Here is a 115,343-nt window from a genome sequence, read left to right on the forward strand (position 1 = left end):
CGAAACTATTATCTTAAAAAGAGAGTGTAGAAGCAAGGAAATTTTTAAACAATTGAGATATCTCAATTGTTTAAAAAAGGAAATCCTTAATTCAAACTTCTATACATATTATACGAGAGATGTATATGATGATGGACAATGTTTTTCCTTCCATCACACAGACTTTTCCTTTAACATCATTTCTTTCATTAGCACCCCTTCTTTTATTGATTATGTCATTTCTGGAAATGTATGTGATTATTTTGTTATGTCAAATGGTTTTATCACGTTTTCATATTCCTTTTCCCAATTCTTTCCACATTGCTTATATGCATTTAAGTCGTCCAATAGGAGGTATTCTGACTATAATGCTGGTTGTCAGCTATGTACTAGAACATATTTATGTGATGAATAATATTTATATCACTTATATATATTTGATCTCTTTATTAACTTTGGCTGTTGAAGGCCTTGCCTTTTTGTCATGGCTGGCTATTTTGGAAAATAAACCACGCCTTATCATCCTGGCTTTTTTGGGTATGCTTATTCCATTTATCAATCAAATGTATGTTGTCATAGGAATCGTAGATATATTTAGTGATTTAAGAACAAAACTATTGTATAATAAACATAATGAACAATAAGGAGGGATACAATGATCAAAAAGATATTACAAATCAGGAATCTATTAATGGCTTTATTGGTTGGAGAATGTGGTATATTATTTGGCTTATATCTTTTATTGAATACTCCGATATTGTTAGCTTTTAGTGTATATGCGCTTATTAAAAATGTTATTATTTTCTTGATTGTTGTTTATATTTCTTATGTTTTAGAAAATAATCAATTAAGTGTTGAAGAAGTTTTAAATAAAGATGCTAAAAATGCATTCATATTTGGTGGTATTGCTTTAATTCAGTATGATGAAAATAGAGATATTGTATGGACAAGTGATTTATTGAAGGCCATGAATATTAATATTGTAGGGGTTAAGCTTTTGGAATGGCAACCCCATTTGGCAAGTCTTTTTGATGATGAAGATGTCAAAGTGATTGATATTAAAGGTAAAAAGTTTGAAGCTTATATTAATCAGGGAACTAAGCTGATTTATTTAAAAGATGTGACACAGCTCATGTCTTTACAACAAGATTACTTAGATCAGCAGGTTTGTATGGCTTATATTACAATTGATAATTATGAAGAAACATTGGAAAATGCTGATGAACCTAAGATGGCTTTGATACAATCACGTTCTAGACAAGTTATCGTAGATTGGGCATATTCCAATGGGATTATTATTAGACGTTTTAAATCAGGTGGTTACTTAGCATTTTTTAATGAACGTATTTATCGTAAACAAGTTGAAAATAAATTTGCAATATTAGATACATTTAAAGAAATGTCAAAAGAGTTAGATGAAGTGATGACTTTAAGTATTGGTATTGGTAAAGATTCTCGTGTTTTAAGAGAACTTGATGAGATGGCTTCTGCTGCATTGAATTTAACGTATTCACGTGGTGGTGACCAGGTGGCTGTTAAATCTGGAGAAGATAAGAAAGTCAGATTCTTTGGTGGTAATAGTGATACTTTTGAAAAGAGCAGTAAAGTCCGTGCACGTGTCATTGCACAATCTCTAGCAGGGCTTATCAAAAATGCCAGTCAAGTAATCGTGATGGGTCATAAGAATTCAGATTTGGATTCATTTGGAGCATCACTCGGTGTGGCTAAGATAGCTATGGCTTATGGAAAGAAAACAACAGTTATTGTTGATTTTGAATCCATTGAAAAGAAAACTAAAGAAGTCGCTGTTTTGGTTAAAGCTGATCCACGCTATAAAGGAATGATTCAATCAGCCAATGAAGCAATTGAGCGTGTTGATAAAAACACCTTGTTAATTGTTGTGGATAATCATAAATCCAGTCTAGCACTTTCTAAAGCTTTGTTAGAACGTGTCAAAAATAAGGTTATTATTGATCATCATCGTCGTGGTGAAGAATTTATTGAAGCACCAGTTTTAACATATCTAGAGCCAGCATCTTCAAGTACTGTGGAATTAGTTATAGAGCTTTGTGATTATCAAAATGTAGATTTGAAAATCAATGAACTGGATGCTACAATAATGTATGCTGGAATGCTGGTTGATACAAATAACTTTAAACAGCGAGTGGGTGTGCGTACTTTCCAGTCAGCAGCGCATTTGAAAGAATTACAGGCCAATGTGCCAATGGCTTATGAATTTATTAAAGATTCTTATGAAGAAACGTTGCAGCGTCTTTCTATTGCCCAGACAGCCTATCAATATCGTCCTGATATTTTGATTGCCTGTGGACAAGAAAGCGAAGAATATAATTCTAGTTTATTAGCTAAATCAAGTAATGCATTGCTTGAAATTAGTGGTATTAAGGCAAGTTTTTCCATTGGTAGAATTTCTAAAACAAAGGTTGCTATCAGTGCGAGAAGTACCAAGGATATGAATGTACAGGTTATTATGGAAGCCTTGGATGGTGGTGGTCATTTTAGTATGGCTGCAGCACAGTTTGAAAATAAAACGATTGAAGAAGTACGTCTTTTATTAGAAGAAAAAATACAAGAATATTTAGATGATAGAGGTGAAGTATAATGAAAGTGATTTTATTACAAGATGTTAAGAAAGTAGGAAAGAAAAACGATATTGTCAATGTTGCTGATGGATATGGACAAAACTTTTTGATTAAAAACAATTTAGCCGTTTTAGCAACTGAACATGGGAAAAAAATGGTTGCTCAAACAAAAGAAAAAGAAAGATTGGAAGAGTTAGAAAATAAAAAGAAAGCTGAAGAATTAAAAGAAAAAATTGAAAGTCTAACATTAGAATTTAAGTTATCATCTGGTAAAGATGGTAAAACTTTTGGAAGTATTTCAACGAAAAATGTTGTTGAAGAATTAATGAAAACACATGGAATTAAAGTGGATAAAAGAAAGTTCATTAATGCTAGACCCATACAAGCTTTAGGATATACAAATTTAAAGATTGAATTGCATAAAGGAGTTATTGCGACAATAAAAGTTCATTTATCTGAAAAATAAGGAGGGAAAAAGATGGCTAGAGAATATCCCCATGATTTGGTAGCCGAAAGATCATTGCTAGGATCTATGTTGATATCAAGTGATGTCTGTCAGACTGTTTTATCATTAGCTTCAAAAGATGATTTTTATTTGGATAGCCATCGTATTCTTTTCGAGGCTATGCAAAATATTTATGCTGATAATAGCCCTGTTGATGTCACAACATTAACATCTTATTTAATAGATAAAAAATTGTTAGATAAAACAGGTGGTGTTGAATATCTTTTAGAATTAAGTGAATCAGTGCCAACAACATCTCATAGTGAACATTATTTAAAAAGATTAAATGAAAAAGCTTTGTTGAGAAGATTGATTAAAGAATCAACAGAAATTATTGAAAAAGCTTATGGAGATGTCGAAAATATCAATGATTTTATTGGTGAAGTTGAAAAAGATTTCTTGAATGTCACAAGAGATCGTAATGCCGGTGAATTCCAAAATGTTAAATCAGTGATTCAAAAAGTGACAGATCGTTTGGTGATGTTACAAAAAGCAGATGGGAAAATATCTGGGGTTAAAACTGGATATTATGATTTAGATAAATTAACATCTGGTTTTCAAAAAGGTGATTTGATTATTTTGGCTGCACGTCCATCTGTTGGGAAAACAGCTTTTGCATTGAATGTGGCTTATAATGTTTCTTATAAGTCAGATGAAGCAGTCGCTATCTTTTCGCTGGAAATGCCAGCTGAGCAGTTGATTCAACGTATTATCTGTTCAGCAGGAAGTTTAAAAGCTGAATCTTTGCGTTCAGGTTCTATTTTAAAAGAAAGCAGTGAAAGGTATTATGCAGCTGCTGATAAAGTCTCTAAATGTAATTTATATATTGATGATACTCCGGGTATTCGTGTTGGAGAAATTGCTGCGAAATGTCGTCGTTTAAAACGTGAACAAGGTTTAAAGATGATTGTTATTGACTACTTGCAGTTGATTTCAGGACCGGCGAATAGTCGTGAATCTAGACAACAGGAAGTATCAGATATTTCACGACAATTAAAAATGATTGCCAGAGAATTAGAAGTTCCAGTTTTAGCTTTAAGTCAGTTATCTCGTTCCGTTGAAAAACGTGATAATAAGCGACCTGTTTTATCAGATTTAAGAGAATCAGGAGCTATTGAACAGGATGCCGATATCGTTTCATTTATTCATCGTGAAGATTATCAGGATCCTAAAAAAGAAGCTGAAACACAAGGAGCTACCGATATTATTATTGCAAAACACCGTAATGGGGCTTTGGCTGATATACGTCTTGTTTTCTTAAAACAATTTAGTAAGTTTGCCAATCCAGCAAGATCAGATCAGCAAATTAATCCATTAGAAGGTGTTAAAGATTTAAGAACATAAATATTTGACAAAATGAAGGAGTTTTGACTCCTTTTATTTAAAAATGATTTTATAAAGGAGGAACGCTTATGATTTTCACAACCAAAAGGTTAATTCTTAGACCGTGGGAAGAAAGTGATGCGCAAAGTCTTTTTCGATATGCCAGTGATCCAGATGTTGGACCGATTGCAGGATGGCCACCCCATCAAAGTGAGGAACAAAGTTTAGATGTGATACGTCATGTCTTTAATGGTGAGGAATGTTATGCGATTTGCAAAAGGGATAGTCATGAAGCTATTGGGGCTATAGAACTAAAACTCAATGGGCATACAGATATGACTGAACGTGATGATGAATGTGAGCTTGGATACTGGCTGGCCAAACCCTATTGGGGAAGAGGCTATATGCCTGAAGCTGGTAGAGAATTGATTCGACATGCCTTTGAAGATTTAGATATGAAGACTATCTGGTGTGGGTATTATGATGGAAATACGAAATCTTTAAGAGTACAAGAAAAGCTAGGATTTATTTATCATCATAGTTGTGATGAAGTGCCTGTGCCTTTGTTGAATGAAGTAAGGATTGGTCATACAAATTATATGACAAAAGAATCTTGGGAAAAGATGAAAGAAGGAAATTGATAATGTTATTTCCTTTTGAAGATGCACCTAATACAGCAACGCTGATCTGTTGTCATATTCTTGATCAAAATGCTTCCATTTTATATGTTTTTCATGATGAAGATGATGGAATGTGGCAATTTTTATGTGATCAACAACATAGCAGTGAAGAGGCAAGGTTAGTTTCTCTTGAATATGTATTCCATTTAGATCCTTCCATTGCGGCTTTAAAAGATATGCCCTGTGGCTATTATGCACAAAGAAAGTCAAAATACGAGAATTGGATCATAAGTAAAAAATCATGATATGAAAGACAAAATAAAAACACACCTGCGGGTGTGTTTTCATATATCATCTATCCTTCAAATGTAGGACGGATAACTAAATCAGAAACATCAACACCATCTGGCTGAGAAATGGCATATAGGACAGCATTCGCAATTGTTTCTGGTTGAAGTCCAAATTGTTCATAAAATCCTTCGACCATCTTCTTATGATCATTTTCAACGACATGATTTAATAATTCTGTCTTGATAGCTCCAGGATAAATTGTTGTTGTACGAATATTTTTACCTTCCTGATTTGTTTCACTGTTAAAAGATTGTAACATTACTTTGACAAAATGCTTTGTTCCACAATAGACTGCATTTCCTGGAACCAATGTCGTTCCTGCTCTTGATGAGGTAATAATGATATGTCCAGAATTTTGCTGATAGAATTCTGGAATAATAGCGTACATGGAATTGAGGACACCTTTGATGTTGATATCAACCATATCCATCCATCCTTTGAGATCTAATTCAGACATATTTCCAGCTGGCATAATACCTGCATTTGCAAATAAGACATCGACCTTTCCAAATTTTTCTTTAGCTAATTTTACAATAGCTTTCATATCTTCTATATTTGTTACATCTGATTTTAAATAAACAGCACTATCACCTAACTCACCAGTGAGTTTTTCTAAACGTTCTTCTCTTCTGCCACTTAATACAACTTTAGCACCATGCTTTGCTAAAACTCTAGCTGTGGCTTCACCAATACCAGAAGTGGCTCCTGTAATGATAATGACTTTGTTTTCTACATTTTCCATTTGATTTTCCCCCTTTTGACAACATCATTTTATCAAAGAGATTAATAAAAAAATAATTGTTAGAAATCATAGATATATGACTATAAATCATAGTATAATATGATTACAAGGCATAAGGAGAAGATGTTATATGGAATTAAGACAATTACAGTACGTTATCAAAATCGCAGAATGTGGCACAATGCTCAAGGCGGCTCAAGAGTTGTATATATCACAATCGGGTTTAACACGTTCTTTAAAAACATTAGAAAAAGAACTTGGGATGGAATTATTTGATCGTATCAATAATCGACTCATATTAAACGAATATGGAAAAACAGTTGTGGAAGAAGGAAAAGATATACTCAATCATGTTGATAAGCTACAGGAGAAAGTCAAGAATCAATATAATCGCAATATGAATATGTTCATTGGTTCTTGTGCACCTGCACCATTATGGGCTTTGAGATATACGATGAAACGTCAATACCCTGATATGTCTTTTGGATATGAAACAAAGGCTGACGCTGAAGAATTGATTCAAGGCTTCAATGAGCATGATTATTCAGCTATTATTTTAGACTATCCAATAAATAAAGAAGATGTTATTTGTTTTCAAATATGCCAGGAAGTTTTAAACATTTCAACAACATCCCATCACCCCTTAGCAAACAAAAAGACCATAACTTTTGAAGAATTAAACGGTGAAAATTTTTTGGAATATAATAATACAGGTTATTGGCATGAAGTGTGTGTAGACAATATGCCTGATTCACATTTTATTGTACAGGATGATTTGGAATTGTATGGGATTCTTCAAAGACAATCTTCTTTGTTGACTTTTAGAACAAGTTTGACAATACCAAGATTTCATCTCTATGAAGATAGAGTTTATATTCCTATTACGGATCCAGAAGCGACACTGACTTTCTATTTGATATGTCATCAAAATCATTTTGATAAAATTAAAAAGGTACAAGCGCATATCAATGAAGTAGACTGGGTACATTATCGTAATGAAGATTTTGAAATTATATAAAAACACAAGGAAAGTTATATTATGATTGTCTTTTGGATTATAGGAATTTTATTTTTTATTGTAGGACTTTTATGTTGTGTACCTGAATATGTAAGATTATTAAGGTATCATGGTCGTGTCATAGGAACAATAACAAAAATAGAGAATAATGGACAAAATGCCAGAGCTATATTTGAGTATGATGTGGATGGACATCACTATACACAAAAAACGCAATGGACATCAAATGATGTGTTTATTGTTGGAAAAACATGTGATGTTATCTATAATCAGAAAAAACCTCATCTTTCATATATCAAGAAGAGTGGACAATGGATACGTTGTCTTGTAGGGACATTATTTGTAATTGTGCTTTGTTTAGGTTTCTTTTTTCAAAGTATATTATAGATAAAAGATAAGGGGGAATATCATGATTTTAGAAACAGAACGTTTGTTTTTAAGAGAATGAGAACAAAGTGATTTTGATGATTTAGCTCAAATATTACAGAATCCACATGTGATGTATGCTTATGAACATGATTTTTCAAAAGAAGATGTTCAGACATGGCTAGATCGTCAAAGAAAAAGATATAAGGAATATGGTTTTGGATTATGGGCCATGATTTTAAAAGAGACAAATGAAATGATTGGTCAGGCAGGGCTGACAATGCAGCTTTATCAGAATACCCAGATATTGGAAGTGGGTTATCTATTAAAGGAGGAGTTCTGGCATCATGGATATGCCAAAGAAATTGCATTAGGCTGTCAAAAATATGCTTTTGAAAATTTACAGGCAGATCAGTTATATGCCATCATTAAAGCTGATAATATTTCATCTATCAAGGTAGCAGAGAGTCTTGGTATGAAAAAGGTAGATGAGTTTATGACAGGATATTATAACGGAGAGACACTTCATTATTTATATGCAATTGAACATACAAAATAAAATCAATAAAAAATGATAGACATCAAAAGATGAATATCATTTTTTATGTGCGTTTATCAAATTGTTGATGGCATGTTGGGCAGGTAATTGTAATATCACCTTTTCCCTTTGGAACTCTTAAATATTGGTGGCAGTGAGGACATTTTAAATATTTATGTGTTTTACGATATTTCCATTTATTTTTTTGACGATTAAAGAATTTTCTTATTCCAGATGTTTTAGCTAAAAACCATTCATTTTCCATATTACGTTTATAAATTTGTTTAGAAAACATTCTATATAAAGAATAAATAATAACCGCATAACACAAGAATGAAACAAATGGAACAAATAAAGAAATCACAAATAAAATAATATAACTTATAAATAAGAAATTTCCAAACTGATCAACACCATATCTGCCATACATAAAGTTTCTTAACCAATTCATTTTTATCACCGACCTCTATTATAAAGACGAATTATGAATGAAATATGACTTTTTGAATTCTTTATCTTTTAAATTCATTTTATTTGAAGAAATAATTGGAATACCTCCTATTGATAATGAGATTTTTGTTGAAGAAAGATAGAAATAACTCATAATCGAATCTTGATTGATTATGTCAAAATATATTCAAAACTCATAGTGTTTGTAGTATAATGGATATTCGTGGAGGTTGAATTTATGTATAATCAATATCGAGAAGGATGGCTTGAAGTGATATGTGGATGTATGTTTGCTGGAAAGACAGAAGAACTCATTCGTCGTATTAATGTTTTATCTTATGCTAAAAAGAAAATAATTGTATTTAAACCTGAAATTGATAATCGTTATTCTGATAAAGAAATCGTTTCACATGCAGGAACGAAAGTCCCTTGTATTGTTGTAAAGGATTCTAAAGAAATTTTAAGATATATTAAACCTGATACAGAAGTGATTGCTGTAGATGAAGTTCAATTTTTTGATAGAGATATTGTTGATGTTTGTGAATACTTGGCTGATAAAGGATTACGTGTGATGGTTGCTGGTCTTGATAAAGACTTTAGAGGTGAACCATTTGGTGTCTTACCAGAATTATTAACACGTGCTGAATTTGTCACAAAGTTGACTGCTGTATGTGCAAAATGTGGTGCACCAGCAACACGTACACAAAGACTTGTGGATGGGTCTCCAGCTTCATTTGAAGATCCTATTGTTTTAGTAGGTGCTGTTGATCATTATGAACCACGTTGTCGACATTGTCATGAGATTTTAAATAAACCACATAAATTTTAAAAGTTCATACTCAAGACATATTTCTCATATATATTAATAGTGTCGAAAGACAAATACGATAGTATTGATTCCCCTCAAATCTATCATATATCCCTAAGAAAGAGATGCAACCCCAAAGCATCTCTTTCATTTTTTGGTATATTTTAATTATTTTGACATAATCATATATATGGAGGATTTTATATGAACTTATGTCATCAGGAAGATATACAAAAATTAACGACTCAAGAACTTTTTCAACAACATAATTATATTTGTTATTTAAGGGGAGATGGATGGCAAAAAGAACAACATTATGTTTTTGACTATCCTTATTTATACCTCTATGCTTTTCATATGCATGTCATAAAGGAGATAGAACAAAGAGGTTATAGTGTAGATCCTTTATGGAAAGATTCGTGCTTTAGAGGAATTCATCGTGGATATGAAATTTCAATGCTCACATATGATGATTTGGATATACCAACACATTTATATAAAGAAAATTAAAGAAAAATGAAATGTTCATATCTAATTCATATTGACAAAGTATATTATAGGTGTAAAGATAATAGAATTCATAAAAACTCCCTTTAGAATATGTATTCTAGAAAGAATCAGGTTTCTGATTCTTTTTTCTTTTTCTAAATCATGTATAATAAAGATAGGTGATGAAAAATGAAAAGAATACTATTTGATTTAGATGGGACATTGACAGATCCATTTTTAGGTATTACACGTTCTGTAGCGTATAGTTTAAAATCTTTTGGCATTGAAGTTGATGATTTAGAAACATTAAAACCATTTATTGGTCCACCACTAGATGTGTCTTTTAGAGAGTGTTATCATATGGATGAAGCACAAAGCTGGAAAGCTGTTAAAAAATATCGTGAGTATTTTTCAAAAAAAGGATTATTTGAAAATAAAGTTTATGAGGGTATGGAAGACTTTTTACAATCATTACTGAATATGGATATGAAATTATATGTATGTACCAGTAAGCCTGAAGTGTTTGCAAAAGAGATTCTTGATCATTTCTCTTTAACACCATATTTTACAGGTATCTATGGCGCAACCTTAGATGGAAGTCTTAAAAATAAAGGTGATGTGATTGCTCATTGTATAAAGCAGGAACAGCTCAATATTCAAGACTGTATGATGGTTGGTGATCGTCAACATGATATTGTCGGAGCGCATCAAAATCAAATACCTTGTATTGGTGTCTTATATGGTTATGGAAGTTTAGAAGAATTTCATGAGTATCATTGCGATTATATAGCTAAAGACTTGATAGAATTAAAAAAGATAATAGAGGAATGGAAAGATGTTAAGTAAATATCAACAGATTTATGAAGATTTGAAACAGAAGATTGAAAAAAATGAAATTCAGGCTAATACACTCTTGCCAAGTGAAAATGAACTCATGAATATTTATCAATCATCTCGTGATACCATTCGTAAATCCTTATCCTTCCTCCAATTGACTTTCAGGAATTAAAACAATTATTAAACGATTGGCAATTAGGTATGCAAAATGGGAATGGATGGAATGCTGTATTTTGGTGCTGCCATGATCAGCCACGTGTTTTATCACGTTTTGGAGATGACAAGAATTATCCAAAAGAATCAGCTAAAATGCTAGCCACAACAATCCATATGCTAAGAGGAACACCTTATATTTATCAGGGTGAAGAAATAGGAATGACTAATGCCTATTTTACAGATATTCATCAATATCGTGATGTTGAAAGCTTAAATGCCTATCAGATTCTTAAAGATAAAGGTGTACCAGAAAAAGAGATTTACCAGATTCTATTGAGTAAATCAAGAGATAATGCACGTACACCTATGCAATGGAATGATCAGGCATATGCAGGATTTAGTGATGTCAAATCATGGATAGAACCGATTTATAATTATAAAGATATTAATGTAGAAAAAAATCTAGAAGATCAAGATTCAGTTTTCTATTATTATCAAAAGTTGATTCAATTAAGAAAACAATATCAAGTCATTAGTTTAGGAACATATGAACCACTACTATCAGATCATCCAACACTATATGCCTATAAACGCCAATATCAAGATCAGGCAATCATTGTCTATAATCATTTCTATGGTGATCAGACAACATCTATAAGCATAGATGCAACTCAATATGATATTCTGTTATCGAATGTTAATCGCCAGACATTAGAAAATGAAATGATGTTAAAACCATATGAGTCACTTGTTCTGATCAAAAAATAGATCATTATTTAAATAAAAACATAACATCATTGATTGTTTATATGGGATACATAATTGATATTATGTATCTTTTTTTATGGAAATAACAAAAATAATAATATATTTTCTATTTTTCTGTATTAAAACATATATTCATGTTTCACAAAACAAATAAATAATGTTAAAATATTACCCATATAGATTTGAGGTGAAATCATGAAAAAAACAATGCGAGAAGCTTTTATTGCTTCCATACCAGTCATGATGGGATATATTGTATTGGGGATGGCATTTGGTATGTTACTAGAAAGTGAAGGATATTCTTTTTTATATGCGTTAGCTATGAGTGTGTTTATTTATGCTGGAAGTATGCAGTTTGTCGCAATCAATCTTTTAACATCAGGGGCAACAGTTATTAATACAATAATTATGACGCTATTGATTAATGCCAGACATCTGGTTTATGGTCTATCCATGATTAAAAAGTTTGAAGATATGGGGAAACTCAAACCCTATATGATTTTTTCTTTGACTGATGAAACCTACTCTTTATTGGTCAGTGCCAAAACTCCAGAGGGATGCAATCAAAAATATTATCTTTTTTTTATTTCTTTATTTGATCAATGTTATTGGATATTAGGAAGTTTAGCAGGAAGTATTATAGGCTCATTATTAACAATCAACACAACAGGTTTAGACTTTGCAATGACAGCTTTATTTATTGTGATTGTCTTAGATCAATATTTAACGACAGATAAACATCTTTATACATATATTGGTTTTGGAATCAGTATTGCCTGCTTAGTGATTTTTGGAAGTGAAGCTTTTATTATTCCTTCAATGATTGGGATTATTTTAAGTTTGATTTATGTTTATCAAAAAGGAGGAAAGGAAAATGCATGAAATCATATTGATTAGTGTTATGGCTTGTGTAACCTTTTTAACCAGAGTTTTGCCTTTTTTCATCTTTAAAAGTAAATCTTATCCCATTATTGAATATCTTGGAGACGTATTGCCTTATGCCATTATGGCAATGCTTGTCGTTTATTGTTTAAGAAGTGTTGAATTATTCAGTGGAAATCATGGAATATGTGAGATGATTGGGGTTGGGAGTGTTAATCTTTTACATCTTATAAAACGTAATACATTGTTATCTATTATTGGTGGAACTGTGATTTACATGTTATGTGTTCAAATTATTTTCATATAATATATGTTATAATGAAAATGAGGTGAAGATTGTATGCGTCAAAATATGAAATTTGATACAAATATTTATCAGTTAAGAGAGTCTGTTTTAAAAAGAATGATACAGATTATCCAACAACAAAGATATATAGAAGAAAACAGTATTGTTTTTTATGGAGATTCCATCATTGAATATTATGATGTTGAACATATTTTTAGACATTTAGGACCAGTCTATAATTGTGGAATTGGTGGTATAACATCTGATATGTTGCTTCATTTTGTCGATGAAGGGGTTATCAAATATCATCCAAGCCAAGTCTTTATTTTAGTAGGAACAAATGATTTAGGAAATACAGTGATGGCAAGTCCAAGGGATATTGCTTTAAATATTAAAGAAATGGTAGAGATTATTCATTATAATTTACCAGAATGTCAAATTCATTTGTTGAGTCCAATACCTTGTATTGAAAAGGTTCATGGTTATCAGGCTATGCATCAAGGTTTAAGAAGTCATGATATTTTACAGATGATCATGCAGGAATATAAACGTATGATACCTTATGACTATGTTCACTTTATAGATATTTATCAGTCTTTATATCAAGAGAATATTTTAAGAGAAGATGTTTTTATTGATGGTTTACATATTAACGAAGATGGTTATGCTTTATTGACAGAGGCGATTTTCAATCAATTATAAGGGGGGGATAAAGACATGCAAGAATATTATGAAATTAAGACAAAACAAGGAGTTATGCGTGGATTCTTTCATAAACCTGATGGAAATCAATATCCAGTATGTATTATTTTTCATGGTTTTACAGGTCAAAATACAGGAACAAAATTTTCTTATGTACAATTATCAAGAATGCTGGAAAAGCAAAATATTGGAACCATTCGTATGGATTTTTTAGGCAGTGGACAATCTGATTTAGATTTTAAAGATATGACTTTTCAAAATGAATTAGATTCAGCTATCAAAATCTTAGAGGAAGTCAAACAGATGGATTGTGTGACAGATATTTATTTGCTTGGTCATTCTATGGGTGGAGCTATCGCAAGTGAGGTTGCTAAAATGTATCCTCAAGATATTTCTAAAATGTGTTTATGGGCACCTGCATTCAATCTTCCTGAAGCGATTGAATATTTAAAAGGTCATGTTGAAGAAGCTCCTTATTATGATCATAGTGGTTTTGAAATCTCTCATGAATTTGTTGAAGATATAACATCGAGAGATTTATATCAGGATTTAGATACTTATCAAAATGATCTTATGATTATTCATGGAACTGAAGATACAACAGTTCCTTATGCGATATCTCAGAAATATTTAAAAGGTTTTGTCAATCCAGTTTTTCATCCAATAGAAGGTGCGACACACAATTATGATAATTTAGAACATATTCGTCAGGTGATTCAACTGACATATGATTTTTTCATACAGGGCTAAACTCCCTGTATTTTTCATGATAAATTCAATAAAGAGTCAAGCTTTTTGTATTGTCTTTTCAATGAATTGTGTTATAATCAAAAAGGCAAAAAGGAGGAGTGAAAAACATGAATAACATTAGAAATATAGCAATTATTGCTCACGTTGACCATGGAAAAACAACTCTTGTTGATCAGTTATTAAAATTATCTGGAACATTAAAGGATAATGAACAGATTGCTGAAAGAGCAATGGATTCAAATGCCATTGAAAGAGAACGTGGAATTACTATTTTAGCAAAAAATACTGCTATTAATTATAAAGATTATCGTATTAATATTATGGATACACCTGGTCATGCCGACTTTGGTGGTGAAGTAGAACGTATCATGAATATGGTTGATGGTGTTTTATTGGTTGTTGATGCTTATGAAGGAACAATGCCACAAACACGTTTTGTATTAAAGAAGGCTCTAGAAGCTAAAGTGAAACCAATTGTCGTGATTAATAAAGTCGATCGTCCAGTTGTTCGTATTCATGAAGTTATGGATGAAGTTTTAGAATTATTTATGGAATTAGGTGCTGATGATAATCAGTTGGATTTCCCAACTGTCTTTGTTTCAGCTTTAATGGGAACATCAAGTTTAGATCCTGATATTGCAACTCAGGTTCCTAATATGGATTGTTTATTTGATATGATTATCAATGAAATTCCAGCTCCATTAGTAGATGAAGAAGGTGGATTACAGTTCCAGCCTGCTTTACTTGACTATAATGAATATGTAGGACGTATTGGTATTGGACGTATTCAAAGAGGAAAAGTTAAAGTTAATGAAACTGTTGTTTGTTTACGAGCAGATGGAACAAAAACACAGTTTAGAGTTCAAAAATTATTTGGCTTTTTAGGATTACATAGAATTGAAATTGAAGAAGCTAGTGCTGGGGACATTGTTGCTATTGCAGGACTTGCGGATATTGGTGTTGGAGAAACTGTTTGTACAATGGGACATGAAGAACCATTACCATTATTACGTATTGATGAACCAACAATTCAAATGGTTTTTGGTACAAATACTTCACCATTTGCAGGTAAAGAAGGTAAGTTTGTTACAGCAAGTAAAGTAGAAGAAAGATTATTTAAAGAAACAAATAGAGATGTCTCTTTAAAGATTGAAAGAGTGCCAAATGCTGAAGAATGGATTGTTTCAGGACGTGGAGAATTACATTTATCTATCTTAATTGAAAATATGCGTCGTGAAGGATTTGAATTACAGGTTTCTAAACCAAAAGTTATTATTAAAGAAATTGATGGTGTTAAATGTGAACCTTATGAAGAAGTCTTTATTGAAGCACCAGATGAATGTATTGGAAGCATTATTGAATCTTTAGGATTTAGACGTGGAACATTAGAAAATATGGAATCTGATAACGGTATGACAAAAGTGCATTATATCATTCCATCACGTGGTTTAATTGGATTCATGACAAACTTTTTAACAATGACAAAAGGATATGGAATTATCAATCATTCATTCTTAGATTATCGTCCAATGGAAGGAGATACTGTTGGAGAAAGACAGTTAGGAGTTCTTGTTTCTATTGATACAGGACAAACAACAGCTTATGCCCTTGGCGGTGTTGAAGATCGTGGAGTTATGTTTGTTGGTCCAGGTGTAGAAGTTTATGAAGGTATGATTGTGGGAGAACATAGCCGTGATAATGATTTGGTTGTCAATGTCACAAAAGGAAAACAATTAACAAATACACGTTCTTCTACAAAAGATTCAACTGTTGTTTTAAAGAAACCAAGAGTTTTCAACCTAGAAGCTTGTTTAGATTATATTAATGATGATGAACTTGTAGAAGTGACACCAAAGAATATTCGTTTAAGAAAACGTTTATTAACTGAAAATGAAAGAAGAAAAGCTTATACGAAAAAAATGAATGGATAATGAAAGGATTCTTACTTGAATGGACAAGTAAGAATCTTTTTTCATGTAAAATAAAAGAGAAAAATTGTGATATAGTAGTTGAAAACATGGCTGATAAGGTAAATTGTTAAAGGGATTGATCAAGATTTATCAATCAAAGAAATGATAAATCCGATTATTTTAAAGATTAGATAAATTGATAAAATATGTTTTTTGTATTAAAAATTTGATAATATTTTTGAGAATATGATATAAAAAATATGAGAAAATCATAAAAAATTCAATAAAAATTTGAGTATTTCTTAAAAAAGTGGTATATTGTTGGAGGTAAATGAAGTAATTTATTGAAATGTAAAACGCTTTCATTTATAATATGAATTAAGGAGGGGACGCAGTGAAAATTAAATTACAAGTACAATTTCATAATAAAAATGTTGAAACAACATCTATTGAGAAGTTAGTAAAAGAGGATGTTAAATCAAAAGGTGTTAAAATGACAACTATTGATACATTAGAGGTTTATTATAAACCAGAAGATTCTTCTGTATATTATGTTGCGACAACAAAAACTGGTGAAGTCGTTGGTAATGACCAACCATTATACATCGGTTAATCTTAATATTACAAACATATACCCAAATAAAGAGGCTAAACGTTATACGTTATAGCCTCTTTATTTAAGATCAATGATTATCTAACGATATGAATTCGACTTTCTTTCTTTTCTTTTGTAGCACCTTCTTGATTGACGTATCCAATAGCTGCACAACCAACAACTTGATGATTAGGAGGAATACCAAGTTTATTTAAGACATTTCTCACTTCATCAACATCTTGTGTATCACTGAGTTGATTGATCCAGCATGAACCGATATTTAAGCTTGCTGCGGCTAAAAAGATATTTTCTAATATACAGCTTCCATCTTCTACTCGTCTTGAATCATATTCAGGACCACTGACAATACATAAGACAGGAGCATGATAAGAAAAATGATAAGAATCAGGTTTCTTTTCACCACGTTCTTCACTTACTTTTTTAATAGCATTTGTTAATTCATCAATATAAGCCAAATTGGTAATGGCATAGATTTCACATAATTGTCTATTCATAGCACTAGGTGCTTGAATTCCAGCTTTTAAAATAGCTTGAAGTTCTTCTTCTTTAATCATTTGATTTTGATAACTGCGACAACTTTTTCTTTTTGCGATTGTTTGTAATGTTTCATTCATTTCATATCACCCCTTGTTTTCTATTATAGTCTGATTGTTTGAAAAAACAATGCTAAAAAGTATATTTTATGGTATACTAGGGGCAACTAAAGGAGGATTGAACGATGAAAAAAATATTCGTTGGGCTCATAACACTTTTATTATTGGTGGGATGTAGTCAAAATCAAAAACTAAACTACTTTATGTTAACAAATGATAAAGAATTAAGCGCTTTATATAATTCTGAAGGTGAACAAATAACAGAATATCAATACCAATCATTTGAACGTGTTGGGAACTTAGGATATATTGTCACTAATAGTCAAAAACAAGTGGGATTGATTTCATTGGATGGTGATGAAATGATCCCAATGGGTGAATATGAAACGCTAGAAAGTGTAGATCAGATGTTTTTTGCGACTAAAAAAGAAGAAAAGAAAAAAGATGATCAAAAACAGGATAATCAAAAACAAGAAGAAACTTCTCAAAATCAATTGGTTAAAGATAATCTTTATGTTTTAAATAGTGAAGGCGAAATTTTATATCAAGCCAATGACAAAACAAGTATTATGAAAACTGATTTACCAGTGATTTATCAGGATAAAGAATATATTGTTTTATATCGAAATGGTGAAGAACTTTATAGAGGAAAAGATGCTGTGACATATGTTTCACAATATCAAAATGGAAAATCTATGGTTGTTGGATTTAAAGATAAGAATCACTTTTATTATGTGACTGGTCATAAAGATAAAGATTTTGATCTTGAAGTAGAAAAAGGAACTTATACATTTTTACTTCAAAATGATGCTGGATGTATCATTAATGATGAGAAGTTAAAAAGTATGATATATATTGATTTTCAAAATCAAAAGGTTTATCAAAACAACATTGCGATTAAAGATGCTTATTTTGATAATAAAGATAATATTATTTTAACTTCTGATGATAAAACTTATCTTTATTCTATTGGTGGTGTTCCAACTTTAATTAATACTTATTACTATGATACACAAACATATTTAATACGTGAAGAAAAGGTTTATGGACCACATTATATATATAAAGATGGAAAGTCAAAAGGAACACTTGAAAATTGTCAATTATATCCTAATGTGCAGGAATTAAATTTTGAAATGTATCCAGTTTATGTACAAGAAAAAGGATATGTCTATTATAATTTTGACAATAAACAGGTGTTTGACCAAACATATCTTGAAGCGAATCCATTTGATGCTTGTGGTAGAGCTATTGTGAAAATTGATGATCAAGGTTATTCATTAATCGACGATAAAGGTGAAAAATTGACAGAAAAAGCATATTATCGTATGGAGTACATAGGCAGTTCATATTATGCGGTTTATAATGAAAATGGTATGTATGGTATTATTGATATAACAGGAGAAGAAGTCTTCCCTGTTGAATATACATCTTTACCAGAAACACCTTTAATTGAATATAATGATGAAAATTATTTGTTATTGAATAAAAATGGAAGAAGTTATGTCTATAGTATAGATGATGATATGGAAGAATTGTTTTCTATTGAAGGAGATTTAACATTCCATAATGAGGGATATTTTTCAGACGGATATCATTATTATACAATTGAGGGAGAAAGTATAGAATAAGGAGTTTATATGGAATATTTAATGATATTATTATTAATTTTTATAGCAGTGTTATTTTTAATGCAGGTCGTCTTTTTTGAAATAACAAAAAGTAAAATGGAAAAGATGAACAATATGAACTGGTTTTTATCTTTAGATAAACCATTTAATTATAATCGTGTTGGATATATGGTCTTTCTTTGCTTTATCTGTTATTTGATTTCATCACCAGCACCACTGTTTAGTCTAGAGTGGTTTATTTACTTTGTCTTGTTTTTAGCAATGGGTATTGTTGCTGATGCAGTTGTTCAATATGCTATTTTGATATATAGTAAAAAAAGATGTCGTAGACAAATTGAAGATGCGCATTTATTACAAAATGAATTACAACATTTTACACCAAATGCTGATTTTGAAAAAGATTATACATTAACACCTCAAAATTATGATGAAACTTCAATTTTAAGACAATACATGACACCTGAAGATCATTTGGCTGTCATGAGTGTGGATTCAGGAAAGTTTGCGAGTCAATTTAAAGATGATACGGAAGCGATGTTTGTTGTTGAACCTTATACGGATACACAAAGAGTACAGAGTCAGTTTGAAGATGATTCATCAGTCAAAGTCACAACATTGACACCAACTGGGAAAATGCCTTTTAAAGATGAAAAAATAGATATTATTATGTGCCAGGAATGTAATTATGATAAAAATGAAATCCAAAGAGTTTTGAAAAAAGGTGGATATTTCATTGTCAATCAGCATGGAACAGAGAATTTAAAAGAATTTGTTCGTTTATATATGCCTTTCCAAATGAAAGGAAAGTGGGATGCTGAAAGCTGTGCACAGACTTTAGAAAGTATTGGTATGCGTGTTGTTGATAAATTTGAAGATTATGGAACAATTCGTTTTCATAGTATTCAGTCATTATATCAATATTTTACAAAAGTGTCACCAGACTTTGCGAATGTCAATAGATATCAGGTTTTCTATTTACAGGCCTTAAAAGAAATGAAAGATCATTCATATTTTGAAATGACAACACATCAATTTTTGGTTGTAGCACAAAAAACTTTTTAGGAGAATTTTGAGTCAATTCTCCTTTTTATATGAAGTTTTATTCATTATATCAATGCTTTTTGGAATAGAAAAAAAGAGTTAAAATACTTGACAAAAAAATATTATGAAAGCGTATTAAAAACTTTTGAAAATGTATGGAAAAGTAATTGAAATGTGTTATAATAAGACTATAAATTATTAAGGAGGAGTCAATAAGATGGCAGAAAAATTATCTTTTGTAGTTTCAGATCCAGTTGGATTACATGCTAGACCTGCAACTATCTTAGTCAACCAAGCTAGCAAATTTACTAGCAATATCAAATTATGTTACAATGGTAAAGAAGTTAATTTGAAGTCAATTATGGGTGTTATGTCTTTAGGTGTTCCTACTAAAGCTACTGTAGAAATCGTAGCTGAAGGTGAAGATGAAAAAGACGTAATCGCATCAATTGCTAAAGTTATTAAAGAACAAAAAGTTGCTGAATAATATTAGGCTTCAAATACATGGAACTATACATTTTGTATAGTTCTTTTTTCTTTTGTTTGACAATAGAAAGCAAAGTGATAAAATATATTTAGATATTTAGATAAATATCTAAATATTAAAGGAGGGAGAGATATGGGTGATGCATTTAAAGCGTTAAGTGATCCAACGAGAAGAAGAATCTTAGAGTTGTTACAGGATAGACCTTTAAATGCTGGAGAAATTGCAGATTGTTTTCAAATGACGAAACCATCTATATCACATCATTTATCTATTTTGAAATCAAGTGGTTTGATCATTGATGAAAGACAGGGGCAGAATATTGTTTATAGTATTGATATGTCTGTTTTTCAAGAAGTAATGAAGTGGTTTATGAATTTTATTGATATGGGGGATGAAAAATGAGAATAAAAGTTTTTGATGGAATCTTGTGGGGAGTGACTTTTCTTTTGGTAGTGACTGTCTTTTTGATGCCAGATACAGTCCCTTTACATTGGGATGAAAACTGGCAAATTGATGGTTATGGCAGTCGTTATATGTTTTTGATTCTGGCTTTTATACCAATGACCATCTATTATGGGATGTCACTTACAAAGCATATTGATCCTAAAAGAATGAATTTGGAAAAAAGAAAGAAAACATATCGCCTTTTTCAATATGGTTTAACAGTGTTCTTTTTGATTCTTGCTGCTTTTTTTGAATATTCAGCTTTTAATCCCCAACAAGATGGTGAACAGTTTGTGTTATTGTTAGTGTCTGTCTTATTAATAGGAATGGGTAATTATTTACCTAAAATACCGCAAAATTACTTCTTTGGTGTCAAAACACCATGGACACTAGCAAGTGAATATGTTTGGAAAAAGACACATAAAATTAGTGGATATTGTTTTGTGATGATTGGATTAATAAATGGTATAAGTGCATTAGTACATTTTTCTTACACTTATCTGGTATTGATGATTGGTATTATAGGTATGACTATATTTATTTATGTGTATTCTTATTTTTTATTTAGAAAATGTAGTCAAAAGATTGACGAGTAAATATTAAAGATATAAAATATATAATATAAATAATATTAATAATTATTTATAGAAAGAGAGGATATATAAGATGTTAAAGATTGAACATTTAACAAAGAAATATGATCAATATAAAGCTGTTAATGATTTATCATTGCATATTGAAAGAGGACATATTTATGGCTTTATTGGTCATAATGGGGCAGGAAAAACAACAACATTGAAAGCTGTTGCTGGTATTATGCCTTTTGATGAAGGGGAAATCATTATTAATGGAAAATCAATGAAAAGTCATGCTTTAGAATGTAAGCAAATCATGGCTTATATACCAGATAATCCAGATTTATATGAATATCTCACAGGAATTCAATATTTAAATTTTGTGGCAGATGTTTATCAGGTATCAAAAGCACAAAGAGAAGAACGTATATCAAAATATGCAGATTTATTTGAATTAACAAGTGATCTGGCTCAACCTATTAGTGCTTATTCACATGGGATGAAACAAAAGTTAGCGATTATTTCAGCTTTTATACATCAACCACAATTAATTTTAATGGATGAACCATTTGTTGGATTGGATCCAAAAGCTTCACATTTATTAAAACAAATCATGCGTGATCATTGTGATCGTGGTGGTGCCATTTTCTTTTCAACACATGTTTTGGAAGTGGCTGAAAAGTTATGTGATCGTATTGCGATTATTAAACAAGGAAAATTGATTGTCAGTGGAAAGACTCAAGATGTAATTGGTGATGAATCACTTGAAGATGTTTTCTTAGAGTTGGAGGATGATGACAATGTTAATGACGCTCATTAAGATTAGATTGCAGTGTATTTTATTAAGACAAACAAAAAGTTCTAAGAAAAAAGGGAACAGTATTGGAAAGCTGATATTATTTGGTTTATTGTTTGCTTATGTAGGTGTTGTCTTTATTGGCATGTTTGGGATGTTGTTTTATTCTTTGATTGAACCATTTTCAATGATGGGGATTGAATGGTTATACTTTGCTTTAATGGCATTATTCATTATTTTGCTTTGCTTTATAGGAAGTATTTTCTTAACACATCATGAAATTTATGAAGCTAAAGATAATGAATTGTTGTTGGCTATGCCTATTAAAAATAGTGATATTTTATTGAGTCGTGTGTTTACAATTTTGATTTTAAATTATGTCTATGAGTCTTTGATTGCGATACCAGCTTTCTATGTTTATATCACTAATGTCGGTATGACGATGATTGAAATCTTTATGTTTATTATTGTTGTTTTGACACTACCATTGTTTGTTTTAGCGTTATCTTGTTTATTTAGCTGGATTTTAGCTCATGTGCTTGTCAAAATTCATCGCTTCAAAACGGTTATTTCTATTGTATTATTTGTAGGTTTCTTTGGTTTATATATGTATGCTGTGAACTCTTTACAGACATATCTTGTATGGCTTGTTGAAAATGGTAAGAGTATTGCTGAAGCAATTGAAAAAACAGTCTTTCCATTATATCATTTAAGCATTGCTTTAACTAAGGGAAATATAGGTAGCTTTGTGATTTATCTTATTTGTGCCTTATTGCCATTTATTATTGTGATTTATTTATTATCTATGAACTTTACGAAAATGGCAACTTCAAAACCTAAGATGAAAAAAGCCATCTATAAAGCAAAACCAATGAAGCAAAATACAATGTTTAAAGCTCTTGTCATCAGAGAAATCAAACATTTTACTTCTAATGCGATGGTGATGTTGAATGGAGCAATGGGTATTATTCTTTGTATCATCGCTGCGGGAGCTGTCTTGATTTATCAAGATGAAATTCAAATGATTGCTTCTATTCCTCAGATTCAAGAATATATGACTCCAGTGTTATGTTTAATGGTTATTGCTTTATCATCATTAAATATGATCAGTGCATCCTCTATTTCTTTAGAAGGAGATCGTTTCTGGATTATTAAATCACTCCCTATAACAACACAGGATATTTTAAATTCAAAATTAGCTATGCATGCTTTCTTATGTATTCCCGGTGGTTTAATTCTTTCTGTCGCTTTGATTTATGTGACAGGTATTGGAATGATTGATAGCTTACTTGTCTTGGTTGTTCCTATCTTATTTACACTATTGATTGATTTCTTAGGATTATTACTCAATTTATGGAAGCCTAAGTTTGACTGGGTTAATGAAACAGTCTGTGTGAAACAGAGTTTACCTGTTGTTTTAACGATGTTTATTTCAATGGGGGTTGCGATTGTTATCGCAATGGTTTATGGATTATGGTTGATCAATCTTATGTCTGTGTCTATGTATATGTATAGTGTGATTATTGTGATGGTTCTATTAGACATTATTCTTTATTATATGATTCATACATGGGGTGTTCAACAGTTTGATAGTATTTAGAGTTTTTAAAAATAAGATTCGAGATTGAATCTTATTTTTATTTAGCTTGAATCCATGTATAATATGATTAGGATTTATAAGAAGTTCATTGATATGTTGAAAGGAGGTTGATGTTATATGGTGAAATTAAGCGATGAATATATTCAAAAAGTGATTGTCAATGGTAATGTTGAGCATAATCAGACCATTCAATTAAACCCATATGATGAAAAATGGCCTGCTTTATTTGAAAGAGAGAAGGAAAGAATTTTAAAAATATTAAAAGATAAAGCTTTGATGATTGAACATATAGGTTCAACATCTGTGCCAGGATTAATGGCTAAGCCTATTATTGATATTTTACTTGTTGTTGAAGATGCAGGCAAAGAAGAAGATTATATGGATGATTTATGTCGGCATGGTTATATTTTAAGAGTGAGGGAACCAGATTTTGAAAATCATCATATGTTTAAAGGACCAGATACTGATATTCATTTACATGTTTTTTCAAAAGGGTCAAAAGAAATTGAAAAGTATCTTCTGTTTAGGAATTATTTACGTTGTCATGCTGATGCGAGGCAACTTTATGAGAATACAAAAAAAGAGTTAGCAAAGAAAACATGGAAATATGTACAGAACTATGCTGATGCCAAAAGTGAAGTTGTTCAAAAAATTCTCAGTGATGCCATTCAAGAGAACAAGACAAATCAAGAATAAAAAGAAAATACAGAAAGGAAAGATTATATGATAGATACAATAAAAATAACAAAGGTTTATCATGGCGGAAGTTTAAAAGCCTCTGCTACTTTAACAATAGGAGGCGTTCTTGCTTTACATGATATTAAAATTATAGAAAAAGAAAATGGATATTTTATTGCCATGCCAAGTCAGTTAATCAAAGGTGAATATAGAGATATTTATCATCCTATTTCAGCACCTGCTCGCCAAGTCTTTGAAAATCTTCTTTTAAGATGCGTTGAAGATCTGATGCAATCTCAAGAAAGTTCACTCTTTTATCAATGTCAAAATACAAATATTCCATTTCTCGATTTAACTTATGATGATTTTCAAATTGTGAATCAATCATAGATGAAAATGCAGTTTATATATGATCATCATCTGTATGATGACAATTATAGGAATACCCCATACAAAATACCAATGTTTAGTTTTATGATGAAATAGATACATCCCTAGCCATACGCCTAAGCTGCCACCGATAATGGCAACTGTAAAAAGTGCTTTTTCACTTATACGATATAAGTGATGCTTGGCTTTGGATTTATCTATTTTCATTATTATAAAGCCAATACAATTGATAATAAGGAAATAAATCATAGAAAACTCCTTTCTCATTCTGTCATCATATGAAATAATTGCTGATACTCATCTTTATGAATATGTGATTTGAGATAAATGAAGTGCATAGGACGAGAAATATGAAAGTTTTCAATCTGTAATTCAATTAATTGTTGATTTTGTATTTCCTCTTTCACAACGCCAGCATATAAAAAAGTAACTGCCTGACTGTCCATAAGCAATGTTTTTATCATAGATAAACTACCCACTTCAATAAAATGTGAAAAACGTGAAAGAGGATAGATTGTCTGTTGTAAATAATTTTCTAGGATATCTCTTGTTCCTGAACCTTTTTCTCTAATGAGTAATGGATATGCAAAAAGCTGTTCAAATGTTATTTTTTGATGAGCTAAAGGATGATGAATACTTGCAACAGCAATAAATCTTTCCTGTTTTAATAAATGATAATCAAATAATTGTGTATCAAACTGTCCTTCTACAAAAGCACATTCAACTTCACCATTAATGAGTTTTTGAATTAAAGTATACGTATTAGCAACAACAATTTCACATGGACGAGAAGTTTGAATGAATTTTTTCGCAATCATATGAGGAATATAATAATCGGCAATGGATAATGTTGAGCCAATAGTTAAAGGTGGATAAGCTGTTTGGAGCTGTTTTTGGAAAAGATCTTCATTATGAATCTGTGTTTTGGCATAGTGATATAAAAGTTCACCCATTTTGGTGAGATGGAAAGATTTACGAGTGCTATCAATAAACTTTTGTTGATAATGTTCTTCCAGAGCTTTGATATGTTGTGTAACGGCAGGCTGAGTAATATGTAAATTTTTAGCTGCCTGAGTATAGTTTTGACATTCAACAACTTCTACGAATGTTCTCATTTTATCATCTATCATGAAATCACCTCATCTTCATTATAATATATTGTTATAATAAATAAAATATCATAATTTTTATTTATATGAAAATTGTGGTAATATAACCCTGGTTGATAAGGGGAGATGACAAAGTGAATAAAATCAAAGATATATTACCAGGATTTATAGTTTGCTTGGCTATTGGACTTATAGCTCAGCAGATTGCCAAGTTTTTTCCAAGTATTGGAGCAGCACTTTTTGCGATTGGAATAGGAATGCTTGCAGGGAATACATTTTTAAATAAGGACATTTTTAATATTGGAACAAAGTTTTCTGAAAGTCGTTTATTGGAATATTCGATTGTTTTAACTGGGCTCACATTACAATTGGCAGATATTGCAGGTATAGGATTTCAAGGTGTAGGCTTTATTGCTTTACAAATGATATTGACTATCGCTATGTGTTATTTTATTGGAAGAAGATTAAAATTCACAAAGAAATTTTCATTGTTAATGTGTGCAGGAAATGCCGTTTGTGGATCTTCAGCCATTGGAACAGTTTCTCCAATTGTGGAAGCTGACAGTAAAGATAAAGGTATTTCAATTACAATTGTGAATGTAACGGGAACAATCTTGATGGTTGTCTTACCTATTTTAACAAGCTTATTATATCATCATGAAACACTTCAAACTTCAGCGATGATTGGTGGAACACTGCAATCTATTGGACAGGTCATTGCATCAGCATCACTTGTCAATCAGGAAGTTGTGGAATTTGCGACAATCTTTAAGATCGTCAGAATCATTTTTGTGGTTGTCGTTGCTTTAACATATGCCAAGATGAATCTTGATGAAAATCAGCCATTGTTTGCCAAAAAAGAAGGAGTAGCAGCTAAGGTTAAAGCCAAAGTCCCATGGTTTGTTATTGGATTCTTTATTTTTAGTATTATCAATAGTACAGGTATTTTACCAGCCATCATTTCTACATCTGCAAAAATGGTAAGTTCTCAATTTGAGATTATTGCTTTAGCAGCCATAGGGATGCGTGTTAAATTTGCTGATCTTATTAAAGAAGGACCTAAAGCTATGTTATATGGATGTTTAACAGGAACATCACAAATCATCTTTGCATTCATTTTGATTGCTTTATTGTTTTCATAAAAAAATCTATTCGGCTTGAATAGATTTTTTTCGTAGAATGATAAAGAATAAAACAAAAGATAGAGCTAAAAGTATATGTGAGATTCCAGCGATACCAGAAATTATCGCATTCATTGCAGTTGATAATTGAATATTCAAGACTTGAACAACTCCTCTTGTCATCAACATGATAATAAAAAATGGTAAAGCTATGTTATATAAAATGAAGAATTTCTTAAATAATGAGCTTTCTAATATATCTTTATCATTTTTAATAAAGAGTGCCAACAACAAGAAAACAAAGACACCCAAAATAAATAAATGCGTATGTGTAACACTTAATGTTGTTTTTCCTGTGAATTGATTAAATTTAGTCAATTCTCTATAAAAAACACCCGCCACAAGAGCTGCTATCATATAAATCATTGAAACATTTATTAATTTTTTCATTGAATGAACCTCCCCATTCTATTCTTTGGATATCTTAATGCGTAGAGAGAATCTTGTCAATGAATATGCAAATAAAAAGAAGTTTTCAAATCGAAAACTTCTTTGTTTTATGAACATTTAGGGAAGATGACAATAGTCTTAAATAAATCACCGTCTAGCTCTACATGGAATTGCCCACCTTGTATTTCAGTAAAACTCTTGACAATGGCTAGTCCTAAACCAGAACCATGCGTATTTCTTGATTTATCTCCTTGAACAAATCTTTCTACGATTTCATTTTCATTAAATGTCATTTCTTCTTCAGATATATTTTTAAAGATAATTTCTACATGGTCATCATGATCATGAATATCAATATAAACACGTGTATGTGGTAAAGCATATTTACTAATATTCATAAATAGATTTTCAAAAATACGATAAGTTTTAGAACTATCTAAATGACACATCATCTTGTCTTGGGATGAATTCCATTTCATGGATAAAGATTTCTCATCTAAATTATCCTGACACTCTAATTGAGATTGTTTAATAAGCGAAATGATATCTATATCCACAAGATTTAATTTGACATCTCCACTATTGGCTTTGCTGACTTCAAATAAATCTTCAATTAAATTTTTCAGTCTTAAAGAATTTCTTTCTAAGATATCTAAATAATGTTGACGATCATCACTGCTAAGATTGTTATTCTTTAATAAATCTACATAAGTGATAATAGAAGTTAATGGTGTTTTTAAATCATGAGAAACATTAGAAATCAATTCCGTTTTCATTCTCTGAGATTTGACTTCTTCCTTCACCGCTTTTTCAAATCCATCCTTGATATGAACAAATTCATCTTTTAAAGGATTGAAGATACCAATATCTTGATTAATCTGTACATCAAAATGACCATTAGATAATTGTTGAGTCGCTTTTAATAAGGTATGATAATCATTTTGAATATCTTGAAATTTCTTTCTTATTAAAATAAAGATAATAATAGAATAAATCACTGCAAAGAATATACCAAAAACAAAGAATATTGAACATCCTGCTATAATCAAGAGATTGAATAAAACGATTTTTAAAACTGTTTTGTTTAAAGAATCATCTAGATCAAAATCAATGACTTTATTCATAATCTGATAGCCATGAGTTATTAGCCATCCAAGACATGTATTTTCCCAAAAGTATTTTTTGAGTCCCTTATGGAAAAGATATTTCACAAAGTAAGCTAAGATGATAAAGAGGAGATAGAAAATAAAGTAATAAGCGATATTGATGGCTGGAGTTAAATAGGGACCAATAGCTTCAATCGCAAATTGCTGGTAAATATATTGGAACTGATCTTGGATAGTACCTGCAATCATAATTGCCGTACCAGCATACATCATAATAGCCAGTGTTCCCCATATAATAGCCAGAAAGGCAAATTTAATACGCATCACAAAAGATAAGAAACGACTTTGTTCAAGATATTTCATAGGAATACATAATGTGACAATACAACAAACCACAATTGCAGTGAAAATATATGGAAGTGAGTAGAGATATAATTGGCTACGTGATATATTCATCAGATAAGAACCAATTTGACTGGTCATATGCAATTGATCACTAACTGCAAGTGTTATAGTGATATTTTGTAAAGGTTGATAGCGAATTGTGATATCTTCTTGACTATAATCATCATAAAATGTGGTGCTATAAGAGAAGAGAGATTCTAGAGAATAAATATTGATATGCTCATCATTTGTATGGGTAACTTTTGGAACACCTTTGTTATCAAATTCAATTTGCATATACCATTGATATTTGTCTTGTAAATCCTTGTTTTGTGAGATTTGAGAAATGGGATCATTGGTATTAGAGAATTGTTTTTGTGATTGATGATCAGTGATATGGAAAAAAATATCTTCTTTTTGATGGAGTTCATTCACTTTATCTTCTACAGCTGACTGGAAGTCATAATAATAATCTGCATTGGTTTCATCTTGTGAAGATTGATAATAATCATAAATGGAAGCAGATGGATCTTGACTTTCCTTGAGTAGAAAATCAGATGCATAACTGTATTCAATCAGATAAGAAGACATATAATCCGAAATATCACGGCTTTCAAAATTAGATTTTTGAATAGCTTGATTTATAAAAGGATAACATAAATAAGTTCCTATACTTGTTATTATCAGTGTTATCAAGATAATAATACTCGCAATATGTTTTCTGATTTTCATAGTTAATCCCTGCCTTGTTTTTCAATTTTATATCCAACGCCCCACACAACTTTTAAGTATTGAGGGTGTTTTGGATCTAATTCTATTTTTTCTCTTAAATTACGGACATGAACCATTACTGTATCCGTGTTAATAGCATCTTCTTTCCAGACACTTTCATAAATGTTTTCAGCTGAAAAAACTTTTCCAGGATACTCCATGAGTAATTGTAAGATTTTAAATTCAATAGGTGTGACCTTGATTTGACGATTATCTACACTCACTGTTTTTGTATCTAAATTAAGCTCTAAACCACCAACAGTATAGACATTCTGTGATGTTTTCTTTGCAGTTGCATCTAGATATTTGCGATAACGTCTAAGCTGTGATGAGACTCTGGCAAGTAATTCAATTGGCACAAAAGGCTTTGTGACATAATCATCTGCTCCAATGTTTAGTCCAGTGACTTTATCAATATCTTCTGATTTGGCTGAAAGCATAATAATAGGAAAATCATATTTTTCTCTCATTTTCATTGTCATTTGAATGCCATCCATCACTGGCATCATGATATCCACAATAGCGAGATGAATAGTTTCTTTTTCAACAATGTCTAATCCTTCAATTCCATTATGCGCTTTAAAAACATGATAGTTTTGTGTTTTTAAATAAATCTCAATCGCATCACAGATTTCAATTTCATCTTCTACAATTAATATATTATAATCCATAAAAACCCTCCCGACTTTTCTACATTATACTTGAATTTAAAAAAGAAAAGTAGAGGATAAAACGAAAGATTTTCTAAAGATGATATGATAATTTTCGTTTGTTTATTTTTTTATAGATGTAAATACCAATGAAAGAAATAATACCCGTTACGACAAAGATAATGATAGAAAACAGATAATCTTCAATTCCTAATGCATGACCACCAATGGTAGATGTGATAATTGAAGGTGTTCTTGCGATAGTTGTAATGAAAAGAAATGTTGAAAGTTTCATATCTGTTAATGGAATGAGATAAGTGAGAATATCTTTAGGTGTACCAGGTATAAAGAAAACAATAAAACATAAAATATTTCTTTTTTCTGGGTTATGTAAAAAATGAACCTGATTTATCTGATCTAAACTGATAAAACGCTGAATAAAATTTTGTCCCCATTTTTTAACAAAAGTATAAATCAGTAACGAACCCATAGCACTCCCTATTAAACATAAGAGGAGTCCTACAAATGGACCATAAATAAATCCAGCCATAATTTCTACAATTTCACCTGGAAGAAAAACAAATATAACTTGTAAAATAACAATACCAACAAAAATGATTTGTCCAAATAAACCAAAACTTTGTAGCTGATTTCTTAGTAACTGAGGATTTTCAAAGATCTTCATCATAGGTTGATATAAGCATAAACATATCAAACCCATGATAAGTAGACACTTGATTATAAATTGAATTTCTTTTTTATGTTGTTTGATTTTATTGATCATAAAGGTCACTCCTATCGACATTGATAGTATGAACGAAAAAGCGAAAAAGGAAACCAGTAAAAAGATAAAGATTTTCTAAAGAAAATAAAAAAACAAGCTAAGCTTGTTTTGATTAAGAATGATTTTTTCCTTCCATAAAATAAGTGGCTTCCATATCGGCAGTAGATAAGGCAAAAGCGAGTGGAAACATTTCAAAAGCAGCACCTACATTTCTGGCATCTTCATTACCAGCAAATCCCATATGATAACGAATCGCAAAGGCTTCTTCTCTTTTTAAACGCATATAGCCACTAATCATATAAACACTTTTTTCTCCATGACCATAAGGCAATGTATCTTGAAATTCATAAAAAGGCACTTGAATCCATTGTCCATTTTCTTTGACATTTCTCATACTTTGTTTATAACAGTTAATTTTACATAAATCATGAAGTAAAGCAACAATAGCGATAGTTTCTTCATTATAATTCAAATGGTATGTTTTTTGAACACGTTCACGTGATAAATAGTCTTTTAGACAATCATAAACATTGAGGCTGTGCTCCAGTAGACCACCTTCATAATTACCGTGATATCTTGAACTGGCAGGAGCTTCAAAAAAATCAGAATTACGTGACAATAAAAATTCTAATAATTTTTCACTTCCATCACGATGAATTTTTGTTTTATAAATTTCAATAAATCTTTCTTTGTTTGTCATTTTCTCACATCCTTGTTTACATTATAACAAATAATCATCATAAATTTGATGATTTAAATAGATTTTTTATGATTTCTTTAAGAATAGTTATCATAGAAATGATTGTAATGATAAATATCAGTGTTTTCAAAAAAAGTGGTATAATCTTTTGAGAAAATCAATTTGAAGTTTTAAACAAAAAAAGATGATAAAGATTCCAGTGACAACTGTTTATTGCTTGTCACATGAAAACGGCTTATAATAACATATAGGCCGATGTATTTTTTGTGGAAAGATATTGATTATGAAGGGAGATAAAAGAATGAAAAACGATTTTGGATCAATATTAGAAAGAAGACATAATGGTTCTATGAAATGGGAAGCTCCATATATCAATAAGAGATTCCATACTCATTTTCAAACTGAAGATCAGTTTTATCCATTATTTATTGCGGATATGGATTTTAAGATGGATGAAAATGTTCAAAAGAGATTAATGAAATTTGTCAGTGAGGGAGATTTAGGCTATTTTCATGTCCAAGATAGTTTTTATGAAAGCATTATTCAATGGTATGATGAAATTCATCATATTCATATCAACAAAGATTGGATTGTTCCATCTATTGGAACAATTACATCACTACATTTATTAACTGATTTATTCGCAAGAGATCAAAACATTTTAATTATGACACCTGTCTATGGACCATTTTATAATTGTGCTCAAATTGGGCATGCTTATAAGATGCCATTAAAAAATAAAAATCAGGAATATTTGATAGACTATGATGAATTGGAAAAGATGTTGAAATTACATCAAATTGATGTCTTGTTGTTCTGTAATCCACATAATCCTGGAGGTAAAGCCTGGTCATATGAAGAACTTAACCAATTAGTTCAATTATGTAAAAAATATCAAGTCATGATTATCTCTGATGAAATTCATGGCGATATCCTTATATCAGATAAAAAATTTGTTTCTCTTATTCAATTTTTTGATATTTATGATCATATTATTGTATCATCATCGCCAAATAAAACATTTAATATTTCAGGATTATCAACATCTTTTACAATCTGTAAAAATGAAGATTTCAATAAACAATTTAATGATTATCTCTCAAAACTTCATATAGGTCCACAACGTATTGGTATTTATATGATTGAAACTGTTTATAATGAGGGGAAACAATGGTATTATGATTTATTAGAATATCTTCGTCAAAATATTAATATGACAATGGAATTATTAGAGACAACAGATATGAAAATCATGAAACCTGATACGGGATATTTAATATGGGTTTATTTACCAAAAATAGCCAATATTGATCAGTTTGTTATTGACTTGGCTAATGAAACACATGTGTTATTGGAAACAGGAAGCCGTTTTATTGATAATTATGAGGGATGGGTACGTATTAATACAGCAACAAATTCAGATTTATTAAAAGAAGCAATGATGCGATTTATTGAATTCTATAAATCATATAAGTAATGGTGTAAAAATGAAAAAGATTAAAACAAATGTATTAAGGTTATTGGATCAGCAACATATCAATTATGAAACACGTGAATATGAGTATGATGACAATCATTTATCTGGTGAACATATTGTTCATCAGGTAGATTTAGAAGCAGATGAAATCTATAAAACACTTGTATTACATGATCATCATGAATATTTGGTTTGTTGTATACCAGTCATGGAAGAAATTGATTTAAAAAAACTAGCGAAAGCCAGTGGACATAAAAGTGTTGAAATGCTTCATCAGAAAGATTTATTACCATTAACAGGATATATGCGTGGTGGGTGTTCTCCTATTGGCATGAAGAAAAAGTTTCCTACTTATTTTCAGGAAGATATTTTGCTGTTAGATAGAGTTGCAATCAGTGCAGGAAAAAGAGGTTTACAGGTGATTTTAAAACCTCAAGATTTAATCCAATATGTCAATGGTCAATGTGTAGATGTGATAAGATAAAAAAGCAAGGGATCCTTGCTTTTTATTGATGAGTGATTTCAATGATTTGATGATAAAGAATATGCATACTTCCTATATCTTTATCTATATGGTAATGACCTAGATACCAGTCTTGAAATTGTATGGTCTTTTTAAGCAAATATAAAACACTATGAATATCTTCATATTCATCACCATAAACAGTCATATCACAGCTATCATAAAATCCTAAATATTCTTTAATGTCACGAGGGGCATCGTGACTTAAAATATAATCAACCTGATTATGATATTTCTTGAGATTAGTGAGGGCATGGTTGACTTCTTCATGTGTTGGCAATTCTCCTTTCCACCATGAAATACCTTCTTTTCTATAAACACGATCAGTTGAATAGCCACCACCAAAAGCTAAGAAAGTTTGATTATTAAATGTAAAGATTTCACCACGCATCAAATGAAATATACTATTATTGATTTTATGAATACGTCCACCATTCCAGTTTTCTATGGGATATGTTTTTAATAAATCATGATTTTCATGATTGCCATCAACCCATAATGTTGTCCAAGGCTGTTCATCGAGCCAGTTTTGCCACCAGTGATCAGATCCAGCTAACTCACCACCCCAGACACAGCCAAAATCGCCACAGATTATCACATAGTCATCTTTGGTTAATGTTTTTCCTTCAGGAAAGTTCTTTCTTGCAAGTTTTTGAATATCATAAGAGCCATGTGTATCACCAGTTATAAAAATTCTTGACATATTATAACCTCGCTTTCTTTTCATTATTATATCATCATTTTATATGATTGATTTTATTTTTTTATGTTTGAATATCTATTATGAAAAGTGAAAAAACACATAAATAAAACAAAAAATGATAGTGGTTACATAAATTTGTGAAAACTATTATTTTTTAATGAAAATGTTTACATTTCAAAGTGGGTTTTTATGGCGTTGGTTTTTAAGATTTGTTATAATAGAAACAGAGGTGAAACAATAATGGATTATAAAGCAAATTATGAAAGATGGTTGAATCATCCTGCAATGGATGCAGCCACAAAAATGGAATTAACAAACATGGGAGAAAAAGAAAAGGAAGATGCATTCTATACTAATGTTGAATTTGGTACTGCTGGTATGAGAGGTATTTTGGGACCTGGAACAAATAGAATGAACATCTATACTATTAGAAAAGCAAATGTTGGTTTTGCAAAATATGTATTGGGATTAGAAAATGGAAAGGAAAGAGGCGTAGCTATCGGTTATGATAACCGTCATATGTCTTACCGTTTTGCGATTGAAAGTGCTAAAGTTTTAGCAACTTATGGTATTAAATCATTTATTTTTGAAAGCTTAAGACCAACACCAGAATTATCATTTGCTGTGAGATATTTAAAATGTGCTGGTGGAATTATGATTACTGCATCACATAACCCTAAAGAATATAACGGATATAAAGTTTACGATGATACAGGATGTCAGCTAATTCCAGAATGGGCAGATGAAGTTGTTAAATATGTTAATGAAGTTGAAGATGAATTAGATATTCATGTATGCAGTGATGAAGAAGCTTATCCATATATGACATGGATTGGTGAAGAAGTTGATGAAGCTTATTATAAAGCTGTTATGGGTATTGAAATTAATCCTGGTATGGATAAGAGTGGATTTAAAATTGTCTTCTCTCCACAACACGGAACAAGCAATATCCCTGTGAGAACTTGTTTAGGACGTTTAGGATATGATGTTGTGCCAGTATTAGCACAATGTGCTCCTGATCCAGATTATACAAATACAAAATCTCCTAACCCTGAAGTGGATATGGCTTATGAGTTAGCTATCATTAAAGCTAAAGAAGTTGATGCTGATGTTGTTGTTATCTGTGATCCTGATGGAGATAGATTAGGTGTTGTTGCTAAACATGATGGAAAATATGTATTGATGAGTGGTAACCAATCAGCTGCCGTTTATCTTGAATATATTTTAAGTCAAATGAAAGAAAAAGGAACATTACCTGATAATGCTGTTATGTATAATACCATTGTTACTTCTGATTTAGGTGAATTAGTAGCAAGAAGCTATAGTGTTGATGTAGAAAAAACATTAACTGGATTTAAATTCATTGGAGATAAGATTCGTAAATATGAAAAAACTGGAGAAAAACAATTTGTCTTTGGTTATGAAGAATCTTATGGATGTGTTGTTAAAGATTTCGTTAGAGATAAAGATGCAGTACAAGCTGTCTTAACTGCTGCTGAAGCTGGTAACTATTATAAAAAACAAGGTAAAGATTTAATTGATGTATTAAATGAATTATATGCGAAACATGGTGCATTTAAAGAAAGTCAAATTGCTTTATCTAAAGCAGGAGCTGCTGGAGCTGCAAGAATTAAAGAAATCATGGATAATTTAAGAAAAGATGCACCTACTGAAATTGGTGGTGTTAAAGTTGTTGCTGTTGAAGATTATCAGACAAGTGTAAGAACTGAAAACGGAAATGAAACAACTATTGATTTACCAAAATCAAATGTATTGAAATATTATTTAGAAGATGGTTCTTGGATTGCTGCTAGACCTAGTGGAACTGAACCAAAATGTAAATTCTATTTCTCAATCAAAGGTGCAACTGTTGATGATGCTGCAAGCAAAACAGAAGTCTTCCAAAAAGATATGATGAATATCATAGGTGAATAATAAAAAAAGAGGCATGTAATCGCTAGAGTAAAATCACTCTATTTCGTTACAGCCTCTTTTTATTTTTTATACAATGATATGAAGTAGTATATAGACTAAAAAATAAAATTAAGACACAAAAATAATGAGATACACCATCATATTTTTTATGTGATGCCCTATATAGATTGTGATTATTGATCGAAAATGTCATAATATTATTAAAGACAGAACTGTAAATAGGAGGAATATTTATGTCAGTAGAAAGAGGTATAGCCATTGCTATTGGTTTTATGATGATTTGTGTATCAATCTATTATTATTTTTCTAAGAAACCAGTGACTATATATAACAATTCAAATCCGCCAAGAATAGATCAGATAACGAATATTCGATCATATAATCATGCAACATCACGTTTGATGTTGATTTATGGTATAGTTTTCATTTTTGAAGGATTCATGATTCATGACAAGTTAATCTGTTTCTTTCTTGTTATTTTGACAGTCATGCCAGGAATAGTCATAGTCATAGCTATCTATGAAAGTGTTATTTTAAAAAAATATTTAAAAAGACGATAATGAGAATGAAAAGTTTGCATGTAAAAAAAGAATATAAAAGATAACATAAGAAAAATTATGATGTCATGATTTTTTTCTGAAAATATCCTAACCCTTGAAATGTTTCCTGTTCATTATTTTTATATCACATTATAATAAATATGAAGGGAGAATGGTATTATGGATCAAGAAAAAATAGGAAGATTTATTGCTGAATTAAGGAAAGAAAATAGTTTAACCCAAAAAGAATTGGCAGAAAAATTAAATGTATCTGATAGAACTGTGGGGAACTGGGAAAGGGGCAGAAATCTACCCGATCCTTCATTGTTCGTTCCATTATGTTCGATATTAGGTATAACCCTAACTGAATTATTCAATGGAGAAAGAATTGAAACAGAACATATTATTGAGAAAACAGATGAAGTATTAACAAATGTTATTGAAGAGAATAAAATGTATAGCGTTATACTCATTATTTCTTCAATCATAATGAGTATAAGCATAGTCATATTTTTTATTCCAGTATTGATGGCGTTAGATAAGACACCATCTATCATTATCATATCGAGCGGTTTATTTTTACTGATGCTAGGTTGGTCATTAAAACTGACTGTATGGAAAAGAAAAAATAATAAGGTTATAGAGAATACTGGAATGGGATTTTCTAGTGCATTGACATTAGTATTCATTACTTTAAAACTGACAAACTATATTAACTGGCCATGGATATGGGTGTTTTCACCATTATGGATTGGTATAGGTTTAATAATACTCTTTTTTATGGTAATACTGATAATTGGAAGAATAAAAAAAGGAAAATGGTGGTAGCTTTTATGTAACAATAATAATGACTGTTATTTTATCAATAAAATGTATATGGAATAGATTGATAGTATGCTATTTGAGGAGTTTCATAGATATATGAAGACTCTTTTTTTTATTATAGGATTTTATGAAATCAAGAGAAGATATTTATTATAAAAAATTGCTTTTAGCATACAGAAATAATTTGCTCTATGCTATACTTTTATATATCATATATGAAAGGAGATAGCCTGTGGGCACATTTATTAATATTGTTGATAAAAGTCGAGGTATACCAAAAGAAAAGCAAGAAGAATTTAAAGAAAGATTGATAACATTGTTTCGTCAAGGAGGTATGATGGAACAACAAATACAGTCATTATTTGGTAAAAAGATCATCACAATCAATCCAGTAAAATATGATAAATATCAAAATATTGATTTTATCTATAATTATTTTGAAGACTCATTATGGGAAAACTCTGGTTTTAATGGGAAGACTGGTCGTGTTTATTCACGTAAAGTAGGATGGAGTTTTTTTAATTTTGTCATGGAATCAGCATATGTATTAGAAAGTTTATACAGTGATGGTGATTTTGTTATTCTTGAAAATGGCAATCCATTAATAAATGAAGAAAGAGATTGTATTGCCTGGATTAATTCATTATTTAATGAAAACTATGCCTGGAAAAACTGGGATTTTATTAAAGTATGGAATTTAATAAAAAGTGATGAAAATGATTATGATACATATTTGAAAAGATATAGAGGATTTGGTTATGAATATGATCCGTTTGTACCATGGTTAGAAATGCGAGCATTAAAATATGGAATTAATAATATGAGGGAAGATGTGGATGAAGAGAATCAGGAGTTTGTTGATAGACTAATATTTTTTTCACAAAAAAATAAAGAAGCAGTTCAAAGTTTTAAAGACAATAGTACAGAAACAGAAAAACAACAAATCCAAAGATTGATTCATATGATAAATCACTTTATAAATCATCATGATGAAGATTATCCAAAAGAGAAAAGCTTGTTTAATTTTGTAGTATCATTAATATGGATGGATTCTCCTCATTTAGCACTTTTGTCTATATCAGAAGTTTATGGCATTGATTTTTTTGAAATATATCAGTTATTAGATCATTATGATAGTGTTATTATTTCTGGAATGAAAGATATGATGTGTTCTATTTCTGCTAGAGAATTATCAGATTTTTTTGATATTTATCCAGAAAATATGATTTATTTTTGGAAAGAAAGTCAGTTTAAATCAATACCTTCTCATCTTAAAGATTGGTTTTTGCAATTAAAAGAAATGTATGATCATTATATGCAAAACTCGATAGATATAGAAAATCCACTTTTATGGATTATGGACATGCTTGTTTATGCTGAAAATAATTATTACCAAATTTATGTATTTTCTGATTTTTTTGAAGAAAGTATTGAAAACATAAATGATCAAAGATATCTGATATTATGGAAAATATTTGAAGATATGATTTATAATGAAAAGCTTTATAAAATAGGAGAAGTCATATTTGAATCAGAAAATAAAGAATACCTTAATAATGATTGGACGCTCATGTCTAAAGATAAAAAATGGAATAGCGCAAGATTGAAATTAAGAGGATATTTAGGACTGATTGCTAATAAGGAATTGAGAAGAAAAGTATTTGGTTTTTAATAAAAATAAAAAGGAGATCTGATAATCATGAAAAATTATCAAGAAAAGATGTTGAAACTTCAAAAAGAACTTTTGGAAGTGGAAAAAGATAGAATGAAAGGGAATCAAGGATATTCTATAAAAGAAGTTGTTCAAATGATGGATAACGCCATTAATGAAAAAGTAGATGCTGTTTTTATAAATAGAGAAGTATCTGAAAGAAAAGAACAGTTACTAGATTTACGTGTAAGTGTCTTAGAAGCTGAAGAAGAAAGACTAAATGGAGAGTGTACAATAAATATTTCTGAAGCTAGAAAAGTTCTTGTGAATAGAAGAAACATATTACGTATAGATAATAATCAATAGAAAGAGGTGGCATTGTCATCTCTTTCTATATATAATAAATTTAGTGTATATATTAGATGAAGTTAATGAAGGGATATGGTAAATAATGGAATTTGATTTTAACAAATTAGAATGGACTAGGAAACCTCAAAAATATGATATTCAAGATCAGAAGATTATCATAACAACAGAACCTGAAACAGATTTATGGCAAAGAACATACTATGGTTTTAGAAATGATAATGCTCCTGTATTACAGATGAAAACAAGTGAAAAATATTTTTCATTTATTGTAAAAACTGAATTTAATAGTAAAAGAAGATTTGATCAATGTGGTGTTGTCATGTATTTAAATAGTGATAACTGGTTAAAAGCTTCTATTGAATATGAAAATGAAGAATTTCAAAGACTAGGGAGTGTTGTGACGAATCATGGTTATTCAGATTGGGCCACAACAGACATTGATGCTTCTATTCATTCTATGTGGTATCGTTTGAGTCGAAGAGAATCAGATTATTGTATTGAATGTTCAACTGATGGAGTTCATTTTAAGCAGATGCGTATTTGTCATATGTGGGAAGGGACAGATGAAATTCAATTTGGTATTTATGCATGTTCACCAGAAAACTCATCTTTTGATGCTGTATTCTCTCATATGGAAATGATAGAATGCCAATGGCAAAGACATCAATAAGGAGGAAAATGGTATGAAAGCTATTGAATTGGTACTTGTGGATATAGATGGAACATTATTGAATGACCAGGGAATGGTGACACCCAAAACAATTGAAGCTATCAAAAAACTTAAAGACAAACAGATTTTATTTGGAATTGCGACAGGAAGAACACCATTTGCAGTCAAACATCTCATTAAAAAGTGGGAAATTGAACCTTATGTGGATGTGATTATGGGATTTAATGGTGGATGTTATTTAGATATGAGAACACAAAAGATGTCATCTTGTTATTTGTTGGATGGAAAGTATATTCCTGTTATACTAGAAGCATTTCAAGAATTTGATTTTAATGCAGGTATCTATGATCAGGAGTCCTTCCATGTTTTAAAAGAAGATCATTTTGCGATTGAGATTGCCAATAAGAATCAATTACCATTGGTTGTAGATGGCTTAACACCGTATTATCATAAACAAATAGAAAAGATGATTTTCATGGCTGATAAAGAAGAAATTCAAAAGATCAGTCAACATTATCATCACATTAAGCATCCACATTATCGAGGAGTGCAATCAACACCGATATTATTTGAATTTTTAAATCCTGAACTTTCTAAATCAAAAGGTATTGAAAAAATGTGCCAAGAATTAAACTTATCTACAGATTGCATTTTAACATTTGGTGATGAACTCAATGATTATGAAATGATAAGAGATTATATTGGAGTGGCCATGGCAAATGCAAATCCAAAAATTAAAGACATTGCGCAATATACAACAACATCTAATAATGAAGATGGTATTGCAGTATTTTTAGAAAACTATATTTTATAAAAGAAAAAACATGAGATTTTTCTCATGTTTTTACATACTTTCTTTAAAGATTTGAATGATTTCATCATGATTAAGAACTTTATAACCACCTTCAAGAACAATTGTTGATCTTGCAAGACCTTCTAACATATCTTCAGTAACACCTAAATCAGTGATATTCATGACAAGCCCTAATTCTTTCATCCATTCTTCCATTGCATCAAGTCCAGCTTTCGCAATGTCTTCTTTTGATTTTCCTTCTGGATTGACATTCCATACATTTGTCGCAAATCTGACAAATTTATCTAATCCATAAGGCATAATATAGCGATAATATGGTAATGAAACGGCAGCTAATGTCATACCATGAGTGGCGTCTGTATAAGCTCCAACAGCTTGACCTAACATATGCACCATCCAGTCAGTAGATTTCCCTTTCGCAACTAATGTATTTAATGCCCAAGTGGCAATCCACATGATGTTGCTTCTTGCTTCATAGTTTTGAGGATCTTTAATCGCAATACGACTAGAATGAATCAATGATTTCATTAGACCTTCACTGATATAATCACTTGTATTATCATCATCACCAGAGAAATACTGTTCACAGATATGATTCATAATATCATAGAAACCAGCAATCATCTGATAATGTGGTAAAGTTAAAGTATATTTTGGATTCAAAATAGAAAATTTAGGCATCACATTGTCACCGAAAACATGACCAATTTTTAATTTCTGTTTTGGATTTGTAATAACAGCACCACCATTCATTTCTGAACCAGTACCAACCATAGTTAAAACACAACCGACAGGAACGATTTGACATGTTGGTTCTTCCATTCTTAAATAATATTTATCCCAAGGATCTTCATCACAATGAATAGATACAGAAACAGCTTTGGCATAGTCACAAACAGAACCTCCACCAACAGCTAAAATAAAATCAATTTGATTGTCTCTGGCTATTTGTACACCTTCATAAAGTTTATCAATAGTTGGATTAGGCATAACTCCTGAAACTTCAAAAACGTCTTTGTTATTGTCTTTTAAAATAGTGATGACTTCATCATAAATTCCATTTTTCTTAATAGAACCACCACCATAAATGAGTAAAATACGAGAACCATATTTTGGTAATTCAGTATTTAAATATTTTAATGATTCATCTCCAAAATACAGTTTTGTTGGATTACAAAATTCAAAATTTCCTAACATTTTTATTCCTCCTTTAGCTATCATTATTATATGAAAAGAATAATGATATATCAAATACCTATATTCAATGGATAGTTATGCTTTTTGAGTATAGTTAAAAAGTATTTTTCATCATACTTGGAAAGTATTGGACATAGAGATGGAAAGAAATTAAAATAAACCTATATGATAGGAGGTGTTTATTCATGATAGAAAAATTGAATGTTTATATACAGCCACTTCAATCATGGCGCACTATGCACATCTATTTACCTCAAAATTATCATAATAGTGATGAAAGATATCCTGTTATGTATATGTATGATGGACATAATCTTTTTAATGATCAGGATGCAACTTATGGAAAATCATGGGGACTAGGTGAGTTTTTAGATCGTTATGATAAGCCATTTATTATTGTAGGAATGGAATGTAATCATGAAGGAAATGAAAGATTAAATGAATATTGCCCATATGATGTTGAAAATGGATTTTTGGTCCTATTACTGGAAAAGGTCAAATCTATATGGATTGGGTTGTGAATGAATTAAAACCGATGATCGATCAAAAATATCGGACAATACCATTTAGAGAGTGTACAGGTATTGGAGGAAGTTCTATGGGTGGATTAATGGCCTTTTATACTGTCATCCGTTATAATCAACTCTTTTCTAAAGCAGCCTGTTTATCTCCGGCACTTTCTTTATGTATCCATCAACTGCAAGAAGAAATGAATCATCATGATTTGAATAAAGATACACGTGTTTATTGGAGTTTTGGAACAGGTGAAGTTTCCAATGTTCAATTTTTCTTAAAAAACATTCAGTTATTTAATGACGAAATTGTCCGTCGCGAGGCTCAAAGTTATATACATATAGTGAGAAATGGTGGACATAATGAAGCAACTTGGGGAAAACAAAATCAATTGTACTTTGATGTGTTGTGGAAATAATTATGTGGAGCCTGTTGATTGGCTCCACATATTTTTCCTTTATAGCTATATGTCATTATTGACTCAATTCTTGAATGGTGTCTTGAACAATATTTAAGAAATATTGAGATGCTCTTGTGAGAATCTGATATTTTTTCCATATAAAATAATAAGGAACTTCAATATGTGGAGAAAGTGGTCTAAAACAAAGTGAAGAATCTCCAGTTGTATTGATGAGTTTATCAAAACAAATAGCATATCCGAGTCCATCTTCTACCATTAATGAAGCATTATACAACAAAGTATAGGATGAAATAATATGAAGATGTTCAATATCGTTATGTAACCATTCAACCAAATCTGATATCTGTTGTAGTTCTTTAGATACAATCAATGGTTTATCTCGAAGATCTTCAAATGTAATACTTTCTTTTTGAGCTAATGGATCATCTTTCAACATAAGGACACCCCAATGATGTGAAAGTGGCAATAACATATGATTGTAATCATTAATCTTAGAATTGGGTGTCAATAATGCAAAATCAATCAAACCATTATCTAATTTTTCTATCACATCTGGAGCATTACCACTATGTATATGAAATTGAATATCAGGATATTGGGCCTGTATCTTTTTGATAGCTTTAGTGATGATTTTTAAAGCGTGAGATTCACCTGATCCAATATAAATTTCACCTTTTAAATGAGAATCAGTAGACATTATTTCCAGTTCCGTTTTATCTACCAGATTCACAATTTCTTCAGCACGTTGACGGAGTATCATGCCTTCTTCTGTTAATGTGATTTTTTTATTACTTCTTACAAATAAAGTTTTCCCTAGTTCATCTTCTAATTCTTTGATTTGACGAGATAAAGTGGGTTGTGTGATATGTAATTGTTGCGCTGCTCCTGATATTGTTTCTTCTCTGGCAATAGCTAGGAAATATTGTAAAACTCGTAATTCCATAATTGTTCACTCCTTTAGCTATATTATAACACTATATGCTTAGTAAGCATATAACTATATAAAGTATAAGTATTTGTTATAGGGGAGAGGGAGTGATATGATACAAATAGGAAAAGAGGGAAAAAGAATGCGTCGAATACTTATTGTTGTTGGAAGTGGAAATATAAATGGACATACGGATCAGTTGGCTAGGGCTTTTGAAAAAGGAGCTATTCAGGCTGGGCATGAAGTGAAACGAATTGTATTATCAAAAAATTTACAGGGATGTCAAGGCTGTGGTGCTTGTCAGATCAATCAACATCACTGTGTCATTCAAGATAGTATGCAGGAATATTATGCCATGTTTGAATGGGCCGATACATTGGTACTGGCTTCACCCCTTTATTTCTGGTCTATTTCAGGAAGATTAAAGTGCTTTATTGATCGTTTATATGCGATTTCTCAAAACGATGAATATCCATATAAAGAAACATTCTTATTGATGAGTGCTGGGGATGATCATTTTTGGACTTTTGAACAGGCCTTATCTTTTTATTCTTTTTATACAAAGGCACTAGGCTGGAAAAGTTTAGGATCTGTTCTCGCTGGAGGTTGTCATGATGAATCACATCAACCCTATATTCCACCTTTAAAATTACAGGAAGCATATGAAAAAGGTTTATCTTTATAAAGGCGTTTTGATATAAACGTCTTTTCTTTTTATGATAAAATAAGAATAGAAGATTTACACAAATTTTACACAAGTCCTTTTTATGATAAAAGTAAAGAAGGTGGGAGTATGTATCAGGTATTGCTTATTGAAGATGATTTTGATATCAGGCATATCATTAAAACTTATTTTGAAAAGCGAGAAATCCAGATTATTGAAGCCTGTGATGGACATCAGGGATTATCACTTATGCATTCTCAAATTCAGCTTGTTTTATTAGATATTATGATGCCTGGTATTGATGGTTATGAAGTTTGTCAACAGATTCGCTATCAATATCAATGTCCTATTATTTTTATAAGTGCTTTAAGTGAGGAAGACAATCAGCTTCAAGCGTATCAGTTAGGTGGGGATGATTATATAACCCAACCATTTTTACCATCTATTTTGTATGCAAAATGCTTAGCTATCTGTAAAAGACAAGATCCACAAGTATCCAATATCAAAACTTTTCATCATTTACAGATTGATTATACCAATCATCAAGTTTACATTGATAGTCAACACATAGAATTCACCCATAAAGAATATTTATTATTAGAATATTTAACGAAAAATCCTTATCGTTTATTAGAAAGAGAACAAATTTTAGATGCTATATGGGGATATGATTACTATGGAGAAGCGAGAGCCGTAGATACATATATCAAGAAAGTAAGAAAAAAGTTGGGAAAATATCAATATTATATTCAAACAGTTTTTAAGGTTGGATATTTATTTAAGGATGGTGAAGAAAATGAAAACAAAGATTAGTGTTAAGATTTTTCTTTTGATCATGTTGGCTTTTATTATAATTTTAGCTGTATCAACCAAAATCAATATTCAAAATCGTATTGACTCTACAAATCATTATCTTCTTCAACGAATCATTGATTTTGATGATCTTGATAATCTCCAACAACAATTAGGTATTGAATATGATCATTATCCTCAATATGATGAAGTGATTCAAAAAATGAATTCTATTGATTATATCAGCGAAAACAATAACCTATATCAATGTTTGATTCAACAAGATGATAAAGTTGTCAAATGGTTTTCTGTAAGTCCTTATTTAGATAATTATATTCATATCTATGATGATTCATCAATCTACATATCTATTGCCGATTTATCTTTGTCACAAAGACAAAGTTTAAAGACATATCTGATGCAAAAATTAACTGATTATAGTTATTCTATTCCTGGTGAAGCTGAAGTCAAATATGTATTAGACGATGAACAATTGATTTATCTTCAATGGGGTGAAGACAGTTATGGTCAATTGGATCAGCATCAAATCCAATCAGCAAGTGTTAATCAGTTTTGTATAGATGGCGAAAAATCAATTCAAAGTCAATATGATTCTCAATTGTTTTTAAGCCAACAAAAAGATCTTGAACATGTCCTTCAACTTAAACACCATGGTTACATGACGGCCTATTATACAAGCTATCATGGACATTACTATTATATTGGTATGACAGGACTCACAGATTGGGAAGACCAAGACCAGGATTTATATGCAGTCCTTATTGGAATGGAAGACCAGGCGCATATTGATAGCCTTATGGCTCGACAGTATTTTGAAGAGAATTGGGGATTGTTTTTAGGAGCATTTTGTATTGTCATATGTATATCACTATTGGTGTCATGGACAATCAGCAGACCTATTCAAGCATTAGAAAAAGTAGCATTAAAAATTAAAAATAATCAATTTGATGAAGAAATCAATATCCGTTCTCATGATGAAATTGGTTCATTAGCGAAAAGTATTCAAAGTATGTCTTCTCAGTTAAAAAATACAATGGAACAGTTGAATCAGGAAATTGAACATGTTAAAAAGCTGGAAGGATTAAGAAAAGATTTTGTGAATCAGTTTACGCATGAAATGAAAACACCCCTAGGTATTATTAATGGTTATAGTGAATTAATTGAAGAAGCAACAAGTCAGGAAGAAAGAGAAAAATATTTATCAATCATTCATCGAGAAACAGAAAGACTCAATCAGCTGATTCAATCCATGTTGTCACTTTCAAGGCTTGAAGCTGGAAAAGTAGAGCTTCATCAAGAAGAATTTGATTTAGAAAATAGTGTAACGGAAATTGTTGATGAATATGAAGTCTTATTGATGAAAAAGCATATTCAAGTGGATATCAAAGTTCTACATCCTATGATTCAAGGTGATCGTAAGCTATTAGAAACAGTAATACATAATTTTTTATCCAATGCTTTAAAACATACTCCAGAACAAGGACATATTTATATAACGATTGATCACGGATTTTCTATCATCAATGAAGGTTCACATATTGATGAAGAACACTTATCAGATATCTGGTATACTTTTGTGACACATGATCATCAGGGGAGTGGTTTAGGTTTAGCTATATGTCAGGCTATTTTACAGCTTCATCATTATGATTATGGTGTTCAAAATGTTGAATCTGGTGTAGAGTTTTATTTTTCAGATTCAAAGTATGATTGTTGATAGTATATAAAAAGGAAACAAGAATATGCTTTTTACATATTCTCATTTCCTTTTTTCTTTTCCGGTAAAACTAAACTTAATAATAATGATACAACAAAGACTCCTGCAACTGCATTTCCATTAAAGATTTCTCCAACAACTGATGGGAAACATGTAAAGAAATTTCCTGAAGTTTGAGTGACACCAACCCCAATACAAAAGGCAAGTGAAACAATGATCATTGTACGTTCATCAAAAGTATTATCTTTTAACATTTTAATACCTTCATACATGATAGAACCAAACATCATCACTGTACATCCACCTAAAACTGATTGAGGTAATGATTGAAAGAAAGCCCCTAGAGGTGGAAATAACGATGCTAATATCAGGATTAAAGCTCCCATGAAAATAGTAAAACGGTTGATGACTTGTGTCATTGTGACTAAACCAACATTTTGACTAAAAGATGTTAAAGGGAGACAACCAAAACATCCAGAAATAGCACTTGAAAATCCATCTACAGCTAATGAACCTTGAAGTTCTTCCATTTGAATATCACGATTTAAAGCTCCTTTACAGACAGCAGTTGTTGCACCAGTCGTTTCAGCTGCTGAAACTAAAAAGACAATCGCAATAGTAAAGAAAGCCCCTAAATCAAAGACAGGCATATGTTCTGTAAAGAATACTAATTTTGGAATACTGAAATATCCAATTTGATGAATCGTTTCCGCAATATTAGAAAAGTCCACCATTGGCGCAATTCCTGTGACTGTCAAAATAACAGATAATAAATATCCAAAAATTAAACCAACAAGAATATTTAAATTTTTATAAATACCTTTTAAACGATAATGTGATATTAAACATACAATAAGCGTAAAAGTTCCAACAAGAAGATGGTACCAGGCACCAAAGTCTTCAACACCAGAACCACCACCCCAAGAATCCATTCCTACTGATAGCAGTGATAGCCCAATCGCAATCACGACACAAGCTGAAACAACAGGCGTTAAAAATCTTTTCCAGTATTTTGCACTTAATCCAACCAAGCCTTCAAAAATACCACCAAGAATAACAGCACCAATCATACCTTCATATCCTAAAGCAGGATTTGTTGATATGACTAATAAACTTCCTAAGAATGTAAAACTCACTCCCATGACAATAGGTAATTTAGAACCAATTTTCCAAACTGGATAGAGTTGCATACATGTTCCAATTCCAGCCGCAAACATAGCACACTGTAAAATAGAAGTAATTTCAGCTGATGTCAAATGCTCACCAGAACCTCTGACAACAGCTGCTCCACAGACAATAATAACAGGCGCAAGATTTGCGACAAACATAGCTAAAACATGTTGTAAACCAAAAGGAATAGCTTTTTTAAGTGGAACACGTCCATTGAGTTTATAAATATTTTCATCACTTACAGTCGTTACATTTTCTTCTTTATTCATTTTTCCTCTCCTCATATTTATTAAAACGTCTTGATTTTAACATAATTTGTCATAAAATGTCACGTTTTTGCGAAGACTTATAACATTTATATTTTCGATTCCACTTCAATTCCACAAAAGCATGTTAAGATGAAGTCGAGGTGAAAAGAATGTATAAAATATTGGTTATTGAGGATGAGTTTCATATTCGTCAAATTATCAAAGATTATTTTTCATTAAAAGGCATTGAAGTCGTTGAAGCAACACAAGGCTATGAAGCATTAAGTATGATTAATGAGACGATTGATTTAATTTTACTAGATATTATGATGCCGGGTATTGATGGTTATGAAGTTTGTAAACAATTAAGATTAAAAACAAAAAGACCTGTTATCTTTATGAGTGCTTTATCACAAGAAGAAAATCAGTTACTGGCATATCAGTTAGGAGCAGATGATTATATCATCAAACCATTTCAATTATCATTACTGCATGCCAAAGTTATCGCCATGATTAAACGTGATCAGAAAAAGGAAGAAAATATACTTTCTGTTGGACATCTTCAATTAGATCGTATCAATCGTATTTTAATTATAGATCAACAAAAAATCACATTAGCACATAAAGAATATGAATTGTTAGAATATTTATGTATGCATGTGAATCAGTTATTGACACGTCAACAGATTTTAGATCATATATGGGGATATGATTATTATGGTGATGGAAGAGCAGTTGATACATATATCAAAAAATTACGTAAGAAATTAGGAAAATATGCCTGTTATATTCAAACTGTTATCAAAACAGGATATATGTTAAAGGTGGTGGAAAGAGATGAAGACAATGTTTAAAATGACATTAGGAAAAAAGATTTTTATATTAGTTTTCATGAGTTTTGTATTGATTCAAGTCTTAAATGTGACTCTTGATTTTCATCGAGAAAAATCTCATATTTATACTCAAAATGATAATATATATAATATTGATGTTTTAAGCCAGCAATTATCTATTCTTTATAATCAAAAATATAATGATTTAAATTCTTCATTTTATGAAGATATAGAACAGACTTTAGAAGCAGAAGATGGTTATAAAATAGACTCAGTCTTTGTATTGAATCCAGATTTAGAGATGGTCTATAATCTACGTGAACACAATACTCCTTATTTAACGTTAAGAAATGAAAAAGACGGAATAACAACTTATCTCCAAATCAATCTCTCTCAAATTTCTATAGATCAACAAAAACAAATAGAAAATATTCTCAGAAAACACGTTGAAAATAATCAACTTCCTGTAAATATAGCTTTTACTGGATATGATTCTCAAAATAATTCCAATGTATCTATGAAGATTGATGATATTTCATATTTATCTATTGATAAGCAGATTTTCCTAAATCATCGACAAAATAATGAAAAGATTTATACGATGTATTTTGAAACATATGAAAGTGCGAATTGTCTTTTATCTGCTCAAGGGCTATACCTAGATGAATATGATGATTTTCATGAAGATAATTATCAAAAACATGATGGTATTGTTCGTGATTATGTATCTTCATTGTTCCCTCAACAGGGTGAAACATTTTCACCAGGTGTAGGCGGTGTAGAGGAAAAAGATGGCACTTTATATTCTATTCATTGTAAACCATTAATCTCTAAAAATGCCAAACCAATTGAAAATAGCGAATTTGGAGATTATGATGTTCAAGATGTAGATGGTTATCTTGTTTTTTATACATATGACCTTAATGCGATTGGCAGAATTACACATCAGGTCATTTACTCCAAAATGATTATTTATATCATTTCCTTTATTGTTTGTATAATGATATCTTTATTGATTTCATATATATTGACAAGGCGTATTAAAAAGATGAGTCAAGCTACTTTATCCATTGCAAATAATGATTTTGATATTCATCTCAATGAAAAATCTAAAGATGAATTAGGTGTATTATCACATAATATTAATCAGATGAGTCAACAATTAAAAACAACAATTCAACAGTTAAATGATGAAATAGAATATGTAAAAAAATTAGAAGGTATGAGAAAAGAGTTCATTGCGAATTTTACTCATGAAATTAAAACGCCATTAAGTATTATTAATGGTTACATAGAATTAATTGAAGCAGGGAAAGATGATCTTAAGAAACAACAATATTTAAGTGCGATTCATCAAGAAATAGAGCATATTAATCAATTGATTATGGCTATGCTAGATTTATCAAGATTAGAATCTGGTCATGTTGAATTACATAAGGAAGATATTGATTTAGAGGATTTATTAATGTCAATTGTAGAAACATTTGCGCCTATTCTAAAAAAGAAACATATTCATGTTGTGATGGGAGATGAATTTCCACATATTCAAGGAGATTTCAAAGAACTCAAGATTGTTTTTCAAAACTTTATGAGTAATGCAATAAAACATACACCACAAAATGGACATATTTATATTAAGTATCATCAAGGTATTTTAAGTTTTGAAAATGAAGGAAAACATTTGAGTCATGAACAAAAAGAAACAATTTGGGATACTTATGTTTCAAGTGATCGTCAAGGAACTGGATTAGGTCTTGCGATATGTCGTTCTATTTTAGAATTACATGGTTTCCAATATGATGTGTGTAATAGTGAAAAAGGCGTTGAATTTCAAATTCATATTCTATAATTATAAAGAAGGAAAAAGACTTCCTTCTTTTTTAATGAAAAGATGATAGACAAGTAGAACTCTTTTCACATCTTAGACTTGAAACGACAAGATATGTCAATTATAATGATAGAAAAGATGAGGTGCTTAGGATGAATAAAATTTTAGGGATGGTTATACCATATATCATCATTATAGGTGTTATTTTGATGCAAAGTGTTGTCATGGAAGAAATTATTGTGGCTATTGTTATAGGGTTGTTAATTGGGTTAGAATTTTTAAGTTTAAAAAAAGCTGAAGGAACAGTGCTTATGAAATTTGGTAAGATTCTTACTATTTGTATTTTTGTAGTTGCTTTCTTATTAGGTCTATTTAATCAGCATTTAATGATTTTGCCTGATTTGACTCGTGTATTGGCTTTACTTATACCTATAGAGTGTATAAATCTTTATATGATTTATCAAAATCATCCTCGTTATACAATGACATATAAGTATTCATTTAGAAATAAAAGAAGAAGATATTTTTAAAATAATAACAATCTTTATAGAAGAATCAATCAAGTATATATTAAATTGATTCTTTTTTTTATCAATGAAATTCATTTGATCAAAGATGACCAACACAAGAAATAATATTGAAAATAAGTCGGTTTTATATTAAAATTAGATATATAAATTATATTCAGAAAGGGGCTTGACAAGAATGGAAGCAAGAGTGATACTGCAAGCAAGCAAGCAAGCAAGTTAGTTAGTATAACTGCGCCCAATTTTTTGTTAAGCATCAAACAGCATAATATTATAAGGCGTATTCTACCCATTTTATGATGGGTAGGGTACGCCTTTTCATATTTGTTGACTGAAAAATTATAAACAGAAAGGATGAGAAAAGTTATGAAAACAAAAGCAAAAAATAAAGTGCTGGGAGTATTCCTTGCTTGTATGCTTGTCATTGGTTTATTTCCAACAACTGTTTTGGCTGTAGGTGGTACAAGTGTTAAAATTAATGGGCAAGAATTAAACAGTGGAGAATTGTATCAATACGGCGAAGGAACAGCGTTGTTTGACTCTCAGACTAATACGTTGACGCTGGATAATGCAACGATTGAGCAAAATAATAATCAGCCAGTCTTTAGGATAAGAGGGGCTTTGACAATCGAACTCAAAGGTAGCAATACAATAAATTCAACTGACCAACGAGTGATTTATGCTGGAACCTCTTCTGGCAGTGTTGCAGACATTACAATTAAGGGGACTAATGAGGATAAACTAACCATTACAACCAATGAGGATGCCATACAGACAGACGGTGGTAATATTACCATTGACGGCTGTATCCTAGATATAACATCACATAATTGGGGGAGGTATTGCAGCATATTCAGTAAATAATGGCATTGATATAATCGGTGGCAAACTGTCAATACAAAATCATGCGAATGTAACGGTTAACAGTAAACAATTGACGCTCGTGGGTGAAAACGGTATTAGCATTAGTGATAGCACAGTGGTGGCTACTGTAAATGGACAATCCAATGCGTTGTATTCAATAAACAATATAATTGATATCAGTAATTCTACAGTGGAAGCATATGCTGTTGCCGACAATTCATATCCTGCTATTTGGGCAAATGCGCTGACGGTTTCAAACAAAAGTAATGTGACTGTGGACAGCAACGGGGACAGCGGTATATATATACTCAATCAATGTAAAATTTCAGATTCTACTTTAAAAGTCCAAGGCTACTATGATGCTATTTTCGGAGACAATGATATTAATATTGTTAATAGTAAAATAGAATCTACTTCTACTGGAAACCAAGGTAATTATGCTATTTACTCAAATGATCACACAATTTCTGTTACTGGAAATTCGGATATTACTGCAAACGCTGGTATGGATGCCGATCAGATTGTCATCTCTCCAACCACAGGACAAATGCTGGAAGTAAAAGTAGGAAATCTGGCTGAAGGAGAAACAGGCGCAGCACATTTTAATGATTCGCCATACACGGAACCTGTAACCTTTACTGCTGCTGACGATTTGTGGACATACACATATGTACACATTAAACCACATACTCATATAGGTGGTACAGCGACTTGTACAGATCCGGCAATATGTGACGATTGCGGTAAACCATATGGAAATGCGCTTGGTCATAAAGCAGTAAAAACTGAAGCAAAAGCTCCTACCTGCACTGAGGACGGAAATATCGAAAACTGGTATTGCGACGCCTGTGGCAAGTATTTCAGCGATGAAGCATTGACAGAAGAAATCATCAAAGAAAAAACCGTTATCAAAGCAACTGGACACGGCGAAACAGAGTTGAAAAATGCCAAAGAAGCTACTTGCACAGAAGAAGGCTATACTGGCGATAAGGTCTGCAAAGTGTGCGGTGAAGTGATTGAAAAAGGTACAGTGATTGAAAAGATTGCACATACCTTTGGCGAATGGACGGTAACAAAAGAACCGACTGCAACGGAAAAAGGAGAAAAACAACATACTTGTACGATTTGTGGATATGTTGAGAAACAGGAAATCCCAGCAACTGGAACACCAACTAATCCTTCTGAGGGAAATGGAAATTCTCCAATAGGAACAACAGATCCAAAGGCCCCAACTAGTGATAATCAGACTGATAACAAGACTGTTTCGGATACTAGCAACAACAAGACAAATAACAAAGATGTCTTGAATACTGGTGATGATAGTAGTATTGCTCTTTGGGTAACTGTTATGTTAGGTGCTGGAGCAATCTTAACAGGTATAGTTCTTTATAACAGAAAGAAAAGATACAATAAATAATAGATAGTTTTATGCTCTGTGTGAAAAACACAGAGCATTATTTGATTAAAGAGTGAGAATCTATAAATAAGTTATAAAGAAAAGGTCATCATTGAGATGACCTTATAAAATGATGATAATTTTTAAAATTCTACACCATGGTTGATATGTAAATAATAGACAATAGCTTTGACATCTTGATGGTACATATCCATCAAGACTTTTTTATAATAATCTAATTGAATCTGATGTTTTTGTATTAAAATATCATCAGCACTATTTTGTGAAACACGATCAGTCTTATAGTCTAAGACATAAATTTGATTTTGATAAATAAATACTAAGTCGAAAATACCATGAATGGTTTGTTGGAGTGTTTCATCATAATAGGCAAAATGTTTTTCTTTATAGATATATTCTGCTTTTTGAATCATTTGATAATAAGGGCTATCAATGAATCCTTGTATTTTACCTTGATATTGATCAAGTATATCTTTTCCATCATCATCAATTAATTTTTCTTGATAAAGTTGTTGAATCAATGTTTCGATATGATCTTCTTTGAATGTCAGATAACTTAAAAGTAAGTGAACTAATGTTCCTTTGTCACTGGCACTCATAGAGAAGCTTTCATTGTCGTCTGTTATTGAAGCGTGGCTTTGATCTTGAATATGAGGAAGTTTTGTCACTGCTAGAGTTAATGGTTTGCTTGTATCATAAGGGTATTGGAATGATTGATATCGTTCTTGTATTTGACTATCAATCATTTCATTTTGTTTGGATGTTTGAATTATTTTTTCTTCAATGTCTTGATCATTTGTTAGTGTCAAGGAGAACATAGCATGTTCAGTTGAATCAAAAGTCAGATATTTTTCAAAATGATATTGTTGAAGTTTTTTGGCTAAAGGCTTTAATTCCTCATGATTGAAGCATTGTTGAATAATTTGAGGATGACGGAAAATAGCAGCTAAAATCCATGAAAGATAATTGTTTGTTTTACGCATACGATTATAAAGTAGTACATGTTCAGCATTTTTCTTATGATAAATATCAGGATGTTCATTGATGATTAATTTGTTCATTATATCTTTGATTTCATCAATGCTTTTGATGACACCAGTTAAAATGAGCTTTTGAGAAGCACGAGTCAAAGCAACATATAAAATGCGCATCTCTTCATTGATAGATTCATCTAATTGATGTCTGGCAATCATATTACGATAACAGTTTTCATATTCAACTGTGATTTCTCCATATTGTTCACTTGGAACACGACATCTTGGTTTTACCGCAATACCTAATTGTTTATCAATCATAAAGCGTTCTTTGCTGTCTTGTGTATTAAATTGTTTGTGTGTCTGACAGACAAAAACAATCGGAAATTCTAAACCTTTAGATTTATGAATTGTCATGAATTCAACATAATCATCATTTTGTGAGGCGACAATAGCTGGTGCTAAATCAGCTGATTGTTCAAACATGTCAATGATATCATGAAGATAAGGATATTGTTGTTGATATTGTTTAACAACTTCCAATAACAACTGTAAATTTGCTTTTCTTTGTTCACCATTGACAAGCTGACAGACAAAGAGTGGATAGTCTGTGACTTCATAAATCTTTTTCAATAAATCATAAGGTGAATGTTGATAGCTAAAAGCTCTGAGTTCTTCAAAGACTTCTAAAAATTGGATGATTTGTTGATGAGATGATAATTGTAATGTTTCATAAAGAGATAAATCTTTATGGTTTACACGTAATGATGCAATCTGATCTAAAGGAATATAGGAACATGTATAAGGCTGATTGAGTACGCTTAATAAGGCAATATCATTGTAAGGATTATCAAGGGCCTTTAAAAATGTCAGCATATTTTCAATTTCATTTGCCTTTAAAAATCCTTGTGATAAAACGATATGGTTAGGGATGTGGTATTGATCAAAAACTTTTTTAAATGTTAAAAAAGAAACTGTTGATCGCATTAAAACAACCATATCTTTATAAGATACTCTTTTTCCATCTAAACGCATCGCTTCTTTAAGTTGTAATATTTTCTGTGCAACCATATGAGCTTCATATTGTTCTTTATCTAAAGAAGATTGAGGATTATAGATATCAATCAATACTTCTGTTTGACGCATATCATCTTGAAAGAAACGTTCACGTGCTTCTTTTTGATGTCCTGCTTCTTTGCCATCATAGTCATAATTTAAACGGGCACTGTCATCTAAATAATATTCCAAACCACCAATTTGTGTATCCATAATTTGATTAAAAATAAAATTGATAGAGTCTAAAACAATTTTAGAAGAACGGTAATTAAAGACAAGATCAATTCTTCTTGTTTGACTATTTAAACATTCTTCATCAGTTAATGAAAAATGATTATATTTATCAAGAAAGATTTGAGGATCAGCTTGTCTAAAACGATAGATAGACTGTTTCATATCACCAACCATAAATAGAGGAATATAAGGTTTTTGATATTTAGAAATCAGTGAAATGAGTGATTCTTGAATCTGATTGGTATCCTGATACTCATCAATCATGATTTCTTTTAAGCGATGATACAAAATATCCACAATACCATATTCAGGCAATAACAGCTGATGTGTATAACTTTCCAGATCAGCAAAATCTAGCTGATTAAGCTCTTTTTTTCTTTGTTGATATGCTTGTTGGAATTGATCCAACAGTTGACCTTTAGAAAGCAACATATCAATAGCCTGATAGCTGACTTGAAGCTTTTGAATTAAATCTTCACTATGATCTTCTAAATAGGCATCAGCTGATTTTTGATAAGAAGATAAAATATCACTTTTCAATTTTGTAAAAGTTTTTTTGATCTGAGGATCGACTTCTTTCCAAGACATATTATAGGCTTTATCAACAGGAGCTTTGATTAAAGAAACCATAGTATCATAAGTGATAGCATGTGATAATGCCTGAAGACGTTCATCTAAATAATCATAATAAGCATCAAAAGGAACCTTTAATAATTGATTCTTTTCAGTCTGTTCATCAGGTCTTTCATAAAAATCAGTGAGATTATTTTGTTCACAGAATATTTGGAGTTCAATCAATTTATTCATAGCCATTGTGACTTCATCATAGAAAATATTTTTTAAATAAGGAAACAAAGGCCAATCTTCTAAAGATGAGGAAAGACTATCATAGTTATTTGTTTTCATCTGATCAATAAAATCATAAAAATGATCAATAGAATGAGAAATATTATCAATAGATAATAATAAAGATTGAAAATCATCTAAAGAATAACCAGGAAAATATAAGGAAAGAAAATCACGAATATTTTCATCTTGAATCCATTGTTCTAAACATTCTGTAAGAACTTCTTTTTTGATGATAGTAGGATTACTGTTGATTTCAAATCCAGGCATAACGCCAACAAGATATCCATATTTCATCAATAATAAATTACAAAATCCATGAAAGTTTGTAATATAGGCATGAGGAAGATTAAAAATTTGATGTTGTAAATGTGTTTTTAATTTTTCATCAATAGGTGAAGATACAAGTTCATTGAGTTCTTCAGTCAGTCTTTGTTTCATCTCATGACCAGCTGCCTGTGTAAATGTTACCACCAGGAAATCTGAAATTTCATATCCTTCTTTTAATAATTCAATAATACGACTGACAAGAATTTTTGTTTTTCCACTTCCCGCAGGAGCACTAACTAAAATAGAAGAATCTCTTTGTTGGATAGCTTTTAATTGTCCAGCATTAAACGGCATCGTCTTCACCTCCTAATATTTTTTCAACATCTAAGAATTCAACAAGCTGATAATCATTATAGAAAACATCAAAACCACAAATACTATGATATGGACAATAAAAACAAGGATTCACTAATGTATGTGTTGCTTTTTGATCACTACCTTTTGGCGCTATGTCAATATGACCATTCATCATACTTTGATAAAGTTCATAAATATGATCGCTGATCTTTTCAAATAAAATATGAAGTTGTTCAGTAGAAAGAATTTGTCCCTTATATTCATCTCTGCTTTTGACATAAGAGACTGGTATCAACGCAGAACGTCTATCAAAAGTAGGGTCTAAATTCAAAAGACTTTGATGACTGCCATCATCAACGATATAACCATTGTAACGATATTGTTTGATCCAGTCATCTTCATTAATGGCTTCATGCATACTTTGTTGTACGCTTAAAATACGTTTTTTCGTATTGAAATATAAAACAGCACCTGGATTTTTATCCATCATTTTTGTCACCATATCTAAATAGACAAGCATCTGAATATGAAAACCTTGCATAGCAAGATTGAGATCAATGCTTTTGGCACTTGATTTATAATCAATAATAGAAACATAATCTTCATAGACATCAATACGATCAACAATACCTTTAAAATTGATATCATGAATTGTATTTTTGACTTTTTTCTCTTTATATTGAACATGGAAATTGCCCGTATTTAAGAATTGTTTAAGTACTTTTAGAGTGATTTGCAGATCTTGAATTAATTGTTCAATAAAGTATTGATTGACATGGGAGTGAGCTATTTTTTGTGAAAGTGTTTCATGATCTTGAAGATATTGGTCAACAAGTTGAGAAATATCATAAGATTGATCTATATTCATAGATAAAACATAATGAATGAGAGAACCAAGTTCATTCGGTAATAATTTTTGATCTTGAATAGGATAAATGCCTAAACCATATTGAATAAAGTAGAGGAAAGGACATTGATTATAGGTTTCAATTTGACTGACTGAAAGATATGAACTATATAAAGACTGTGTCAACTCAGGTGTTAATGAATCTGGCTGATGATGTGATGATAAATAATGTGCAATGTTTTGATTCAAAGTTTCTTTATGAGTTACTTTTCCATTGGCTATATAGTATTGATCTAAAGGTAGAAATTGAAGTGGAGGAAGCTTTTGGAAGGTATACATTTGAGTCAATTGTTTGTATAAAGAAGAAGGGAGCAAGGTTTCTCCAGACAATGAGTTCATCGCTAATGAAACAGTTAATGTTGAAAATGGTGTTGTCAGTATTTTAAAAATATCATTTTCATGAACACCTAACTGTTCACTGGTTGTAAGAGGAGTTGAGATATTTTCTTTTCTTAACAATTCAATATCTTCATCTAATAATAAGGATGTATCTTTAATGCTTTGAGGTAAGATGGTTTCATTCATTCCTAAGATAAATAAATGCGTTGAAGGCATCGCTTCACCTTGTCCAATCATATAAACATGAATTTCATCTTGTCTTTTTTCTAAAGTTTGTTTAGCTTTTGGAAATGTCATTTGGAAAAACTCTATGAATTCTTGTGGAGATATTTGACCATCAAGCTCGCTTATTTTTTGAAGATAGTCCTGATAATCCTTGTCAAGTTCCAGTGCAAGTAATTCGACTGCAAGTTCATGGAAAGTATGTCCTTGGCATTGTTTGAATTGTTGTAAAATCAGTTGATAACTTCGCTCATAACAGCGCTCTTGTTGATAAGGCAAGGAATGAGGTATATGTAATTCATCAAGAATGGTTAATAAATCATCCTGATAATTTTGATTAGGATAAATGATTGTAAAATCCTGGTAATGAAGATTTTCATCCACAATTTTTTGATAAATTGTATATACAACACGTTGAATTTCCTGATAAGGTGTTCCTGCAACAAAGCTGTACATGTGTTGTGTTTCCTTTTTTGAAACAGGTTCTTGACTAAAAAGATGTTGTGTGAAATAAGTCGGTTGATCAATGACTTGACTTGTTTGACATAAATGATGATAAGGTAAATTGAATAAACGCTCATCATGTTGATAAGTATAAAGACAAGTGACATCACATGTTGTTGCTAAACGTTGAATAATATCTTGACGTTGTTTTTGATAAAGATGATCAGCTTCAATGATGAGATGGTCTTGTTCATGAAAAGTGATATTTTGAAATAAACTTTCTAATGTCAAATGTGTATAACTATCAAGACGTGATAAAAGTGATTGGTAAATATGCCAGAAATCTTGAAGTTTCGTATGGTGAATATCTTGGTAGTTGATTTGATAAAGTTCGTAATCTTTGATAAGTGGAATTAATTCATTGATGAAAGGTAATGGATTTTCCATATCAAAACAATGAAATGTTTCTTCATTAAAGATCTTTCTTAAGTGATAAACCCATTCTACTTGAGAAAGTAAATGATGTTGCGTTAAATGATATTGAAGCTGTAATTGTTTTAAATATTGATTCCAGCTCATAATTTGAATATTGACCAAACAATGCGTATATTGAAAAAATATGTTTTCAATAAAAGCTGGTTGATCACAGATATAAATATATTGTTCAAAAGGATGATTTTGAGCTTCTTGAACATACTTTTGAATGATTTGATGACGTTTATAATCTTGATTTAAGCCACTGATGATTTGCATTCTTTTCACCTCGTTTTCTATTATACATGAAAAGATGGGAAATGAAAAAGTAAATACTTTTGATATCTTGTTTTTTCATTTGTGATTATTGTATAATGAAAAACATGGAGGGATAGAGATGGTGCTTTTTCGAATTTGATAAAAACAATTTTTATTTTAGATTATTCTACATTTTGATGTAGATGTTTTTATCATACTGAGAAAGGACTATTTGATTTATGAAAAAAAGAAATATCTATCTCTTGTTTGCGATTGAATGGCTACAAGGAATGGTTTTTTATAGTTCTGTTGCAACTTTATATCGTCAAAATCATGGATTGACATTAGTTGAAATGGGATTGATTGAAAGCCTGTTTTCAATACTTGTTTTTATTTTAGAAATCCCTATGGGATATTTATGTGATCGTTTAGGATATAAGAAAACGATGATGAGCTGTTATGGAATCTATCTTTTATCAAAGATTGTATTCTATCAGGCTTATGGATTTTCGATGTTTTTATTAGAAAGATTATTATTAGCGATAACAGTATCAGGACTTTCTGGCTGTGATAGTGCATTTTTGTATCTGTCAACTGGCAAGATAGAAAATCCACGTGTTTTTGGATATCTCCATGCCTGTGGTGTCGCAGGCATGATGATGTCATCAATGGCTTTTTCATTGTGGATTCATGATATGGAATTAGCTGCTTTATATACCATTTTGCCTTATTTTATAGCGTTTCTATTATCTTTCTTTTTGGAAGATATTCCTATGGAAGGAAGTTCTCATATGGGAATCAAAGATGCATTTTCATTATTGTTTCAACAAAAAAGACATATTCTTTTTTTGATTGCTTCAGCATTATTATTAGAAACAACACATACAATCAGTGTGTTTTATAGTCAGCTGCAATGGAAAGCCAGTCATATTCCAGTTATCTATTTTGGACTCATTTCTATTTTTATGACAGCCATACCTCTTTTAGGGGCGAGTTTAGGGAAAATAGTCGAATATATTCGTGAAAAGACACTGATGTTTTTATTGGTATTTGTTTCCATGATCACCTGTATCATATTGGCATTGAGTCATCATCCTTATATATCTATTGCAGGGATTATGATTTTAACTTTAGTAGAAGCTTTTTATTCTCCTTTATCACAGTCGCTTATGAATCAACGTGTTGAGGGTGCTTTAAGAGTCACCATGTTATCAATTTATTCAATGATTATGAATATGGTAGGGATTGTGATGAATATGAGTTTTGGAGTGGCTGGTGATATCAATATTCAATGGGTGATGATTTTAGGAGGATGTTTTTGTTTTTTGAGTCTATTATGTTTAAAAAGAGAAAATCAGAAAAATAAGGAGATTTAAATAATGGAACTGACAAAGGATGTTTTATTAGGTATTTTAGATGCCTACGCTTATGAAATTGTTTTTGTAGATAGAAATCATATTGTGCAATATATGAATAAGACTGCCAAACAAAGATATGGACAAAGAGTTCAAATTGGTCAAAGTTTATTTCAGTGTCATAATGAAAATTCACGTTACAAGATTGAAGAATTTTTAGTGAGGGCTGATCAGGGTGAAGAAGAAATGTTTGAACTTTATAATCAAAAAACAGGTGAAAGAGAATTTTTTGTGCCTGTTAGAGTTGATGGGCAAGTGATTGGTTATTTTGAAAGACATGAAGCCCCATGGGATCAAGAACATCCTGAAATCCCTGTAGGTGAATATTGGAAACGTCGTGAATGATGATGGAGGAAGATTTTAAAAATAGATTGAAATCTTCCTTTTTTGCATTATAAAAAGTGATGTTTCCATCACTTTGTTTATAATTGTTCACATTCTTGTAACCACAATGCAACATTAGCGTCACTAGGCATTCTTAAATCTCCGCGAGGTGATAAAGCAACACTACCGACTTTTGGACCATCTGGAATACATGAACGTTTAAATTGTTGTGTAAAGAAACGACGATAGAAAGTTGTCAGCCATTTCTTGATTGTTGGGGCATCATACTGATCTTGGAAAGTATGACAGGCAATACGATAAAGTTTTCTTGGTTCATAATGGAATCTGGCATGATGATATAAGAAGAAATCATGCAGTTCATATGGACCCACAATGTCCTCTGTTTTTTGAACGATTTCATTATCCTTGGCAGGAAGTAATTCTGGTGAAACAGGAGTATTCAAGATATCCTGTAATGTATCATGAAGAGGCTGCCCTTCATACAATGAAGATACATAATCTACTAAATATCGCACTAATGTTTTAGGAACTGAAACATTGACCGCATACATGCTCATATGATCACCATTATAAGTAGACCATCCTAAAGCGACTTCTGATAAATCTCCTGTTCCGATGACAATACCACCTTCCTGATTGGCGATATCCATTAAAACTTGTGTACGTTCTCTTGCTTGACAGTTTTCATATGTCACATCATGAACATTTTCGTCATGCCCAATATCTTGAAAATGTTGTTTTACAGCATCCCCAATATCCACTGTTAAGGAAGTGACATTTAATTCTTCCATCATTTTTAAAGCATTGTTTTTAGTACGAGATGTTGTTCCAAAACATGGCATTGTCACTGCAATAATATCCTGAGATGGATATCCTAATTTTTGATAAGCCATATTAGCAACAAGTAATGCAAGTGTAGAATCTAAACCACCTGAAATTCCAATGACGACTTTTTTGATATGTGCAGCTTTTAATCTTTGAATCAAACCATGAATTTGAATATCAAAAACTTCCTGACAACGCATTGCACGTTGATCCTTATTGCTTGGTACAAAAGGATGTGGATCATATGTACGTGTCAGTTCAATATCTTCATCCTGTAATGTAAAAGGTATGATCTGATAATGATCCTGACGATTATCATAAGTTGTCATTTCAACACGTTCACTCACTAATTTTTCCATATCCATATCAGCAAAGATGATACCTTCACTATATTGTTGAGATTGAGCTAAAAGACTTCCATTTTCAGCAATCAAATGATGATTACTAAAAACAACATCAGTAGAAGACTCACCTAATCCAGCATTACAATAAGCATAGCCACAAATAAGTCTGGCACTATGAGAAGTGACCAATAGACGACGATAATCTGATTTTGATGTCAAATCATTGCTGGCAGAAGGATTCAAAATTAATGTTGCACCATTTAAACAATGTAAGGTACTTGGTGGTAAAGGTGCCCATAAATCTTCACAGATTTCAATGCCGATTTTTAATTCAGGATGACTCTGACATTCAAATAATAGACGTGAAGAAAATGGATAAGCTTGACCATTGATTGTGATGATTTCATCATTGTCTAAAGCACTGGCAAAATGACGACCTTCATAAAATTCATGATATGTAGGGATATATGTTTTAGGAACAACACCTAATATATCTCCATGACATACTGTTATAGCACAGTTATAAAGTTTGTTTTTCAAAATCATTGGACAACCAAAAGTAAACAATATATCTAAATCTTTTGTCTGTTCGCATATAGTAGTGATTTGTTTGTTGACTTCGTTTAAAACACGTTTTTGATAAAATAAATCTTCAATTGTATATCCAGTTAAACAAAGCTCTGGAAAAACAAGAATCTTGATATGTTTTTCATTAGCTTCTTTAACATAAGATATGATTCTTTGTGCATTGTATTGAACTTGACCTAACGATACTTCAAAATTTGCACAACCTACTCTTATAAATCCATCTTTCATGAATATTCCTCCATTTAATTGATTATATGAAAAAGATATTTATATCTTAGCATTTATTGATTGAAAAGTCACCATGTGTAGGTATTGTATTTTTCATTGAATGGATAGTCATGAAAGATATAATAAGATATAATAAAAATAAAGACAAACTATTAAATGTCAATAATTAATTTAAAAAATTGATTTTAATAGTGTTTGTCCTGATTGAGAGGAGCAATCCGATGTTGTTTGATGTATTTAGTGGATTTTTGGGTGCACTAAAAACAACTTTTCAAAATATATATTTTGAAAGCTCTTACATTTTAGATTTTCTGCTTTTTTAAGCTATTGATTCGGTCGTTTCGTTTTTATAAACAAAGCGATGAATTTCACCATTGACATCAGAATACTGATAAATCTGTTTTCTGGTATTCTTTGGAAAATCTAAAGATATTGAATTGAAGAACGTATTTCGGGTTTCTTCTGGTAATCGCATGATATTTTCATGCATGATTATAAAACTGCTTTCGCTTTTCATGATTGAATAGATATATCTGGCAATACGATTAGCAACTGCAATAACTGCCAGTTTATGACGCTTTTTATTTTCGTTCTTCACTCTTTCAAATAAGTGCTTAAGAACAGGATTGTGTCGTCTGGCAAATTCGGCAATCATGTAAAGAGCGTGTCTCAGATATTTTGATCCTTTCTTGGAAATCTTGCCCATGATCTCCACGGACTTGCCAGAACGCTTGTTTCGTGGCGATGAACCGCTATAAGAGACATAATGGTCAGCATTATTGAATCTGAAGATGTCTCCGGTTTCAGCGATGATAACTGCAGCTGTCAAAGGACCACAGCCAGTGATGGTCATCAATAGACTGTAAACATTAAAAGTGGCGGCAAGCTTTCTGATATCTTTTTCAATCAGTTTCAATTGAGCGCGAATATTGACGATGCTTTCAACAGTGTTGGAAATAACGCATCTTATATGATCGGATACATGTGGAACCAGTGTATCCTGAGCATAATTGAATAGCTTATCTATCTTATCCAAACTGCAGCGATGCTTGGTTGCTTCGTAAACGAGAGAAAACACTTCATTTTTGGAAGCATTTATGATATCATGCGAAGTAGGATATTGAGATAAGACAGCTAGAAAAGCAGCTGATTTAGGTTCAAAAACATACTGAAGTTCAGGGAAATAACAATCACAAAGGGCAATGAGACGGTTAGTTTCCTGAGAATAGAGTTTTTTAATCTGATAATGTCTGTGAACGAGAGCCTTAAGATCTTGATATCCATTTTTGTTTTCAAAGACAGAATCTGAAACATATCTGACATCATCATCAGTTCCAACGATGGTACTGATAGTTTGAGCATCCAAAGGATCAGATTTGGAAATATTATGGCTTTCTCTCCATTTATTAACGAAATCAGTATTGAGCTGATGGATTTCTTCATCGCTATTACAGTTTTCTTTAATAAAGCTATAGACATTAGTAGAATAGATACCAGTGACCTCCAAAGCAAAATAAGTGTGAAGACAGTGTGGATCACTGGAATACTTTCTCACAGTATTTAAAAACTCAACAACATCAGCTTTAATGAACTTAAAAGATAATTTTTTTCTAAGGAAACGGGGTTTGACTGATCTTAATTCAGGGACAGCCAGAACAGCAGCATCAGCCTTGCCTTTAGAGACATCAATGCCAACAAAAAGATTGTAATCGTTATTTTTCATAAAAAATGACCTTCTTTCTCAAGTATGAAAATGGTTTTGAATTGCACCTCTAAATCAAGACAAACGCAACCTCGCAAATACGGAGACAAGTGAGAAACACTGCTGCAACAAACTCATTCGGGTATAAAGCACGCCTTGAACAGAGGATTAAGTCTTTTTGAAGCGGAACATAACGAGATGGCCGCAGAGGTGGAGAATAAAACCTTGATTCAAAACGAAACTATTATCTTAAAAAGAGAGTGTAGAAGCAAGGAAATTTTTAAACAATTGAGATATCTCAATTGTTTAAAAAAGGAAATCCTTAATTCAAACTTCTATACATATTATACGAGAGGTGGTAAAAATGAATAATAAAAAATGGGTGGATTGGGCTATTGAATTACAAAGTTTGGCACAAGCAGGATTAACTTATGGTCATGATGTTTACGATCAGGAAAGATATGAACGTATAAGAGAAATATCGGCTGAAATCATGGCGTATCAAAATGATATTCCTTTAGAAAAAGTGAAAGATTTATTTTGTAATGAAAGTGGATATCAGACACCTAAATTAGATACACGTGCAGCTATTTTTAAAGATAATCAAATTCTTTTAGTGAAAGAGAATAATGGAAAATGGTCACTTCCTGGTGGATGGGTAGATGTGAACTTATCAGTTAAACAGAATACAATAAAAGAAGTGAAAGAAGAAGCTGGTTTAGATGTGATTGCTGATAGAATTATTGCTGTACAAGATCGTGCTCAACATAATGTTCCAATTTATGCTTATGGCGTTTGTAAAATTTTTGTGCTTTGTTATGAAATAGGTGGAAAGTTTGAGAAAAATGTAGAAACAGTAGAATCTAGATATTTTGATGAAGATCATTTACCTGAGCTTTCTACTGAGAAAAACAATGAAGAACAAATTCATATGTGTTTTGAGGCCTATCGTCATCCTAATTGGAAAACTTTATTTGATTGATATAAGAGATAGTGAAAAGCTATCTTTTTTTGTGTGTGAATATTGACAAAAGAATTATACTGTGTTACTGTATTACTGTATTAATACAGTAAGGTGGAATGGCTATGAATCATTTTCAAACAGATACGCCTATTTATTTACAGGTTGTTGAAGAAGTCAAATCAAAAATTCTTGGTGGACAGTTACATCCAGGTGATAAAATAGAATCAGTCAGAGAGATGGCATCAAGACTGGAAGTCAATCCTAATACCATTCAAAGAGCTTTTTTGGAATTAGAACATCAGGGATTTATTGTGACACAAAGGGCAGTAGGAAGATTTGTTAGTGAAGACATTGATTTTATTGAATCATGTCGTCAAAACAAAATACAAGAAACGATTCAACAGTTTGTTAAAGAAATGGAGCGTTATGGCATTACAAAAGCAGATATTATTGCTTATTTAAAGGAGGAAAATCATGAGTGAACTTATAAAAATCCAAGATTTAAATAAAAAATATGGAAAGAAACAAGTTTTAAAAGATGTGAATTTAACTTTACATGGTGGACAGATTGTGGGTTTACTTGGACCTAATGGAAGTGGGAAAACAACACTGATTAAAGTTTTAAATGGTTTATTGAAAGAATATGATGGAGATGTTCAAATTGATCAGCAAGCTATAGGTATTCATTCTAAAAAAATCATTTCTTATTTACCAGATGAACCTTATTTTGAAAACTGGATGACAACCAGTGATGCATTGAATTTATTTGTTGATATGTATGATGATTTTGATTTGAATAAGGCATTATCTTTAATGGAAAGAATGGATATTGAAAAGAAAGTGAAGATTAAAGAATTATCTAAAGGAATGAAAGAGAAGTTTCAGTTGATATTGGTTATGTCTAGAAAAGCAAAGATTTATATTTTAGATGAACCATTAGGTGGTATTGATCCAGCTGCAAGAGAACTTATTTTAGATACTATTTTAAATAATTATGCTGAAGATGCACTTGTTTTATTATCAACACATTTGATTGCGGATATTGAAAAGATATTTGATGAAGTGATCTTTATTAAAAATGGTGAAATTATCTTACATGAAAATAGTGAGGACTTAAGAATGAAAAGACAAGCTTCTATTAATGATATTTTTAAGGAGGAATTCAAATGTTAAAATTAATGAAATATGAATTTATTCATTCTATGCGTTCCTTTTTCATCTCGTTTTGTGTGTTTTGGGGTGCATGTTTATTATTGCCATTTTTTACAGAAGGACTAATTCCAGATATTCCTATTTTAAGCTTTATGATGGCTTTTGGATTTACAGTTTTAGTTATGGGAATTAGTATTGCATTATTTGTCAGTATTTTTACACATTATTATCATTCTATGTTTAAAAGACCAGCTTATCTGACATTGACTTTACCTGTATCATCTTTGCAGTTAATTATTTCTAAGCTGATTGTTTCATTTGTATGGCTTATTCTTGGTGGAATTGCATTGATGTTTGGGGTTTTATTGATGGGAGTTATGATGTCATTGTTGACACATAATATGTCAATCATGCAGATTTTTCAGGGAATTCCAGAAGTGTTCAAAGGATTAGGACAGATGTTCATGAATCAGCCTGGTGAATCATTATTAAGTCTTATTTATATGATTGTAGAAACATATGCGCTTATTATCTCTATTTATTTTGCTTTAACGTTAGCACATACAGCTTTATGTCGTCATCATCGTTTGGCTGTAGGAATTTGTATATGGATAGTTTTGAGAATCATTTTCTCATGGATACAATTTGTTTTATCAGGTATGAGTATCGCATCTTTTGAATGGTATGGAATTCCAGTTACGTTTATGTTCATTGATCTATTTTTCAATGTGATTTTAACTTTCGTCACAGTCTATATTTTAGATTATCATATTGAAATTGAATAAAAGAATACCTCTTCATGAGTGAAGGGGTATTTTTTATCTGAGAAAATTTTTTCTGTTTCTGTAAGAATCTTTTCTTTTCAAGTGTTTTGTAATAAGATAAACATAAAGTTGAGGAGGATGGTTATGTTAAAGGCAGTTATTTTTGATATGGATGGGCTTTTGATTGATAGTGAAGTCATTTCATATAAATGTTATAAAAAATTGATTGAGAGTTATGGATATTCATTTACAATGGATGATTATGTCAAAGATTATCCAGGGAAGCAATTGAAAGTCTCTTTACAGTTTATTAAGGAACATTATCATCTGGATTATGATATTGAAGAGAAATTCCAATTATTTCATCGTTTAGAAACACAATTCATGCAAGAAGATGGGGTTGCATTAAAAAAAGGAGCAAAAGAATTATTACAATATCTTAAAAATCATCATTATCAAATCGCTTTAGCTACATCTAGTTTACCTTCAAGAGCTTGCCATATTTTAGACATGCATCATATTCTTTCTTATTTTGATGAAATCATTTGTGGCAGTGATGTCCAAAGAGGGAAACCGTATCCTGATATTTTCTTAAAAGCCTGTGAAAGATTAAATGTTTTGCCGTCAGAAGCTATTGTTTTAGAAGATAGTGAAGCAGGTATACAGGCAGCTTATGATGCGAAAGTGCCTGTCTATTGTATTCCTGATTTAAAGCAACCAGGTGAAGACTATGTACAAAAGACACAAGGTGTTTTGACATCATTATTGGATGTTATAACAATCTTAGAAAATATGTGATGACATAAAAAAACTATAATCAACCGGATCTGATTGATTATAGTTTATTTTTTTTATAATAAATGAATGTGATTTTCTTTACATAATTTCATAGTTTCATCATCCCATAAAGAAGCTTGTACTTCTCCAATATGAGCTTTTCTTAAAAAGAACATACATAAACGGCTTTGACCAATTCCACCGCCAATACTTAATGGAAGAACATGATTGATTACATTTTGATGGAAAGGTAAAGATAAACGTTCCATTGCATTGGCTTTTTCTAATTGCTCTTTTAATGCGTGTTCATCTACACGAATACCCATACTTGAAATTTCTAATGCATCATCTAATTGCGTGTTATAAACAAGGATATCCCCATTTAATTTCCAGTCATCATAATCAGGTGCACGTCCATCATGTTTTTTTCCTGATTTTAAAATATCCCCAATTTGTAAGATGCAGACAGCTTTTTTATCTTTTGTGATAGCTTTTTCTCTTTCTTTAGGTGAAAGATCTGGATATAAATCTTCTAACTCTTGAGAAGTGATAAAATAGATTTCATCAGGTAAAATAGATTCACCGAGTTGTGGATAGTGTCTGATCATGAGAAATTCAACATCTAATAAAGCATTATATATTTTTGAAACAATTGCTTTAAAATAATCTAAAGTACGATCTTCCTTGGAAATCACCATTTCCCAATCCCATTGGTCCACATACATAGAATGAATATTATCTAATTCTTCATCTTTTCTAATTGCATTCATATCTGTATATAAACCTGTATGTTGTTCAAAACCATAGCGATAAAGAGCATCTCTTTTCCATTTGGCTAAAGAATGAATGATTTCGATTTCATCATTATGATTCAATTCAAATGAAGTAAATGAAACAGGTTTTTCAATTCCATTTAAATCATCATTAAGCCCAGTATTTTTTAATAGAAATAAAGGCGCAGAGACACGTGTTAAACGAAGCTGTTCAGCTAATCTTCTTTCAAATGTATCTTTAATCATCTTAATAGCAACTTCAGTTTCAATTAAATTAAGATGTGGATGATAATCTTTTGGTATAATGATTTGACTCATTTTTGATTCCCCCTTTATATAATTATTGCTATTATAGTATATTGTAGAATATTAGTCAAAATGATATTTTAAAAATATCATAAAATATTTGTTATTTTTAGATATTTTATAAAATAAATAGGAACTATACTTAAATATTCTAATAATATTGACTTGTATTTTAAAATTGTATACAATGTAACAAATATGGAAAGCAGGTGTATATCATGAATGAAAAGAAATATGTGAGTACAAGAGGTCAACAAAGACCATTGGATTTTTGTGATGCTATTTTACAGGGGATTGGTAGTGATGGAGGATTGCTTGTTCCTGATTTTGAATTGGATCAGAAAGATTTAAAAGCATTACAACATTTATCTTATGTAGACATGGCAACTGAAATTATGACTTCTTTTGTGGGAGAACAGGAAAAAGAAGAAATGAGAGCATTATGTCAAAAAGCTTATGGACAAAATTTATTTCCTCAGGAAGTTGTTCCTGTTAAACAGGCAGGAGATGTTTTTATCGCTGAATTATTCCAGGGACCAACAGCCGCTTTTAAAGATATGGCATTATCATTATTGCCACATTTTATGACATATTCACTTAAGAAAAAAGGTGAGCAAAGAAAAGTTATGATTTTAGCTGCAACATCTGGAGATACTGGAAAAGCTGCTTTAGAAGGATTTAAAGATGTAGATGGAACATATATTCAGGTTTTCTATCCTGTTGATGGGGTTTCACCTATTCAAAAACAACAAATGGTAACACAGACAGGAAACAATGTTGATGTGGTTGGAATTCAGGGAAATTTTGATGATGCTCAAAGAGCAGTGAAACAGGCTTTTCAATCATCAGCATTAAAAGATTTATGTGATGAACATCATGTTTTCCTTTCTTCAGCTAACTCTATTAATATAGGGCGTTTGATTCCACAGATTGTGTATTATTTTTATTCATATATGACACTTGTTAATAAAAATGAGATTCGTTTAGGTGAGAGTGTTCATTTCACTATTCCAAGTGGAAACTTTGGCAATTGTTTAGCTGGAGTTCTAGCCAAAAAGATGGGTTTACCAATCCAAAAATTTATTGTAGCGTCTAATAAAAATAATATTTTGACTGATTTTTTCCGTACTGGGAAATATGATGCACGTCGTGAATTTTATAAAACAAATGCACCTGCCATGGATATCCTTGTTTCAAGTAATTTAGAAAGACTTGTGTATATGATGGCACAGGATAGTCAAAAGGTAAAATCATATATGGATGATTTGAATCAAAATGGTGTTTATGAAATTTCATCTGATTTATTAGAAAAGATACAGGATGTATTTAAGGCAGGATGGCTTAATGAAGATGAAGTACTAGATACAATCAAAACATGTTTTGAACAGACAGGTTATCTTTTAGATACACATACTGCTATTGGTTATGGCGTTTATAAAGAATATCAAAAGACTTCGGGAGATGAAACAAAGACAATTATTTTAGCGACAGCTTCACCATATAAATTTGCTGATTCTGTTTATAAAGCTTTAACAGATCAAAGCTTATCTGAATATCAAGCGATAGAAGCTGTTTATGAAAAAACAGGTGTTGATATTCCAAAGCCATTAGTTCAACTTGATCAAAAAGAAATTTTACATCAAAAAGTTATTGATAAAGATGATATAATTCATGAGATTTCTCAAAAAATAAAGGAGATGTCATTATGAAAGTCAAAGTGAGAGTTCCGGCGACAAGTGCTAACTTAGGACCGGGATTTGATGTTGCAGGTCTTGCTGTGACATTATACAATACATTTGTTTTTGAATTGCTGGATCAGGGCTTAGAAATTACGGGCTGTCCGCAACAATTCTGTAATCAGGACAATTTAACTTATCGAGCATTTGTTGAAGGTGCAAAAGCTTGTGGATTGCAGTTTCAAGGATTACGTATTGAATGTAGTGGAGATGTCCCTTATACAAGAGGTTTAGGAAGTTCTTCAACATGTATTGTTGCAGGTATTGTCGGTGCATATGCGTTCATGGATCGTAGTGAAGATCGACAGGAAATATTAGAACTGGCAACACAAATAGAAGGACATCCAGACAACGTAGCACCAGCCATCTTTGGTGGATTGACAGTGTCAGTCATGAATGAAGAACATGTCACAACGTTGAATATTCCTGTCAAACATGATTATCGTTTTGTTGCTTTTATACCTCCATTTACTTTATCAACAGAAAAATCTCGTGCTGTTTTACCACAACAGTTGCCTCGTCAGGATGCTATTGCGAATGTTTCTCATTTAGCATTAATGGTTGCCTCTTTAATCAATGGATATGATGATGGACTTAAACTTGGTTTTAAGGATCGTCTACATCAACCTTATCGTGGAACTTTAATTCAGGGATATGATGAAATTATGTCTGTTTTGGAACAGGATGAATATGTACTGGGATGCTATTTATCAGGGGCTGGTCCAACGATTATGGCATTGATTAGAGAAAGTGATAAAAAAGGTGTTGTAAGAATGAAAGAAGAGCTTGGTGATTTGTTGAAAGATTGGCAGGTAGAAAAATTAGAATTGGATATGCGTGGTTATACATGTGATTATGAATAGGTATCTTCATAAGATGCCTTTTTATTTTCAAATGATTCAATTTACGCTATAATTATCAAGAAAAGGAGCTGAGTCATAGTGAAGAATTATCATACTCATACAAGACGTTGTCAACATGCTATAGATAGTGAAGAAGATTATATTCTATCAGCTATTCAATCTGGTTATACAGAACTTGGATTTAGTGATCATACCCCTTGGATTTATGATTCCTCATTTCATCCAACGATGCGTATGGAAGCCTATGAGATTGATGATTATGTATCAACTTTATTAAAATTAAAGGAAAAATACAAAAATCAAATCTCTATTAAAATAGGATTGGAATGTGAATATTTCGAAAAATATATGGATGGTTTAAGAAACATGTTAAAACAATATCCTATTGATTATATTATTTTAGGTCATCATTATGATGGAAGTGATGAAACAGGTATATATTTTGGACATCCTCTTACAAAATCACAATTATCTCAATATGTTGATAGCTGCATAAAAGCTATGAAAACTGGATTATACAGTTATGTGGCACATCCAGATTTGGCACGTTATGATACATCGGATCCATTCTATAAGCAGGAAATGCTTAGATTATGTATCAAGGCAAAGGAAATGAATTTACCATTAGAATTTAATTTGTTAGGATATAAAACACATCGTCATTATCCTAATGATTCTTTTTTCAAAATAGCTAAAGAGGTGGGCAATCGCATTATTATTGGAACAGATGCTCATGAAAGCCGATCTTTACTGGATATGAAAACGTATCATCAGGCCCGACAACATTTAGAAAACTTAGGTTTATCCATAACTGAAGACATAACTTTTTTAAGATAGCTGTGAAAAAGAGATGTAGAGAAGATAGAACAGAGCTATCTTTTTATATGAGAAATGATGAAGAAAAGCATCATAAAATGACTTAAAAAAAAGACAGAATTGTCTATAAAAAAGACATATAATCATGTTATAATGATGAATAAGAGGAGTGTTAAAATATGGAACATGTGACAGATATAGATAAAAAGAATTATATAGATGATTGTAAAGAAATTGTAAGAACAACTATTGCTTTGGAAAAAATAGAATTATCAGATCATGAATTAACTTTATTGACTGAAGAAATTATGGATACTTCATTATCTATAGGAGGAGATTTTTCTAAAGAAAATATACGTTATATTGCCGTGCAGTATGTACGTAATCAGTTTTTACCACGTTTTCAAAAAGCTCATAAAGGAGGATAAAATATGACGTTTGATAAAGCAGTCATGGAAAAATTCATGGCTGATCATCAATCACAGTATGTAGGAAAATATCGTTATCATAGTGGCTATCGCACTGAAGAACATACGTTTAAAGTTCATTATTATATGTTGGATCAGAATTTTAGACAAATTGATATTTTTGTTGAAATTCATTGTCAGGATGAAATTACGTATACTTTTTCAGAAGATCTACATGAACAGGAAAAGCTTTATATTGTTAAAGATGCTCTTTCAAGAATACTAGCAAAACTAGGATATAAACGTGTTTTGCATTATTCATTGTATGAAAATTTTATCAAAACAGTATCAAGTGAACTGAATATCTTAGCCCCTATTGATTTCTGTGATATTTTAAGTTATATGAAGTATCATCATGGAATTAACCAACAAACAATGGATGATTTCTATAAAATTTTCTTACCATGTTTAAAGATGAATTTGAAACATAAGAATTATAAAAACTTTATTGATTCATTGAATCTTTTATTTGAATCTGTGCTATATCAATATGAGTGGGATGGTACCAATTCAAAATATTTAGATACTGAATATCAATATCATCTTTATTATATTAGAAAAATCATACGCATTGTTTATCGCCATTTAGATAAATTTTATAAGAATGTTCCTGATGAACTTTTTAAGGCTATTCGTACACTATGCTTAAATTCACGATTTACATTTGCTATTATGACTGATTTTGGGTCAATGGTTTTATCACAATACCATGTGACAAAAGCTATTATAGATACATTTAAAGATGAATTTACATTAATAGAGAAAGATTTTGTATTGGTTGATAAAAAGAAAGATGAAAATCAGGGGAATCTTGTTTTTTCGTATATTTACTATATTTTTTATAGTGATTATGATCATTATTATGAAGTTTTAATGAATGTGTTGCGTAATATTATTCATTATATGTTAACTTTTGCAAATCATGATTTGGATCTGGCATTAGGAAATTCTATTATTCAAGCAGAAGGATATCAGATCTTACTGGATTTATTCCATAGAGATTATAATACCTTTGTCTTTACTTGTTTTCCAATTGAATCTTTCCCAGATAACATGAAACCAAAAGTGAGAGATGAATTGGTGACAGCTATACAGTATTTTGCAGCAAGAATGGAAAATGAAAGTTATCGCCTCAGTTCATTTGAACAGGTTACAAATATTAATAGATTATTAATGGATAATTTTAAGGAGTGGTATAAATGAAAAAGAAGGTAGCCATTACAACAGCAGTTGCTTCTACTTTAACGGCTTCTACCTTAACAGCAAGCTTAGCTTTAGCTAATCAGTTTGCTAAAAAGGTATTATATCGTGAACATTTAAATAAAGAAGATCAAGGAAACTGGTATGAAAAAATCAATGCTCAAAAAGTCAAAATACAAAATCATAAAGGTTTATATCTTCAAGCTTATCTGATAGAAAAACCAAATGCGACAAGAACAATTGTTTGTTTGCATGCATTAATGGCATCAGCGAAGTCTTTAACACAGACTGTTGAATATTTAGAAAGCGTTTTTGAAAATGATAATATTTTAATGATTGATGCACATGCTCATGGTTTAAGTGATGGATATATTCGTGGTTTTGGCTATCGTGATGTTTTTGATTTAATGTATTTCAATACGTATTTATTACAGAAGTATGGAGATCAGCATCGTTTGATTATGTATGGAAAAGGAATGGGAGCAAATACGATTTTAAATGCTTCTGGACTTGGTAAATTAAAGAATGTAGATTTGATTATCAGTGAAGGAGCTTATGACAATGTTTATCACTATTTGACATTGAAATGTCAAAAAGAGATGAAAGTAACGAAATATTTAGCGGGTATGATGATTAGAAAAGTCGTGAAAGATGAGTTAAAGCTAGATATTAAAAAATTAGATACTGTAGAACTGGTTAAGAAAAATCAGATTCCAACAGTTTATATTCATTCTAAAAATGATCAGGATGTGCCATTCCATATGGTATTTCCATTATATAATCATGATGCTTCTGAGAAATTATTGTTTCCAATCAAAGAAGAACATCTCTATGATTTAAAAGATAAACAGGATTCCTATTCATTATCTCTAATTGAGTTTATGAATGAGAATATATAAAAAGAGGAGGGCTTATATGTATTTTGAAAAATCAAAAGGTTTCCCTAAAGATTTCTTATGGGGAAGTGCATCTGCTGCCTATCAGGTAGAAGGTGGATGGGATGCAGATGGTAAAGGTGTTTCCAATTGGGATAAGTTTGTAAGAATTCCAGGAAAAACTTTTAAAGCAACAACAGGAGATAAAGCTGTTGACCATTATCATCGTTACAAGGAAGATGTCAAATTAATGGCAGAAATGAGATTAAAAACGTATCGTTTCTCTATTGCCTGGACAAGAATCTATCCAAATGGAAATGGTGAAGTGAATGAGGCTGGGCTTCAATTCTATGATAATTTAATTAATGAATTATTAAAATATGGTATTGAACCTATGGTGACAGTTTATCATTGGGATATGCCTCAAGCTTTAGAAGATCAATATCATGGTTGGGAAAGTCGTCAGATTGTTGATGATTATGTAAACTATGCAACAACACTTTTCAAAAGATATGGAGATCGTGTTAAATATTGGATTACAATGAACGAACAAAATATCTTTACATCATTTGGATGGTTAAAAGGAATGCATCCACCAGGAAAAGAAAATGATATGAAAACATTCTATCAGGTTAACCATCATGCCAATATGGCACATGCAAAGACAGTTTTGGCTTTAAAAGAAATGTATCCTGACGCAAAAGTTGGTGCTTCATTTGCTTATAGTCCATGTTATGCATATGATAGAAAACCTGAAAATGCGATGGCTAAAGCTGATTATGATGATTTACAAAATTATTGGTGGATGGATGTCTATGCTTATGGACGTTATCCAAGAAGTGCTTGGGCATATTTAGAAAGTCAAGGAGTCACTCCACAAATGGAAGATGGCGATGAAGACATTTTGAAAAAAGCGGCATCATTAGTTGATTTCATGGGTGTGAATTATTATCAGACATGTGTTGCTGAATATAATGATATCAATGGTGTTGGTATGACGAATACAATGAACAACACAGGTGAAAAAGGAACAGCTCAAGTTCAAGGTGTACCAGGATTATATAAGAATCCGGCAAATGATTTCTTGCCAACAACTGACTGGGATTGGACAATAGATCCAATGGGAATCAGAATGTGCTGTCGTGATATTACTTCACGTTATGATTTACCTGTTGTTATTTCTGAAAATGGTTTAGGAGCTTTTGATAAGGTTGAAGATGGACAGGTTCATGATCCATATCGTATTGCTTATTTAAAAGCACATATTGAAGAATTAAAGAAAGCTATTGATGATGGATGTCGAGTTTTGGCTTATTGTACATGGTCATATACTGATTTATTAAGCTGGTTAAATGGATATCAGAAACGTTATGGATTTGTATATGTTGATAGAGAAGAAGATGAAAATTCTGGAACATTGAATAGAATTCCAAAGGATTCTTATTATTGGTATAAAAAAGTCATCGAAACAAACGGTGAAGAATTATAGGATGAAGAAGGTATATATCATTTCATGATACATACCTTTTTTTGACCACTTACTTTGACATATGAACCACTTAGGCTAGGAGTATTTACTTTTTTGGTATTTCTTATTATAGTAAAGATATCAAAGGAGATTAGATATGAAAGTCAAAATAGAAATAGATGAGAGTTTACAGGAAGAAGAAGTGGTTATTAAAGCTCCATCTTTGAATGAAAAAGTGCAACGCATACAAGAAGTGATTCATGATATGTCTAAAAGTTCAAAAACAATGATTTTTTATAAAGGTCAAGTAGAATATTATTTATCATTGGACGATATTTTATTTTTTGAAACCAGTGATCATCATATTCATGCCCATACCAAAAATGATATGTATCAGATTAAATATAAACTGTATGAACTTGAAGAAATGTTACCAGGAAATTTTATGAGAATATCAAAGTCGACTATTTTGAATGTCAAGAAAATATATGCTATTCATAAAACAATATCTAGTCCATGTCTTATTGAATTTGAAGATACACATAAGCAAGTGTATGTATCTAGACATTATTATAAACCACTAAAAATAAGATTAGAGGAAAAGAGGTTATAAGATGAAAAAAAGTAAAATGTTTTGGGGTGTTTTGTTTATTGCTTTGGCAGTCTTATTGATTGTGACACAATTAGGTCTTGTGAATATACATATGAGTATATGGACTTTATTACTGACAGTTTTTTTGGGTGTATCTGCTTTATCTAGTTTATTACATAAACGTGCAACAGGATTCTTGTTTTCAATAGCGTTTTTAATCATCATTTATGATGAGCCACTTGGTTTAGAAGCCATTACGCCTTGGACTGTTTTAATAGCTGCCTTATTAGCAAGTATAGGTTGTCATATATTATTTCCATCATCAAAAAAACATACCCATTACGCACAGGATATTCAAGATAAAAAAACTGTAAAAGATGGGCATGTTGATATTAAAGAAAGCTTTGGAAGCTGTATTCGTTATATTGACTCACAAAATATGGAAGATATAACCATTACCAATAGAGCAGGAATGATGAAGATTTATTTTGATCAGGCTGATATAAAAGGACAGGAGATCAATTGTTATCTTTATATGAGCTGTGCCATGTTAGAACTTTATATTCCAAAGACATGGAAAGTGAAGAATTGTACAGATAGTGTACTATCATATATTGATATGGAAATGTTTGATCATAATATTGTTGAACATACAATGATTTTAAAAGGAAAAATAAATTTATCTGAAGTGAAGATTATCTATGTATAGCTATAATGTGAAATCATATTATAGCTTTTGATATGTCTTTTTTAAAAATTGAGCAACCCCATCCTGATCATTGGAAGGGATGATTTGAGTAGCGATTGCTTTTAATTTTTCATGTGCATTATCTACTGCATAGGCTTCATCAGCTAACTGAAACATTTCTATATCATTTTCTCCATCTCCAAAAACAACAAGATGATCATAATGATAAATATGTTTTAATTGTTCAATAGCATGTGCTTTAGATGTCCCTTGAGGCATAATTTCAAGCCATTGTTGATTTGTATAAATATCTTTTTGGAATAAACAATGATATTGTTTTTGATAATATTCATAAAACGGTTTAAGCTTATCTGTTTCATCAATCAATGTGACATAAAAAATTTGACCAACATAAAAGTCTTTGGGATGATGGATGATTCTGATTCGTGGATCATCTTTTCTAGACTCAATAAACTCAAGCATTCCGGGTGTGCATTTTTCTGGAATAAAAGAAAATTTTTCTTCACCGTCAATAAACGCATAGACAATAGGATAAAGATGATTGTTTAAAAAATGATCTAAAAGCAGATGAATATCTTCTTGGAAACAATGTGATAATAAGATCTCACCTGATACATTATCTCTCACACATGCACCATTATAAACAATTAAAGGAAAAGGCGCCTGTAATCCTTGTGTGACTTTCTTAGCTGTCTGATAAGATCTGGCAGTTGCATAAGAAAATAACATGCCATCACTAACAAGCTGATTGATTGTCTGGATGGTAAAGGGAGATAATGTCTGATTGGAATTTAATAGTGTACCATCTAAATCAGAAACATAAAGCGTTGTCATAATGATTCCTCCTATCTTTAAATATAGTTTAATTAATGGAAGAATAAATGAAAAGCTTTTTTTAAAGAAATATAAAAATATGGTATAATGGGTGTGAAAGAAGTGAGGTTGAGATATGAAAAGAAAAATACAAATAGTTGCGATAAATGCAATGATAGCCTGTATATATGCTGTTTTCACTTTGGTATGTTCGGCTTTTTCTTATGGTGCAATTCAGTTAAGATTATCCGAAATATTGATTTTCTTAGCTTTTTATAATCGTCGCTATATTCCGGGATTACTTGTAGGATGCATGTTGGCTAATGCGTTTTCTCCATTGGGCATTTATGATGTTATATTTGGTACGCTAGCGTCACTTATAACTTGTCTATCATTGACAATGATTTCTAACTTATTTCTAGGAGCTTTTTTAGGTGCTTTATTTAATGGGATTATTGTTGGTGCAGAGTTATATTTTTTATTGGATTTACCATTTTTTATAAATGCTATGTATGTGTTTATAGGAGAATTGATTGTATTATTGATAGGTGTCTTTGTGTTTAAATTCTTAGAAAAGAATCCATCTTTGATGCAAAAATATATTATGGAAGATAAATAAAGAGTTCATAATGACAATATAAAATAAAAATGAGGTGATTGATTTGAAAACATCCATAAAAATACGTGATTTGACATTAAAAAATATATTCATTATTTTGAGTTATACCGCTTTACTTGTTTTAGGGGTGATTTATTTTGAAAGTATTTTTCAATATTTGGGGGAATTATTAAATATTATTCAACCATTTATTATAGGCTTTATTCTGGCTTTTATCTTTAATATTCCAATGAAGTTCTTTGAAAAGAAACTAGCTATACAAAATAAGAAAAAACGTAGAGTTGTTTCAGCGATTTTATCAGTGTTACTTATTTTATTAGTATTATTACTTGTTGTTATGGTTGTTGTGCCACAAGTTATAGAAAATGTAAGAACATTAATAGATAATTTACCTAGTATTTTTGCGCAGGCTGAAAAATGGTTGAATTATGTGTTTGAAGAAATTCGTTTATCACCAGATCTTCTTGATAAAATCAATGAATTTCAAACACGTTTTGCTCAAACATTCATTTCTACTTTAACGGCTTGGGCACCTAATATTGCTTCAGGTGTTTCCCATATCACAACAAGTGTCATTAATATTTTTATGGGATTTGTCATGGCTATCTATATGATTTTCTCTAAAGATAAACTAATCAGACAGGTGAAGAAATTTGCACATGCTTTATTTAACGATCAACATTATCAGTATATCAGCGAAGTTGTCAAATTAACAGGAACAACTTTTGAAAATTTCTTGGCTGGACAATTAACAGAATCAATTATTATTGGCGTATTGTGTTATATTGGTTGTATGATTTTAGATATTCCTTATGCGTCTATTGCGGCTATTGTCATTGGTTTTACAAATATTATTCCATATTTTGGGCCTATTATTGGGGCAGTGATATCTTCAGTGTTAATATTATTTGTATCACCTGTGAAAGCATTGATTTTCCTTGTTTTCAGTACCCTATTACAACAGTTTGAATCCAATTTAATCTATCCACATGTTGTAGGAAATTCAGTTGGTTTATCAGCTTTATGGGTGTTATTTGCAGTCAGTGTTGGTGGGGGATTGTTTGGCATACCAGGAATGATTTTTGGATTACCAACTTTCTCAGTTATTTATGAGTTATTGAGAAGATGGACAAATTATCGTTTAGAAGTGAAAAGAAATTTAGCCAAAAAACAAGAGGAGATTGTTGAATGAGTCACTTATTTGAATTTGATGCCATGATTCATAAAGTAGAGGATCGAGATGGTGCTTATGTGATTTGTCACTATGATATAAGACAATTATATGGAAAAGGAAGAATGAAAGTTCATGTCACATTTGATGGTGTTCCCTATGATGGAAGTATTGTCAATATGGGAGTGAAAGATGAATATGGTCAAATCTGTTATATTATTGGGATGTTGAAATCTATTAGAAAACAATTAAACAAGCAACCTGGTGATTCTGTTCATGTGGTGGTTGCAAAGAGAGAAAAATAATCTTTTATTATATGAAATATTCTTTTTTCAAAGCTGTTTTGTAGTATAATAAAAAATAGAAATGGAGGTAATTAAAAAATGGGATTTAGAAAAGATTTTTTATGGGGTGGAGCGATTGCTGCCCATCAAGCTGAAGGAGCATGGAATGAAGGAGGAAAAGGTGTTAGTATTGCTGATGTGATGACAGCAGGATCTAATGGTGTTGCAAGAAGAATTACAAATGGTGTTATTGATGGTGAAGATTATCCAAATCATGTGGGTATTGATTTCTATCATCATTATAAAGAAGATTTAGCTTTAATGGCAGAGATGGGATTTAAAGCTTTTAGAACTTCTATCGCATGGACAAGAATTTTTCCAAATGGGGATGATGAACAGCCAAATGAAGAAGGATTAAAATTCTATGATGACTTATTTGATGAAATGCATCGTTTAGGTATTGAACCAATTGTCACTTTATCACATTTTGAAATGCCATATCATTTGGCTGAAAAATACAATGGATTTATGGATCGTAGATGTATTGACTTCTTTGTGAAATATGCCAAAGTATGCTTTGAAAGATATAAAGGAAAAGTTAAATATTGGATGACTTTTAATGAAATCAATAATCAGGCTGAGTTAATATCAATGGGGGCACATCATCTTGCTCAAGAAGGTGCAGTTCTTGTTAAAGAAGGTGACGATATTGAATATATGATGTATAAATCAGCACATCACGAATTAGTTGCCAGTGCATTGGCAGTGAAAGCGGCACATGAAATTGATCCCGATGCAAAAGTTGGGTGTATGATTGGTATGAATGGTGTTTATCCAGCAACATGCAATCCTGAAGATGTTTTAAATGCACAACAAGCAATGCATCAAAAATATTGGTATGTAGAAGTTCATGCAAGAGGACATTATCCTAAACACTTATTAAAGAAATTTGAAAGAAAAGGATATGATAACTTTATCTTACCAGAAGATGAAAAAGCATTGGCTGAAGGATGTGTAGATTATATAGGATTCTCTTATTATATGAGCTATGCGACAAAATATACTGGAAGATTTGGTCGTTCATTTGATTTCTCTGAAGAAGACTATGTCAGAAATACATACTTAAAAGCTAGTGATTGGGGATGGCAAATTGATCCAGTTGGTTTAAGATGGTGTCTCAACTGGTTTAATGACCGTTTTGAACTTCCTATGATGATTGTTGAAAATGGTTTTGGAGCTTATGATAAATATATTGATGATAATGATCAATATGTTGTCGATGATCAGTATCGTATTGATTACTTGGCAGCACATATTGCAGCTATGAAAGAAGCCGTTGATTATGATGGTGTTGATTTATTAGGATATACAATGTGGGCACCTATTGATATCGTTTCAGCTTCTACAGGTGAATATGATAAACGTTATGGATTTATCTATGTCAACTACAATAATGCCCATGAAGGAGATTTCTCAAGAGCGAAGAAGAAATCATTCTATTGGTATAAACATGTGATTGAAACAAATGGAGAAGAATTATAAAAGTGTTGTTATGCAACACTTTTGTTTGTGAGGATCAAAATGGATTTTGAAATTGTAGAGGCAACAAAAGAAGATGCAAAAGATATACTGGCATTAACCAAAATATGTGGAAAAGAAACAAATTATTTAAGTTATGGCAGTGAAGGCATTGGACTTTCTCTTGAACAGGAAATGGCTTTTCTTGATAATGTTGCTCATTCTTTAAAAGATGTTTTCTATGTTGTTAAAATGAAAGATGAAATTGTTGGGATGGGTTCTTATACAACTTTTTCATCGCCAAGAATGTCCCATCGTGGGGAAATAGGTCTATGTATTCGTCAATCAGCATGGCATTTAGGCATTGGACATGCTTTGATGGATCGATTGCTTGACTTTGCTAAAAATCAGGCAAAAGCCGATCTTGTTTCTTTAGAAGTGTGTCATGATAATAGACGTGCTATTTCTTTATACCAGCATTATTGTTTTCAAAAGATAGGGACTTTTGAGGGATTCTTTAAAATTGACAGCAAACTGATTGATTATGATATTATGTTATTAAAATTAGAAAAAAGTTCATGAAATCTCATGAACTTTTTAAATGGCTCTTGTATATTCTTTTAACCAATCTTTTTCTTCATCTGTAAGATAAGGAGATATTTTTTCATAAACTTCTTGATGATATTGATTTAACCAGTTCTTTTCTTTTTGTGATAACAGACTTTCATCTACAGCATCTAAATCAATAGGAACAAATGTTAATGGTTCAAAATGTAAGAATTGTCCATATTCATTTTCTGTTCCTTTGACACAAAGAAGTTCATTTTCAATACGGATACCATATTGTCCTTCTAAATAGATACCTGGCTCATCTGTAATATTCATACCCGGTTCTAAAGTGATGTTTTCTGATAAACTACGTAATTTATAACGGAAGCCTTGAGGTCCTTCGTGAACATTTAATAAATGACCGACACCATGTCCTGTACCACATTGGTAATCAATATCTTCACTCCACATAGGGCTTCTTGCTAAAATATCTAAACTTTGTCCTGTACATCCATATAAGAAATGAGCATTTTGTAAAGTTAACATTCCTTGTAAAACCATTGTAAAGTGTTTCTTTTGCATGTCAGTAATATGTCCTAATACGAATGTTCTTGTAATATCTGTTGTTCCATCCATATATTGACCACCACTGTCAATCAACAACATACCATCTTGATCGAGTGTAGTATATTGATTTTCTGTTGGATGATAATGCATTAAAGCGGCGTTGTCTTTCCATGCACAGATAGTTGTAAAGCTTGGTTCAATAAATAAATCTTGTTGTTGTCTAAACTGTAAAACTTGATGAGAAATACTCATTTCATCCATTGGTATCTTGCCATAATTCTTTTTAAACCAATACATGAATTTTGTCATCGCAACACCATCTTTAATATGCGCATTTTTAGAATTTTCTATTTCAACATCATTTTTAATAGCTTTCATCATTTGTGATGGATTCATCTGATTAACAATTTCACAATCAAGACATTGATATAAAGCATAATTGATATGAGCCTGACTTAATAAGACACGTCCTTTTAATTGACGTGCATCTTGATAAATATCAAGATATTCTTTAATGATGACATTTTCTTTTTGGAATGCTTTGACCATTTCTAAATCATAACTTCCTTTTTGAAGATATAAATAAGACTGATCAAGAGTAATCAAAGCAAAGGCTAATACAGTTGGTGAACAAGGAATATCATTGCCACGAATATTGAATGTCCATGCTATATCATCAAGTGTTGTCATGATATGAGCATCACAGTGATGTTCTTTCATCACATCTACAATTTTTTCTATTTTTTGATGTGTTGATAAACCATGATATTGTATATCATATAAAAATGCTTTTTCACATGATCTTTGAGGTCTATCTTTCCAAAATTCCTGCATAAGATCAACACACTCTATTTGATAGTCATCAATTTTAAGCTGCTTTTTCAAATCAAGAATAAATTGACAAGCCATTGTCTGACCATCAAAAGCAATCTTATCATGTTCTTGAATATGTTGGATAAGAAATTCTAATAGTGTAGGGACACCTTTTTGTCCCATTTTCATTAATGTAATACCTTCGTATAATTCCTTAGCTGCCTGAATGAAATAACGCCCATCAGTCCAAAGATAAGCTTCATCTTGCATCACAAGTAATGTTCCAGCACTACCAGTAAAGCCACTTAAATAAGCACGTGCCTGATAATAGTCACCTACAGTTTCAGACTGATGATCATCATCAGTAGGAACAATATAAAATTGAATATTTTTATCTTTTAATAATTGTTGAAAATCCTTTATCATTATGAACACCCCTATAATACTTTAGCACAATCTTTACATTTTGTAAGTAAAAATGTGTTAAAAAAGATAGTAATCCTTATTTGTGATTTCTCGTTGATAAAAAATGAGGCCAGTCATCTATAAAATGATTTTCCTTGGGCCTTTATAAAAGCATGAATAGAGAAAATTCATGACATGAAGAAAGTGAGTGACCTGTTTATGAGGAAATCTCATATAAAAAATCTAACCATAGAAAATCTGTTGGTTAGATTTGATTTTTTATATATTAAAAGCTAAATGTATACCTTTTATTTGAGTAATACAGGTTTTTCTTTGTTGAGAACAAATTCTAATGTGTAGAGAGGGTAATAGCACACATTTTGAGAATTTTCGCCAATATTTTTTTGAGAAAATTTAAAAGCGAATGAAGGTTTATACGTCTTAATAAAATTATGAAATGATGTTGATACAGTGTTACGAGATGATTTCACTTCAATAGGGGTAACATTGCCCTGATAATAAATGACAAAATCAATTTCCTGAGATTGAGATGGTTCAAAGTAATAGGAATCTTTCTTTTTGGAGTGAAGAATCTGTGCAATAACATTTTCATATAAAGCACCCTTGAAATGCCCTAAATTTCCACTGATGAATGCTTTGATGACAGCCTCATCAAATTGGGACACAAGAAGACCGGTATCAGCCATATAGACTTTAAATATATTCAGTTCCTTATTGATTTCTAATGGAATCTCTGGAGTTTTCAATCTATATGTTTTGATAATAAGTCCACTGTCTTTCAACCAATCAAGACTGGATTCATAATAGCGAGCATTTCCGCCTTTTTTAATGAGCTTATATTGAAACTTTTTATTTTCTTTAGCTAACTGAAGTGGAATAGAATCATAACATTCTCTTGCTTTTATTCTTTCAGAACCATGAGCATATTTAAGCATATCGTTTCTATAATCATCGACGATTTGTCTTTGAATAAGTAGTGCTTCTCTGTATGATTTTGTTTGAAAATAGGTTTGAACAACTTCAGGCATACCACCGATAATGATATAGTCCTTAAAGAACTGATTAAATTTTTCATGAATGCTAATAGGAATAGGCTTGTTGTTTTCAATAGATTGATAAATTGTATCTATAATAGATGGATTAACTCCCATAGCATCTACGAATTCTAAAAAAGTCAGGGGATACATATCCCATGTTTCAACGTAACCAACTGGGAAAGACGAACTTGATGCTACTGCAACACCAAGCATACTTCCAGAACAAATAATATCACAAGGAAAATCTTCAGACAGGAATTTCAAAGCTGTGAAAGCATCTCCACATGCTTGAATTTCATCTAAGAACAGCAAAGTATCATTATCAAATTGAATATCCATATATGTTAATTCAAAGTATTGCAGTAAATCATGAGCAGTTTTTGTCTGTTTGAAAAGTTTTTGAAATTCATGATCTCTTTCAAAATTGATTTCAACTAGATTTTTGTAGTTGTTTTTGGCAAATTCTCTGATGATATAAGTCTTACCGACTTGACGAGCTCCTTTAATAATGAGCGGTTTTTTCACTTTTTTGTTTTTCCATTCTATTAAATCATTATAGATTATTCTTTTCATAACTATCACCATCCATACATAGTATATCATTTGAATAGAGAAAAATACATAAAATAGATAAAAAAGTTATAAAAAAATGCAAAATAACTTTTATTTCATATTAAAAAAATGCAAAATGCATAATTTATTATATTAAAAATATGCAATATCTATGTATTAGATGTGGGTAAGTATCAAATAAAATGAATCTATCATAGATTTATTAACTATAATAGGACAGTTAGATGATAATAAAAAGAATACATCTTTGATAATTTGAAGACTTATTTTTTTAATCTATAAGAGTTTGAAGCAATCTTTACATTTTTGTAAGTCAAAATATGTTAAAATAAAGTAGCAACCCTTATTTGCAACTTCTAGTTGACAAAAAACAACTCTAGGTTGGTGGTTTATAGAGCTGATTTTGACTATGCTTAAGACAAGAGGTGAGATATATGAGTTTTGGAGAAAAGTTACAACAATTAAGAAAAGAAAAAGGTTTATCTCAGGAAGATTTAGCCTATCAATTAAATGTATCAAGACAGGCAGTCAGTAAATGGGAATCGCAAAATGGATATCCAGAGATGGAAAAGATGATTTTAATAAGCGAATTGTTTCAAGTGAGTTTAGATTATTTATTAAAAGAAGATTATGATGATTCTTTTCAAAAAACAGATACTTCTTATTATTTAATGTCAAAACAAAAAATAGACGACTATATACAAATCAAAAAAAGTTTTGCATTAAAAATGGCATTATCTGTATCATTCATGATTTTGGGACTTCTCATTCCTATTTTATGTTCAAATACACCTTATGAAACATGGAGTGGTTTTGGCTTCTTAATCATTATTGATATAAGTATTTTTGTCATCATGGTAGCTGCTCTTTCTAAAAATCCATATCAGAATATTGAAGATCAGGAAATAAAAATGAGTTTTAGTGATTTACAAGAGTTACAGGAACAATATCATCAATTTCACTCTCATTTGACTTTAGCTATTGCTGGTAGTGTTTTATTGATTATTGTTTCACTTGCATGTGTGGCGTTATTAACAGAAACACATTTTGCCAACTCACAATGGATACCTGCTCAATTTATGTTATGTGTTGCGATTGCTGTTTTCTTCTTTATTTATTATGGAATTTTAGATGGTGTGTATAAATTCCTTGTTCATAATAAAGAGTATGTTAAAGATAAACAAATTCAAAAGCAGCAAAGTAGTATTTTTGGAATCACAATGCCTCTAGCAGCTATGCTTTATTGTGTGATGGGATTGACATGGAACTGGTGGCATCCAGGATGGATTATTTTTCCAATCACTGCTTTTATTTCATTAGGTATTGATTATTTGATTCATCGTAAGTAAAGAAGATGTAAGTCCAATGTCATTCAGTCCTTAACTTAATGACATTGCTGAATGGCTCCTTCTCTTTTGATGATGCGGTGAGCTGGCAGAAAGGATGGGAAGAAAACGAGTAGCAATTGAAAACGAATTGCAATCCCCGGTTCCTCTTGATATAATAATAGTTAGATATTACTAACTCGTTTGCGTATTAGGAGGATAGATAGCCATGTCCGAATTTGGTATAGTAGAAGATACAATGTTTATTCCTATGGTGGGAAGGATTTACGCCACCGAAAAGTTTCCGGGTATTTTATATGATAAAAAAGCACTTTCATTAAAAGAAAAGTTGCCATCCGCACTGTTGGAAACAGGAAATCAAAGTCAATACACGCTTCTGGCTTCTGCATCCCGTTCCGCTAATATGGATCGGCATATCCAGAACTTCCTGAAACGTAAACCGGATGGTGTTGTTATACAGTTGGGCTGCGGATTGGAGACAACGTATGATCGCAATGAAAATGGACAAACCCAATGGTATGCTGTAGACCTTCCGAATGTAATCGAATACCGGCGCAGTTTGCTCCCGGAACCTGAGAAGGAAACTTATCTTTCAGGGGATGCTTTTTCAGACGGATGGCTCAGGCAGATCCGCAGGAACATGCCTGATACGCCGCTTCTGGTTACTGCAGGAGGTCTGTTCCATTATTTTCAAGAGGAAAAAGTTCTTGGCCTTTTGCAGATGCTGAAAGGTTTCGGGAATATAGAGCTTGTGTTTGATACGGTAAATAAAAGCGGCATGAAAATGTTGCAGAAGAAATATATGAAGCAGATGGGACATGAAAATGCCCGAATGTTTTTTTATGTGAATTCGGCTGAAGATTTGGTTACCACACTAGGTAGAGGTGTCAAAGTATTGGCGGATGAACCATATTACAAGTTTATCAAACGAGATGGATTAAAAATCATTACAAAAATCAGTATGGATATTTCAGATCGATTTGGAATGCTCAAAATGATCCATCTGGAGTGGAGGTAATGTAAATATGGTGGTCATGATAGAAAGTCTGATTGGTATCTTATTATTCACAATCCTGATTGTGTCGCCGACGCTGAAAAATCCCCTTGCCTCAGTGGGAGATTATCCCTGGCCATAAGGGAGAAATGTATGGAATTAGGATTAATCGAAAAAAGAGAACAACGTTTCCCAGGTCAGATATCATCTAGAAAGGAATCGCCCTGCCTGCTTTTGTGTTCATCTTCGCTGTTATCCTGAAACAGTTTAATGGAGCAGATACATTCTGGAAAGGGGTGCGGGATTCCTACATGATCTGGCTGATCATTGATTGGTATGATGCTCTGGTGCTTGACTACATCTGGTTTTGCCATTCGAAAAAAGTCAAGATACCAGGCACAGAGGATATGGAAGAATATAAGGATTACTGTTTTCATATTAAGCAGTCCTGTATTGGTATGCTTCTTGGCTTGCCCGCCTGTCTTGCAGTGGGAGTGATTACAGCAATCCTCTGATCCGCCATCAAATGATATAAAACAGAATACGATTCGCATTCAGCAGGAAATCTCTTACTATGTCTCCTGCTCTTCCTTTACTCTAAAATGGAAGGAGGTTTCTCATGACCCGCCATGTCACTATCAAATGATTAACAGGTAAAAAATGAATTGCAATCCTGCATGTCTCCTGATATAATATTAGTTAGTTATCACTAACCTATTTGCGCATAGGAGGGTACATCCATGTTTACTGTTCGTCCATATAAGGAAGAAGATGCTGCGGCCTGCGGGGATTGCTTCTACGAAGGATTCTTTTCATGCTCTGTGGATCAGAACGATAAAATACTTTTGCGTGACTACGCACAGATCCTGATTGAAAAATGCAATTTCACCTATGTTGCGGAAACGGAGGATCATCAGGTCGTAGGATTCATCTGTGGAAAATATGATAAGCGTTTCAGCAAGGCTCTGGCAGCTCAGTATGAGACAAAAAAGCACTATGGCCGTTGGTGTAAAATGTTCCTCAAGTTCTATCTGAAAAGATATAAAATGTCAGCACCATTCCAGAAGCAGTTTGATGCCTTTTTCCGTCAGCTACAGGAAAGGGATAAGGAAACCGTTGGGAAATGCGATCTGGAACTCGTTGCCCTTTCGTCCAGAAGGAATTACAGAAAGGGGTTGGGAACCGCATTGGTCACACAATTTTTGAATCGGGCAAAAGCTGATGGAGCAGATCGTGTGCGACTTTTTACGAACACTCTTGCATCGTGGGAATTTTATGAAAAACGCGGATTTAAGAAAGTGGCAGAGAAGCCCTTTCAGGATGGCTCCGGCAATCAGTCCCTCGTTTATGAGTACGTTTTGAAGGAGGAGCATGAATATGAAAAACACCATCTGTGAAAAACTGATGTGGTCAGCGATGACACCTGCTATTTTCAAATATATCGCAGCCAATTGCAAAAATACGGATACATTCAGGGTGAAGAAGAAATCGCGTAAAAACTTTAAAGATATGTTGGCGAGGACACCCGACATAGGCGGTTTTACGAAAAATCCTCTTCGAATCTGTCTTTCCGGCGGAATTGTCTGGATGGCAGTTTATAAGGCAATGGATGGGGCGATGAGCCATGAGCAGTTCGGGGAAATGGTGACAGCCACGATGCAGGCGTCGCTCATTAAAAAAGCTTTCGGGAGTAAAAATCCATTTGATATGGAATATCAAAAAAAGAAAGTCAAGAAGGACAGAATTGCAAATGCCATATCCGACAGCGAATTCAACTGGATGACGGAGACGATTCCCGGAAGGGATGCAGACGAATACACCATCAACTATCACAGGTGCGGCCTGTGTGCGCTTGGAAAACAGGAGCATTTGGAAGAACTGATACCCTATATGTGTGCCATGGATTTTATTTCTGCTGATCTCATGGGCGGCGTGTTATACAGGACAGGTACACTTGCAGAGGGCGCAGAAAAGTGTGATTTCTATGTTTGCAAAAAGGACTCTAAATGGGATAAAGAAAGAAAATACGGACAGCAATCCAAGCTGCAAAAACAGGGAGAGTTAGGAAAGTGGAATATGTGACGGTTGCACAGGAGGGCTTCTATGGACTTTATCATGTCCCTGTTAAGGATCATGATCCCAAAAAGGTCGTCATCGTAGTAGGCGGCAGCGAAGGGAATGAAAATATCCCGATGAATGTGGGTGCTATGTTTGCCAGGTGCGGCATCGCCGCGTTAGGTATTTGTTACTGGAACGTAGACGGGCTGCCGAAAGAACTGGTTCGGGTGCCTGTCGATCCATTTGAAAAAGCGATCCTGTGGCTGAAAAACAAAGGATATGAAAAGATTATCATGTATGGCATTTCAAAAGGCGCTGAACTGGTATTGCTTTGCGCTTCTCTTATGCCGGATATCTGCGGCGTTGTTGCCCTCTCCCCGATTCACTGTATATGGGGAGGCATGTACGGGAATAAAAGCATGGCATCGAAAACTTTTTCATCTGCCTCCGAATTCACATACAGGGGAAAAGATTTTCCGTGTATGACAGCGCATCTGAAATATGGGCCGGCAATCCGGAACCTCATCCTCCATCAGCAGTTCGAGTTATCCTACATCTACGAAGAACCGCTGAAACATTTTGATGAGGATACAGCCATTCATGTGGAGAACATTCAGGGAAACATTTTATTTATTTACGCAAAGGAAGATCTCATGTGGCCCAGCAAAGAGGCAGTGGCATATATGGTAAACCGCCTGGAAAAACACCGGTTTGCTTTCCGGGTGGATGTCTTGGAATATGAAAAAGCAAGCCACATTCTTGTTCCATTAAATCCATCTAAGCTGAAAATGTTTAAAATTGAGAGACAATATCCGGAAGATTGCAGGCGCAGCCGTGAAGACGCTTTCCATAAAACGATAAAATGGATATCGGAGGTAAAGTGAATATGGCGGTCATGATAGAAAGTCTGATTGGTATCTTATTATTCACAGTTCTGATTGTGTCACTGACGCTGAAAAATCCCCTTACCTCAGTGGGAGATTATCCCCCGGCCATACGGGAGAAATGTATGGAATTAGGATTGATCGAAAAAAGAGAACAACGCTTTACCAGGGCAGATATCCTCCGAAAGGGGATCGCCCTACTTGCTTTTGTGTTCATCTTCGCTGTTGTCCTGAAACAGTTTAATGGAGCGGATACATTCTGGAAAGGGTTTCGGGATTCCTACCTGATCTGGCTGATCATTGATTGGTATGACGCTCTGATACTTGATTGCATCTGGTTTTGCCATTCGAAAAAAGTCAGGATACCAGGCACAGAGGATATGGAAGAATATAAGGACTACCGTTTTCATATCAAGCAGTCCTGTATTGGTATGCTTCTTGGCCTCCCCGCCTGTCTTGCAGTGGGCGCGATTACAGCAATCCTCTGATCAGCCATCAAATGATATAAAATGTTGAATGCCAAATTAAATAAAAAGAAAAATAAAGAAAATAGTCAAAATAAAAGAAAAAGTCTTATCAAAGTGAATGAATAAGAAATAATCACTTTAAATGATAAGACTATTTTAGTATGATAATAGCTGGAAAGGAAAAGGATAAAGCCTCTCACGCCAATGCTAGCCTTTATCCTCTGTTCATAGAACACTTATATGATAACCTATTACTCAGACACATTCAATCAAAACTTTTCTAAAATACAAACATTTTATAATGAATGTCTTGAAGATCTTAATATCGCTTCTCTAGAATGTCCATGTCATCACAAGGGACATCTTATCAAGCATGGCTTTTATACGCGTAAAATCAAAACACCTGATGGCATCATTCCCCTTAAAATCCAAAGATTCAAATGTAAGCATTGTCATCATACACATGCATTTTTACTATCTGTCATTATTCCTTATAGTCAAATTCTATTTCATGACACTCTATCCATTATTCGCTCAAATTCTATGCAGGATTTGAATCAGCTTATGATTGAAAATCCAAATATAGATGAATCCAATATTTCCTACATAAAGAAACAGTATTCGATGCATTGGAAACAAAGACTGCTATCTGAAAATATTCAATTAGATAGTTCTCTGGTTTTTCAGTGCTTTTTTCATTTCAAAAGACAGTTTATGCAGAGTATCTTCCCAAAGGAAAATGCCGATAAAGCCCTAAAATACAGGCTATACCGACATTTACCAGCTTATGAAAAGATAATCAGAAATTTAGTAAGTTTTTATAGAAAAAAACAACTAAAAATCTGATTGTCCGCTAAAACACTGTACTTATCAGCACATTCAAGGATTGAAATATTTCAAATTACTACGATTTTACTACCATTGAATGAGCCTTGATACGTTAGAAATCCCAGATATGCAAAGATATGGTACAGCACATCAGTATTGAAAAGATTAAAATTGAATATCGCAAGTAGATTATGGAACGCCGATATTGACGTTCCTTTTCTATTTCCAGCCGTTCAGAAATGGACGGCTTTTTCTATATCCAAACGAAAGGAGAATTTTAAAAGCTATGAAAAAGATATTGAAGCGATTAGCCACAGGCTTCCTTGCCTTTGCGACTATCGTTACCGCTTTGCCGACAACAGCAGTCCATGCTTCTGAAACGCAATACTGGACAGAAAGTGCCGAGCGTGTCGGTATCGTTGAAAAAGTAATGAATGACGGTTCTATCGGTTCGACATTCAACGAGGGACACATGACCGTTGAGGGCGAGGACGCTTTCTGCGTGGATATTAACACCAACTTCCGCAATGGCTACAAGACCAGAGCTGACGCAAGCACACGCATGAGCTACGACCAGATTTCAGATGTTGCCCTCTCAATCGAGTATGTTAATCAGTATGTGCAGAGCCACAGCGGATTGAGCAGTCAGCATATTTACCTTTTGAAACAGTGCGTCGTATGGCAGAGATTGAGCGTTCATCTGGGCTGGCAATGCGATAACGTCAGAGCTTCCTATGATGAAATCCCAAAAGCGATACAGGACGAGGTGTACGCTGGGGCGAAAGCCTTTGCCAGCGAGAACAAGGGACGCTATGAATGTGGCGGTTATATCTACTCTGGCGAGGGACAGGACATTGGACAGTTCTGGGCGAAACTTGCCGTAGGAAATGCCACCCTTAAAAAGACTTCCAGTAATGCCAGCATTACCGACGGAAACGGGCTTTATTCTATCGCTGGTGCGACATATGGTGTCTATTCTGATAAGGACTGTGCGAAACAGCTTGCCACCCTTACGACTGATAACAGCGGAAATACTGATACCGTGGAAGTAAAGGCTGGCACAGTTTATATCAAAGAGCTTTCTGCTCCTGCTGGCTATAAGGTGGACAGTACTGTCTATTCCTTAAATGTGGAAGCTGGCAAGACAGCGACACTCAATGTATCAGATACGCCAAAGGTCACAGATACCCTTATCGAGCTTTTCAAGATTGATATGGAAACACAGAAAGACGCTCCACAGGGCGACGCTTCCCTAGAGGGTGCGGAGTTTACATGGAAATTCTATGCAGGACACTATACCGCCGATAATCTTCCTAGCGAGCCTACAAAGACATGGGTGACAAAGACAATCGCTGAAAAAGACAGCGACGGCACTATCCATTACGTTTCCCGCCTTTCTGATGAATACAAGGTATCTGGGGACAGCTTCTATACACAGGACGGAAAGAACGTGCTTCCTTTAGGAACACTGACCGTTGAGGAAACGAAAGCTCCTAACGGCTATCTTCTTGACGGTGCGTATATGCAGGCAAACGGTAGCGAGGAACAGATTAAGGGAATGTACCTTACACAGATTACCGAGGACGGCGACCTTGCCGTACTGTCTGGAAGCAATCAGTACCATGTATCAGACAAGGTTATCCGTGGCGGTGTAAAAATCCAGAAAAGAGATTTGGAAACCAGCGATACCAAAGGTCAAGGAAGTGCGACCTTGAAAGACGCTGAATTTGAAATCATTTCCCTTAATGATAACGCCGTACTTGTCGAGGGGAAACTTTACAGCAAGAATGAAGTGGTAAAGACAATCCTTACCAACATTGAGGGCGTGGCTTCTACTTCTGCTGATTTACTCCCTTACGGGAAATACCGTATCGAGGAAAGCAAAGCTCCAGAGGGCTATCTGACAGAGGGTGCAAAACCGATTGAATTTGAAATCACAGAGGACGGAAAAATCGTTGACCTTACAGGTACGGACACTTCCATTTACAATCAAGTGAAACGTGGCGACCTAGAGGGTGTCAAGATTGGCGCTGGTACATACCAGCGTCTTGCGGGAGTTCCGTTTAGGATCACAAGCAAGACCACAGGTGAGAGCCACATTATCGTAACTGATGATAACGGGCAGTTCTCCACTTCTTCCGACTGGGCTTCCCATAAGAACAACACCAACGCAGGAAAGACCAGCGAGGACGGTATCTGGTTTGGGACAAGCGAGCCAGACGACAGCAAAGGTGCTTTGATATACGACACCTATATCATTGAGGAATTACGCTGTGAGAATAACAAAGGCTTTGAGCTTATCCCTGCCTTTGAAATCGTGGTGTCCAGAAACAATGTGACCGTTGACTTAGGGACACTCACTGATGAATACGAGAAAGAAATCTCTATCCATACCACAGCCACAGGCAAGGACGGCGAGAAGTCTATCGTGGCTGGCAAAGAGGTAACAATCGTTGACACGGTTACGCTTGACGGTCTGGAAAAAGGCACAAAATATCAGTTGAAAGGCTGGCAAATGTTGAAAGAGGAAAACGCCGAGCTTCTTATCGACGGACAGCGTGTAGAAAGTGATTACACATTCACAGCCGACAGTGAGGAAATGAAGATTGAAATAGAATACACGTTCAACGCTTCTTCTCTGGGCGGTCAGAACCTTGTAACCTTTGAGGAGCTTTACGACCTTTCCAATGAGGACGAGCCTGTAAAAGTGGCTGAACACAAGGACATTGACGACGAGGGACAGACGGTGCTTATCACAGAGCGTATCATCTCTATCCATACCACAGCGACCAGCGAGGACGGAAAGAAAGAGATTGAAGCTGGAAAAGACGTGACAATCATTGATACCGTTACCCTTGACGGCTTGGAAATCGGTACAAAGTATCAGCTCAAAGGCTGGCAGATGATTAAGGACGAAAACGCCGAGCTTATCATCAACGGAGAGCGTGTCGAGAACGACTATACCTTTACTGCCGACAGTGAAAGCATGGAAGTCCAGATTGCCTTTACATTCGACGCTTCCGAGCTTGGCGGGAAAGAGCTTGTGACCTTTGAGGAATTATACGATTTGAGCAATCCAGACGAGCCGACTAAGGTTACAGAGCATAAGGACATTGAGGACGACGGGCAGACTGTGACAATCACAGAAGTACCAGAAACGCCGGAAGAACCAACAGAGCCAGAACAGCCGACCACACCAGATACACCGACTAAAACAAGCGACGCTCCAAAGACAGGCGACAATACAAACATTGCCTTATTCTTAGGACTTCTTGTTCTTTCTGGTGCGGGCGTGGCAGGAACATACTTCATCAAGCGTAGACGTTCATAATCGGACGGTCTGCTTATGATGATGAAGAAATCACGCTCCCCGCCGATACATGGAAACGGCGGAGCTTCCCTTTATTCTGGCTTGTCCGCCACCCACCTGTAAGCACACGGACAGTCAAGGGTGCTTTTAAGCATTTACCTGCCCTTGACGGTCTGGGGGCTTACGGGTATTACACCACCAGCCAGAATAAAAGCATGGACAATCAACAGATTTTATAGAAATGAGGTATGAACACATGAAATTAAAATATATCGTGCCTAATATGGCACAGACATTTGGAAACTTGGAGTTTGCAGGAGAAAATGACGTGGAGCAACAGCGTGTCAATGGTCGCTTTGTTCCCGTGACGAGAAGCTATAACCTGTATTCCGACATTCAGAGAGCTGACGATATTATCGTGGTGCTTCCCGCAAAGGCTGGGGAGAAGCGTTTCAAGTATGAGCAGAAAGTAAAGCTCGTCAATCCTAAGATTACTGCCGAGGGAAAGAACGTGCGAGGTCGTGGCTACACCAACTATATCTTAACGGCTGATGATATGCTTCCAGCCGAGGAAAGCAAGTAAAGGGGGGGTATCTGATTATGAGATTAGCGAATGGAATTGTGTTAGATAAAGAAAAAACATTTGGTGTGCTGAAATTCTCCGCATTAAGACATGAAGTGCGTGTAGAAAATGAGGACGGGACGACCAGCGAGGAAATCAAGCGTAGAACCTATGACTTGAAGTGCAGTCAGCAGGAACGCACGATACAGGTATCTATCCCAGCGGAAATCCCTGTCAAAGACTACCCGTACAATGCCGAGGTGGAGCTTATCAATCCTGTTGCCGATACGGTGGCAAATGCCAACTACCGAGGGGCAGACGTGGAGTGGTACATCAAGGCAGACGACATTGTACTGAAAAATAAAGGCAGTCACTCCGCAGGAAATACACAGAACCACGTTCCGCAGGGACAGCAGAAAAAATAGGCTTGCACCATAGATTTTTAAGGTGAATTGCATTATAATTAGCCAAAAATAGTTGTGATTAAGCTATGTAAAAGAATTTTGACAAGAAAAATGGACTTTGTCGAAGATATTCGATAGACATTTGACTTTCAATATATGACAATGACACTGAAAGGAGCAATCGAAATATGGAAATAGGCAAAAAACTAAAAAGCGCACGGGTTCAGTCTGGAATGACACAAGAGACTGTTGCAGAAAAAATCAATGTATCAAGGCAGACAATTTCTAACTGGGAAAATGAAAAGTCTTATCCAGACATTATCAGCGTAATAGAGTTGAGCAATCTATATTCTATAAGTCTTGACGTATTGCTAAAAGGTGATGAAAAAATGATAGAGCATTTAGAAGAAAGTACGAATGTTGTAAAAAGCAATCAAAAAATGATATTGGCGATTATTGTAAATATTATTGTTGTAGCACTGCTGATAACATTAAATATGTTTATACCAGATAACCGCTATTTCTTAGTCGGAATATTTTGTCTTATGGTTATCACTTCATCAGTTTTACTTTATCAGATAATCAAAAAATTTTAAGGAGGAAATCTTGTTATGGATTTAAACATAGTTTTGTCGGTGATTTGTGGTGCGGTTGCACTTGTTGGAGCGTTCTGCGTTGTGTTTCAGATTTATCACATGACTGTTATAGACGCAACAGCCAGAGGACTGAAACATCCTAAATTTTGGGGTATATTTACAATGAACGGAAGCAATTCCAGTGGTTTGCTTATGTATCTTATCGGAAGAAGAAAGTATCCTATTGTAAATATGAGCGAAAGTAATTCAAAAGAATTAGAAAGGCGCAAAAAATCTGCGGGTGTTGGATTGTTATTTTTAGTTATTGGTGTAATTGGTATCATTTGCACTACATTATTATAGTACGGAAAAAGGCAGAGTATAATTTTTCTTGCAACATTTCCGAAGCGGTTAGTCTTTATGATTGACCGCTTTTTCCATATCCAGAAAGGGGGATTTATGAACCTATACAAATACAAGGGAAAGCGTATCAGAGCCAGCGATAAGAACCTTGTGTACCGCTTCTGTGCGGGTACGCTCCTGCTCCTGTTCGTGGCGGTTCTCCTGCTACTGAACATAGGACAGCTCATGCGTACCGATTGGAAACATTTCAGCTTACTAGATAATGGCATAACGCTTTCCACCTACAACTTCATAACCATAGGGACAGCGACTGGTGTTTGTGCATTGGTCGCTTTTCTTTATTACCGCTTCTTCCATGACAGCTTTAAGAAGCTATTGCACCGCCAAAAGCTGGCACGCATGATACTGGATAATAAGTGGTATGAAGCACAGACCGTACAGGACAGCGGTTTTTTCACTGACCTACAGAGCAGATCAAGGGAAAAAATCGTCTGGTTTCCTAAAATCTATTATCAAATGGACACGGGACTGCTCCATATCCGCTGTGAAATCTCTTTAGGAAAGTATCAAGACCAGCTCCTTAGACTGGAAGATAAGCTGGAAAGCGGGCTTTACTGTGAGCTGACCGACAAGACGCTCCATGACGGCTATATCGAGTACACCCTGCTCTATGACATGATAGCGAACCGTATCACGATTGACGAAGTAAAGGCTGAAAACGGGGGCTTGCGTCTGATGAAGAACCTTACATGGGAATACGACGCACTCCCTCACGCCCTTATCTGTGGCGGTACTGGCGGTGGAAAGACCTATTTCCTGCTGACAATCATTGAAGCACTCTTGCAGACCAACGCCCAGCTTTACATTTTAGACCCTAAGAATGCTGACCTTGCGGACTTGGGTACGGTCATGGATAACGTGTACCACACCAAAGAAGATATGATTGAATGTGTCAATGCGTTCTATGAGGGCATGGTACAGCGAAGTGAGGAAATGAAGTACCACCCAGACTACAAGACGGGCGAAAACTATGCCTATTTGGGCTTACCGCCCTGCTTCCTTATCTTTGACGAGTATGTGGCGTTCTTGGAAATGTTGGGAACAAAGGAAAGCATGAGCCTTTTAAGCCAGCTAAAGAAAATCGTCATGCTTGGCAGACAGGCGGGCTATTTCCTCATTGTCGCCTGCCAGCGTCCCGACGCAAAGTATTTCAGCGACGGTATCAGAGATAACTTCAACTTCCGTGTAGGCTTGGGACGTATCAGTGAGCTTGGCTACGGTATGCTTTTCGGAAGCGACGTAAAGAAACAGTTCTTCCAGAAGCGTATCAAAGGACGTGGCTATTGTGACGTGGGTACGAGCGTCATATCAGAGTTTTACACTCCCCTTGTACCAAAGGGACATGATTTTTTACAGACTATCGGCTCTCTTGCACTGGCAAGGCAAGCCGTACCAGAGAAACAAAAGGAGATTGAATGATTATGGGATATTTGGAAATCCATTATGAACCAGAATGTACCGACAGTGTACTTACCTGTATCGGATTGGGGTATGGAAAATTCCTTTCCGATTTGGCTTTTACGGCAGACAGTGAATATAAACAGGACGACTACTATCCAGAAACACTTTTCCATGAGAGAATGTCGGATTTATTGGAAGATTTGGCAGAAGATTATCTGGAAATGCCGTTGCTGTTTTCCGTGGAGCTTCCCGCACCTATGGCGAACCTGCTGGGCTGTCTTTTCCGCTATACGTTTCTTGTCATGGACAGAGAGCATTTCAGACAGGTATGCCGTGAATACGAGATTGACAAAGATATAGCCAGAAAATGCCTTTCAAGAGATACCGACTGTATCGTAGTGTATACGGGCATGACAAGGATAGGCTGAACCATTGACGGCTGGAACGGTCAGCGAAGCGACCCAGACCGTGTAAGTCGTCCTGTGGAGCAGGGCTTGCCCTGCTCCACGAAAGAAGCCCCTCGGTATCTAACAGAGGGGCACAATTCCGCTGGAAACTACGGTCAAAAAGTCTGGAAATCCCGCTTGGCAAAAGGCTTTTCTGAAACTACTGACCGACTGTGACAATCGGCGGAAAATATCACACTTTCACGATTGGGGGTATGCAGGCTGAATGAAAGCACCTTTATAACCGCCTTGAAAGAGAAACGCTTATCTTACGGCGTGTCCCAGACAAGGCTTGCAATCATGGCTGGTATCAGCCGTGAACACTTGAACCGTATCGAAGCGGGCAAGGTAACGCTCACGGACGATATGCAGGACAAGCTCATGGGAGCTGTTGAGAAATTCAATCCCGACGCTCCCATGTTCCTGCTGTTCGACTATGTGCGTATCCGTTTCCCCACGCTGGATATACAGCACGTTATCAAAGATATATTGAAGCTCAACATTGACTATATGCTCCATGAGGACTACGGACATTACAAATACACCGAGCATTACTATCTGGGTGATGTGTTTGTCTATACCTCGCAGGACGAGGAAAAAGGCACGCTTCTGGAGCTGAAAGGAAAAGGCTGTCGCCAGTTTGAAAGCTATCTGCTGGCACAGGAGCGAAGCTGGTACGACTTCCTCATGGACGCTTTGGTTGAGGGCGGTGTGATGAAACGCCTTGACCTCGCGATTAACGACAGGGCGGGCATACTGGACATTCCAGATCTGACCGCCAAATGCAACCGTGAGGAGTGTGTTTCCCTGTTCCGTTCTTTCAAGTCCTATGCTTCTGGCGAGCTGGTGAAGCACAACGAGCAGGACAAGGCTGGCATGGGACACACGCTGTATATCGGTTCTCTGAAATCAGAAGTTTACTTTTGCTGTTACGAGAAGAACTACGAACAGTACGCAAAGCTGGGCGTGCCGATTGAGGAAGCCCCCATAAAGAACCGCTTCGAGATACGACTGAAAGATGAAAGAGCCTATTATGCCGTTCGTGAACTGCTGACCCATTATGACGCAGAACAGACGGCATTTTCTATCATCAATCACTATATCCGCTTCGTGGACAGAGAGCCGGAGAAGCGAAAGACAGACTGGAAGCTCAATGACCGCTGGGCGTGGTTTATCGGGAAAGACCGCCCGCCTATCAAACTGACGACAGACCCAGAGCCTTATACGCTGGAAAGGACGCTGGGCTGGATAAGCCGACAGGTCGCCCCTACACTGAAAATGCTGAAAAAGATAGACGCTGGCAACAGCACAAGCTATCTGAAAGAGATTGAGGACAACGCAAAGCTGACGGAAAAGCATTTGCAGATAATCAAACAGCAGACAGCGGACACAGAGGAACTTATCACAGAATAAAGGAGAATTTTGATTATGGCAGAACTTGTCAAGGACTTGGTGCTGGTATCGCTGGGAATGGGTATCGGCGTCGTCCTTATGTGTATCGCACAGGTCAGCAAAATGGCTGACGAGCAAATGGAAGAAATCAAAAAAGAAAGGATTGATAAAGAATGAATTTCGGACAGAACTTATACAACTGGTTTTTAAGCAACGCCCAGAGCTTAGTGCTTATGGCAATCGTGGTAATCGGTATCTACTTAGGATTTAAGAGAGAGTTTTCTAAGTTAATCGGCTTCCTTGTGATTGCCTTAATCGCTGTGGGGCTGGTATTCAATGCCGGCGGTGTCAAGGACGTGCTGTTAGAGCTGTTCAACCGTATCATTGGAGCGTAACAATCAATCGTTTGCGGTCACGCAAACTTACCTGTCCCCCTATGGGAGTTCGGGCATAGGGGGAATGAAAGGGGGGGTGACGGAATGGTACACAGATAAAGGATAGTCACGCTATGAATTTTATTGAACGGCATACTTATAACTGATATAATTTGAATATAAAATCAGTTAAAGGGGGCTGTAAAAATGAAATTAAAAAATCCTATGCTGGTAGTATCTGATATGGAGAAGTCTGTTGAGTTTTATAAAAAGGTGTTCGGACTTCATGTTATCATGGATTTCGGGGCAAACAAGACTTTAACGGGCGGACTGGCTTTACAGACACTTGAAACATACAGCGAATTTATAGGAACAGAGGATATTTCTTTTGGTGGAAACAATTTTGAAATATATTTTGAAGAAGATAATTTCGATAAATTTACCGATAAGCTAAAAGAATTTGAAATTGAATATGTCCACCCTATTATAGAACATTCGTGGGGACAGCGTGTAGTACGCTTCTATGACCCAGATAAGCATATAATTGAAGTGGGCGAAAATATGAAAGTGGTTTGCAAGCGTTTCTTGGATAGTGGAATGACACCAGAACAAGTTGCAGAGCGTATGAATGTTCCCATGAAATTTGTAAATGCTTGTATGCGATAAATCAAAGTGTTTGGAGGGTAAAAATTATGCTTGATAAAATACCAAATGCAGAGGAAATGACGAATTTGGTTGGACAATCATTGTATGATGTATGGAATAAGTTATGTGCTTTAATTGACGAAAAATATGAAATGGAACGTCTGTGGAATAAAGGTGGAAAGGCATGGACTTATGAGTACAAATATCGCCGAGGTGGTAAAACGCTCTGTGCGTTATATGCCAGAGAAAATTGTATAGGATTTATGATTATCTTTGGAAAAGACGAAAGAGCAAAATTTGAAGCAGAACGCAATGATTATTCTCAACAAGTCCAAAAAATCTATGATGAAGCTAAAACCTATCGAGATGGTAAATGGGTAATGTTTGAACCCACCGATACATCAATGTTTCAAGATTTTATTAAATTACTAGGAATTAAGAGAAAGCCAAATAAAAAGTAATAATTATCACGTTGGCGTATACGAAATCCTAATTTTACAATTTCATATCCCACACACAAAGCGGTTACTCCTTTGGAGATCAACCGCTTTTTCTATACTCAAATTTCAGATTGGAGTGATTGATTGAAAGATATTTTTACCGATATGCAGGCAAAAATCGGCTGTCCGTATCTTTCCGACCTGCCCTATTACAAGCGTACGGTCTGGTTTGAGATGAAACGCCTTTGCCTGTCTGACTACCCTAAGAAACAGTTAGAAGATTTTTCACGCTATGTATTCGGTGTGCCTTACGCCGTCATACAGGAAGCGTTGACGAGAAAGGACGTGATGAAACATGGAAGAAATGCGTGTGCAGATTGAAGCCAGAGAACCGACAGACGGAGAAATCCGAGCCTTTTGGTTCACCCTGCCTATCGACACAGAACAGGTGGAAGAACTGCTGGGGATTGATGTAGATACGGACTATTACTATATCACGGGCAAGGAGCTTCCCTTTGCTGATGAAGTGCAGGAAGATACCACTGTCGAAAAGCTCAATGACCTATACCATACCTATGAAAATTTACCCTCTGACTTGAAAGAGGACTATGCGGAGCTGATGTGCTATTTCACTGACCTTGACGAATTACACCGATACAGAAACGACATTATTCATTATTCGTGGTGTAAGAACATGACGGATGTTGCCCGCCACATTATGAATAATGACCCGGATTTTACTGCCCTTAGTGAGAGCTTCACCCGCTATTTCGATTTTGAAGCCTACGGACAGCACCTTGACGACAACGGACATTTTGTGGCAACCGACCACGGTATCTATGAGCTACCGTAGAAAAGAGGTGGCATATTATGGCACTTGACGATATGGCAGTCTTTATTGAAAATCTTGGTGTCTATGTTGAGGGCGGTTCAACGGGAGCATGGTTTCATTTCCCATTGAATGAGGAAGAAATCGCTGAACGTATCGGACTAAACGGCAATTATGAAGAATACGCAATCCATGACACTGAAAATTTCCCATGCCATGTAAATGAATATACATCAATCGAGGAACTGAACAGGCTGTATGAAACGATACAGGATTTTCCAGAGGAAGTTTTAGACCAACTGGACGACTTCATTTCCTATTTTGGAAGTCTGGAAGAACTGGCAGACAACCTAGACCGTATCTGCTGTTATTCTGGCTGTGAAACTATGGCAGATGTGGCGTATCACTTTGCTTATGAGCTGAACACTCTGGGAGAGATACCGTCCAGCCTGCAATACTACATAGATTGTGAAGCATACGGCAGGGATTTGGAAATCGAGGGATATTTCATTCAGACAAGATATGGTATGTGTGAAATCAAGTAAAGGAGCTGGCAGATCAGCGACAGGAAGTGTCGCTACTGTCAGCTTTTTCTAACAAGGACAGTCTGAAAAGGACTGTCCTTTTCCATTACAACGAAAGGAGCTGGACAATGAAAAAGATTAAATCCTATACGGGTATCTGGAACGTGGAGAAAGTCTTATACGCAATCAATGACTTTACTCTCCCGTTTCCCGTTACCTTTACCCAGATAACGTGGTTTGTCATTACGGAGTTTGCCGTCATTCTCTTAGGGGACTTACCGCCGTTATCGCTTATCGAGGGAGCGTTTTTGAAATATTTCGGTATTCCCGTAGCCCTCACATGGTTTATGAGCCAAAAGACCTTTGACGGCAAGAAGCCTTACAGCTTCTTGAAATCGCAGATTACATTTGCTCTGCGACCTAAGACCACTTATGCAGGAAAAGCCGTGAAGCTGGAAAAGGAAGTGTTCAGCGAACCCGTCACGGCGGTTAGGAGTGTGATGTATGTTCCCGATTAAGTATATCGACAACAACCTTGTTTGGAACAAGGACAATGAGGTATTCGCCTACTATGAGCTGATACCGTACAATTACAGCTTTCTATCGGCTGAACAGAAATTTATCGTCCATGACAGCTTCCGTCAGCTTATCGCACAGTCCCGTGAGGGTAAGATACACGCCTTGCAGATAGCCACGGAAAGTTCCATAAGAAGCATACAGGAGCAGTCAAAGAAGCTGGTAACGGGGCGACTTCGTGATGTGGCGATACAGAAGATAGAGGAACAGACAGAAGCCCTTGTTTCCATGATTGGGGACAATCAAGTGGACTACCGCTTTTTTATCGGCTTCAAGCTCATTGTGACCGAGGAAAAGGTCAGTCTGGAGAGTGTGAAGAAATCGGCGTTTATGACGTTCAAGGAGTTCTTGAACGAGGTCAACCACACGCTGATGAATGACTTTATCTCCATGCCAGATGATGAAATCAACCGCTACATGAAAATGGAAAAACTGCTGGAAAATAAAATCTCCCGCCGTTTCAAGTTCCGACGCTTGGATAAGAACGACTTCGGCTATCTGATTGAGCATATCTACGGCAGGGACGGCGTGGCATATGAGGACTACGAGTATTCGCTTCCAAAGAAGAAGCTGAAAAAGGCAACGCTTATCAAGCAGTACGACCTTATCCGTCCTACCCGCTGTCTGATAGAGGAAAGCCAGCGATACTTGCGTCTGGAACATGAGGACAGCGAGAGCTTCGTGTCCTACTTTACCGTCAATGCCATTGTGGGCGAGCTGGATTTTCCGTCCAGTGAGATATTTTACTTCCAGCAACAGCAGTTCACCTTTCCCGTGGACACAAGCATGAACGTGGAAATCGTCGGCAACCGTAAGGCACTTTCCACTGTGAGAAATAAAAAGAAAGAGCTGAAAGACTTGGACAATCACGCCTATCAGTCTGGAAGCGAAACCAGTTCAAATGTGGTGGACGCACTGGACAGCGTGGACGAGCTGGAAACTGGCTTAGACCAGAGCAAGGAAAGTATGTATAAACTTTCTTACGTTATCCGTGTGTCAGCTCCCGACCTTGACGAGTTGAAACGACGCTGTGATGAGGTCAAGGACTTCTACGACGACCTCAATGTAAAATTAGTTCGTCCCGCTGGGGATATGCTGGGGCTTCACTCTGAATTTCTTCCTGCCAGCAAGCGTTATATCAATGATTATGTGCAGTATGTGAAATCCGACTTCTTGGCAGGGCTTGGATTTGGTGCGACACAACAGCTTGGCGAGAATACAGGTATCTATATCGGCTATTCCGTGGACACAGGAAGAAATGTATATCTGCAACCCTCTCTTGCCAGTCAAGGCGTGAAAGGTACGGTCACAAACGCTCTGGCTTCTGCCTTTGTGGGAAGTCTTGGCGGTGGAAAATCATTCTGCAACAATCTGATTGTCTACTATTCCGTTCTGTTCGGCGGGCAAGCGGTCATTCTCGACCCTAAGAGCGAGCGTGGCAATTGGAAAGAAACACTTCCAGAGATAGCCCATGAAATCAATATCGTAAACCTTACCAGCGATAAGGAAAATGCAGGGCTTCTTGACCCGTTCGTGATTATGAAGAATGTAAAAGACGCTGAAAGTCTGGCAATAGACATTCTTACATTCCTTACGGGGATTTCCTCTAGGGACGGTGAGAAGTTCCCTGTCCTTAGAAAAGCGGTGCGAGCCGTGACCCAGAGCGATCAGCGAGGATTACTCCATGTGATAGACGAGCTACGCAGAGAGGACACGGCGATTGCCCGCAACATTGCCGACCATATCGACAGCTTTACGGACTATGACTTTGCACATCTGCTGTTCTCTGACGGTTCGGTGTCTAACGCTATCAGCTTGGATAACCAGCTCAATATCATACAGGTGGCAGATTTGATATTACCCGACAAGGACACGACCTTTGAGGAATACACGACCATAGAACTGCTATCCGTGGCTATGCTGATTGTCATTAGTACCTTTGCCCTTGACTTTATCCACAGTGACAGAAGCATTTTTAAAATCGTTGACCTTGATGAAGCGTGGGCGTTCCTCAATGTGGCACAGGGCGAAACCCTCTCGAACAAGCTGGTGCGTGCGGGACGTGCTATGCAGGCAGGTGTGTACTTCGTCACGCAAAGCTCCGGGGACGTGTCCAAAGAGAGCCTAAAGAACAATATCGGCTTGAAGTTTGCCTTTAGAAGTACCGACATCAACGAGATAAAGCAGACCCTTGAATTTTTCGGTATCGACAAGGACGACGAGAACAACCAGAAAAGGCTTCGTGACTTGGAGAACGGACAATGCCTGCTTCAAGATTTGTACGGGCGTGTGGGCGTGGTGCAGATACACCCAGTCTTTGAAGAATTACTGCACGCCTTTGATACCAGACCGCCCGTGAAAAGCGAGGTGGAGTGATGAAAGATAGGATAAAGGGGCTTCTGACAAAAAAGAAGCTCTTTCGTTTTTTCAAGATTGCTCTGATAGTCATTTTTACCTCTGTCGTGTTCCTCTCCCTGCTCGGTACGGTGGCTCATGCCACGGGGCTGGTAGATGATACGGTCAATGCGGACAACCTGTATTCACAGTACCCGCTGGAAAACTATCAGCTTGACTTCTATGTGGACAATAGCTGGGGCTGGCTTCCGTGGAACTGGCTGGACGGTATCGGAAAGAGTGTGCAGTACGGCTTGTACTGTATCACTAATTTTATCTGGACAATCAGCTTGTATCTGAGCAATGCTACGGGGTACGTCGTCCAGCAGGCGTATAAGCTGGACTTTATTAACGACATGGCAGACAGTATCGGAAAAAGCATACAGACATTGGCAGGTGTGACAGAAAACGGCTTTGGAAGCACAGGCTTCTATGTGGGCTTCCTGCTTCTCATTATCCTTATTGTAGGTATCTACGTTGCCTACACGGGACTGATAAAGCGAGAAACCAGCAAGGCACTCCACGCTGTTATCAACTTCGTTGTGGTGTTTATCGTGTCCGCTTCCTTTATCGCTTATGCTCCCGACTATATCAAGAAAATCAATGACTTTTCTTCGGATATTTCCACGGCTTCGTTGGATTTAGGAACAAAAATCATGCTCCCAGACAGCAACAGTCAAGGAAAAGACAGCGTGGACTTGATAAGGGACAGCCTGTTCTCCATACAGGTACAACAGCCGTGGCTACTCCTGCAATTTGGCAACAGCGATATAGAAGAAATCGGGGCTGACCGTGTGAAAGCTCTAGTATCAGTTAGTCCCTCTGCCGAGGACGGGACGACCCGTGAGGACGTGGTGAAAACGGAAATCGAGGATAACGACAATGATTATCTGACAATACCGCAGGTCGTTAACCGTCTGGGAATGGTGTTCTTCCTGCTTATCTTCAATCTGGGGATAACGATATTCGTTTTCCTGCTTACAGGCATGATGATATTTTCCCAGATACTATTTATCATTTTCGCTATGTTCCTGCCGATTAGCTTCTTGCTCTCCATGATACCCAGCTATGAGAACATGGCGAAACAGGCAATCGTCCGAGTGTTTAATACGATTATGACGAGGGCGGGAATAACGCTCATTGTCACGGTGGCTTTCAGTATTTCCAGTATGTTCTACAACATATCCACCGATTACCCGTTCTTTATGATTGCGTTCTTGCAGATAGTATGTTTTGCGGGTATCTACATAAAGCTGGGCGACCTTATGAGCATGTTCTCTCTCAACGCTGGGGACAGCCAGAGCATGGGACGCAGGATATTCCGTCGCCCGTATATGTTCATGCGACACAGGGCTAGGCGTATGGAAAACAGATTGGTAAGAGCTGTCGGAAAAGGAAGTATGGTAGGTGCTGGAACGGGGGCAATGGCTGGTTCTGTCTTATCCAGTGTTGGCAGTAAACAATCTCATGCCAGCACGACCCGCAAGCGTGACAACGCTTCTTTCGGAAGCCGAGCTGGTTCAGCCGTAGGTGCGGTACTCGATACGAAAAACAAGGTCAAGGACAAGGCAACGGCTGTCAAGGAGAATATCAAGGATATGCCGACACAGACCGCCTATGCCCTGCACTCCGCTAAGGAAAAGGCAAAGGAAAATGTGTCCGACTTCAAGCGTGGCATTGTGCTGGGACAGGAAACCAGACAGAGTGAGCGTGCCGACAAGCTCCAACAGCATAGACAGAATATCGCTGACAAACGTATGGAACTTCAAAAGGCACAGGAAGCAAAGCAGACTGGAAGAACAGCGGACGGATCAGCGACAACAGGAGCTACTCGTCCCCATGAAAGACCTGTCACCGCTTCTAAAGAACGTGAACCTGTCATGCAGGATATGAAAAAACGCCCTGCTACTTCTGATGGGACAAGCACTGACAAGGTACATACCGAGCCGACCACGCTACAATCCGTCAAGGAGCGTCCGCTGGCTTCAAAATCTGATGAACCTGTATTACAGAAACACGGGACAAGGCTCAATGGTGTAGAGCTGAACCGACAGACCACCAGAAAAGAACGAAATATCAAGAAAGCGACCATAAACACCACGGAAAAGAAAGGACGTAAGAAATGAAGCTAAGACATATCGCCATTATCGGCAGTCTGTTTCCATTTCTCATTGCGATAGTGCTTTTCTTTGGTGTGCTTATCAGTGCCGAGGACGACGACGGGGGCGGTGGCTCTTCCTCATGGGTAACGGGAATGAACCTCTCCGCAGAAGTCTTGAAACATCAGCCTATGGTGGAGAAATACGCCAGAGAATACGGCATATCCGAGTATGTCCCCTATTTGCTGGCAATCATACAGGTGGAAAGTGGCGGGACAGCCGAGGACGTTATGCAGAGTTCCGAGAGTATGGGCTTACCGCCTAATTCCCTTGATACAGAAAGCTCAATCAAGCAGGGGTGCAAGTATTTTGCGTCCCTGCTTTCTTCAGCAGAAAATCAAGGCATAGAGGATATAAACGTCGTGGTACAGTCCTATAACTATGGCGGTGGTTATATTGGCTATGTATCTTCCAACGGGAAAAAGCACAGCTTTACGCTGGCAGAGAATTTCGCCCGTGACAAGTCTGGGGGGAAGAAAGTCACCTACACGAACCCTATCGCTGTCGCCCGCAATGGTGGCTGGCGTTACGGGTACGGGAATATGTTCTATGTGGAGCTTGTCAGCCAGTATCTTACCGTCAGTCAAGTATCAGGCGAGCTGGCACAGAAGATAATGAACGAAGCTCTGAAATATCAAGGCTGGGACTATGTGTACGGCGGGAGCAATCCTAACACTTCTTTTGACTGTTCGGGGCTGGTTCAATGGTGCTATGGCAAGGCAGGCATTTCCTTACCGAGAACGGCACAGACACAGTATGACGCTACCCAGCATATCCCGCTTTCACAGGCACAGGCTGGGGATTTGGTATTTTTCCACAGTACCTACAATGCAGGAACATATGTAACTCACGTCGGTATCTATGTGGGAAACAGCCAGATGTACCATGCTGGTGACCCGATAGGCTACGCCGACCTTACAAGCTCCTACTGGCAACAGCATTTGATAGGGGCTGGAAGAATTAAGCAATAGAAAGGAATGGAAATCATGTTCAAGAAGAAAGAAAAACCGATAAAGGAAAAGAAAGTCCGTACTATGAAAGTGGGGACGCATAAGAAGTCCGTCATTGCCCTCTGGGTGGTGCTTATCGCAAGCGTGAGCTTTGGTGTGTATAAGAATTTTACCGCTATCGACCAGCACACCACACATGAGATAGAAACCATACAGCTCCGCTTGAATGACACCAACGGCATAGAAAATTTCGTGAAGAACTTTGCGAAGTCCTATTATACATGGAGCAACAGTAAGGAAGCTATCGAAGCAAGGACACAGGCTATTAATGCCTATCTGACACAGGAATTGCAGGATTTGAATGTTGATACCGTGAGGACGGATATACCGACCAGCTCCACAGTCACAGACGTGCTAATCTGGGAAGTGGAACAGTCTGGAGAGAACACTTTTTCTGTTACTTACGAAGTAGATCAGCAGATCAAAGAGGGCGACCAGACAAGGAACGTATCAGAAACCTATACCGTGACCGTCCATGTGGACGCTGACGGGAATATGGTGATTATCCAGAACCCAACCCTCGCTCCTGCTATGAAAAAATCTGATTATGAGCCAAAGGCACAGGAAGCAGACAACAGTGTGGACGCTGACACAGTAAATGACGCTACGGCGTTTCTGGAAACATTTTTTAAGCTGTACCCTACCGCAACGGACAAGGAGCTTGCCTACTATATAGAGGGAAATGCTCTTGAACCGATAAACGGGGACTATCTCTTTTCCGAGCTTGTCAATCCTGTATTCACGGCTGACGGCGACAATGTGAAAGTGAGCGTAGCGGTGAAGTTCATTGACAATCAGACAAAGGCGACACAGGTATCACAGTATGAGCTGACGCTTCAAAAGGATATCAACTGGAAAATCATAGATTAATATTTAAACATAGGCACACTAATTCTAATATTTAGAGTGCCTATGTTTCTATTGACATTTCACGGGTAAAGGTATATATTAAAATTAACCTATTAACCAAAAGGTTAAATGGTGGAAAGAGGTGTTTTCTATGTTACAGGTTTCTGACCTTTCATTTCATTACGACCCTCACATGGCTATTCTGAATAATCTTTCATTTTATATTTCAGAGGGAGAAATAGTGGGATTGTTAGGTAAAAACGGTGTAGGAAAGACTACAACGCTAAAATTAATTTTAGGATTATTACCTATTGAAAAAGGTACAATTACTCTTGAAAATTATTCTTTAGATACACACCCTTTGCAATATAAAAAGATAATAAATTATGTTTCCGACAATCATGATTTATACAATAATCTTACTGGAAATGAATATCTGAATTTTATTGCAGATATGTACGAAGTGCCTGCTACAATCAGAAAGCAAATTTATATTCCATTGATTAATGAATTTCAAGTGGAAAAATATTTAAGCCAGCCCATAAAGAAATTATCGCATGGAACAAAACAAAAAATTGCTATAATATCTTCTCTAGTTAATGACCCTATATTATGGGTGTTAGACGAGCCTATGACAGGTTTAGATGTAGAAGCTGTTCAAGTTTTAAAAAAAATTATAAAATCTAGAACTAACAGTAAAAAGTCTGTTTTGTTTTCTACTCACATATTAGAAATGTGTGAGAACCTTTGTGACAGAATTATTATAATGCAATCGGGTAGTATTAAGAAAACAATTACATTTAAAAATAATCCTCTTGATATTCCTTTGGAAAGCATTTATAGAGAGGTGATTAATGATGACACATTGGATAAAAATTGCTCGACTGAGCAAAACGCTTAGTAAGATAAATTTCAGCTTTTTAAATGCTCGATACAAGTTTAAAAAACGAATGGATTTTTATACGATTGTACTTACTTGTTTTATCTTAAGTATTGTAGGTGTGATTTATTATTATTACTTTACAATGATAGAGCAATTTTATCTTGGATTAGTAGATTTAGGAATGAACACTGTATTTTTCCGTCTTGTGTTTTGCGGAATAGCGGTTCTACTGACAGTAATGTGCATATTTTTACTGATAAATACATTTTGTTTTTCAAAAGATATCGAACAGTTTCAAATGTTCCCTATGCCACCCTCTGATATTTTTACTAGCAAATACCTTATAGCAACACTCTTTTGCTATAGTATAGAAATACTAATTTTATTACCGATATGTATAATTCAAACTCAATATATGAAAGATGCTTCTATACTCATTACTTATCTTTCTACTGCAATAATACTACCGCATATTATACTGCTTCCGCTGGCAATCATAGTTACTATTTGTTTAAAAATCTCTATGATTTGCAAGGGCAAGAAAGTCATTTTAAGTGTTAGTGGAATAGTTATATACTTAATAGGAATAATTGTTTACGGAATAGTTTCTATAAATTGGTCTATGAGTGCTGACCAAGATTTATCAAATTGGTTGAATAAGGTAATTGTACCGTTTCCGTTTTTTAATCAATATATCGCTTTACCTATTACTCTACAATTATCCTGCATTATTTTTTCGATACTCTCCTTTGTAGGATATTATTATATGTGCAATTTCATAATAGGAAATAAATTTACTATCTACAACAGCAAAGCAAGTATTAAACAAAATAAGATACTTTTTAATTCGTCAGCAAAATTAAAAAGTTATTTGATAAAAGAGTACAAAATATTTTTTCGTAATCCAATGTATATAATAAATGGATTATTTGGGACACTTATTACACCGTTTTTATTGCCTTTGTCTTTTCGCATAACTAGTACCGCTGATAGTATAGAACAAATAAGAACGCTGATAACAACTCCAAAATTTTCAATTTATGCTGTATTGTTCGCTCTTGTGGTGGTTATATTTACATCTTCTATTAATGTGATCGCATCAAGTAGTTTCTCCAGAGAAGGTGCAAATTACTGGATAGCTGAAATTATTCCTTATTCAATAAAGCAACAGGCTTTTGCAAAATTTCTGTTTTCTACAAGTATATCTATTGCTGGAATTATAATGAATTGCTTAATATTTAAGTTTTATTTTCATTAT

At 33.7% G+C, this 115,343-nt stretch carries 120 protein-coding genes and 1 pseudogene (1 of these 121 running past the window's edge); 99 read left to right on the forward strand and 22 right to left on the reverse strand.

Annotated elements, in window-relative coordinates:
- Positions 1–101 precede the first annotated feature (101 nt).
- The 6 genes from B5E79_RS02635 to B5E79_RS02660 all read left to right on the forward strand — a co-directional run bounded on the left by B5E79_RS02635 (position 102) and on the right by B5E79_RS02660 (position 5,332).
- Positions 102–623, forward strand: a complete 522-nt coding sequence (locus B5E79_RS02635) for a DUF2232 domain-containing protein (RefSeq protein ID WP_255376336.1) — start codon at positions 102–104, stop codon at positions 621–623.
- 11 nt (positions 624–634) lie between these two features.
- A complete protein-coding gene (locus tag B5E79_RS02640) occupies positions 635–2,599 on the forward strand; it encodes a GGDEF domain-containing protein (RefSeq protein ID WP_087296863.1) in 1,965 nt (654 codons plus the stop codon).
- Positions 2,599–3,045 (forward strand): 50S ribosomal protein L9, encoded by a 447-nt coding sequence (gene rplI, locus B5E79_RS02645; RefSeq protein WP_087244834.1) that lies wholly within the window; start codon positions 2,599–2,601, stop codon positions 3,043–3,045. Before B5E79_RS02640 ends, rplI begins: the two co-directional genes overlap by 1 nt.
- A 12-nt stretch (positions 3,046–3,057) precedes the next feature.
- Positions 3,058–4,428 (forward strand): replicative DNA helicase, encoded by a 1,371-nt coding sequence (gene dnaB, locus B5E79_RS02650; protein WP_087244835.1) that lies wholly within the window; start codon positions 3,058–3,060, stop codon positions 4,426–4,428.
- A gap of 68 nt (positions 4,429–4,496) precedes the next feature.
- Entirely contained in the window at positions 4,497–5,048 is a 552-nt protein-coding gene (locus tag B5E79_RS02655) for a GNAT family N-acetyltransferase (protein WP_087296864.1), read from the forward strand.
- A 2-nt stretch (positions 5,049–5,050) separates the two neighbouring features.
- A complete protein-coding gene (locus B5E79_RS02660) occupies positions 5,051–5,332 on the forward strand; it encodes a hypothetical protein (protein WP_087296865.1) in 282 nt (93 codons plus the stop codon).
- 50 nt (positions 5,333–5,382) lie between these two features.
- Here B5E79_RS02660 and B5E79_RS02665 read toward each other — a convergent pair whose 3' ends face one another.
- Positions 5,383–6,120 carry an SDR family oxidoreductase gene (locus B5E79_RS02665; RefSeq protein ID WP_087296866.1) on the reverse strand — a complete coding sequence of 246 codons (738 nt, stop codon included), beginning with the start codon at positions 6,118–6,120 and terminating at the stop codon, positions 5,383–5,385.
- A 130-nt stretch (positions 6,121–6,250) separates the two neighbouring features.
- On the opposite strand from B5E79_RS02665, the gene B5E79_RS02670 reads away from it, so the two are divergent.
- The 3 genes and pseudogenes from B5E79_RS02670 to B5E79_RS02680 form a co-directional block, all read left to right on the forward strand.
- Entirely contained in the window at positions 6,251–7,138 is an 888-nt protein-coding gene (locus B5E79_RS02670; protein WP_087296867.1) for a LysR family transcriptional regulator, read from the forward strand.
- A gap of 21 nt (positions 7,139–7,159) precedes the next feature.
- On the forward strand, positions 7,160–7,525 hold the full coding sequence (locus tag B5E79_RS02675; RefSeq protein WP_087296868.1) for a DUF3592 domain-containing protein: 366 nt from the start codon (positions 7,160–7,162) through the stop codon (positions 7,523–7,525).
- 73 nt (positions 7,526–7,598) lie between these two features.
- A pseudogene (locus B5E79_RS02680) lies at positions 7,599–8,063 on the forward strand (GNAT family N-acetyltransferase); the annotation flags it as partial.
- A 43-nt stretch (positions 8,064–8,106) separates the two neighbouring features.
- On the opposite strand, the gene B5E79_RS02685 reads toward B5E79_RS02680, so the two are convergent.
- Entirely contained in the window at positions 8,107–8,493 is a 387-nt protein-coding gene (locus tag B5E79_RS02685) for a hypothetical protein (protein ID WP_087244837.1), read from the reverse strand.
- Between the two features lie 237 nt (positions 8,494–8,730).
- On the opposite strand from B5E79_RS02685, the gene B5E79_RS02690 reads away from it, so the two are divergent.
- The 11 genes from B5E79_RS02690 (at position 8,731) to B5E79_RS02740 (ending at position 16,693) form a co-directional block, all read left to right on the forward strand.
- Positions 8,731–9,321, forward strand: coding sequence for a thymidine kinase (locus B5E79_RS02690; RefSeq protein WP_087244838.1), 591 nt, complete (start codon positions 8,731–8,733; stop codon positions 9,319–9,321).
- 183 nt (positions 9,322–9,504) lie between these two features.
- Positions 9,505–9,810, forward strand: a complete 306-nt coding sequence (locus tag B5E79_RS02695) for a pyrimidine dimer DNA glycosylase/endonuclease V (protein ID WP_087296869.1) — start codon at positions 9,505–9,507, stop codon at positions 9,808–9,810.
- A 168-nt stretch (positions 9,811–9,978) separates the two neighbouring features.
- Positions 9,979–10,635, forward strand: coding sequence for an HAD family hydrolase (locus B5E79_RS02700; RefSeq protein ID WP_087296870.1), 657 nt, complete (start codon positions 9,979–9,981; stop codon positions 10,633–10,635).
- The gene (locus B5E79_RS02705; RefSeq protein WP_087296871.1) at positions 10,625–10,798 is read left to right on the forward strand and encodes a GntR family transcriptional regulator; all 174 of its coding nucleotides are present in this window, start codon (positions 10,625–10,627) and stop codon (positions 10,796–10,798) included. The genes B5E79_RS02700 and B5E79_RS02705 overlap by 11 nt, the downstream gene beginning before the upstream one ends.
- Positions 10,799–10,827: 29 nt before the next feature.
- On the forward strand, positions 10,828–11,550 hold the full coding sequence (locus B5E79_RS02710) for an alpha-amylase family glycosyl hydrolase (protein ID WP_241147433.1): 723 nt from the start codon (positions 10,828–10,830) through the stop codon (positions 11,548–11,550).
- A gap of 195 nt (positions 11,551–11,745) precedes the next feature.
- Entirely contained in the window at positions 11,746–12,432 is a 687-nt protein-coding gene (locus B5E79_RS02715; RefSeq protein WP_241147434.1) for an AzlC family ABC transporter permease, read from the forward strand.
- Positions 12,425–12,739, forward strand: coding sequence for a branched-chain amino acid transporter permease (locus B5E79_RS02720; RefSeq protein WP_087296874.1), 315 nt, complete (start codon positions 12,425–12,427; stop codon positions 12,737–12,739). The genes B5E79_RS02715 and B5E79_RS02720 overlap by 8 nt, the downstream gene beginning before the upstream one ends.
- A 33-nt stretch (positions 12,740–12,772) precedes the next feature.
- Positions 12,773–13,420: an SGNH/GDSL hydrolase family protein gene (locus tag B5E79_RS02725; protein WP_087296875.1), complete on the forward strand. Its 648-nt coding sequence runs from the start codon at positions 12,773–12,775 to the stop codon at positions 13,418–13,420.
- A gap of 15 nt (positions 13,421–13,435) precedes the next feature.
- Positions 13,436–14,170, forward strand: a complete 735-nt coding sequence (locus B5E79_RS02730; protein ID WP_087244846.1) for an alpha/beta hydrolase family protein — start codon at positions 13,436–13,438, stop codon at positions 14,168–14,170.
- A gap of 107 nt (positions 14,171–14,277) precedes the next feature.
- Positions 14,278–16,101 carry a translational GTPase TypA gene (typA, locus tag B5E79_RS02735; protein WP_087296876.1) on the forward strand — a complete coding sequence of 608 codons (1,824 nt, stop codon included), beginning with the start codon at positions 14,278–14,280 and terminating at the stop codon, positions 16,099–16,101.
- Positions 16,102–16,474: 373 nt separating this feature from the next.
- A complete protein-coding gene (locus tag B5E79_RS02740; protein ID WP_087244848.1) occupies positions 16,475–16,693 on the forward strand; it encodes a DUF6465 family protein in 219 nt (72 codons plus the stop codon).
- 77 nt (positions 16,694–16,770) lie between these two features.
- On the opposite strand, the gene B5E79_RS02745 is transcribed toward B5E79_RS02740, so the two are convergent.
- The gene (locus B5E79_RS02745) at positions 16,771–17,310 is read right to left on the reverse strand and encodes a nitroreductase family protein (RefSeq protein ID WP_087296877.1); all 540 of its coding nucleotides are present in this window, start codon (positions 17,308–17,310) and stop codon (positions 16,771–16,773) included.
- 104 nt (positions 17,311–17,414) lie between these two features.
- Between B5E79_RS02745 and B5E79_RS02750 the strand changes: the two genes are divergently transcribed.
- The 9 genes from B5E79_RS02750 (at position 17,415) to B5E79_RS02790 (ending at position 24,931) form a co-directional block, all read left to right on the forward strand.
- A complete protein-coding gene (locus B5E79_RS02750) occupies positions 17,415–18,920 on the forward strand; it encodes a WG repeat-containing protein (protein ID WP_087296878.1) in 1,506 nt (501 codons plus the stop codon).
- Positions 18,921–18,929: 9 nt separating this feature from the next.
- On the forward strand, positions 18,930–19,982 hold the full coding sequence (locus B5E79_RS02755; RefSeq protein ID WP_241147435.1) for a class I SAM-dependent methyltransferase: 1,053 nt from the start codon (positions 18,930–18,932) through the stop codon (positions 19,980–19,982).
- Positions 19,983–20,178: 196 nt separating this feature from the next.
- Positions 20,179–20,448, forward strand: a complete 270-nt coding sequence (locus B5E79_RS02760) for a phosphocarrier protein HPr (RefSeq protein WP_087244851.1) — start codon at positions 20,179–20,181, stop codon at positions 20,446–20,448.
- A 132-nt stretch (positions 20,449–20,580) separates the two neighbouring features.
- Positions 20,581–20,850, forward strand: a complete 270-nt coding sequence (locus B5E79_RS02765; protein ID WP_087296879.1) for an autorepressor SdpR family transcription factor — start codon at positions 20,581–20,583, stop codon at positions 20,848–20,850.
- A complete protein-coding gene (locus B5E79_RS02770; protein ID WP_087296880.1) occupies positions 20,847–21,488 on the forward strand; it encodes an SdpI family protein in 642 nt (213 codons plus the stop codon). Before B5E79_RS02765 ends, B5E79_RS02770 begins: the two co-directional genes overlap by 4 nt.
- 70 nt (positions 21,489–21,558) lie before the next feature.
- Positions 21,559–22,287, forward strand: coding sequence for an ABC transporter ATP-binding protein (locus B5E79_RS02775; RefSeq protein ID WP_087296881.1), 729 nt, complete (start codon positions 21,559–21,561; stop codon positions 22,285–22,287).
- A complete protein-coding gene (locus B5E79_RS02780) occupies positions 22,259–23,863 on the forward strand; it encodes a hypothetical protein (protein ID WP_241147436.1) in 1,605 nt (534 codons plus the stop codon). The genes B5E79_RS02775 and B5E79_RS02780 overlap by 29 nt, the downstream gene beginning before the upstream one ends.
- A gap of 117 nt (positions 23,864–23,980) precedes the next feature.
- Complete coding sequence (locus tag B5E79_RS02785; protein WP_087296883.1) at positions 23,981–24,559, forward strand: GrpB family protein; 579 nt, start codon at positions 23,981–23,983, stop codon at positions 24,557–24,559.
- Positions 24,560–24,586: 27 nt separating this feature from the next.
- Positions 24,587–24,931, forward strand: a complete 345-nt coding sequence (locus tag B5E79_RS02790) for a SpoVG family protein (RefSeq protein WP_087244858.1) — start codon at positions 24,587–24,589, stop codon at positions 24,929–24,931.
- Here the strand turns inward: B5E79_RS02790 and B5E79_RS02795 are convergent.
- Together B5E79_RS02795 and B5E79_RS02800 are read right to left on the reverse strand one after the other, a co-directional pair.
- Entirely contained in the window at positions 24,926–25,180 is a 255-nt protein-coding gene (locus B5E79_RS02795) for a DUF1294 domain-containing protein (protein WP_224762595.1), read from the reverse strand. The genes B5E79_RS02790 and B5E79_RS02795 overlap by 6 nt on opposite strands.
- A gap of 14 nt (positions 25,181–25,194) precedes the next feature.
- Positions 25,195–26,061: a LysR family transcriptional regulator gene (locus B5E79_RS02800; protein WP_087296885.1), complete on the reverse strand. Its 867-nt coding sequence runs from the start codon at positions 26,059–26,061 to the stop codon at positions 25,195–25,197.
- A gap of 113 nt (positions 26,062–26,174) precedes the next feature.
- Here B5E79_RS02800 and B5E79_RS02805 point away from each other — a divergent pair, with 113 nt between their 5' ends.
- A complete protein-coding gene (locus B5E79_RS02805; protein ID WP_087296886.1) occupies positions 26,175–27,182 on the forward strand; it encodes a YeiH family protein in 1,008 nt (335 codons plus the stop codon).
- Positions 27,183–27,188: 6 nt separating this feature from the next.
- Here the strand turns inward: B5E79_RS02805 and B5E79_RS02810 are convergent, their stop codons facing one another.
- The 5 genes from B5E79_RS02810 to B5E79_RS02830 form a co-directional block, all read right to left on the reverse strand.
- Positions 27,189–27,611, reverse strand: coding sequence for a DUF2871 domain-containing protein (locus tag B5E79_RS02810; protein ID WP_087296887.1), 423 nt, complete (start codon positions 27,609–27,611; stop codon positions 27,189–27,191).
- Between the two features lie 107 nt (positions 27,612–27,718).
- Positions 27,719–29,833 carry an MFS domain-containing histidine kinase gene (locus B5E79_RS02815; RefSeq protein ID WP_087296888.1) on the reverse strand — a complete coding sequence of 705 codons (2,115 nt, stop codon included), beginning with the start codon at positions 29,831–29,833 and terminating at the stop codon, positions 27,719–27,721.
- A gap of 2 nt (positions 29,834–29,835) precedes the next feature.
- On the reverse strand, positions 29,836–30,543 hold the full coding sequence (locus B5E79_RS02820) for a response regulator transcription factor (protein ID WP_087244864.1): 708 nt from the start codon (positions 30,541–30,543) through the stop codon (positions 29,836–29,838).
- A gap of 73 nt (positions 30,544–30,616) precedes the next feature.
- Positions 30,617–31,306 carry a TVP38/TMEM64 family protein gene (locus tag B5E79_RS02825; RefSeq protein WP_224759495.1) on the reverse strand — a complete coding sequence of 230 codons (690 nt, stop codon included), beginning with the start codon at positions 31,304–31,306 and terminating at the stop codon, positions 30,617–30,619.
- A 112-nt stretch (positions 31,307–31,418) separates the two neighbouring features.
- Positions 31,419–32,006: an HD domain-containing protein gene (locus tag B5E79_RS02830; protein ID WP_087296889.1), complete on the reverse strand. Its 588-nt coding sequence runs from the start codon at positions 32,004–32,006 to the stop codon at positions 31,419–31,421.
- A 301-nt stretch (positions 32,007–32,307) separates the two neighbouring features.
- On the opposite strand from B5E79_RS02830, the gene B5E79_RS02835 reads away from it, so the two are divergent.
- The gene (locus B5E79_RS02835) at positions 32,308–33,483 is read left to right on the forward strand and encodes a MalY/PatB family protein (RefSeq protein ID WP_158095456.1); all 1,176 of its coding nucleotides are present in this window, start codon (positions 32,308–32,310) and stop codon (positions 33,481–33,483) included.
- Between the two features lie 10 nt (positions 33,484–33,493).
- The gene (gene ybaK / locus B5E79_RS02840) at positions 33,494–33,967 is read left to right on the forward strand and encodes a Cys-tRNA(Pro) deacylase (RefSeq protein WP_087244867.1); all 474 of its coding nucleotides are present in this window, start codon (positions 33,494–33,496) and stop codon (positions 33,965–33,967) included.
- Between the two features lie 22 nt (positions 33,968–33,989).
- Here the strand turns inward: ybaK and B5E79_RS13775 are convergent, their stop codons facing one another.
- Positions 33,990–34,709 carry a metallophosphoesterase gene (locus B5E79_RS13775; protein ID WP_087296891.1) on the reverse strand — a complete coding sequence of 240 codons (720 nt, stop codon included), beginning with the start codon at positions 34,707–34,709 and terminating at the stop codon, positions 33,990–33,992.
- A 240-nt stretch (positions 34,710–34,949) separates the two neighbouring features.
- Between B5E79_RS13775 and B5E79_RS02850 the strand changes: the two genes are divergently transcribed.
- The 7 genes from B5E79_RS02850 to B5E79_RS02880 all read left to right on the forward strand — a co-directional run bounded on the left by B5E79_RS02850 (position 34,950) and on the right by B5E79_RS02880 (position 41,512).
- Positions 34,950–36,644: a phospho-sugar mutase gene (locus B5E79_RS02850; protein WP_087296892.1), complete on the forward strand. Its 1,695-nt coding sequence runs from the start codon at positions 34,950–34,952 to the stop codon at positions 36,642–36,644.
- A 233-nt stretch (positions 36,645–36,877) separates the two neighbouring features.
- Complete coding sequence (locus tag B5E79_RS02855) at positions 36,878–37,204, forward strand: hypothetical protein (protein WP_087296893.1); 327 nt, start codon at positions 36,878–36,880, stop codon at positions 37,202–37,204.
- A 159-nt stretch (positions 37,205–37,363) separates the two neighbouring features.
- Entirely contained in the window at positions 37,364–38,011 is a 648-nt protein-coding gene (locus B5E79_RS02860) for a helix-turn-helix domain-containing protein (protein ID WP_087296894.1), read from the forward strand.
- Positions 38,012–38,240: 229 nt separating this feature from the next.
- Positions 38,241–39,680, forward strand: coding sequence for a hypothetical protein (locus tag B5E79_RS02865; protein WP_087296895.1), 1,440 nt, complete (start codon positions 38,241–38,243; stop codon positions 39,678–39,680).
- A gap of 27 nt (positions 39,681–39,707) precedes the next feature.
- The gene (locus B5E79_RS02870) at positions 39,708–40,025 is read left to right on the forward strand and encodes a hypothetical protein (protein ID WP_087296896.1); all 318 of its coding nucleotides are present in this window, start codon (positions 39,708–39,710) and stop codon (positions 40,023–40,025) included.
- A gap of 85 nt (positions 40,026–40,110) precedes the next feature.
- Positions 40,111–40,698 carry a DUF1349 domain-containing protein gene (locus B5E79_RS02875; protein WP_087296897.1) on the forward strand — a complete coding sequence of 196 codons (588 nt, stop codon included), beginning with the start codon at positions 40,111–40,113 and terminating at the stop codon, positions 40,696–40,698.
- 13 nt (positions 40,699–40,711) lie between these two features.
- Entirely contained in the window at positions 40,712–41,512 is an 801-nt protein-coding gene (locus B5E79_RS02880) for a Cof-type HAD-IIB family hydrolase (protein ID WP_087296898.1), read from the forward strand.
- 30 nt (positions 41,513–41,542) lie between these two features.
- Here B5E79_RS02880 and B5E79_RS02885 read toward each other — a convergent pair whose 3' ends face one another.
- Positions 41,543–42,709: an iron-containing alcohol dehydrogenase gene (locus B5E79_RS02885; RefSeq protein WP_087296899.1), complete on the reverse strand. Its 1,167-nt coding sequence runs from the start codon at positions 42,707–42,709 to the stop codon at positions 41,543–41,545.
- A gap of 185 nt (positions 42,710–42,894) precedes the next feature.
- On the opposite strand from B5E79_RS02885, the gene B5E79_RS13885 reads away from it, so the two are divergent.
- Both B5E79_RS13885 and B5E79_RS13890 read left to right on the forward strand, forming a co-directional pair.
- Positions 42,895–43,230 (forward strand): alpha/beta hydrolase-fold protein, encoded by a 336-nt coding sequence (locus B5E79_RS13885; RefSeq protein ID WP_255376334.1) that lies wholly within the window; start codon positions 42,895–42,897, stop codon positions 43,228–43,230.
- Positions 43,215–43,640, forward strand: a complete 426-nt coding sequence (locus B5E79_RS13890; protein WP_255376335.1) for an alpha/beta hydrolase — start codon at positions 43,215–43,217, stop codon at positions 43,638–43,640. Before B5E79_RS13885 ends, B5E79_RS13890 begins: the two co-directional genes overlap by 16 nt.
- A 55-nt stretch (positions 43,641–43,695) precedes the next feature.
- Here B5E79_RS13890 and B5E79_RS02895 read toward each other — a convergent pair whose 3' ends face one another.
- A complete protein-coding gene (locus tag B5E79_RS02895; protein ID WP_087296900.1) occupies positions 43,696–44,586 on the reverse strand; it encodes a LysR family transcriptional regulator in 891 nt (296 codons plus the stop codon).
- Positions 44,587–44,683: 97 nt separating this feature from the next.
- Between B5E79_RS02895 and B5E79_RS02900 the strand changes: the two genes are divergently transcribed.
- The 3 genes from B5E79_RS02900 (at position 44,684) to B5E79_RS02910 (ending at position 47,765) form a co-directional block, all read left to right on the forward strand.
- Complete coding sequence (locus tag B5E79_RS02900) at positions 44,684–45,256, forward strand: flavodoxin family protein (protein ID WP_087245571.1); 573 nt, start codon at positions 44,684–44,686, stop codon at positions 45,254–45,256.
- Between the two features lie 108 nt (positions 45,257–45,364).
- Complete coding sequence (locus tag B5E79_RS02905; protein WP_087296901.1) at positions 45,365–46,048, forward strand: response regulator transcription factor; 684 nt, start codon at positions 45,365–45,367, stop codon at positions 46,046–46,048.
- Entirely contained in the window at positions 46,032–47,765 is a 1,734-nt protein-coding gene (locus B5E79_RS02910; protein WP_158095457.1) for a HAMP domain-containing sensor histidine kinase, read from the forward strand. Before B5E79_RS02905 ends, B5E79_RS02910 begins: the two co-directional genes overlap by 17 nt.
- Positions 47,766–47,797: 32 nt before the next feature.
- On the opposite strand, the gene B5E79_RS02915 is transcribed toward B5E79_RS02910, so the two are convergent.
- Entirely contained in the window at positions 47,798–49,204 is a 1,407-nt protein-coding gene (locus B5E79_RS02915) for a uracil-xanthine permease family protein (RefSeq protein WP_087296903.1), read from the reverse strand.
- Positions 49,205–49,353: 149 nt separating this feature from the next.
- Here B5E79_RS02915 and B5E79_RS02920 point away from each other — a divergent pair, with 149 nt between their 5' ends.
- The 5 genes from B5E79_RS02920 to B5E79_RS02940 all read left to right on the forward strand — a co-directional run bounded on the left by B5E79_RS02920 (position 49,354) and on the right by B5E79_RS02940 (position 54,652).
- Entirely contained in the window at positions 49,354–50,037 is a 684-nt protein-coding gene (locus B5E79_RS02920) for a response regulator transcription factor (RefSeq protein WP_087296904.1), read from the forward strand.
- Positions 50,021–51,865, forward strand: coding sequence for a HAMP domain-containing sensor histidine kinase (locus B5E79_RS02925; RefSeq protein WP_087296905.1), 1,845 nt, complete (start codon positions 50,021–50,023; stop codon positions 51,863–51,865). The genes B5E79_RS02920 and B5E79_RS02925 overlap by 17 nt, the downstream gene beginning before the upstream one ends.
- 131 nt (positions 51,866–51,996) lie before the next feature.
- The gene (locus B5E79_RS02930) at positions 51,997–52,374 is read left to right on the forward strand and encodes a hypothetical protein (protein ID WP_087245582.1); all 378 of its coding nucleotides are present in this window, start codon (positions 51,997–51,999) and stop codon (positions 52,372–52,374) included.
- A gap of 363 nt (positions 52,375–52,737) precedes the next feature.
- Complete coding sequence (locus B5E79_RS02935; protein WP_087296906.1) at positions 52,738–53,235, forward strand: hypothetical protein; 498 nt, start codon at positions 52,738–52,740, stop codon at positions 53,233–53,235.
- A gap of 118 nt (positions 53,236–53,353) precedes the next feature.
- Complete coding sequence (locus tag B5E79_RS02940; protein ID WP_143746761.1) at positions 53,354–54,652, forward strand: hypothetical protein; 1,299 nt, start codon at positions 53,354–53,356, stop codon at positions 54,650–54,652.
- Positions 54,653–54,774: 122 nt separating this feature from the next.
- On the opposite strand, the gene B5E79_RS02945 is transcribed toward B5E79_RS02940, so the two are convergent.
- Both B5E79_RS02945 and B5E79_RS02950 read right to left on the reverse strand, forming a co-directional pair.
- Positions 54,775–58,386 (reverse strand): UvrD-helicase domain-containing protein, encoded by a 3,612-nt coding sequence (locus B5E79_RS02945; protein ID WP_087296908.1) that lies wholly within the window; start codon positions 58,384–58,386, stop codon positions 54,775–54,777.
- Entirely contained in the window at positions 58,376–61,054 is a 2,679-nt protein-coding gene (locus tag B5E79_RS02950; RefSeq protein ID WP_087296909.1) for a PD-(D/E)XK nuclease family protein, read from the reverse strand. Before B5E79_RS02950 ends, B5E79_RS02945 begins: the two co-directional genes overlap by 11 nt.
- Before the next feature lie 218 nt (positions 61,055–61,272).
- Between B5E79_RS02950 and B5E79_RS02955 the strand changes: the two genes are divergently transcribed.
- Both B5E79_RS02955 and B5E79_RS02960 read left to right on the forward strand, forming a co-directional pair.
- A complete protein-coding gene (locus tag B5E79_RS02955; RefSeq protein ID WP_087296910.1) occupies positions 61,273–62,409 on the forward strand; it encodes an MFS transporter in 1,137 nt (378 codons plus the stop codon).
- Between the two features lie 3 nt (positions 62,410–62,412).
- Entirely contained in the window at positions 62,413–62,793 is a 381-nt protein-coding gene (locus tag B5E79_RS02960; protein WP_087296911.1) for a PAS domain-containing protein, read from the forward strand.
- A gap of 77 nt (positions 62,794–62,870) precedes the next feature.
- Here the strand turns inward: B5E79_RS02960 and B5E79_RS02965 are convergent, their stop codons facing one another.
- Together B5E79_RS02965 and B5E79_RS02970 are read right to left on the reverse strand one after the other, a co-directional pair.
- Positions 62,871–64,778: an NAD(+) synthase gene (locus B5E79_RS02965; protein ID WP_087296912.1), complete on the reverse strand. Its 1,908-nt coding sequence runs from the start codon at positions 64,776–64,778 to the stop codon at positions 62,871–62,873.
- Between the two features lie 319 nt (positions 64,779–65,097).
- Entirely contained in the window at positions 65,098–66,501 is a 1,404-nt protein-coding gene (locus B5E79_RS02970; RefSeq protein ID WP_087296913.1) for an IS110 family RNA-guided transposase, read from the reverse strand.
- Positions 66,502–66,844: 343 nt separating this feature from the next.
- Here B5E79_RS02970 and B5E79_RS02975 point away from each other — a divergent pair, with 343 nt between their 5' ends.
- The 5 genes from B5E79_RS02975 to B5E79_RS02995 all read left to right on the forward strand — a co-directional run bounded on the left by B5E79_RS02975 (position 66,845) and on the right by B5E79_RS02995 (position 70,158).
- Positions 66,845–67,462, forward strand: a complete 618-nt coding sequence (locus B5E79_RS02975; RefSeq protein ID WP_087296914.1) for an NUDIX hydrolase N-terminal domain-containing protein — start codon at positions 66,845–66,847, stop codon at positions 67,460–67,462.
- A 104-nt stretch (positions 67,463–67,566) separates the two neighbouring features.
- Positions 67,567–67,926 carry a GntR family transcriptional regulator gene (locus B5E79_RS02980; protein ID WP_087296915.1) on the forward strand — a complete coding sequence of 120 codons (360 nt, stop codon included), beginning with the start codon at positions 67,567–67,569 and terminating at the stop codon, positions 67,924–67,926.
- Positions 67,919–68,617: an ABC transporter ATP-binding protein gene (locus B5E79_RS02985; RefSeq protein ID WP_087296916.1), complete on the forward strand. Its 699-nt coding sequence runs from the start codon at positions 67,919–67,921 to the stop codon at positions 68,615–68,617. The genes B5E79_RS02980 and B5E79_RS02985 overlap by 8 nt, the downstream gene beginning before the upstream one ends.
- Positions 68,611–69,381 carry a hypothetical protein gene (locus B5E79_RS02990; protein WP_087296917.1) on the forward strand — a complete coding sequence of 257 codons (771 nt, stop codon included), beginning with the start codon at positions 68,611–68,613 and terminating at the stop codon, positions 69,379–69,381. The genes B5E79_RS02985 and B5E79_RS02990 overlap by 7 nt, the downstream gene beginning before the upstream one ends.
- Positions 69,382–69,504: 123 nt before the next feature.
- Positions 69,505–70,158: an HAD family hydrolase gene (locus B5E79_RS02995; protein WP_087296918.1), complete on the forward strand. Its 654-nt coding sequence runs from the start codon at positions 69,505–69,507 to the stop codon at positions 70,156–70,158.
- A gap of 53 nt (positions 70,159–70,211) precedes the next feature.
- Here B5E79_RS02995 and asnA read toward each other — a convergent pair whose 3' ends face one another.
- Positions 70,212–71,228 carry an aspartate--ammonia ligase gene (gene asnA / locus B5E79_RS03000; RefSeq protein WP_087296919.1) on the reverse strand — a complete coding sequence of 339 codons (1,017 nt, stop codon included), beginning with the start codon at positions 71,226–71,228 and terminating at the stop codon, positions 70,212–70,214.
- Positions 71,229–71,434: 206 nt separating this feature from the next.
- Here asnA and thrC point away from each other — a divergent pair, with 206 nt between their 5' ends.
- From thrC to B5E79_RS03045, 9 genes are all read left to right on the forward strand, one after another.
- Positions 71,435–72,925 (forward strand): threonine synthase, encoded by a 1,491-nt coding sequence (gene thrC, locus B5E79_RS03005; RefSeq protein ID WP_087296920.1) that lies wholly within the window; start codon positions 71,435–71,437, stop codon positions 72,923–72,925.
- Positions 72,922–73,815 (forward strand): homoserine kinase, encoded by an 894-nt coding sequence (thrB, locus tag B5E79_RS03010; protein WP_087296921.1) that lies wholly within the window; start codon positions 72,922–72,924, stop codon positions 73,813–73,815. Before thrC ends, thrB begins: the two co-directional genes overlap by 4 nt.
- Positions 73,816–73,893: 78 nt before the next feature.
- On the forward strand, positions 73,894–74,652 hold the full coding sequence (locus B5E79_RS03015) for a histidinol-phosphatase (RefSeq protein ID WP_087296922.1): 759 nt from the start codon (positions 73,894–73,896) through the stop codon (positions 74,650–74,652).
- 158 nt (positions 74,653–74,810) lie between these two features.
- Entirely contained in the window at positions 74,811–75,059 is a 249-nt protein-coding gene (locus B5E79_RS03020; RefSeq protein ID WP_087244459.1) for a hypothetical protein, read from the forward strand.
- A 3-nt stretch (positions 75,060–75,062) separates the two neighbouring features.
- Entirely contained in the window at positions 75,063–76,301 is a 1,239-nt protein-coding gene (locus B5E79_RS03025; protein WP_087296923.1) for a hypothetical protein, read from the forward strand.
- Positions 76,298–77,197: an alpha/beta hydrolase gene (locus B5E79_RS03030; RefSeq protein ID WP_087296924.1), complete on the forward strand. Its 900-nt coding sequence runs from the start codon at positions 76,298–76,300 to the stop codon at positions 77,195–77,197. Before B5E79_RS03025 ends, B5E79_RS03030 begins: the two co-directional genes overlap by 4 nt.
- 16 nt (positions 77,198–77,213) lie before the next feature.
- Positions 77,214–78,662, forward strand: coding sequence for a glycoside hydrolase family 1 protein (locus B5E79_RS03035; protein ID WP_087296925.1), 1,449 nt, complete (start codon positions 77,214–77,216; stop codon positions 78,660–78,662).
- Between the two features lie 136 nt (positions 78,663–78,798).
- Entirely contained in the window at positions 78,799–79,254 is a 456-nt protein-coding gene (locus B5E79_RS03040) for a LytTR family DNA-binding domain-containing protein (protein WP_087244463.1), read from the forward strand.
- Position 79,255: 1 nt separating this feature from the next.
- Positions 79,256–79,942 carry a LiaF transmembrane domain-containing protein gene (locus tag B5E79_RS03045; RefSeq protein WP_087296926.1) on the forward strand — a complete coding sequence of 229 codons (687 nt, stop codon included), beginning with the start codon at positions 79,256–79,258 and terminating at the stop codon, positions 79,940–79,942.
- A gap of 18 nt (positions 79,943–79,960) precedes the next feature.
- On the opposite strand, the gene B5E79_RS03050 is transcribed toward B5E79_RS03045, so the two are convergent.
- The gene (locus B5E79_RS03050; protein WP_087296927.1) at positions 79,961–80,776 is read right to left on the reverse strand and encodes a Cof-type HAD-IIB family hydrolase; all 816 of its coding nucleotides are present in this window, start codon (positions 80,774–80,776) and stop codon (positions 79,961–79,963) included.
- A 115-nt stretch (positions 80,777–80,891) separates the two neighbouring features.
- Between B5E79_RS03050 and B5E79_RS03055 the strand changes: the two genes are divergently transcribed.
- The 5 genes from B5E79_RS03055 to B5E79_RS03075 all read left to right on the forward strand — a co-directional run bounded on the left by B5E79_RS03055 (position 80,892) and on the right by B5E79_RS03075 (position 84,929).
- Positions 80,892–81,374 carry a QueT transporter family protein gene (locus B5E79_RS03055; RefSeq protein WP_087296928.1) on the forward strand — a complete coding sequence of 161 codons (483 nt, stop codon included), beginning with the start codon at positions 80,892–80,894 and terminating at the stop codon, positions 81,372–81,374.
- Positions 81,375–81,417: 43 nt separating this feature from the next.
- The gene (locus tag B5E79_RS03060) at positions 81,418–82,566 is read left to right on the forward strand and encodes an AI-2E family transporter (RefSeq protein ID WP_087296929.1); all 1,149 of its coding nucleotides are present in this window, start codon (positions 81,418–81,420) and stop codon (positions 82,564–82,566) included.
- Positions 82,563–82,850: a DUF1905 domain-containing protein gene (locus tag B5E79_RS03065; protein WP_087296930.1), complete on the forward strand. Its 288-nt coding sequence runs from the start codon at positions 82,563–82,565 to the stop codon at positions 82,848–82,850. The genes B5E79_RS03060 and B5E79_RS03065 overlap by 4 nt, the downstream gene beginning before the upstream one ends.
- Positions 82,851–82,928: 78 nt before the next feature.
- Entirely contained in the window at positions 82,929–84,371 is a 1,443-nt protein-coding gene (locus B5E79_RS03070) for a 6-phospho-beta-glucosidase (protein ID WP_087296931.1), read from the forward strand.
- A gap of 39 nt (positions 84,372–84,410) precedes the next feature.
- A complete protein-coding gene (locus B5E79_RS03075) occupies positions 84,411–84,929 on the forward strand; it encodes a GNAT family N-acetyltransferase (protein WP_087296932.1) in 519 nt (172 codons plus the stop codon).
- A 15-nt stretch (positions 84,930–84,944) separates the two neighbouring features.
- Here B5E79_RS03075 and B5E79_RS03080 read toward each other — a convergent pair whose 3' ends face one another.
- Both B5E79_RS03080 and B5E79_RS03085 read right to left on the reverse strand, forming a co-directional pair.
- A complete protein-coding gene (locus B5E79_RS03080) occupies positions 84,945–86,702 on the reverse strand; it encodes an aminopeptidase P family protein (protein WP_087296933.1) in 1,758 nt (585 codons plus the stop codon).
- A gap of 287 nt (positions 86,703–86,989) precedes the next feature.
- Complete coding sequence (locus tag B5E79_RS03085) at positions 86,990–88,312, reverse strand: ATP-binding protein (protein ID WP_087296934.1); 1,323 nt, start codon at positions 88,310–88,312, stop codon at positions 86,990–86,992.
- Positions 88,313–88,746: 434 nt separating this feature from the next.
- Here B5E79_RS03085 and B5E79_RS03090 point away from each other — a divergent pair, with 434 nt between their 5' ends.
- The 29 genes from B5E79_RS03090 to B5E79_RS03235 form a co-directional block, all read left to right on the forward strand.
- A complete protein-coding gene (locus B5E79_RS03090; protein WP_087296935.1) occupies positions 88,747–89,661 on the forward strand; it encodes a helix-turn-helix domain-containing protein in 915 nt (304 codons plus the stop codon).
- Between the two features lie 205 nt (positions 89,662–89,866).
- A complete protein-coding gene (locus tag B5E79_RS03095; protein WP_087296936.1) occupies positions 89,867–90,676 on the forward strand; it encodes a class I SAM-dependent methyltransferase in 810 nt (269 codons plus the stop codon).
- A gap of 716 nt (positions 90,677–91,392) precedes the next feature.
- Positions 91,393–92,049: a GNAT family N-acetyltransferase gene (locus B5E79_RS03105; RefSeq protein WP_087296937.1), complete on the forward strand. Its 657-nt coding sequence runs from the start codon at positions 91,393–91,395 to the stop codon at positions 92,047–92,049.
- Positions 92,030–92,734, forward strand: a complete 705-nt coding sequence (locus B5E79_RS03110) for an L-2-amino-thiazoline-4-carboxylic acid hydrolase (protein WP_022789868.1) — start codon at positions 92,030–92,032, stop codon at positions 92,732–92,734. Before B5E79_RS03105 ends, B5E79_RS03110 begins: the two co-directional genes overlap by 20 nt.
- Complete coding sequence (locus tag B5E79_RS03115; RefSeq protein ID WP_022789869.1) at positions 92,722–93,594, forward strand: acyl-CoA thioester hydrolase/BAAT C-terminal domain-containing protein; 873 nt, start codon at positions 92,722–92,724, stop codon at positions 93,592–93,594. The genes B5E79_RS03110 and B5E79_RS03115 overlap by 13 nt, the downstream gene beginning before the upstream one ends.
- 125 nt (positions 93,595–93,719) lie before the next feature.
- Entirely contained in the window at positions 93,720–94,082 is a 363-nt protein-coding gene (locus B5E79_RS03120; RefSeq protein WP_206393103.1) for a hypothetical protein, read from the forward strand.
- Positions 94,083–94,301: 219 nt separating this feature from the next.
- Positions 94,302–94,907: a DUF6431 domain-containing protein gene (locus tag B5E79_RS13990; protein ID WP_087296939.1), complete on the forward strand. Its 606-nt coding sequence runs from the start codon at positions 94,302–94,304 to the stop codon at positions 94,905–94,907.
- 268 nt (positions 94,908–95,175) lie between these two features.
- Positions 95,176–98,220 (forward strand): SrtB-anchored collagen-binding adhesin, encoded by a 3,045-nt coding sequence (locus B5E79_RS03130; protein ID WP_087203343.1) that lies wholly within the window; start codon positions 95,176–95,178, stop codon positions 98,218–98,220.
- 235 nt (positions 98,221–98,455) lie between these two features.
- Positions 98,456–98,782, forward strand: coding sequence for a YdcP family protein (locus tag B5E79_RS03135; protein ID WP_077719244.1), 327 nt, complete (start codon positions 98,456–98,458; stop codon positions 98,780–98,782).
- A gap of 17 nt (positions 98,783–98,799) precedes the next feature.
- Positions 98,800–99,186 (forward strand): YdcP family protein, encoded by a 387-nt coding sequence (locus B5E79_RS03140; RefSeq protein ID WP_087203344.1) that lies wholly within the window; start codon positions 98,800–98,802, stop codon positions 99,184–99,186.
- Between the two features lie 167 nt (positions 99,187–99,353).
- Positions 99,354–99,761, forward strand: a complete 408-nt coding sequence (locus B5E79_RS03145; RefSeq protein WP_087203345.1) for a helix-turn-helix domain-containing protein — start codon at positions 99,354–99,356, stop codon at positions 99,759–99,761.
- Between the two features lie 15 nt (positions 99,762–99,776).
- Positions 99,777–100,103, forward strand: coding sequence for a hypothetical protein (locus B5E79_RS03150; protein ID WP_087203346.1), 327 nt, complete (start codon positions 99,777–99,779; stop codon positions 100,101–100,103).
- A 96-nt stretch (positions 100,104–100,199) separates the two neighbouring features.
- Positions 100,200–101,582: an FtsK/SpoIIIE domain-containing protein gene (locus B5E79_RS03155; protein WP_087203364.1), complete on the forward strand. Its 1,383-nt coding sequence runs from the start codon at positions 100,200–100,202 to the stop codon at positions 101,580–101,582.
- 2 nt (positions 101,583–101,584) lie between these two features.
- Positions 101,585–101,992, forward strand: a complete 408-nt coding sequence (locus B5E79_RS03160; protein ID WP_206393106.1) for a hypothetical protein — start codon at positions 101,585–101,587, stop codon at positions 101,990–101,992.
- Positions 101,993–102,232: 240 nt separating this feature from the next.
- Positions 102,233–103,423 (forward strand): MobT family relaxase, encoded by a 1,191-nt coding sequence (gene mobT, locus B5E79_RS03165; RefSeq protein ID WP_162607325.1) that lies wholly within the window; start codon positions 102,233–102,235, stop codon positions 103,421–103,423.
- A gap of 15 nt (positions 103,424–103,438) precedes the next feature.
- Entirely contained in the window at positions 103,439–103,579 is a 141-nt protein-coding gene (locus B5E79_RS03170) for a DUF3789 domain-containing protein (RefSeq protein WP_021374764.1), read from the forward strand.
- The gene (locus tag B5E79_RS03175; RefSeq protein ID WP_010817890.1) at positions 103,576–103,797 is read left to right on the forward strand and encodes a hypothetical protein; all 222 of its coding nucleotides are present in this window, start codon (positions 103,576–103,578) and stop codon (positions 103,795–103,797) included. Before B5E79_RS03170 ends, B5E79_RS03175 begins: the two co-directional genes overlap by 4 nt.
- Positions 103,798–103,983: 186 nt before the next feature.
- Positions 103,984–104,442, forward strand: coding sequence for a VOC family protein (locus B5E79_RS03180; protein ID WP_087203348.1), 459 nt, complete (start codon positions 103,984–103,986; stop codon positions 104,440–104,442).
- Positions 104,443–104,468: 26 nt separating this feature from the next.
- Positions 104,469–104,882, forward strand: coding sequence for a DUF3788 domain-containing protein (locus B5E79_RS03185; RefSeq protein ID WP_087203349.1), 414 nt, complete (start codon positions 104,469–104,471; stop codon positions 104,880–104,882).
- A gap of 123 nt (positions 104,883–105,005) precedes the next feature.
- On the forward strand, positions 105,006–105,242 hold the full coding sequence (locus tag B5E79_RS03190) for a hypothetical protein (RefSeq protein ID WP_087203350.1): 237 nt from the start codon (positions 105,006–105,008) through the stop codon (positions 105,240–105,242).
- A complete protein-coding gene (locus tag B5E79_RS03195; RefSeq protein ID WP_087203351.1) occupies positions 105,217–105,714 on the forward strand; it encodes an antirestriction protein ArdA in 498 nt (165 codons plus the stop codon). The genes B5E79_RS03190 and B5E79_RS03195 overlap by 26 nt, the downstream gene beginning before the upstream one ends.
- 17 nt (positions 105,715–105,731) lie before the next feature.
- On the forward strand, positions 105,732–106,235 hold the full coding sequence (locus B5E79_RS03200) for an antirestriction protein ArdA (protein ID WP_032547215.1): 504 nt from the start codon (positions 105,732–105,734) through the stop codon (positions 106,233–106,235).
- A 107-nt stretch (positions 106,236–106,342) separates the two neighbouring features.
- Complete coding sequence (locus tag B5E79_RS03205) at positions 106,343–106,732, forward strand: conjugal transfer protein (RefSeq protein ID WP_087203352.1); 390 nt, start codon at positions 106,343–106,345, stop codon at positions 106,730–106,732.
- Positions 106,719–109,166: a conjugal transfer ATPase TcpF gene (gene tcpF / locus B5E79_RS03210; protein ID WP_087203353.1), complete on the forward strand. Its 2,448-nt coding sequence runs from the start codon at positions 106,719–106,721 to the stop codon at positions 109,164–109,166. Before B5E79_RS03205 ends, tcpF begins: the two co-directional genes overlap by 14 nt.
- Complete coding sequence (locus B5E79_RS03215; RefSeq protein WP_087203354.1) at positions 109,166–111,310, forward strand: CD3337/EF1877 family mobilome membrane protein; 2,145 nt, start codon at positions 109,166–109,168, stop codon at positions 111,308–111,310. Before tcpF ends, B5E79_RS03215 begins: the two co-directional genes overlap by 1 nt.
- The gene (locus B5E79_RS03220; protein WP_087203355.1) at positions 111,307–112,314 is read left to right on the forward strand and encodes a bifunctional lytic transglycosylase/C40 family peptidase; all 1,008 of its coding nucleotides are present in this window, start codon (positions 111,307–111,309) and stop codon (positions 112,312–112,314) included. Before B5E79_RS03215 ends, B5E79_RS03220 begins: the two co-directional genes overlap by 4 nt.
- A 15-nt stretch (positions 112,315–112,329) precedes the next feature.
- A complete protein-coding gene (locus B5E79_RS03225) occupies positions 112,330–113,223 on the forward strand; it encodes a conjugal transfer protein (protein ID WP_087203356.1) in 894 nt (297 codons plus the stop codon).
- A 130-nt stretch (positions 113,224–113,353) separates the two neighbouring features.
- Positions 113,354–114,103, forward strand: coding sequence for an ABC transporter ATP-binding protein (locus B5E79_RS03230; RefSeq protein ID WP_087203357.1), 750 nt, complete (start codon positions 113,354–113,356; stop codon positions 114,101–114,103).
- A protein-coding gene (locus B5E79_RS03235; RefSeq protein WP_087203358.1) for a hypothetical protein crosses the window boundary here: on the forward strand, positions 114,057–115,343 show its 5' portion. Its footprint extends 312 nt past the window's final position; 1,287 of the gene's 1,599 nt are visible here — the first part of the coding sequence; the start codon lies at positions 114,057–114,059; its stop codon lies beyond the right edge, outside the window. Before B5E79_RS03230 ends, B5E79_RS03235 begins: the two co-directional genes overlap by 47 nt.

It is taken from the genome of Massilimicrobiota sp. An134, from assembly GCF_002160815.1.
Classification (GTDB): domain Bacteria; phylum Bacillota_I; class Bacilli_A; order Erysipelotrichales; family Coprobacillaceae; genus Allocoprobacillus; species Allocoprobacillus merdigallinarum.

Excerpts from the sequence above, each read along its gene's own strand:
- B5E79_RS02640 (WP_087296863.1), top strand. The coding sequence starts at position 635 with ATGATCAAAAAGATATTACAAATCAGGAATCTATTAATGGCTTTATTG.
- rplI (WP_087244834.1), top strand. The coding sequence starts at position 2,599 with ATGAAAGTGATTTTATTACAAGATGTTAAGAAAGTAGGAAAGAAAAAC.
- dnaB (WP_087244835.1), top strand. The coding sequence starts at position 3,058 with ATGGCTAGAGAATATCCCCATGATTTGGTAGCCGAAAGATCATTGCTA.
- B5E79_RS02655 (WP_087296864.1), top strand. The coding sequence starts at position 4,497 with ATGATTTTCACAACCAAAAGGTTAATTCTTAGACCGTGGGAAGAAAGT.
- B5E79_RS02660 (WP_087296865.1), top strand. The coding sequence starts at position 5,051 with ATGTTATTTCCTTTTGAAGATGCACCTAATACAGCAACGCTGATCTGT.
- B5E79_RS02665 (WP_087296866.1), bottom strand. The coding sequence starts at position 6,120 with ATGGAAAATGTAGAAAACAAAGTCATTATCATTACAGGAGCCACTTCT.
- B5E79_RS02670 (WP_087296867.1), top strand. The coding sequence starts at position 6,251 with ATGGAATTAAGACAATTACAGTACGTTATCAAAATCGCAGAATGTGGC.
- B5E79_RS02675 (WP_087296868.1), top strand. The coding sequence starts at position 7,160 with ATGATTGTCTTTTGGATTATAGGAATTTTATTTTTTATTGTAGGACTT.
- B5E79_RS02685 (WP_087244837.1), bottom strand. The coding sequence starts at position 8,493 with ATGAATTGGTTAAGAAACTTTATGTATGGCAGATATGGTGTTGATCAG.
- B5E79_RS02690 (WP_087244838.1), top strand. The coding sequence starts at position 8,731 with ATGTATAATCAATATCGAGAAGGATGGCTTGAAGTGATATGTGGATGT.
- B5E79_RS02695 (WP_087296869.1), top strand. The coding sequence starts at position 9,505 with ATGAACTTATGTCATCAGGAAGATATACAAAAATTAACGACTCAAGAA.
- B5E79_RS02700 (WP_087296870.1), top strand. The coding sequence starts at position 9,979 with ATGAAAAGAATACTATTTGATTTAGATGGGACATTGACAGATCCATTT.
- B5E79_RS02705 (WP_087296871.1), top strand. The coding sequence starts at position 10,625 with ATGTTAAGTAAATATCAACAGATTTATGAAGATTTGAAACAGAAGATT.
- B5E79_RS02710 (WP_241147433.1), top strand. The coding sequence starts at position 10,828 with ATGCAAAATGGGAATGGATGGAATGCTGTATTTTGGTGCTGCCATGAT.
- B5E79_RS02715 (WP_241147434.1), top strand. The coding sequence starts at position 11,746 with ATGAAAAAAACAATGCGAGAAGCTTTTATTGCTTCCATACCAGTCATG.
- B5E79_RS02720 (WP_087296874.1), top strand. The coding sequence starts at position 12,425 with ATGCATGAAATCATATTGATTAGTGTTATGGCTTGTGTAACCTTTTTA.
- B5E79_RS02725 (WP_087296875.1), top strand. The coding sequence starts at position 12,773 with ATGCGTCAAAATATGAAATTTGATACAAATATTTATCAGTTAAGAGAG.
- B5E79_RS02730 (WP_087244846.1), top strand. The coding sequence starts at position 13,436 with ATGCAAGAATATTATGAAATTAAGACAAAACAAGGAGTTATGCGTGGA.
- typA (WP_087296876.1), top strand. The coding sequence starts at position 14,278 with ATGAATAACATTAGAAATATAGCAATTATTGCTCACGTTGACCATGGA.
- B5E79_RS02745 (WP_087296877.1), bottom strand. The coding sequence starts at position 17,310 with ATGAATGAAACATTACAAACAATCGCAAAAAGAAAAAGTTGTCGCAGT.
- B5E79_RS02750 (WP_087296878.1), top strand. The coding sequence starts at position 17,415 with ATGAAAAAAATATTCGTTGGGCTCATAACACTTTTATTATTGGTGGGA.
- B5E79_RS02755 (WP_241147435.1), top strand. The coding sequence starts at position 18,930 with ATGGAATATTTAATGATATTATTATTAATTTTTATAGCAGTGTTATTT.
- B5E79_RS02760 (WP_087244851.1), top strand. The coding sequence starts at position 20,179 with ATGGCAGAAAAATTATCTTTTGTAGTTTCAGATCCAGTTGGATTACAT.
- B5E79_RS02765 (WP_087296879.1), top strand. The coding sequence starts at position 20,581 with ATGGGTGATGCATTTAAAGCGTTAAGTGATCCAACGAGAAGAAGAATC.
- B5E79_RS02770 (WP_087296880.1), top strand. The coding sequence starts at position 20,847 with ATGAGAATAAAAGTTTTTGATGGAATCTTGTGGGGAGTGACTTTTCTT.
- B5E79_RS02775 (WP_087296881.1), top strand. The coding sequence starts at position 21,559 with ATGTTAAAGATTGAACATTTAACAAAGAAATATGATCAATATAAAGCT.
- B5E79_RS02780 (WP_241147436.1), top strand. The coding sequence starts at position 22,259 with ATGATGACAATGTTAATGACGCTCATTAAGATTAGATTGCAGTGTATT.
- B5E79_RS02785 (WP_087296883.1), top strand. The coding sequence starts at position 23,981 with ATGGTGAAATTAAGCGATGAATATATTCAAAAAGTGATTGTCAATGGT.
- B5E79_RS02790 (WP_087244858.1), top strand. The coding sequence starts at position 24,587 with ATGATAGATACAATAAAAATAACAAAGGTTTATCATGGCGGAAGTTTA.
- B5E79_RS02795 (WP_224762595.1), bottom strand. The coding sequence starts at position 25,180 with ATGATTTATTTCCTTATTATCAATTGTATTGGCTTTATAATAATGAAA.
- B5E79_RS02800 (WP_087296885.1), bottom strand. The coding sequence starts at position 26,061 with ATGATAGATGATAAAATGAGAACATTCGTAGAAGTTGTTGAATGTCAA.
- B5E79_RS02810 (WP_087296887.1), bottom strand. The coding sequence starts at position 27,611 with ATGAAAAAATTAATAAATGTTTCAATGATTTATATGATAGCAGCTCTT.
- B5E79_RS02815 (WP_087296888.1), bottom strand. The coding sequence starts at position 29,833 with ATGAAAATCAGAAAACATATTGCGAGTATTATTATCTTGATAACACTG.
- B5E79_RS02820 (WP_087244864.1), bottom strand. The coding sequence starts at position 30,543 with ATGGATTATAATATATTAATTGTAGAAGATGAAATTGAAATCTGTGAT.
- B5E79_RS02825 (WP_224759495.1), bottom strand. The coding sequence starts at position 31,306 with ATGATCAATAAAATCAAACAACATAAAAAAGAAATTCAATTTATAATC.
- B5E79_RS02830 (WP_087296889.1), bottom strand. The coding sequence starts at position 32,006 with ATGACAAACAAAGAAAGATTTATTGAAATTTATAAAACAAAAATTCAT.
- B5E79_RS02835 (WP_158095456.1), top strand. The coding sequence starts at position 32,308 with ATGAAAAACGATTTTGGATCAATATTAGAAAGAAGACATAATGGTTCT.
- ybaK (WP_087244867.1), top strand. The coding sequence starts at position 33,494 with ATGAAAAAGATTAAAACAAATGTATTAAGGTTATTGGATCAGCAACAT.
- B5E79_RS13775 (WP_087296891.1), bottom strand. The coding sequence starts at position 34,709 with ATGTCAAGAATTTTTATAACTGGTGATACACATGGCTCTTATGATATT.
- B5E79_RS02850 (WP_087296892.1), top strand. The coding sequence starts at position 34,950 with ATGGATTATAAAGCAAATTATGAAAGATGGTTGAATCATCCTGCAATG.
- B5E79_RS02855 (WP_087296893.1), top strand. The coding sequence starts at position 36,878 with ATGTCAGTAGAAAGAGGTATAGCCATTGCTATTGGTTTTATGATGATT.
- B5E79_RS02860 (WP_087296894.1), top strand. The coding sequence starts at position 37,364 with ATGGATCAAGAAAAAATAGGAAGATTTATTGCTGAATTAAGGAAAGAA.
- B5E79_RS02870 (WP_087296896.1), top strand. The coding sequence starts at position 39,708 with ATGAAAAATTATCAAGAAAAGATGTTGAAACTTCAAAAAGAACTTTTG.
- B5E79_RS02875 (WP_087296897.1), top strand. The coding sequence starts at position 40,111 with ATGGAATTTGATTTTAACAAATTAGAATGGACTAGGAAACCTCAAAAA.
- B5E79_RS02880 (WP_087296898.1), top strand. The coding sequence starts at position 40,712 with ATGAAAGCTATTGAATTGGTACTTGTGGATATAGATGGAACATTATTG.
- B5E79_RS02885 (WP_087296899.1), bottom strand. The coding sequence starts at position 42,709 with ATGTTAGGAAATTTTGAATTTTGTAATCCAACAAAACTGTATTTTGGA.
- B5E79_RS13885 (WP_255376334.1), top strand. The coding sequence starts at position 42,895 with ATGATAGAAAAATTGAATGTTTATATACAGCCACTTCAATCATGGCGC.
- B5E79_RS13890 (WP_255376335.1), top strand. The coding sequence starts at position 43,215 with ATGGATTGGGTTGTGAATGAATTAAAACCGATGATCGATCAAAAATAT.
- B5E79_RS02895 (WP_087296900.1), bottom strand. The coding sequence starts at position 44,586 with ATGGAATTACGAGTTTTACAATATTTCCTAGCTATTGCCAGAGAAGAA.
- B5E79_RS02900 (WP_087245571.1), top strand. The coding sequence starts at position 44,684 with ATGATACAAATAGGAAAAGAGGGAAAAAGAATGCGTCGAATACTTATT.
- B5E79_RS02905 (WP_087296901.1), top strand. The coding sequence starts at position 45,365 with ATGTATCAGGTATTGCTTATTGAAGATGATTTTGATATCAGGCATATC.
- B5E79_RS02910 (WP_158095457.1), top strand. The coding sequence starts at position 46,032 with ATGAAAACAAAGATTAGTGTTAAGATTTTTCTTTTGATCATGTTGGCT.
- B5E79_RS02915 (WP_087296903.1), bottom strand. The coding sequence starts at position 49,204 with ATGAATAAAGAAGAAAATGTAACGACTGTAAGTGATGAAAATATTTAT.
- B5E79_RS02920 (WP_087296904.1), top strand. The coding sequence starts at position 49,354 with ATGTATAAAATATTGGTTATTGAGGATGAGTTTCATATTCGTCAAATT.
- B5E79_RS02925 (WP_087296905.1), top strand. The coding sequence starts at position 50,021 with ATGAAGACAATGTTTAAAATGACATTAGGAAAAAAGATTTTTATATTA.
- B5E79_RS02930 (WP_087245582.1), top strand. The coding sequence starts at position 51,997 with ATGAATAAAATTTTAGGGATGGTTATACCATATATCATCATTATAGGT.
- B5E79_RS02935 (WP_087296906.1), top strand. The coding sequence starts at position 52,738 with ATGAAAACAAAAGCAAAAAATAAAGTGCTGGGAGTATTCCTTGCTTGT.
- B5E79_RS02945 (WP_087296908.1), bottom strand. The coding sequence starts at position 58,386 with ATGCCGTTTAATGCTGGACAATTAAAAGCTATCCAACAAAGAGATTCT.
- B5E79_RS02950 (WP_087296909.1), bottom strand. The coding sequence starts at position 61,054 with ATGCAAATCATCAGTGGCTTAAATCAAGATTATAAACGTCATCAAATC.
- B5E79_RS02955 (WP_087296910.1), top strand. The coding sequence starts at position 61,273 with ATGAAAAAAAGAAATATCTATCTCTTGTTTGCGATTGAATGGCTACAA.
- B5E79_RS02960 (WP_087296911.1), top strand. The coding sequence starts at position 62,413 with ATGGAACTGACAAAGGATGTTTTATTAGGTATTTTAGATGCCTACGCT.
- B5E79_RS02965 (WP_087296912.1), bottom strand. The coding sequence starts at position 64,778 with ATGAAAGATGGATTTATAAGAGTAGGTTGTGCAAATTTTGAAGTATCG.
- B5E79_RS02970 (WP_087296913.1), bottom strand. The coding sequence starts at position 66,501 with ATGAAAAATAACGATTACAATCTTTTTGTTGGCATTGATGTCTCTAAA.
- B5E79_RS02975 (WP_087296914.1), top strand. The coding sequence starts at position 66,845 with ATGAATAATAAAAAATGGGTGGATTGGGCTATTGAATTACAAAGTTTG.
- B5E79_RS02980 (WP_087296915.1), top strand. The coding sequence starts at position 67,567 with ATGAATCATTTTCAAACAGATACGCCTATTTATTTACAGGTTGTTGAA.
- B5E79_RS02985 (WP_087296916.1), top strand. The coding sequence starts at position 67,919 with ATGAGTGAACTTATAAAAATCCAAGATTTAAATAAAAAATATGGAAAG.
- B5E79_RS02990 (WP_087296917.1), top strand. The coding sequence starts at position 68,611 with ATGTTAAAATTAATGAAATATGAATTTATTCATTCTATGCGTTCCTTT.
- B5E79_RS02995 (WP_087296918.1), top strand. The coding sequence starts at position 69,505 with ATGTTAAAGGCAGTTATTTTTGATATGGATGGGCTTTTGATTGATAGT.
- asnA (WP_087296919.1), bottom strand. The coding sequence starts at position 71,228 with ATGAGTCAAATCATTATACCAAAAGATTATCATCCACATCTTAATTTA.
- thrC (WP_087296920.1), top strand. The coding sequence starts at position 71,435 with ATGAATGAAAAGAAATATGTGAGTACAAGAGGTCAACAAAGACCATTG.
- thrB (WP_087296921.1), top strand. The coding sequence starts at position 72,922 with ATGAAAGTCAAAGTGAGAGTTCCGGCGACAAGTGCTAACTTAGGACCG.
- B5E79_RS03020 (WP_087244459.1), top strand. The coding sequence starts at position 74,811 with ATGGAACATGTGACAGATATAGATAAAAAGAATTATATAGATGATTGT.
- B5E79_RS03025 (WP_087296923.1), top strand. The coding sequence starts at position 75,063 with ATGACGTTTGATAAAGCAGTCATGGAAAAATTCATGGCTGATCATCAA.
- B5E79_RS03030 (WP_087296924.1), top strand. The coding sequence starts at position 76,298 with ATGAAAAAGAAGGTAGCCATTACAACAGCAGTTGCTTCTACTTTAACG.
- B5E79_RS03035 (WP_087296925.1), top strand. The coding sequence starts at position 77,214 with ATGTATTTTGAAAAATCAAAAGGTTTCCCTAAAGATTTCTTATGGGGA.
- B5E79_RS03040 (WP_087244463.1), top strand. The coding sequence starts at position 78,799 with ATGAAAGTCAAAATAGAAATAGATGAGAGTTTACAGGAAGAAGAAGTG.
- B5E79_RS03045 (WP_087296926.1), top strand. The coding sequence starts at position 79,256 with ATGAAAAAAAGTAAAATGTTTTGGGGTGTTTTGTTTATTGCTTTGGCA.
- B5E79_RS03050 (WP_087296927.1), bottom strand. The coding sequence starts at position 80,776 with ATGACAACGCTTTATGTTTCTGATTTAGATGGTACACTATTAAATTCC.
- B5E79_RS03055 (WP_087296928.1), top strand. The coding sequence starts at position 80,892 with ATGAAAAGAAAAATACAAATAGTTGCGATAAATGCAATGATAGCCTGT.
- B5E79_RS03065 (WP_087296930.1), top strand. The coding sequence starts at position 82,563 with ATGAGTCACTTATTTGAATTTGATGCCATGATTCATAAAGTAGAGGAT.
- B5E79_RS03070 (WP_087296931.1), top strand. The coding sequence starts at position 82,929 with ATGGGATTTAGAAAAGATTTTTTATGGGGTGGAGCGATTGCTGCCCAT.
- B5E79_RS03075 (WP_087296932.1), top strand. The coding sequence starts at position 84,411 with ATGGATTTTGAAATTGTAGAGGCAACAAAAGAAGATGCAAAAGATATA.
- B5E79_RS03080 (WP_087296933.1), bottom strand. The coding sequence starts at position 86,702 with ATGATAAAGGATTTTCAACAATTATTAAAAGATAAAAATATTCAATTT.
- B5E79_RS03085 (WP_087296934.1), bottom strand. The coding sequence starts at position 88,312 with ATGAAAAGAATAATCTATAATGATTTAATAGAATGGAAAAACAAAAAA.
- B5E79_RS03090 (WP_087296935.1), top strand. The coding sequence starts at position 88,747 with ATGAGTTTTGGAGAAAAGTTACAACAATTAAGAAAAGAAAAAGGTTTA.
- B5E79_RS03095 (WP_087296936.1), top strand. The coding sequence starts at position 89,867 with ATGTCCGAATTTGGTATAGTAGAAGATACAATGTTTATTCCTATGGTG.
- B5E79_RS03105 (WP_087296937.1), top strand. The coding sequence starts at position 91,393 with ATGTTTACTGTTCGTCCATATAAGGAAGAAGATGCTGCGGCCTGCGGG.
- B5E79_RS03110 (WP_022789868.1), top strand. The coding sequence starts at position 92,030 with ATGAAAAACACCATCTGTGAAAAACTGATGTGGTCAGCGATGACACCT.
- B5E79_RS03120 (WP_206393103.1), top strand. The coding sequence starts at position 93,720 with ATGGAATTAGGATTGATCGAAAAAAGAGAACAACGCTTTACCAGGGCA.
- B5E79_RS13990 (WP_087296939.1), top strand. The coding sequence starts at position 94,302 with ATGATAACCTATTACTCAGACACATTCAATCAAAACTTTTCTAAAATA.
- B5E79_RS03130 (WP_087203343.1), top strand. The coding sequence starts at position 95,176 with ATGAAAAAGATATTGAAGCGATTAGCCACAGGCTTCCTTGCCTTTGCG.
- B5E79_RS03135 (WP_077719244.1), top strand. The coding sequence starts at position 98,456 with ATGAAATTAAAATATATCGTGCCTAATATGGCACAGACATTTGGAAAC.
- B5E79_RS03140 (WP_087203344.1), top strand. The coding sequence starts at position 98,800 with ATGAGATTAGCGAATGGAATTGTGTTAGATAAAGAAAAAACATTTGGT.
- B5E79_RS03145 (WP_087203345.1), top strand. The coding sequence starts at position 99,354 with ATGGAAATAGGCAAAAAACTAAAAAGCGCACGGGTTCAGTCTGGAATG.
- B5E79_RS03150 (WP_087203346.1), top strand. The coding sequence starts at position 99,777 with ATGGATTTAAACATAGTTTTGTCGGTGATTTGTGGTGCGGTTGCACTT.
- B5E79_RS03155 (WP_087203364.1), top strand. The coding sequence starts at position 100,200 with ATGAACCTATACAAATACAAGGGAAAGCGTATCAGAGCCAGCGATAAG.
- B5E79_RS03160 (WP_206393106.1), top strand. The coding sequence starts at position 101,585 with ATGGGATATTTGGAAATCCATTATGAACCAGAATGTACCGACAGTGTA.
- B5E79_RS03170 (WP_021374764.1), top strand. The coding sequence starts at position 103,439 with ATGGCAGAACTTGTCAAGGACTTGGTGCTGGTATCGCTGGGAATGGGT.
- B5E79_RS03175 (WP_010817890.1), top strand. The coding sequence starts at position 103,576 with ATGAATTTCGGACAGAACTTATACAACTGGTTTTTAAGCAACGCCCAG.
- B5E79_RS03180 (WP_087203348.1), top strand. The coding sequence starts at position 103,984 with ATGAAATTAAAAAATCCTATGCTGGTAGTATCTGATATGGAGAAGTCT.
- B5E79_RS03185 (WP_087203349.1), top strand. The coding sequence starts at position 104,469 with ATGCTTGATAAAATACCAAATGCAGAGGAAATGACGAATTTGGTTGGA.
- B5E79_RS03195 (WP_087203351.1), top strand. The coding sequence starts at position 105,217 with ATGGAAGAAATGCGTGTGCAGATTGAAGCCAGAGAACCGACAGACGGA.
- B5E79_RS03200 (WP_032547215.1), top strand. The coding sequence starts at position 105,732 with ATGGCACTTGACGATATGGCAGTCTTTATTGAAAATCTTGGTGTCTAT.
- B5E79_RS03205 (WP_087203352.1), top strand. The coding sequence starts at position 106,343 with ATGAAAAAGATTAAATCCTATACGGGTATCTGGAACGTGGAGAAAGTC.
- tcpF (WP_087203353.1), top strand. The coding sequence starts at position 106,719 with ATGTTCCCGATTAAGTATATCGACAACAACCTTGTTTGGAACAAGGAC.
- B5E79_RS03215 (WP_087203354.1), top strand. The coding sequence starts at position 109,166 with ATGAAAGATAGGATAAAGGGGCTTCTGACAAAAAAGAAGCTCTTTCGT.
- B5E79_RS03220 (WP_087203355.1), top strand. The coding sequence starts at position 111,307 with ATGAAGCTAAGACATATCGCCATTATCGGCAGTCTGTTTCCATTTCTC.
- B5E79_RS03225 (WP_087203356.1), top strand. The coding sequence starts at position 112,330 with ATGTTCAAGAAGAAAGAAAAACCGATAAAGGAAAAGAAAGTCCGTACT.
- B5E79_RS03230 (WP_087203357.1), top strand. The coding sequence starts at position 113,354 with ATGTTACAGGTTTCTGACCTTTCATTTCATTACGACCCTCACATGGCT.